Raw genomic sequence first — 112,766 nt, forward strand, 5'->3', positions numbered from 1 at the left:
ATCATGACCGAAATGGCCTCTGTGACGGAGATTCAGTTCGCTCCACAGATTTGCGCAGCCCGGCCCGGCGATCCTGCCCGGATCGTCGCTTCCGGCGAACTGGCACGCCGGGACATCGCCTGGGAACCGAGGCATACGCTCCGAGACATGATCTCCAGCGCCTGGGCGGCAGCCGGGAACCAGAAGTTATCCACCCACTAGCACTGCAACGCACTATCCCAAAGGAACATCATGATCGACGCCCCGGAACTGCTGGCTACCGTCACGGCTACCAGCAAGACCACCATGGAAATCAACCTCAACGCCGCCATCCAGGCTGCGGAGCAGCGTGCGCGCAATGAAGGCCGCTGCGGAATCCTGGTCACGCGGCTGGACTATGCGTCCTACACGGTGGAACTCTCACCGGACGTGCCCTACGGCTACACGTATGAAAGGCAGTACGCCTGAGGTGAAGGGATCGCTGGTCAGACCCGACGCCGCTCGCTCGTCCCGCCGGCGCATCACTGTCCGCCTTCGTGCCGCGGACTCGGCCAGGATCCTGTTGTCTTGCGTTCTGGTCGCCTTCAGCTTGGTGCTGGGGCTCACGCCGAGCTGGGCTTCGGAGATCAACGGCTCCGACATCCAACTGAGCGTTGAGATTACGCCACGTGCTCACTGCAGCGGCCAGTGCAGTCCGAATGGGCTCTCCGCGACGGGCCTCGACCCCTTGGGAGCCCTCATGGCTGCCGGGCTCTGCGGCGGGACCGGGGTGCTCCTCCTGTTCGTCGGGCGCGGGCAAGCCGCTACGCGACGCCTTCCCACGGGCGGCTAGGCCAAGGATGCGACATCATGGATGCACGCCCCGCCAAAAGGTACAAAAACCCCTTGCTGGGTGCCAATATTCCGTGTAAGTTTACGTAAACATTCTTAAGAATCCTTGCACCTGGTTACCTGAATCACCTGCTTCGGTGCGCACAGCCGCGCATCGCCCAGCACGCCCACTCGCCCTGAAGGCAACCGTTTTTCACGGGCGAGGGAGGGTGGAATCTCGCCGAACCGGATTCCGTATACGAGCACGGAGTCCGCCCCGTTCGATTCCCTCAACCGACACATGGATATGTATCTCCCCGCATTGCAACGAAGGAGCAAGACGATGAGCAAAGCAAGCTTGATCGTAAGAATCTCAGCAGTTGCCGCTGGCACTGCCGTACTGGCCGGCGTGGCCGGAGCCGCACTGGCTGAAGAAAACCATGGCGACCAGGACGTCGACGTGAATGTGGCGATCACGCAGATCGATGAGCCTGGAATTTTGGCCATGAGCGTGGCAGGAACCACGGCCACCCTGACCGAAGCCGGCTCGTCTCCCACCGTCCGCCAGTTCACGGGTTCGCTGCCCACGGTAACGGTGACTGATACGCGCCAGCCGGACCAGATCCCGGCCGGCGCCGGCTGGTATGTCATCGGTACATCAACCGACTTCACAGGCGCCACAGGCCAGCCGGCAATCGGAGCCGGACATCTGGGGTGGTCCCCATCTCTGATTGACGGTGGCGACTCGGGCCAGGTCGCGGAGGGTGACGTCGTCGAGACGGTCATGGATTCGGGCCCGGACGCGGTGGGCCTGGTGGGCCAGGAACTGCTGGCTTTGGCCTTGGACTCTGCGGCTATTGCGCCTGAAGGCCAGTGGACCGCAACGGCCGGATTGTTCCTCCGTACGCCAGCTACGGTCGCGCCCGGCGACTACACCGCGAACCTGACGTTGTCGCTGTTCGAGTAGACGCATTAGTGGTCCGGCTCCTGGGGAGCCGGACTATTTTGTGTTCAGTATGCAAGAGTTGCAGAGAAATATCCTGATTGCTGATTACAAGGAGCGTGCATTGATTCCCGAACTCGCTGGACTTCCGCCTGTTGAGTGGACGTCATCGGCCAGCCATGCGAGCTACGACGAAGCCGAGGGAACACTGACGCTTACGGCAGCGCCCGGCGTCGATTGGTCCAACGATTCACTTGGCGGCGAACAGCAGCACCGGGCTTCAGCCCTGGCTTTCACCGCTCCCACGTCCTTCTCGCTGTCAGCGAGAGTCATGGTCGCCTCACTGCGAACAACGTTCGACGCCGGCGTGCTGGCTTTGTGGGCGGACAACGACCACTGGGCCAAGGTCTGCTTCGAATACTCCCCGCAAGGGGAAGCCATGGTGGTCAGCGTGGTGACCAATACCTACTCTGACGACTCCAACGGTCCCGTGGTGACCGCTCCGTGGGTCTACTTGCGGGTCAGTCGGGTGGGTCCCGCGTGGGCGTTCCATTGGTCAGCTGACGGGCAGGAATGGTCCTTTGTCCGTCTCTTCAGGCTGTACACCGACAAACCAGTCCGCGTTGGGTTCATGTCGCAGGCACCCATGGGGGAGAGCTGCGAAGCACGATTCGACAGCATCGAGTTTATTGAGACAGCGCCGGAGAACCTCCGCGACGGCAGCTAGCTCTCCGGCTGCGCGGCCCGGGCCCTGAGGGCGCCGGGCTGCGCGGCCATTTCCATTCATCCCTGTGCGGGGCCGCCTCAGGGAATCGCAGGCACGGCAGTCGCCGTGGCGGCCGGTGCGGTAGTCGGAAAGATGGCCGGCGCCGTTGGGTCCATGGTCGGTGCGACCGGTGTGGTGGTTGGCAGGATAGCCGCCGGTGCCGGGGCCGGTGCGATCACCGGTGAGACGGGTGTTGCGGTAGGCGGTATGGCCGGTGCGGTCGGCGCCAGTGGTTCCGGGGCTGGTGTACTGGGCGGTGCGATGGGTTCGACCGGTGCCGGATCCGTGGTGGGCGGAACGATGGGTTCCGTAGTTGGCGGTGCCGTGGGCGTTACCGGTGCGGTGGTTGGCGGAGCCGTTGGTTCCGTAGTTCGTGGTGCTGTAGGCATCACCGGCGCAACCGGGGCGGTGGGAGCCGTGGTTGGCGGCGTTGTTGGCACACCCGGTGCCGTGGGCGGTGACGTCGGACCTGCCGTAGTCAGCGTGGGGCCCGGTGTCGGTGCTGGGGGAGTGGTTGGCGGCGCGAACGGTGCCGGCGCGGCTGTGGCCGGCGGTGTGGGTCCCGGTGCCGAAGGCGGAGCGGCAGGCGCCTCATGGTTCCCCAACGCGGTTCCGGGCGACCAGAGCGGCAGGTTCCATGCCGGCGTCGGACCTGTCTGTGGTGTGAAGCTGGTCAGTCGCAGGGCATTGACGGAGGTCTCGAGTGTCAGGCTTACCAAGCTCCACGCTGACGGATCGGTCAGCGTGCCGTCCACGATGGTTTCAAAATGCAGGTGGCACCCGGTGGACGAACCGGTGGAGCCAACCAGGCCCACGACGTCGGCAGCTGACACTGTTTCTCCCTTGCGGACTGCGACGGACTGCATGTGGTTGTAGGTGGTGACCAGGCCGTTGCCGTGGTCGATTTCCACCCGGTTTCCCCCACCCCAAGGATGCCAACCGACCTCGCGCACGGTTCCCTCATCGGCTGAATGCACCGGTGTGCCACAGGCCGTAGCGTAGTCCTGACCAGTATGGAATTCTCCGGCGGAACCCGTAATGGGGCTGGTGCGGGACCCGAACGCTGAACTCGGATGCAGGTTCACCAACGGTGACATTAAGGTTCCCGGGCCTGGCCGGGCCGGGCGGTGGGACGTGACACCTGTGGTTGCGCTCCATGAGCTGCCACTGGTGAAACAGGTGCCGGGTACTTCCAATCCTTGGGAGCCCAGGAAGCCCGCGATTTCCCCGGCCCACTGATGGTACTTGGTGTAGTGGTCAGGATCCTGGTTCCGCTGCACGCGGTGGATGGCAATGCTGGAAGGCAGAGTTTGCCAGTCCTTGATGTCTTTCAGGGCCAGGAAGAAGCTGGTTGCGCTGACAAAGGGATCCATGCGATCGGCGTAGGAGCCCCAGGCCCCATTGGCGCGCTGCTGGAACAGGCCCCGCGAATCCGGCCCTGCGGCGTCACCGTAGTCCTTGCTCTCGAGAGACGATTCGCCAAGTGCGGCCTGAATGCCAAGGATCCGTGCATCGGCGGGCAGGGCCAACTTTTCCGCAGCCGCCATAATGGCGGAGGCGTTCCGGAGTCGGTCGTCTGAAACGGGGCCGCGGGCAGGGAGTGCTCCTCGCACGGTGTTCGTTTGCTCGCACAGCAGCGCCCCAAAGGCGTCCGTAGGCGCGAAGGTGGGTGGGGTCGTCGCAGAAGCGCTTGAGGCCTGAAATGCGGACGCGTTCGCGGAACCAGTGGATCCTGCAGGGCTGCCGGCTGCCGCCGGAACGGGTTCAACGGCGTGCGCCTGGGCGTGCACTGTGGCGGGGTGGAGTGTCTGAACACCACCCGAAGGGAAGCTGCCGATCAAGGTTGCCGCAGAGAGTACTGCCAGGGGCAGGCGGATCCGGTGGCGGGTCCGGGTGGCGGGCGGAACGTAGAGCGGGGTCACGCGGTGATGGCCGACGTCAGAATGGCCGGTATTCACGGCGCTCACCGCCAGGGGCGGGGTCTAGCCCGGCCAGGGAGTTGGAGGTCGACGACATTGTCTTGATCCGATCCATTCATGTTTACGTGAACATAATGTCAACGTAAACATACCGCCGACCGGTGAAGTGGTCAAGGCTTGTGCTGCTGGTGGACTGCCAATTCCACGTCGATAAATGCCGCGATCATGGCCCGGTACATTCGCTCGACCACATCCGGTGCCGCGCCGGACTCCTCAGCGATGCCCCGTACCTTCACTATGACCTTCTCCACTCGGTCGGGAGCCTGGACGGCCGCCCGATCCGCCTTAAGTTTGCCGGCCTCCTCCACCCAATGCTGCCGCCGGGAAACAAGCCCCACAATCTCCCGATCCAACTCATCGATCTCCGCGCGAATACTCTCAATGTCCAGGCTTGTCATCCCACCAACCCTACTCAAGCCCTGTGGATATCCAGATGCTTAGGTAAGCCAAACAAGGTAAGTTGGCATGGTGATTTCCTCCGTAAAACCTGCCATTGACCGCGCCCCCGGAGTCTCCAAGGAGATCGAGGACGCGGCCTGGTATGTGCTCGGTCCGGCGCTGCAGGGGAGACCTTCAGCGCTGGACGGCCGGACACTGACGTGGACCGGGGACGCCGCCGGTGAGCTGTTGGAACGGCTTGAGCGCGGGGTGGAAGATTCCAAAGCTCCCATGATGACCAACCTTCGGCAGAACCTGGAAGGCGCGTCGCGTGAGGCCAAGTTGCTGGCTGTGGAATTGCTGTTCCTGCAGTCGTTGCCGCTCGCGCACGAGGTCAAGTCCCTCAGGGTGAAGCGCGCCCGTGTCGCCGAGGCCGCGTCCTGGGTTGAGCCGGCCGTTGAGCTGCCGGAGCAACTCTACGAGGGCATGACGGACCATGGAGTCATCCGTGACCGCACTGCAGAGTTCAACTGGACCATCTGGGACCACCTGAAGTGGTTGTGCCGTTTTGCAGCGCACGTGGACAGCCAGAACACGGCCACCATCAATGAGGCCCTCGAGGACCCGCTGAAGTTCCACGAACTCGCGGCCGCTACACCCGAGGACCAACCGGCCCTGCGCCGCAGCATCGAGTACCTGGTGTGGCCCAGCTATTTTGAGCCCGTGGTGGCGGATGTGGAGCGTCAGGAGATCCGGGACGCCTTTGCTTCGCTCGTGGGCGGTGCCAAGGGTGATTCGGACGAGGACATCACAGCGGACATCCACCGCATCCGCCTGCACCTGGACGAGCAAGCCGGGCAGCGCATCGACTGGTACGCCCGCCAACTGGTGAGCCAATGGCGCAAAGTGGGAGATCCAGGCCGTCGCTCCTGGCTCCTGCGCACCCATCACGACAATGCGGACCTCCTGGCTGCCTGGGTTGCCGAAGAGAAAGCCACCTTGGACGTGGAGCATCTGCGTTCCCTGACCGCGGGTGTCACTGCGGGGGTGGTCCAGCATGCCGTGGACGAAGACTACAAGCACCTTGGCTACGTGGAACGCGAGGATACCAAGACCGCCGTCTTCGCCTTCCTAACGGTCATGAAACCGGGCGATCTCACGCTCTACCAGCACGCGGGCCGGGTCCGTGTCGGCGTTGTCCTGGGCGAGCCCGAACACCACGAGGACAACCGCCGCATCCGCCGCAAAGTCCGCTGGTTCGATGACAGCTATGCCATCCCCGAACTTCCCCGGCATGCCCAGCGGCAGCTGTCTACCCCCGGTATTTTGGTGGACGTCACCCGGGTCATTCAGGCACTGCAGGAACTGCTCCCGGTAGAAGCCGAAACCGACGGCGAGGACGAAGCTCCGCCCACCGCCGTCGTCGAGGTTGTCCAGCAGGGCTTCCGGCCCCTGACCGAAGAGTTCGCAGCGTCCCTGCACATGGACCTCGAACCGCTGAAGGAAATCGGGGAACTGCTCGAAGAGAACCGGCAGCTGGTCCTTTACGGTCCTCCGGGAACCGGCAAGACGTACCTCGCCAAGCACCTCGCCGCTGAGCTTGCGGGCGACCACACCGACGAACAGGTGAAGCTGGTCCAGTTCCACCCGTCGTACGCCTACGAGGATTTCTTTGAGGGCTACCGTCCGGACAAGACCGACGACGGCCAGGTCTCCTTCAAACTGGTCGCGGGACCCCTGCGCCGGCTCGCGGAGGAAGCCGCCAAGCCGGAAAACGCGCACAAACCGTACTTCCTCATCATCGATGAAATGAACCGCGCCAACCTGGCCAAGGTGTTCGGTGAGCTGTACTTCCTGCTGGAGTACCGGGACGACCGCATCTACCTTCAATACAGCCCCAATGAGCCGTTCAGCTTGCCTGACAACCTCTACATCATCGGCACCATGAACACGGCTGACCGTTCCATCGCCATGATGGACGCGGCCATCCGGCGCCGTTTCGCGTTCATCGAGCTGCACCCCAAGGAGGAACCGATCCGCGGCACGTTGCGCCGGTTCCTTGCAGCGCGCGGCCTGGACACGCTCAACGCGGACCTGCTGGATGCGCTCAACGACGCTATTGACGACTGGGACCGGGACCTGATGATCGGGCCGTCGTATTTCATGAAGAACGCCGCCCAGAATCCCACGGGCCTGCGCCGGATCTGGAAGTACGAGCTCATGCCGCTGTTGGAAGAGCACTACCACGGGCAACTGAACCGGGCACAGCTGGAGGAGCGCTTCGGCCTGGACCAGCTGCTGGGACGTCTTGCAGCCCGCTAAGGCCATCCCGCCGCGGCCGGGCCGGGCACCTGCCAGCGCCGGGAGTGCTCCCGCCAGCGCCGGCCGGGTCACGGGCCCCCGGCATATCGTCATGGATGAGCTGTCCGGCGGCGTGGTGGACAAGCTCGACCCCCAGTCCGCAGCGTTCATCAATACCAGCGGCCTGGCGAAGGCCTCGCCGATGGGCATGGGCCTGTACCGGATTGAACCGGTGGGCAAGGTGGGCTCGGTCCGTACTGCCGCGGTGCAGTTGGAAGTCCGTCCCAAGGATCGCCTTGGCCTCAGCCGGTTGCTGTTCCTCCTCAGCTACGCAGGTGAACAGGGCTTCCGGGACCATTCGGTGGAGGCCGTGGAGCATCCGGATTTGTGGAGTGCCCTGGCGGAATCGCTGGCGCAGTTGGCGGACAGGGCCCTCAGCCGCGGCGTCCTGCAGGGCTACCTGACAGTGGAGGAATCGCTGCGGACCGTCAAAGGCCGGATCCGGATCTCTGACCAGATCTCCCGACGGCCCGGAATGATGGTGCCGCTGGAAGTCTCCTACGACGAATTCACCGAGGACATCGCTGAGAACCGCATCCTCCGGGCCGCTTTGGAACGGATGGGTAAGGTTCCCGGTGTCCGGCCTGACGTCCTGAGCCGCTTGCGGCAGCTCAAGGGAAAGCTCGACGCCGTGACGCGGCTTCAGTCCGGTGCACCGCTGCCGCCGTGGCGGGCCAGCCGGATGAATCTCCGGTACCACCCCGTGTTGAGGCTCTCTGAAGTGATCCTGCGCAATGCCTCCGCTGAAGCCGGCGAGGGCAAACAGCAAACAGCGTCTTTCGTGGTGGACATGGCCAAGGTGTTCGAGGAATTCGTGGGAACTGCCCTGCGAGGAGCCATGAGTGCCCATCCCGGGGAGATGCGCCTCCACTACGGGGCCCTCTTGAACGAGGCCGTGTATGACTCGGACCGCCTCACCGTACGTCCGGATGCCGTCCATTTCCTGGGCGGCCGTCCCGTGGTGGTCTATGACTCCAAGTACAAAGCAGCGTCCGACGCCGGGGCCTCGCTCAGTGCCGACCATTACCAGTTGCTGGCCTACTGTACGGCGCTTCGGGTTCCTACTGCCTGGTTGGTTTATGCCGGCCGCGGGGATGTGAAACTGCGGCGGATCCTGAACACCGATATCGACATCGTGGAGTATCCGTTGGACTTGTCGTTGCCGCCGTCGGAAATCCTGGCAGCGGTGGCGGACCTCGCTGAACAGTCCTGGGGCGAAGTAGTACGCCAGGCTGTGGCGGGCCGATCGGCGTCGGACTAGCCTGAGAGGTAAACCGTTCCTCGACTAGGAGGCATTATGGCCGGCAAGAAATCCTGGCGTGACATGAGCAAGGGCCAACGCTTCTCGGTGCTGGCCAGCGGTGCCCTGAACCTGGCTTTGCTGGTGGCCGCGCAGCGCAGCATCGCCAAGACCCCGGATTCAGGCATCAGAGGCAAAAAGGCTGTTTGGCGCGCGGTGTCGTTCATCAACTTCTTCGGCCCGGTCAGCTACTTCCTGTTCGGCCGCCGTCGTGATGCGGCGGGGCTCAAGAACTAAAACGCTCAGGCGGGCACTTTCACCGTAAACGTGGTGCCGCGGCCTGGTTCGCTCTCCAACGTGATGGTGCCGCCGTGCGCTTCCACGATGGCCTTGCTGATAGGAAGCCCCAGCCCGACGCCGGGTATGGCGCTCTTTCGAACCCCACCGGCCCGGAAGAACTTGGTGAAGGCTTCCGCCTGCTCCTCTTCGTTCATGCCCATGCCCGTGTCAGTGACGCGGCAAAACACAAAGTCATCGTCCTCCCACGCGGCCACTTCCACGTCGCCGCCGTCGGGGGAGTACTTGATGGCATTGGACACGAGGTTGTCCAGCACCTGCGCAATGCGCGAGGAATCGACGTGGGCTTCCAACGCCTCGGGAAGGTCCACCGAGAGACGGATGCCTGCTTTGGCTGCCCGGGGTTCCGCGGAGCTCACGCTGCCCCGGACCAGCTCAGCCACGTCAACTGCGTGGGGCTGGATGACGATTTGGCCTGAGCGCACGGCCAGTAGATCGGAAACAAGAGTGAGGAGTCGCTCGGCGTTGCGCCGGACGATGTCGAGTTGTTTGCGGGACCGCGCATCGAGGGCGTCGGGGTCGTCCAGAATCAACTCGACGTAGCCCAGGATGGACGTCAACGGGGTCCGGAACTCGTGGGAGACGTTGGAAACAAAGTCGTCCTTGGCCGCCAAGGCGTTCACCAGGTCCGTGACGTCGCTGAACACCACCACCGATCCCGCGAACTTTCCAGCGTCGTCCATCATAGGCCGGGCACTGGCGGTGAAGGCGCGTTGGCCCTCGCCGGCACCGAGCCAAACCAGTTGGTCGGTGAACCGCTCGCCCAAGACCGCGCGGCGCACGGGACGGCGGTCCGCGTCCAGCGGCGTGATCTTGTCGACGTCGAAGATCAGCAGCTGGGACTCGTTGGGATCGTCGTTGTCGGCAGGAGTGGCGAGCGAGTGGGTCTGGCGTTGGCGACGGTTCATGAGGATGTCATGACCGTCGCCGTCTACGGCTACTACCCCCAGCGGCAGGGCTTCCATCACGGTATTCAGGAGTCGTTCCTGCTTGGTGCTGACCTCCAGGGCAGCTTTGAGTGCCTCGTCTTTTTCCTCCATCGCGCGCTGCTGCCGCACCATGGACAAGGTCAGGACGCTGACGGACACGCCGATTCCAAGGATCAGGATGGGGAAAAGCAACGGCTTGGTAAGGGCCTGTTCGGTGACGTCACCCCTGACAAACAAGGGAACCCACACAATGCCCAAAGGCCCAAGGAATGACAGGACGATGGCCAATTTTGGATAAAGGCCCGACGCGCAGAGCCAAATAACAGGAAGAACCACCAGAACGCTGAGGCCAGTAAGTGCTTCTTGTCCACCTTCACGTCCGAAGCCTATGGAGACCATGTCCAGGATAGGAACGACGAGAAAGCTGGGAAAGGGCAGCCGGTGCCACGGCACAATGACGCAGACGGCAAGGAGGAATGCCTGGCTCAGCAGGAATATCAGGAAGTATGGATTCTCCAGCGTTGCCGGGAAAAAGAGCCAGACCAGAATGGCCGAAAGACAAACACAAACTGACAACGGCAGTTGGCTGAGGACAACGCGCATCCTCAGGGTATGTTCGTGGAAAGAGCGTTGAAAAACCAAGAGTTTCTTCTTTTCACCAAAATCCCAAGTCGAAGGGTGGGTCATGGCACATCCACCACGGATGCAGAAGAAAGTCGGTTCATGAGATCAGCCTAACCATAATGGATATACTTCTGAGGTTATCGAAGGGGCTGAGGGGCAGCGATGAGTGAAGTACGTGTGGGGCTGGTCATTGAAGATGACCAGGATATTCGCGAGCTGGTAAGGGTAGTTCTATCCCAGGCGGGGTTTGATGTGCATACTGCGTCCACCGGATCCGCGGGTGTGACGTCGGCGCGTGAACTGAATCCGGACGTCATTACGTTGGATCTCGGTCTCCCGGATATTGATGGTTTTGAGGTTGCCCGCCAGATCCGTAAATCCTCCGATGCCTACATCATCATGTTGACCGCCCGCGCCGAGGAGCTCGATACCCTCATGGGCCTGGAGGCCGGTGGCGACGATTACCTCACGAAGCCGTTCCGGCCCCGCGAATTGCGCGCCCGGGTTGAAGCCATGATGCGAAGGCCCCGCGCGTCGTCGGACTCCAGGAACGTCGCGGAAGTTGCGGACCCAGAGGTGAGCCACAACGGCTTGGCCGTCTCGGCAGGTTCCCGGACCGCCGTCTTGAACGGCACGGAGCTGAAGCTCACCCGCACCGAATTCGACCTCCTGCTTGCGCTGCTGGAAACCGGACGGATTGTTCGGACCAAATCCGACCTCGCGCGTCGCCTCCGCAACGAACCGTACGACGTCGGAAGTTACGTCAGCGACGCCGACGAACGGGCCGTTGAGGTCCACATGGGCAACCTGCGCAAGAAACTCGGCGACAGCATCCAGGCGCCCCGCTGGCTTGAGACGGTCCGCGGCGTCGGTTACCGGCTGGCTCCCGCGTCAAGCAACTAAGTGACACGCAACAGCTACACCACGCGCAGGGGCTCCGCCGCGATCACCGGGTGGTCGCGGGTGGTGTCTTCGAAGAACTCCACGTTGGCCCTGACGTAGTCGGCCCATTCATCCGGGACGTCGTCGGCGAAGTAGATTGCTTCCACAGGGCAGACGGGGTCGCATGCCCCGCAGTCCACACATTCAGACGGGTGGATGTAGAGCGAGCGATCGCCCTCGTAGATGCAGTCCACCGGACATTCATTAATGCAGGCTTTGTCTTTGACATCCACGCAGGGCTGGGCGATCACGTAACTCATGCCGGGTCAGACACCCGTGTAGACGGTTTTGCCCCACGTGTAGAAGTCCAGTGCGGACCTTCCCTGCTCGCGGAACGTGTTGGTGGAGGAATCCTTCACGCCACCGAAAGGCACGTTGAGGTCCAGCCCTGCAGTGGGGCGGTTCACCTTGACCACACCTGCTTGGGCGCGGGCAGCGAAATCCGTGGCGAGGGCCAGTGAGTCCGTGCAGATGCCGGCGGTGAGCCCGTAGCGGGAGTCGTTGATGGCAGCCAGTCCGGCTTCATAATCGGGAACCTCAAGTACCGCAACGACAGGCCCGAAGATCTCCTCGGTGACCGCTGCGTCGTCCATCGGCAGGTCCGTGAGAACCGCAGCGGGGAAGAACAGCGGACCGCTGGGGTCGCCGTCGTACTGTCCGTGCAGGAGGGTTGCGCCGCGTTCGACGGCGGTGCGCACCGCGGCTTGGTCCTGCTCGAACTGCTGCCGGCTCACCACCGCGCCCATCCGGGTGCCGCTTTCGAGCCCATCGCCGGTGCTGTACGCGGCAGCCTCCTCGACCAGCGCGTCCAGGAACGCAGCGCGGATGCCCGGCGTTACGTAGACTCGCGACGTCGCGGTGCAAGCCTGTCCGGTCAGTCCGAACGCACCTGCGGCCACCACCTGCGCGGCGTTGCGGGCATCGGCGTCGTCGAGGACCAGGACACCGTTCTTGCCGCCCATTTCCAACTGGACGCGGGCCCGGCGGGCGTTGAGGATCTCCTGCAGTCCGAGGCCCACCTTGGTGGATCCAGTAAAGGACATGCCGGCAATGCGGGGATCCCGGGCCAGGGCATCGCCCACTACGCGGCCCTTGCCGTGCACCACATTGAACACTCCGGCGGGCAGCCCGGCGTCCTGCAGGGCGCGGGCCAGATGGGTGGCGGACAGCGGAGTGAGCTCGGCGGGCTTGATGACCACGGTGTTGCCGCTGATCAGTGCCGGGGCCGTCTTCCATGCCGGTATGGCGATGGGGAAGTTCCACGGAGTGATGAGCCCGATGACGCCCAACGGTTCGCGGCGCGTGGTGATGGTGGTGTTCGGCAAGCCGCTGGGAAGGACTTCGCCGGTGGCCGCCCAACCAAGCGAGCCGAAGAACCGGAGGACGTCCGAGGCGCGTTTGACCTCGCCCTTGGCCTCGGCCAGGGTCTTCCCTTCTTCACGGACCAGGTCCTCGGCGATGGCAGCCTGGCGTTCGATCAGGAGGTTGCCGGCGGCGATGAGGATGGCGCCGCGCGACGGTGCGGGCAGGGCAGCCCAAGCCGGCTGCGCGGCAGCGGCGGCCGAAATGGCAGCGTCGACATCCTCCGCCGTGCCGCTGGGGGAGAGCGCAGCCACCTCGTCCGGACGTGCGGGGTTCAGCCTCTGGGTGTCTGCTTCGCCCAGCCACTGGCCGTTGATGAGGTGTTGTGCGGTGATGGTGGCGGGCTGTCCTGGGGTGGTTTTCAAGGCAGGGGTGGTTTCCAAAGCTGTGGACGTCATGGCGTTTCCTTTGAAAGTAGTGGGGGTTAGAGGCTGCGGATCAGGCCGCCGTCGCACCTGAGCGCGACGCCAGTGATGTACGACGCCGGTGCGCTGCACAGGAACGCTGCAGCCGCACCGAACTCGGCGGGTTCTCCATAGCGGCGGGCGGGGATGGTCTTACGGGATTCGAGTTGGATGTCTTCCAGTGAGGTGCCGCGTCGTTTGGCGGCGGCCTGGTCGAGCTGGGTGACCCGGTCGGTCGCGATCCTGCCGGGCAGCAGCAGGTTCACGGTGACCTCGTCCAACGCCACTTCAGCGGCGAGGGTCTTGAGGTAGCCGGCCAGCGCGGCTCGTCCGGTGTTGGACACTGCGAGGTTGGGCAGCGGTGCCGAGACCCCGCTGGAGCCAATGGCCAGGATCCTGCCCCAGCGCCGTGACCGCATCCCCGGAAGGACGTGCGATACCAAGGCGTGGTGGGGTTTGAGCAGGAGGTCGAAGGCCGCGGCGATGTCGTCGCAGCTCAGTGTTGCAGCGGCGCCGGGCTTGGGGCCAGGCCCGTTGAGGACCAAAATGTCGATGGGGCCCAGGTCCGCCACTGTCTGTTCGACGGCGGATTCAATACCTTCTGCAGTGGTAAGGTCCGCTTCGATGGCCACGGCGTCGAAACCGCTGGTCCCCAGTGAGCCAGTCCCGTACGCAGCCTGCAGTTCCGCGACGATCTCCTTGGCGCGGTCGCGGCGGCGGCCAACGATCGCCACCCGCACTCCTTCTGCGGCCAGAGCACGTGCCACGGCCAGGCCGAGCCCACCGGTGGACGCAGCAACCAGGGCAGTCTTTCCGGCGATTCCCAGGTCCATCAGAAACTCCCTACGGTTGTCTTCACTGTTGTTCTCGCGGTTTCCAGCGCCGCAGCGGCTTCGCGAAGGTGTGTTCCCATGCTGGCCCGCAGGCTTTCGGGGAAGCCCGCCGCTGGTGCCCGGACACCGGAGTCCTTGATCAGTCCGCGTTCGCGCAGGCACTCCTTGCGGATGGCCAACGCCACCTTTGCCTGCTGCTCAAAGTTGATCAGCGGAAGGTACGGCAGCAGCTCACGCTGGGCTGCGTCATACCCGTCCTGCTGCCAGGCCCGGACACAGGCGATGAGTGCCTCGGGGTAGGAGAAACCGGTCATGGCGCCGGCTGCGCCGGCCATGAGTTCGTCCAGCAGGCCCTGACCGCCAAGGCCACCAAAGATGGAAACCCCGACGGCGGCCTTCAGCTCCGCGATCGCGACGCTGGTGGGTGGCGCCTCGGCCTTGACGGCGATGACGTAGTCACAGGCCGAGACAACGGAGATCAGCGCCGATGTGGCGATGCTGACACCGCTGGCCAGAGGATAGTCCTGCAGGACAACCTTGGCGCCGGTGGCCCGGTGAATGGCCTCCAGGTGCGCAATCACCGTCTCAGCCTTGGCTGAGTTGGCCTGCACCATCACAGCCGCGAGCCGGGTCCCGGCACTGTTTTGGGCGGCGCGGACTTCCTCGATGGCCGGGCGGGTTGCCAGGGCGGTCACGCCAACCACCAACGGAAGTGAGGTGCATTCCACCACGGTTTCCAGGACATCGCGGCGTTCGTCAGCGGTAAGAGCTGCTGCTTCGCCGAAGACGCCCAGGACGGTGAGGCCAGTGGCGCCGATGGCTTCATAGTGCTCCACGAGCCCGGACAGGCTGTCCAGGTCCACGTCCAGCGTGCTGCCTTGGAACGGTGTGGCAACAACGCCCCACACACCGGCCGGCAGTGATTCTCGGTTTTTGGGCGCAGAAGATTGCGTCATGGTTGGTTCCTTTCAGTGCGAACGGCAAGTACGGGAAGACGGATTACTTAGCGGCCCGGCCAGGCGGGCATGCGCTTTTCCTGGAAGGCGCGGACGCCTTCGGCTGAGTCTTCGCTGTCCAGGGCAGCCATGAGGGCCGGCAGGCGGAGCCCGCGTGCCTCTTTGGCCGTGAGATGGGTGGTCTGTGTGACCATCTGCTTCACAGCCCGGACCGAGGTGGGGGCGCAGGCCAGGATCTGGTCCACCCAACGCTGCACCGCGGCGTCGAGTTCTTCAGCGGGTACCACCTCGTTGATGAGTCCCATGGACTGCATTTCCGCGGCGTCGGCTTTCCGACCGGTGAGCAGCATTCCCATGGCCTGCGTGTACGGGATCCGCCGTACCAACTGGTGGATGCCGCCGTCGAGCGCCAACCGCCCAACCCGGGGCTCGGTCAAGCCGAACTTCGCGGTATCGGCCGCCACCACGATGTCCGCGCCCAGCACCATCTCCATGCCGCCACCCAAGGCGTAGCCGTTGACGCGGGCGATCACGGGGATATCGAGGGTGGTGCGCAGGCTCAGGCCACCGAAGCCGTTGGGATCGAGTCCGGCCCAGTACTCCAAACCGGTCTTGTCCACAGCGGAGGCTGACATGTCCGCGCCAACTGAGAAGGCACGCGGGCCGGCACCCGTGATGACCACGGCACGCACTGAGGGGTCGTGCTCCAGCTGGTCCCAGATCTCATTGAGTTGGGCGTGGGTGGCAGCGTCCACGGCATTCAGGACGTGCTGGCGGTCGATGACCACCGTTGCCACCTGGTTCTCGATAGTGAGGGTCACCGCGTCAACGCGGGACTCCGCAACAGCGGTCATCGGAGGACCCCCAATTGCTGCAGGCGTTCGATGGTTTCTTCGTCGAAGCCGTTTTCCAACAGGACCTCCACGTTGTGCTCGCCGAGGCGAGGTGCCGCCCGCCGGATGGTGGGAGGCGTGGCCGAGAGCCGGATGGGTGCGTTCAGCATGCGGACTGTGCCCACAGAGGGGTGTTCGGCCTCCACGATCATGCCGTTGGCTTCGGTCTGCGCATCCGCCAAGGCCTGCTCCAGGGTGTGCACGGGGGCGTTGAGCAGCCCCTGCTCCTCGAGCTGGTGCGTCCAGTACTCGGTGGAGTTGGTGGCGATATGCTCGCGGAAGATCGCCTGCAACGCCGGCTTGTTTTTGAACTGCTGCTCAAGGCTGGAGAATTCCGGCCGCTGCGTGAGGTCTTCGTCCAGGCCCAGGGCGTCGGAGATCCGTGCCAGCGGGTCCGGGGTGAAACCGCCCACCATGCACACAGCACCATCGGTGGTTTCGAAGACACCGCTCAGGGGCATGGCACCCCAGTTGACCTCGTAGCCGCGGTTGAGCTGCATGCATGCCTCCTGCATCTGCAGGTGCAGCATGGAGTCATACATGGTCACCTCCACGCGCTGGCCAACCCCGGATGCTTCACGGGTACGCAACGCCAGCAGGATGCCCTGCATGAGGTGCATGCCGGTGATGTAGTCGCAGAGCGTGGTGGGGTAGATGGCCGGCTTGGCGTCTTCGGACTCCCGCCGCCACATCACGCCGGAGTAGGCCTGGGCGATCGCGTCCTGGCCGCCCTTGTGCGAGTAAGGACCGGCAGGTCCGAACCCCGTACCGGAGGCCCAGATAATTCCGGGGTTCGCAGCTTTCAGTTCCTCGTAGCCGAAGCCCATGCGCTCCATGACGCCGGAGCGGAAGTTGCTGACCACAACGTCTGCGTCCGCCAAGAGCCGGTGCAGCACTTCGCGGCCTTCCTCGGTGCGGGTGTCCACGGAGACGCTGCGCTTGTTCCGGTTGATTGACAGGAAAATCGGGTTGTCCTGGCCGTCCTGGTCCGGGAACGAGTTGCGTGAGATGTCGCCGGCGCCGGGACGCTCCACCTTGATGATGTCTGCGCCGTAATCACCCAGCAGCTGCGTGCAGGACGGGCCCATGAACACCTGCGTGAAATCCACGATCTTGATGCCATCCAGTGGGAGCGGCACCGTTGCCGGGGCGGCGGCGGCGAGTGCCGCCGTCGTGCTTTCCTGCTGCTCCGGTTCTACTGTCACGGTGCTCATGCCGGCACCGCTGCGGTTGCGTCCACTGTGGCGTTCGACGACGGGACGTCGCCCGGGTCTGCGCCGTGGCGGCGCATGCCCTGCTGGATATCCAGCGCGGAGACGTCGCGGACCAGGACGTTGTTCTCCACGGCGAGGGCCGCCGCGACGCCGACTGCTTGGCCCATGGCCATGCAGGGCGGGATCTCGCGGGACATCTTCTGCGCCTCCGGTGTTGCGGAGTAGTGGCGGCCGGCCACCAGCAGCTGGTCCACTTCCTTGGGCAGCAGCGAACGGTATGGGTAGTAGTAGTCGCGGCCGCGGGCCACAGTGTCCTCGAAGTGGCGGCGCTGCGTGACGTCGTCCTTGGTCATGACGTACTCGCCCTGCAGGAGCCGGGTCTGGCGGACCCCCATCTGGGAGGCGACGTCCAGCATATAGCAGTTTTCGAAGCCGGGGAGGTTGGCGCGGACGTAGTCCACGGCCTCGGAGATGCGGTCACGGGCGGCGAATTCTGCGGCGGTCATGTCGGCGGGATCCACGCCGTCGAAGCCTGACATGTGCGGAGCGTTGCACCAGACCACACCGTCGATGGGCGTCTTGAGCCACCAGAGTTCCCAGGCGCCGCCGAGGAGGCGCTTGATCTTGCGGTTGATGGCGCGGGCTTCCTTGGGGTTGGCCTGTTCGAAGGCTTCGGCGGCGTTGGTGTCCACGTTGCCCAGGCGGAAGACGAGGGTGGTGAGGTAGTTGTCCTTGGCGTAGCTGGCGCCGGCCCGGGAAGCGACGTCGATGTCGCCGGTGGTGTCGATGACGACGTCGGCCATGAAGGCCTGCGGGCCCAGTTTCGTCTCGCAGATGACGCCCTTGATCACGCCGTTGTCCACGATGGGGCGGGAGAACCAGGAATGCAGGCGCAGGTCTACTCCGGCTTCGCGGACGAGGTCGTTGGAGACGCGCTTCCAACCGTCGGGATCGAAGGCTGCGGCGTAGCAGATGGGCTTCGGGTTGGTGTGGGAGTGGAAGTCGAAGGTGCCGTAACGGCCCCACTTGTTCCAAAGTTCCTCGGAGGTCTTGCGGTCATCGGCCGGCGGGACGATGGCCAAGCCCAACTTCTGGAGGCGTTCCACGTATTCGGAGACGATGCCAGTGACGGTGATTTCCTGGCCGTTGATCATGTCATCGAGTACCAGGACCATGCCGCCGGAGGCCAAACCGCCCAAGGAAGAGTAGCGTTCCAGCAGCGTGACCTTGGCACCGGAGCGGGCGGCGGTGACGGCTGCGGCCACACCTGCGGGACCGCCGCCGACGACCAGGACGTCGGAACGTGAGATGACCGGGGCGGTGAGGTCCGCCGTCGTAGTGCTGAGTTCAAGCGTATTCATGATGAGTCCTTACTTTCCGACGAAGATGCCGTTGGAGCGGCGTGCGGCGAGGTAGAAAACGATGCTGAGGATGGAGAGGACGGCCACGTAGACCGGGAAGACCCAGCTGATGTTCAGGGATTGGAACCAGACCAGGAGGTAGGACGCCGTGCCGCCGAAGAGGGCCACGCCAATCCCGTAGCCCAGGGCTACGCCGGTTCCGCGGATGTTCTTGGGCATCAGGGACGAGCTGACCACGTTGTAGAGGGTCATGTTCAGGACAAGGACAATGGATCCGCCCAGGAGGACCGCTGCGAAGCCGCCGATGCCTGGCTGGACGTACATCAGCATGAGGAACACGGACGGGATGGCGAGGATGCGGGTGACCAGGAACCATTTGGACATCGCCTTGCCATCGGCCAGTTTGCCGATGACCCAGCTGCCGATCACCAGGATGACGCCCAGGATGGTGGTGAGGGCGAAGACTGCGGTGGGATCTTCCTTGAAACCGCTGCGTGCTGCGCTGGGGAGACCGACGTTCCAGGCGTAGTTGTACGCCTGTGCTGCGCCCACCACGAAGATGATGGCAAGGACGGACAGCCAGTGCTTACGGACTCCGGACCATACTGCCCGCGGAGTGTTTGTGGCCATTTCCTCTGCTTTGAGGGTTTCCGGCAGGGAACGGCGGAGGTAGAGAACCACGAAGCCGAAGAGGGCACCGATGATGAAGGGTACGCGCCAGCCCCAGTCAGCCATGGCTGCACCGCCCAGGACCAGGCTGCAGAGGAAGCTGATGAGCGAGGCCAGCAGGATCCCGATGTTCACGTAGAAGGACATGATGCCCGCTACGTAGCCTTCACGGCCCTCCGGGGCGAGTTCCACGGCGTGCGAGGTGGAAAGCGGCGCTTCGATGCCCGTTGAGATTCCCTGCAGGACCCGGCACACCAGCAGGATGATGCCCGCCGCGGGGCCGATGGTTTCATAGCTCGGAGTGACGGCGATGATCAGCGTGGTGCCGGCCATCAGCATGATGGACAGCAGCATGACACGGCGCCGGCCGATGCGGTCTGCCAAGGTTCCGAGGAGGATGCCACCCAAGGGGCGGAACGCGAATCCGACGGCGAACACGGCCAGGGCGTTCAGCGTTGCGGAGAGCGGATCGGTATTGGGGAAGAAGTTCGGTCCGATGAAGGCGGACAGGAGGCCGAAGACCATCCAGTCGTACCATTCCAGGGCGTTTCCGAGGCCCAGGCCGAGCAGGCCCTTGCGGACTTCGGGGGTGAACTTCGCGTTCTTGCCGGGGGATGAGTGGCTGGTTTTTGGTGACGGGACTACATTGTCCGTCGTTGTGGTGTCGAGCATGGAAGTGTCCTTACGCTGACGCCCCGGAGGGCGTGGGAGGGTATGACGCAGGAACGCCTGGTGGAAGAGGCGCTTGATGCGAAAGTGGCAAGGATTGTCAGCGGCCACGGTTTCGTGTCCGGACAGTTAAGGGAAAACGCTGGCGCCGAGGGGCGGCAGGGTTACCACGCGTGTGGTGCGTTGACCCAGATGGCTACGCATACCTCTTCGTAGCTGTTCTTGTACCAGTGGGGGATCTCTGAGGAGTAGGTGATGGAGTCGCCCTCTTCAAGGCTGTAGCAGACGCCATCCAGGAAGACGTCCTTACGGCCGGAGACGATGTAGCAGAACTCTTCACCGCTGTGGGTAAACGGGGTATCGCTGGTGTCGTGCCCTGGGGGCGTGCTGATCCACTGCGCTTCGATGCTTCCGTCGCGGTTCGGGGTGAGCAGCTCGTGCACTGCTTCACCTACGGATTCGCGGGTGACGTTCTTAAGGTTGCGTCGATCGGATTTGCGGACCACGGGTGATTTGGATTCATCCTGGCCGATGAAGAATCTTCCTACCGGGATGTCCAGGCCGTGGGCCAATTGAGCCAGTGTAGTGAAGGACGGGTTGGCCATACCGCGTTCGATCTGGCTGACGATCGCCTGGCTGAGGCCGGTGATGTCCGAGAGTTGGGCGAGGGTCATTCCCTTTGCCTTGCGCATGGTGCGCACCTTATTTCCAACCGTGGCCAGCAGTTCGCTGGTGGCCGGTGGAGCAGGAGTCTCGGTAGTCATTGCCGCATCCTTCGTTGGTGAGCTAACTCACACAACTATAGTGAAGATTTTTAGCGAGTCAATGGTTTCTCTTCAATAAGCTGAAGAAATTCACAGGAGTGGTGTTTCGAGCTCGCTGATGGTCCCGCCCACGAAGCGGTCGATTTCGCTGACTTGGGCAGAGAGCTCGTGCAGGTGGTCCGCGTTGGGCAGCAGCCTGATGCTGATTTCCAGCTCGGTAGCCAGGCGGTTCATGCAGATGGCACCCACCATGTGGCTGGAAGTCTTCAGGCTCAGGACCGCATCCATGGCATCTTCCATGTCCAAGTGTTCCAACGCCCTGTGGAGCCGGGACACCCGCCAAGGCAGCAAGGCAACATAGTTGCGGATGAAGGCGCCGATGATGGCATGGTCTCCGCCGAGCTCCGCCTGGAGCTCGGTGAGGACGGTGCGATCCACCAGGGAGTCAGTGCAGTCGTCGTACTCAGACACCAGACTCCTCCCGCCTCCAAACAATAGATTCACGATTCAACAGTAGGACCCGCGGAGCGATGGAAACGCCGGAAAACGAAAGCTTGATCCAATCTTGAGCGGACTCAGAGGGAGTCTTGATTGGCGGCCCCCAGAGTGGGACAGCAGAGGCAAGATCACGGATCTGGGGGATTCCAGGCTTGAATCAAGGAGCGGGAAAAAGCATGAACAGCAGTGCTCGTCCATCACCAGGCCTGATGGTCATCGTCGTCTTTTGCATGACCGTTCTACTCGGCATCGGTGGGACCGCAGCGTACGCACTATGGGAACAAGGCACCCCCACCAAAGCCACTGACCGGGCCGTCAGCTCTGCCCCGGCTGTCTCTTCCGCCCCGTAGACGGGGAGCAGTGCGGGCCGTCCTCCAGGAATTGTGTGAGCCTGTCTTCAAGAACCGACCGGTCCTTCAGTTCGCACTCCCACACCGTCAACACGTCCCAGCCCTTCGCGGCCAGTTGTTCCCGTTGCTGGGCGTCGCGCTCGCGGGTCCGGGTCCGCTTGGTTTCCCAGAACTCCGCGTTGGCCGCTGGCGCATGCTGACCCACGCGGCACGTATGGAAATGCCAAAAACAGCCGTTGACGAAGATGACTTTGTGCCGGCCCGCGAACACCAGGTCCGGTCGGCCAGGCAGCTTCGCCGCTCCGGACTGTCCATGCAGCCGGTACCGGTAACCCTTCGCGTGCAGCAGTCTGCGGACCAGCAACTCAGGCTTGGTGTTCTTGCCGCGGATCTTGGACATGTTGCGGCTGCGCTGTTCAGGCGTCAGGAGGTCCCGGCTCTCGCCCATGTCTCCAGCCTACCCAGGTGGAGTTTTTGTGCTCCAGGGTTACGGTCCGGGGTGCCTGGAACGACAACAGTCGCAGCCATTCCGGGGTTGAGTCCTGCAGCCGGACACCTTTGAGGGCTGCCGCGGTTTCATGAACGACGACGGCGGCCTCCAGTTCCGCGAGTTTGGCACCAAGGCACCGGTGGATCCCCGAGCCGAAAGCAAGGCCATATGGCGTGGGGCCGGGCCGGACGGGTTCTTCAGCCCACGGAAATCCGTGATTGCCCGTCAACTCCAACAGGATCTCCTCACCCGCGGGGATGTGCCGGCCATCCAGCTCCGTGTCCCTGCTGGCTACCCGTCGCCAGGTGGGGACGGAGGACTCGGTGGCAAGGATGTGCCGGACCAGGTCGCGGGCCTTGGATGCTGTAGCTGCCTCGCACCATGAGATGCCACGGGATCCCTCAGCCAGCCGGAACAAGGTGGTGCTGATCAGCTGCGTGGTGGTCTCCTGCCCGGCGATCAGCAGGAAGTACCCCAGGGAGCAGACCTCAGGGGTGCTGAGGCCGTGGCGGGCCAGTGCGCTGAAGAGGTTGGGGTTCGGTGAGGCCACGGATTCCAGGACCAGCTCCCTGAGCCAGCGGTAGAAGTCGGCTGCGCTGTGGGCCAGCTCAAGTTGCCGGTCCGCATCCGGCCAACCCCAGAACAGTTCCAAGGAATCCAGGCTCCACGCTTTCAGCGCAGGCACATCGCGAACGGGTAGGCCCAGCATCTCCAGCATCACAATGGCCGGCGGGTCGGCGGCCACGGCCTGCACCAGATCAACGGAGCCTTCGGTGGCTAGCAGGTGAGCTGCACGGGCTGCTGATTCGCGGGCCAGGCCACGGATGCGAGGTTCCATCGCAGACACCTTCGCCGGCGTGAAGAAGCCCGCCACCACCTTGCGGATGCCCGCGTGGGTCCCTGTATCGTTGCTGGCCAGGACTGGAGGGAGCGCGAACCGGGCCTTCTGCAGCACGCGAAGTGCCTGCCCGCTCAGCGGGGTCACGGCCAGCAACGCGTTGGCCGGGCTGAAATCGTCGGGCCTGTGCAGGACTTCCCTCACGGTATCCGGGGTGCGGAGCACCATATAGGGACAGGTTCCGGCGTCCGGAAGTCCGGTCTCAGCTGTCAACGCTGCGCTCATACCGGCAACCCCTCAAGCCATCCGGATGCTTCTGCCCGGAAGTCGGCAGGATCCAGTCCTGACGCGCCGGCATCCACCGCACCCAGGAAACGAACGGGCCACGAGGTGATGGTTGCCCTGTTGGTCAGCTCCACCGCCCCCGGCGTCGGTGCCCATGCTCCGAGGACCACCCCCACCACCGGCAGGCTCCTGCGGTCCAACGCCTCCAAGGTCAGCGCCGTGTGGTTCAGCGTGCCCAACGCAGGCCGCGCCACCACCACGAAGCCAGCCTCATCACCAAGGTGCGTGCCGAGATCAGCCAGTGTCCCGCCGTCGTGGTCCAACTCCACCAGCAAGCCGCCCGCCCCTTCCACCAGCACGTAGTCGTGACTCGCTGACAGCTCACGGATCCGCCCGGCATGAATCCGCAGCGGCGGCAACCTGACCTCGTCCAGCGCAGCGGCCGGCACGGGGGCCATAGGCTCTTGAAGAACGACGCCGGCCTCCGCAGTCCGGGGACCAGCCAACCGGGCCACTTCGGAACAGTCGGAATCGCCCTGCACGCTTCCGCTCTGGCACGGCTTGTAAACGGCTACCGTCCGTCCGCGTAGCTGCAGCGCGGCGGTGAGGGCCGCCGTCGTGATGGTCTTGCCCACACCGGTATCGGTGCCGGTGACCAGGATGATGGGAGGCAGTTTCATGATGTTCTCTCCAGGATGCTGCGCAACACTGCGCAGGCGTGGTCGATCTCAACAGGTGTGAGTGTGGCCCGAGCTGTGAGGCGAAGCCGCGACACCCCATCGGGAACGGACGGTGGTCGGAAGCAGCCCACCAGGACGCCTTCCGAGCTCGCTTCCTCGCTGGCAGCGAGCGCTGCCGCCGGGGAGGGCATGGGGATGGATTGGACGGCTCCCACGGAAGGCTCGACGACGGTGCCGGGCCTTTCCATCACGGGCTGCAGTTGGGCAGCCAGCGCAGTTGCGTTGCGGTGGACGGCTGCTGACCGCCATGGTTCTGCCCGCACGATGCCGATGGCGGCGAGCGCAGCGGCAGCCGCCGGGGGAGCCAGTGCGGTGTCGAAGATGAAGCTGCGGGCCCGGTTCACCAGATGCTCCCTCAGCAGGGGCGAGCCGAGGACCGCACCGCCTTGGCTGCCCAGTGCTTTGGACAGGGTGGCGGTGACGACGACGTTGGGGTGTCCGGCGAGCCTGGTTCCGGCCACGGCGCCGTGGCCCTGCGTGCTCCCGCTCCCCGCGACGCCCAGGCTGTGGGCTTCGTCAATCAGCAGCATGGCGTCGTGTGTTTCGGCCAGTTGCAAGAGTTCGGCAAGCGGCGCCGCATCGCCGCCCACGCTGTAGATGGATTCCACGGCGATGAGGGCCCTCGGTTGTGTGCGGTTCGTTAGCTGGGCAGCCGCATCCTCAACGCTGTTGTGCGTGAACTCCTTGACCTCGGAACGGCTCAACCGGAACCCGTCCATCAACGAGGCATGGCACTGCTCATCGGCCATGATCAACGTCCCCGGACCGCCAAGGGCCGTGGTGACGCCAAGGTTCGCCAAGTAGCCGGAGGAGAAGACGAGTCCCGCGTCCATACCGGTGAGCTGCGCGAGTTCGTGCTCCACCTCCAGATGCAGCTCCGTGGTTCCCGCCACCAACCGGGACGACGTGGCACCGGTACCCCAGCGCCGGATGGCGTCCATGGCTGCTTCGGCGAGCCGGGGATCGGTGGCCAAGCCGAGGTAGTCGTTGCTGGCAAGGTCAACCACCCTGTCCCTTGACCCGCGCACAGCGGGCGTCCGCACCAGCCCCCGGCGCTCGCGGACCCGGGCCTGGTCCTCCAACCACTGCGTCATAGCCGGGCTCATGCCGACACCGCCTGAGTGGTCGTTTGCCTCACGGCCGCCACCATGCCGGAGGTCATCACTACCACGTCCTCGGCGGAACTGATGTAGGGCGGCATCGCGTAGACCAGGTTCCGGAACGGGCGAACCCACACGCCATGCTCGACCGCGGCGCGCGTCACTGCGGTGACGTCCACCGCGTCCCTCAACTCGATGACGCCCACGGCGCCGAAGGTGCGGACGTCCGCAACGGCGTCGAGCATTGACGCCGGTGCCAGTCCCTCAGCAAGACCCGTTCCAACGCGCTCCACATCCTCGCGCCAGGCCCCGGTGGCCAGGATCCCCAGGCTCGCGTTGGCTGCGGCGCACGCCAGGGGATTGGCCATGAAGGTGGGACCATGCAGGAGTGCCCCGGTGCCTCCGGAAGATACCGCCCGGGCAACGTCGCCGGTACACAGCGTCGCAGCCAAGGTGAGGTAGCCGCCGGTGAGCGCTTTGCCGACGCACATGATGTCCGGGACAACCCCGGCGTGGTCCGCGGCGAAGAGTTCACCGGTTCTCCCGAAACCCGTGGCGATCTCGTCCAGGATCAGCAGCAATCCGTAGTTGTCCGCAATGGTGCGCAGGATCCGCACGCACTCGGCCGGATAGGTGAACATGCCGCCGGCGCCTTGGAGCAGGGGTTCGACGATGATCGCGGCCAATTCGTCCGAGTGCTGCGACGCCAGGCGCTCCACGTCAGCCTGCCAGCCTGCGATACCCGCCGGCGTGGCCGTTGCGGCCGTTGGCGGACGGGGAGCGAAGACGTTGGCGGCCAGCAACCCCGGGAACGAGGAATGCATGCCGTCCACGGGATCGCACACACCCATGGCAGCGAACGTGTCCCCGTGATAGCCGCCGCGGATGGTCAGGAAACGCTGGCGCTTGGGGCGGCCGGTCGCGGTCTGGAACTGCACGGCCAGTTTCAAGGCGACCTCCACGGAAATGGATCCGGAGTCGGCCAGGAACACCCGTTCCAAGCGCCGTCCCGGTTCGCCGGGCGCCATGGACAGCAGGCTTTCCGCGAGCTCCACGGCAGGTTGGTGCGTGAGCCCGCCGAACATCACGTGGCTGAAACTGCTGAGTTGGCGCTGGATGGCGGCATCCATGATGGGGTTCCGGTAGCCGTGGATCACCGACCACCACGATGACATCGCATCAAGCACCTCATGCGTTCGGCCCTGTTCGTCGCGCAGGCGCAGCGCCACGCCGTCGGCCGCTTCCACCTCCCACAGCGGCAGCATTGGGGAGGCAGGAGCATACGGGTGCCACAAGCTTGCACGGTCGCGCTCGATCAGCGAGCTCATGACGCCAGCCTTCCGTGCCTGGAACACATTGCGGTCCACCCCAACGGCGTCACCTGGACCTTCATGCGGCGCCGGCATTGCGGACAAAAGCGCGGTGGCTCCATCCCCAGGCGCTGTTGGCAGCTACGGTGGGCGTCCGACGTCGGGCTGTCACCGCTGCCCTCGCCCCCACCGCCGCAGTGGCCGCAGTACTGCTGGCCTAATGCGGTGGTCACAGCGACTTCTGGAATTCCTTGATGGGCATGTTCAGCTCCACCAGCAGGTTCAGGTCGGCATTGGCGGGGCGGCCCAAGGTGGTCAGGTAGTTGCCCACGATGACCGCGTTGATTCCGCCGAGCAAACCCTCGCGGGTGCCGAGGTCGCCCAGGGTCAGTTCGCGGCCACCTGCATAGCGGAGCACGGTGCGGGGCATGGCGAGCCGGAACGCTGCGATGGCGCGGAGGGCGTCTTTGCCGTCCATGATTCCTTGGTTTTCCAAGGGCGTTCCGGGGCGGGGGTTCAGGAAGTTGAGCGGGACTTCGTGCGGTTCAAGGGCTGCGAGTTGGGCTGCGAGTTCAGCCCGCTGTGCCACCGACTCGCCCATGCCGATCAGCGCGCCGCAGCACAATTCCATGCCGGCGGCCTTGACCATGGCGCAGGTTTCCAGCCGTTCCTCGTAGCTGTGGGTGGTGACGACCTCGGGGAAGTAGCTGCGCGCGGTTTCCAGGTTGTGGTTGTAGCGGTGGACGCCCCACTCGGCCAGCTGGTCCACTTGCCGCTGCGTGAGCATGCCCAGCGAGCAGGCGATGTTGATGTCCACGGCTTCATTGATGCGGTCGATCGCGAATTTGATCTGGTTCATGAGCTTGATGTCAGGCCCGCGGACGGCTGCGACGATGCAGAATTCCGTGGCCCCCGTGGCGGCGGTTTCCTTGGCCGCTTTGACCAGCTCCGGGATGTCCAGCCAGACGCCGCGGACGGGGGAGTCGAACAGGCCGGACTGGCTGCAGAAATGACAGTCCTCGGGGCAGCCGCCGGTCTTGATGGAGATGATGCCCTCCACTTCCACGTCCTCGCCGCAGTGCTTGAGGCGGACCTCGTGGGCCAGTTGCAGGGCTGCCGGGATGGCTTCGTCCGGTAGCTCCAGGATCTCGATGAGCTGGGCCTCGCTCAGTCCCTCGCCGCGTTCGAGGACCTGCTCGCGGGCAGTGTCCAGGATGGGGTGGGTTGCCCGGGTTTCATGGGCTGCTTCGGTTTCATGGGGTGCGTGGGTGGTCATGTCCTTGACGGTATCCGCGCTGGTGAAGGGCGATTTTGTGGGGTGCGTACAAACGGAGGTGGTTGATTTTGGAGTTGCCCGCGCGGGGCGGCTGATGCAGAAGTTACAGCTGCGAAACATGGATGTGACTGAATTGACGCGCTGCGTGACTAGCGTCGGGGGCGAGGCAAAGTCCACGACGAAAGCGACCACGAATGATCGACGACAAGACGAGTACCGCCACCCTGGAGCCGACGACGGCGGCAGGCACCGCCGTCGGGATCGGCACCACCGGTGCGCCGGCGGCGGGCAACGGAACTGCGACGGCAGGCAACGCCGACGCCATGAGCGCGGCGAAGGAGAGCCTGGAGGATTACACGCTCCGGTTCGCCCCGCGGTCCTACCGGAAGTGGAGTGCCGGTGTGGTGGCCACCAGTGCGCTGGGCGGCATCGCGTACCTGGCCGACTTCTCCATCGGCGCGAACATCGGCATCGCCTACGGAACCGTGAATGCCATCTTCGGCATCATCGTGGCCGCGGTGATCATCTTCGCCACGGGGTTCCCGTTGGCCTACTACGCAGCCCGGTACAACATCGATTTGGACTTGATCACCCGCGGCTCGGGCTTTGGCTACTACGGCTCGGTGGTCACCAACATCATCTTTGCCACGTTTACTTTCATCTTCTTCGCTCTTGAAGGCTCCATCATGGCCCAAGGGCTGCAGTTGGGTCTCGGCATCCCACAATGGATCGGCTACGCCGTGTCCACCATCATCATCATTCCGTTGGTGATCTACGGGATGAAGACGCTCGCCACGTTGCAGGTGTGGACCACACCACTGTGGCTGTTGCTTATGGTGGTTCCCGTGGGCTATCTGCTCCTGTCCCACCCGGAGAGCATCGACGCCTTCTTCGCTTTCACGGGCGCTTCCGGCGATGGTGGTCCCAACCTGGCTTCGGTGATGCTGGCCGCCGGTGTCTGTCTGTCCCTGATGGCGCAGATCGCAGAGCAGATCGACTACCTCCGCTTCATGCCTCCCAAAACCGCAGAAAACAAGGGCGCTTGGTGGCGTGCAGTGATCCTGGCCGGACCGGGTTGGGTGATCTTCGGTGCCATCAAGCAGATCATCGGCCTGTTCATTGCCATCTACCTCATCGCCAAGCTCGACCCCGCAGCAGCATCTTCAGCCAACGAGCCGGTCCACCAGTTCCTGGGCGTCTACGAAGAAATGATGCCGGCATGGCTCGCCATGACCCTGGCCGTGGTGCTGGTGGTCATTTCCCAGATCAAAATCAACGTCACCAACGCCTACTCCGGTTCGCTCGCGTGGACCAACTCCTTCACCCGCATCACCAAGAGCTACCCGGGACGTATGGTGTTCGTGGTGGTCAACCTGGTCATCGCGTTGATCCTGATGGAGTCGAACATGTTCGAGTTCCTCAACACCATCCTGGGCTTCTACGCCAACTGCGCCATGGCCTGGGTGGTCACGGTGGCCTCCGACATCGCCATCAACAAGTACCTGCTGAAGATCTCGCCCAAGGTTCCGGAGTTCCGCCGCGGCATGCTCTACGCCGTGAACCCCGTGGGCTTCGTGTCCATGCTGGTCTCCGCCGGCGTATCCATCGCGGTGTTCTTCGGGGCGTTCGGCGCAGCTGTCCAGCCGTTCTCGCCCATCTTCGCCGTGGGCCTGGCGCTGGTGTTGCCGCCCGTCCTGGCCCTGGCCACCAAGGGCCGGTACTATCTGCGGCGCACCGACGACGGCATCGACCTCCCCATGTTCGACGCCGATGGCAACCCCAGCGATGCCAAGCTGCTTTGCCACGTCACCGGCCTGGAGTTCGAGCGTCCGGACATGCTCCGGTCCGGTCAGGACGGGCCCGACGGCGAACCCCAGTACATCTCGTCCCTCGCCTTGTCCACGGATAAGTCGGGCGAGTTGGTGCTCCCGGCCCAAAAGTAACCCCTCCCAACCCAACTGAGTCGCAGATCAGGCCGTTCTGAGAGCTCAGAACGGCCTGATCTGCGACCTACTTGGGTGCACGCAGAACGCCCCGGCTTCCCATGGAGGGAGCCGGGGCGTTCTGCTGTGTGTTCAGTTCTGTGGTGCTATGCGGCTTACTTGTCGAAGGCGTCCTTCGCGGCGTCCTTGACGTTCTCGCCGGCCTGCTTGGTTTTGGCTGCTGCCTGATCAGCGGCACCCTCGGCCTGCAGTTTCTCGTTATTGGTGGCGTCGCCCAAGGCTTCCTTCGCCTTGCCAGTGACTTCCTGTGCCTTGTTGCTGATCTTGTCTCCGAGTCCCATAGGCCCTCCTTCGATGTAATCCAACGCTGACAATCGCTAGGCTATCGAGCAATTCTGAGTGCTTCCTGAACGCCCCACCCAGATAGTCAGGATGCTTACACTGAGAGCATGGCTGAGGAGATCCGCAACGAACAAACGGAGAACACAGACCTTGACGAGGACATTGCCATGGCCTTGGTCAACAACGTGGTCTCCTCGTCCTACGATCCTGACGGGGAGTCTTCTGATCCCCGCACCAAGTACCCGTCCGGAGAATTCGAGCCACAAACCCAGGAATACCCCGGCTGGACCGAGGCCATGAATCCGCGGCCCGACCACGGCGAGCAGAGCTACGTGGGCCATCACCGCCTGCTCGGCCGGCGGGCACTGATCACCGGGGGAGAAAGCGGAATCGGTAAAGCGGTGGCCATTGCCTTCGCCCGCGAAGGTGCCGAGTTCGGTGGGCTCAACGTCCTGGTGAACAACGCCGGCTTCCAGATGGCCACAAGCCGGGGCATCGAAGACCTCAGTACCGAGCAGTTCGACAGGACCTTCAAAACCAACGTCTACGCCCTGTTCTGGCTCATCAAGGCAGCCCTCCCGCATCTGCAGCCCGGTGCCGCCATCATCAACACCTCGTCCATCCAGGGGTACCATCCCAGCCCGTCCCTGATGGACTATGCGGCCACCAAAGCAGCCATCAACAGCATGACTTTCTCCTTGGCGGAATCGCTGGGGCCCAAGGGAATCAGGGCCTGACCCTCCGGGTTTCACCCGGCAATCAGGGCTTGAGGACCACCTTGATGCACCCGTCCTGCTTCTTCTGGAACTTCTCGTAGAGGGCCGGAGCCTCATCGAGCGTACCGGTGTGGGTGACCAAATGCATGACTCCCAGCGGATCGGCGTCGTCCTCTACTAAGGGGAGCAGGGCGTCAGTCCAGCTGCGCACATTGCATTGGCCCATGCGGAGTTGGATTTGCTTGTCGAACATGGTCATCAAGGGCATGGGGTCGGCCTGGCCGCCGTAGACGCCGCTCAATGAAATCGTGCCACCGCGGCGCACCATATCCACGGCTGTATGGAGCGCAGCAAGCCGATCGACGCTCATGGTTTCCATGGCAACCTGCGCCGGCTTGTCCGGAAGCAGGGAGACCGCCCGGTGAAGGAACGACGCCACGGGGGAGCCGTGCGCTTCCATGCCCACCGCGTCCACCACCCCGTCCGGACCGCGGCCCAATGTCTCCTCCCGGATCTTCCCGGCGACGTCCGGGCTGTAGTCCATGGTTTCCACACCGTGCTGTTCGGCCATGGCGCGACGCTCGGGAACTGGGTCGACCCCGATCACCCGGAAGCCTTTGTGGATGCCGATCCTTGCAGCAAACTGGCCAACGGGGCCAAGTCCGAGGACGGCCAGGGTGCCGCCCTCGGGGACGTTGGCATACTCCACCCCCTGCCAGGCTGTGGGCAGGATGTCGGAGAGGAATAGGTAGCGTTCGTCGGGGGCATCCGAATCAACCTTGACCGGTCCGTAGTCTGCGAACGGAACGCGCAAATACTGTGCCTGCCCGCCGGGCACGGACCCATACAGTTCGGAATAGCCAAAGAGTGCTGCCCCTGATCCTTTGGCTGTGACCTGGGTGGTCTCACATTGCGATTGAAGGCCCTGGTTGCACATATAGCAATGCCCGCAGGAGATGTTGAACGGCACCACCACGCGGTCGCCCTTCTTGAGCCGGTGAACCCCGGACCCGACTTCTTCGACGATTCCCATCGGCTCGTGGCCAATCACATCGCCTTTGTGCATGTACGGTCCGAGGACTTCATAGAGGTGAAGGTCCGAGCCGCAAATGGCTGTGGACGTGATGCGGACAATTGCATCCGTGGGTTCCTGGATGGACGGATCGGGGACGTCCTGGACACTCAATGAGCGCCGGCCTTGCCATGTCACTGCTTTCACGATTGGTTCTCCCCGCGTTTGGGCTGGGTGGGTCCCGCCCTGCTGGAGACCCTTCCAGCGAAGCAGAGATGGAACGGGTGCACAAGGTTCAGCCAGCAAATCCGTAAGGAATCTGACCATTGGTGTTAACATGGTGGCCAAGGGAGAGAGTTTCGGGCAGAGATGACCGAGGAGTGTCCGCAGTGCCGACCATGAAAAGCCTCTGGTTCCAAGCGACGCAAACCGCTCTCGCGCCCACCATCCTTCGTTCCACGACGCCGCAGCAGTCCTCAACCGGAACGGCCGCTGCGGCTTCCGGATGGAGCTGCCGGCCTGAGAGCCAATCGTTTCGAGGTCCTCCAATCTGGGTACACCTCGAGGAGAAAGCACAGCGTGGGCCACGAGCGGCGCCCCTGAAGCCCGCTCATCAGGGAGGTAATCCAAATGGATACAGGACAACTGGTACTGATTATCGTGCTGGCCGTTGTAGTGATCGCCGTTGTCATCGTGGCGGTAGTCATCGGCCGCCGTAAAAAGGCAGAAGTCAACCGCCACCGGGCCGAGGAACTGCGGGAGAAAGCAGCCGAAGAGGCCATCGGCGCGCATCAAGCAAAGGCCGAGTCCGCGCAAGCCGAGGCCGCCGCGCTCCAGGCGGAAGTAGAGGCAAACCGGCTCCGTAAAGATGCGGAACAGCATGCCGCGAAGGCCAACGAAGCCAAAGAGCGGATCGACGAAAACCTGCGCCGTGCCGACAAGCTGGACCCCAACGTCCGGGATGAGCGGGACCGCACGAACGACCACAACCGCACGGCCGACGACAACAACCCTGCCACGCGGGATCGCGCCGATGAACGCTCCACCGTCGCGGACCGCGCGACTGACCGGGACCGTTCCGCGCACGACGACGGTGAGCGCCTGACGCGCGACCGTAGCGGACGTGACGGCTCACCTCGTGAGGGTTCACCTCGTGATGGTGACAGGAATTCATAGTTTCAACGGAGAAACGGAGGCAGGAAGTGAGCATCGTTGAGAGACGAACAGGTCAGGCGGTGCGCTCGGCTGAGTCGAAAGCGAGCCGACACGCAGTAGACGTCGTTCTTGGGCATTTGGGCGAGATTGGGCCGGCCGTGGCGGCCCTTCGCCGGGAGTCCTCCAGGCTTGCCGAATGGGGCGAGGAATTGGCACGCGTCCGCCGTCGCGGGGGTAGTGTGTTCGCAGCCGGCAGCGATGGATCAGCGCATGAGGCACAGAGATTCGCCTCCGAGCTGGCCGCCCACGACCCCGGGGACGGCGCCACTTTCAAGGCCATCTCGATCTCAAGGAACGCAGGCGCGGAGGGTGCCGGCAGCATCAGCGCCCAAATCTCGCAGCAGGTACGCAGCGGCGACATCGTGGTCCTGCTCGCAGCGAAAGGCATCACCGACGATCTCCGTGATGCAGCCGCCGCAGCAAAATCCAAGGGCGCGCGGGTGTGGGCACTGACGGGAAGGGACTCCAGAGACCTCGCCCAGTCGGTCAACGAAGCCATTTGCGTCAACACGGACCCAGCCCACGCTGAAGAAGCACATCTTGTGGCCGTGTTGGCTCTCTGCGAGTGTTTCGATGACGCGCTGAGGCAGGTCGAGAAGGGGTAGCGCACCACCTTCCAATCGCGCGACGTGTGATCTGCGCCTCCTTCGGAATAGTTGCAGACGCCATGCAGTTGCTCAGAATGAACCTGATTCATTCTGAAAGGAACTGCGCATGCTGTTTTCCCCACTGGCCCTCGGCGAGCTCGAACTTTCCAACCGACTGGTGATGGCGCCCCTGACGCGCCTCCGTGCGGGCCAGAATGGCGTGCCGGGTCCGTTGATCGCCGAGCACTACCGCCAGCGGGCTTCCCTGGGCTTGATCGTCAGCGAAGGAACCTACCCGGTTCCGGCCGGTCAGTCCTACCCGGGACAGCCAGGCCTCGTCACCGAGGAGCAGATCGCCGGCTGGAAGACAGTCACCGACGCCGTTCACGCTGAAGGTGGCCGGATCTTCGCGCAGGTCATGCATGGAGGCCGCGTTTCCCACGCAGACATCACTGGTGGCCACGAGATCGTGGGCCCCAGCGCTGTTGCCATCGAAGGTGATGTCCGAACCCCCAACGGCAAGCAGCCGTACCCGGTGCCGCGCGAACTCCGCACCGACGAACTTCCGGGTGTCATTCAGGAGATCGTCACCGCCTCGAAGAACGCCATCGAGGCAGGCTTCGACGGCGTTGAACTCCACTCCGCCAACGGCTACCTGCTGCACGAATTCCTGGCCCCCAACTCCAACGTCCGCACGGACAGTTACGGCGGCTCCCCGGAGAACCGGGCGCGTTTCGTGATCGAGACTGTCAATGCCGTGGTGGAGGCTCTGGGCGCCAACCGTGTGGGCATCCGCATTTCCCCCGAGCACAACGTGCAGGGCATCGCAGAAACCGATGCGGCAGACGTACGGGCAACCTACGAGGTTTTGGTGGACACCATCGCCCCCCTTAACCTGGCCTACCTGAGCATCCTTCACCACGACCCCAAGAGTGCTTTGGTCCAGGACCTCCGGGAGCGCTTCAACGGAACGTTCCTGGTGAACACCGGCTTCAGCGAAATCACTACCCGCGACGAAGCCTTCGCGATCATCGAAGGTGGCCTCGCCGACGCCGTGGTTGTCGGACGCCCCGCCATTGCCAACCCGGACCTCGCCCGTCGTTGGCGCGAAAGCCTGCCGCTGAACGAGCCGGATGCTTCCACCTTCTACGCCGAAGGCGCCGAGGGCTACACGGACTACCCGTTCTACGCGAACTAGAATTCCCGTGCGCTGACCGCGCAAAGCACCTCAGCAAGACCACGACGTCGGCACCCACGCCCGGGTGCCGACGTCGTGGTTTAACGTGTGGTCCCCAAGCGGCTGGGGCAGTGGGGGGAGGAATGTGACAGCTGCGCTTACCGAGCCAGCCGCGAGCTTTCCTATAGGATTTGTGGCATGCCTGATCCTTCCCCGGCCGTTGCCCGCGCTGGCTTCCCCGTCAGCCGCCAAGTGTTGGCCGACCACGTCTACGAAGCCCTCCTTGAGTGGCTCATGGACGGCCGTTTGGAACCAGGGGCGGCAGTGAGCATCGACGGGATGGCTCGTGAACTGGACGTTTCTCCGACTCCCGTGCGGGAGGCCCTTGCCCGGTTGGAGCACACCGGCATGGTCCGGCGGGTGGCGCTGAAGGGCTACAGAGTAGCCCCCGTATTCACCCGCGAAGACTTCGCGGAACTGATGGAAGCCAGACTCTCCATTGAACCCGTCAATGCAAAACTGGCGTGTTCCCGCATGACGGCGGAGGGGTTGGATGCCCTGAAGCAGGCCGTGGAGGATCTGAAAACGGCGCCCCGGGGCGGGACTTTTGCCGAGTACCGCAGCTACCTGGAAGCCGACGAACGTTTTCACCAACTCATCGCTGCGCAGGCGAACAACCAGTTCCTGCTCGCGGCGTACAACACCCTGGGCGGCCAGATCCAGCGGTTCCGGCTGTTCGGGGGAGTGGGCATCACCGACGCGGAGCAGGCCATCGCAGAGCACCAGGCCGTGCTGGACGCCATGACCAGCGGTGATCCTGATAAAGCCGCGGACATGATGATCGACCACGTCGAAAAGGTCCGGGGCCGGGCCATGGCTGACGCACCGGAAGACTAGGCCCAACGTTCCGTCCCGGCTCGCACCCGTTTCCGCCGTGCGCGCCCGTTCGTGGTTGATGGCCCACCCTTTTGCGCCGAATGCACCAGTGGTTACGGGTGCATTCGGCGGTAGGGGTAGCGACAGTTCGGAGGGCGCCCGCCCACCCCACTGGACGTTCACCGTTCCCAGGAGCTGAGCACACCCAAGTGACTCTCTTCACAGCTAAATGTATGACATATAGGATCTAGGAAGTTTCCCAAAAAGGGTTGACAGCATTGCTTGATTCGTAAATCCTATAGGAAACAGGATTCCACGAAGGAGTGATCATCATGGCGTACACCGCCGAGAATTGGCCCATCACCGCGGCCCTCCTGCAGTTCCCCGGCATTGACGCCAAGGGGCAGCAGGTCAACGATGCCGACGCTTCCGTGTGGGCTTCGGTCCTCCAGGAAGTGAAGGACGCAGGTTTTGCGAACGCTGACCTGACCGACAGCTGGGTTCGCCCGGGCGACCTCAGCAAGGACCGCCTCACCGAATTCAAGCAGACCGCTGACGAGGTGGGCATTGGGGTTCCCGTCATCTCCGCTATCCGCCGCAGCGTCATCCACGCAACGGACTGGGCAGACAACCTCGCCTACAGCCACCGCACCATCGATGCCGCTGCCGAGCTTGGCTGTGAAGTGGTGTCCTTTGGGCTTCACCAGGCCATCACGCCGGAGCAGCAGGAACAGCTGTGGTTCTGGACCGTGGAGGGTTACAAAGATCCCGTGGGTGACAAGGAAGTGTGGGGCAACGCCGTCTCCCGTCTTCGCGAGCTCGGCAAGCACGCGGCAGAGGCCGGCGTGCTGATCTCGCTGGAAATGTACGAGGACACCTACCTCGGAACTGCTGACTCCTCCGTTCAGCTGGTCCAGGACATCGGCTTGGACAACGTCGGCCTAAACCCGGACCTCGGCAACCTGATCCGCCTGCACCGGCCCATCGAGGACTGGCGCGAGATGGTGGCCAAGACCCTGCCGTACTCCAATTACTGGCACATGAAGAACTACATCCGGGACGAGGATGTAGCCCGCGACAGCTACATCACCATGCCCGCACCGATGGAGAGCGGCCTCATCAACTACCGCGAGGCCTTCAAATTCGCGCTGTCCGTCGGATTCCAGGGCATCCTCTGCACTGAGCACTACGGCGGCGATGGTCTCAGCGTCACTGCCAGCAACCAGGAATACCTCCGCCGCCACGTCCTGCCGAAGAACGCAGGCTATGAACTCGGCAAGAGCCAGGTGGCCCAAGGTCGCCAGGTACCGGCTACGCAGCTCGCAGGAGTCTAGGAAGATGACCCGGATTTTTGATAACCCGGCAAGCTTTGCTGATGACGCGTTGGACGGTTTTGTAGCTGCCAACCGTGGGTACGTTGCCCGCGTTGACGGCGGCGTGGTCCGCTCCACCGAAGTCCCGGCCGGTCAGGTGGCACTGGTGGTTGGCGGCGGATCGGGACATTACCCGGCGTTCGCTGGACTCGTCGGGCCCGGACTTGCCACTGGTTCGGCGTGCGGCAACATGTTCGCATCGCCGGCGGCAGGCCAGGTGTACCGCGTTGCAAAGGCTGCCAACGCCGGCGGTGGAGTCCTGCTCAGCTACGGCAACTACGCCGGCGACGTCCTGCACTTCGGCCAGGCGCAGCTCCGCCTCAACGCAGAGGGCATCGAAACGCGGACGGTCACCGTCACTGACGACATCGCCAGTGCGCCGATCGAGCAACTAGAGAAGCGTCGGGGCATTGCCGGCGACCTCACCGTCTTCAAGATCGCCGGCGCTGCCGCCGAAGCGGGACTGGACCTTGACGGCGTCGAGCGCTTGGCCATCAAGACCAACTACCGGACCCGTTCCCTGGGCGTGGCTTTTGACGGCTGCACGCTTCCCGGCGCCAAGGATCCGCTGTTCCACGTGCCTGCCGGGCAGATGTCGCTGGGTCTCGGTATCCATGGCGAGCCCGGCATTTCCGAGCACACCATGCCCACAGCATCCGAGCTGGCCGAACTTCTTGTTTCGAAGCTTCTCAAGGACAAGCCCGAGGATGCGGGGGACCGTGTGGTGGCAATCGTCAACGGCCTCGGAACGGTGAAGTACGACGAACTCTTCCTGCTGTTCGGAAAAGTGGAAAAGCTGCTCACGACCGCGGGACTCACCGTTGTTGAACCCGAGTGCGGCGAGCTGGTGACCAGCCTGGACATGTCCGGACTGTCGCTGACGCTGCTGTGGCTCGACGAAGAACTAGAACAGTTCTGGGCCGCACCCGCGGACACTCCGGCGTTCCGCAAGGGCAGCATGGCGCCCCGTGCACCCCGTGCTGCCATCACAGCCGACGACGCCGGAACCGCCGACGTCGAACAGCCCACCGCTGCTGCAGCTGACCTCGGGCAGCTGGCCGTCGCCGTGCTCGCCCAGGTGAGGGACGTCGTCGTCGAGCATGAAGATGAACTCGGCAAGCTGGACGCGATCGCCGGCGATGGCGACCACGGCATCGGTATGCGGCGCGGCGTGGACGCAGCGGCGGCGGCAGGCGAAGCCGCCGCGGGTTCCTCTGTTGCAAACATCCTGACCGCAGCCGGCGAGGCCTGGAGCGAACGTGCTGGCGGAACCTCGGGAGCCCTGTGGGGATCAGCGGTCATCGCCGCCGGGTTGTCGCTCGGGAATCGCGAAACATACATATCCGAGGATGCGGGCGCCGCTGTGAGAGCTTTCGTCCGCGCCATCACCGAACTCGGCAAAGCCGAGCTTGGGGACAAGACCATGGTGGACGCGCTCCTGCCCTTCCGTGACGCCTTTCTGACAGAGCTCGACGGCGGGGCTCCCGTTGACCGGGCGCTGGCAGTTGCCGCTGCGGCTGCCGAGTCCGCTGCCGCCAAGACCGCGGATTTGCGCCCGCTCAAGGGCCGGGCACGCCCTCTCGCGGAAAAGAGCCTCGGCCATCCCGATCCGGGGGCGGTCTCCTTCGGGCTGATCACCTCGAGGATCTCGCAATTCATCGATTCACAACTGGCCACGGCTGCCCCCACGGGCCAGCGGTCGGCCGGGAACGGAGCCCAAGCATGAGCAACACCGAAGGCTGGCGCATCGTCGTCGGCAATGACGAAGCCGGAGTCGAATACAAGCAGGCACTCCTGGCTTTGCTGGAAGCGGATCCCCGCGTGGCAACAGTGACGGACGTCGGCGTTGGTTTCAACGACTCCACCGCGTACCCGCACGTCGCCGTTGATGCCGCCCGCAAAGTGGCCGAGGGAGACGCCGACCGCGCACTGTTGATCTGCGGTACGGGCCTTGGTGTGGCCATCGCGGCCAACAAGGTCCCCGGAATCCGCGCGGTCACGGCCCACGACAGCTACTCAGTGGAGCGCTCGGTGCTGAGCAACAACGCACAGGTCCTCACGCTCGGCCAGCGGGTGATTGGCTTGGAACTGGCCAAAAAGCTCGTAGGGGAGTGGCTGGGCCACCGCTTCGACCACACCTCATCCTCCGCCGCCAAGGTGGACGCCATTTGCTCGTACGAGCCCGACTACACGAAGGCAGTCTGATCATGACCACACCGGAAGCAACCGAAGCGACAGCCAACAACGCAGCCCGGAAGATCGCCGTCGTCGGCTCCGGCTACATGGGTGGCGGCATTGCCCAGGTACTGGCGCTGGGCGGGGCGCGTGTTGCGCTGGCTGATGTCTCCGCCGAGATCGCGCAGAAGAACTACGACCGCCTGCTGGAGGAGTCGGAGCAGTTCATCGCCGATGGCCTCTTCCCCGCAGGGTCCACGGAGATCCTCAAGCAGAACCTGTGGGCCGCCAAGGACATCGAAGAAGCCGTAGCGGACGCCGATTTCATTGAGGAGTGCGTTCCCGAGGTACTGGAGATCAAGCATCAGACCCTCGCCCGCATCAGTGCCGCTGCCCGCCCGGACGCCCTGATCGGTTCCAACACCTCCACGATTTCCATTGGCGCACTGGCAGAAGCGGTCACCAACCCGGAGCGGTTCCTGGGCGTGCACTTCTCCAACCCGTCCCCGTTCATTCCCGGCGTAGAGATCATCCCTCACGCCGGCACGGATGCCGCAACGGTTGCCGCGTCCCGCGAGCTGGTCCACGCGGCCGGTAAGCAGACCGCCGTCGTCAAGGACGTCACCGGCTTCGTGCTGAACCGTCTGCAGTACGCGCTGTTCCACGAAGCCGCGCAGCTGGTGGAGCAGGGAATCGCAACAGCGGACGACGTCGACACACTGGTGCGTACGACGTTCGGCTTCCGCTTGCCCTTCTTCGGCCCGTTCGCCATTGCGGATATGGCCGGTTTGGACGTTTACAACTTCTGCTACAAGTCGCTGCAGACCGGCTTCCCGGAACGCTTCGCGACGCCGAAGATCCTCTCGGACCTGGTGGACGCAGGCAAGCTGGGCACCAAGACCGGTGCAGGCTTCCTCAACGTTCCCGCCGAGCGCACTCCGGAACTCATCGCCTATCGCAACAAGGCCTACGTGGCCATGCAGCAGCTCATTGAAGAGCTCGGCCCGGCCCCCATCAACTAAGACCTTTCAGGAGAAGACCACATGACTTTCCCCGCAGAACGCACAGCAATCGTCACCGGCGCCGTTTCCGAGCGCGGCATCGGCCGGGCCACCGTCAACTACCTGGCCGCGCAGGGCTGGAACATCGGCATTATTGATCTCGATGACGCAGCTTGCAAGATCGCAGCCAAAGAAATCGCCGCCGAGTACGGCGTTCAGGCCCACGGCGTCGGCGCCAACGTCGCCAGTGAAGCCGAGGTCCGCGCAGCCATTGACGAGCTGGAAAACGAACTGCCGCAGATCGTGGCGCTGGCCAACGTTGCCGGTGTGAGCTCGCCTGTTGGCTACTTGGAACTGGAACCCGCTGAGTGGGACCGGGTCCTGAACATCAACCTCAACGGCGTCCATTACGCCACCCGCCGCGTGGCCGAGTCCATGGTCAAGAACCGGATCGGCCGGATCGTGAACATCTCCTCGGTCTCCGCCCAGCGCGGTGGCGGCACCTTCTCGAAAACCCCGTACTCCGTGGCCAAGGCCGGCGTCATTGGCCTGACCCGTGCTACCGCCCGTGAACTCGGCGGGTACGACATCACCGTCAACGCCATTTCTCCCGGCCCCATCGACACCGACATCATGGGCGGCACGCTGAGCCAGGAACGCAAGGACGAGCTCACCAAGGACCTGGTAGTGAACCGTGTGGGCTCCACCCGGGACATCGCCGCCGCCATCGCCTTCCTCATCAGCGAGGACTCCGGGTACATCTCCGGCCAGACGCTGAATGTGGATGGCGGACTGTACATGCACTAGGGGCCTCACATGAAGACCTGGACACGAGAACGCAAGATCTACCTGGCTGTGGGCGTCCTCGCCTGCGCCGTGGGTCTGGTGCTCATCTTCTTACCGCGCTGATCGCGGCTGCGTGCGGCTGACCGCGCCGCACTCGTCATTTTCCTGTCACTCAAAGAGGAGTTTCAATGTCTGTTGCCACCAATTCCACGAAGGAGTTGCTGGATACGCCGGTCCTCAAATCGGCCATCTCCAAGGCCTCCCGGCGGCTCATGCCAATGCTCGTCATCCTGTACGTGGTGGCCTTCCTGGACCGCACCAACGTTGGCTTCGCTGAAGCCGCGTTGGAAGTGGACCGGGGCATCACCGCCGGTGCTTATGCATTGGGTGCCGGTATCTTCTTCATCGGCTACGCCTTGTTCGAGATTCCCAGCAACCTGCTGCTCACCAAATTCGGTGCCAAGGTGTGGCTGGCCCGCATCGCCATCACGTGGGGCATCGTCTCTGCGTGCTTCGCCTTCGTCCAGGGCGAAACGTCCTTCATCATTCTCCGGTTCCTGCTTGGCGTGACCGAAGCCGGCCTGTTCCCCGGCGTCATCATGTTCCTGGCTGCCTGGTTCCCCAACAAGGTTCGCGTGAAGATGTTCGCCATCTTCTACCTGGCCCAGCCGTTCTCCCAGATGATGGGCGCACCCCTGTCCGGCTGGCTCATCAACATCGGCGACCAGGTTCCGGGCGTTGCCGGCTGGCAGGTGATGTTCTTCGTTGAGGGCATGCTCGCCGTCCTGGCCGGTATTGCCGCCTACTTCTTCCTCATCAACAGTCCCCAGGACGCCAAGTTCCTGACCAAGGAAGAGAAACGGGCCCTGTCCGATGTCATGGCGCTCGAGGACACGGTGAAAGAGGAATCCGGTCCTCGTGGCGTTCTCGCTTCCATGCGCAACGGCCGTGTCTGGTACTTCACCGTCATCTACTTCTGCCTGCAAGTGGCCGTCTACGGCGTGACGTTCTACCTGCCACAACAGGTGGCGCAGCTGACCGGACAAAAGGTGGGCATCGCCGTCGGACTCCTCGCGGCCATTCCGTGGTTCTTCGGCATCTTCGCCTGCTACTTCATTGGCAAGGCAGCCAACACCGTGGCGCGTCGCCGTCGCTGGGGCACAGCATTGTTCATCTCCACGGGCCTTTGCATCTTTGGTTCCGCGTGGGCCGGTGCCAACCAAATGCCGGCCCTGGGCATCATCTTCATCACCCTTGCGGTGTGCAGCTTCCTGTCCACCGGCCCCATTTGCTGGTCATATCCGACGGCGTTCCTCACCGGAACTGCCGCGGCCGCCGGTATCGGCCTGATCAACTCCCTCGGAAACCTGGGTGGGTTCGTGGCGCCGATCCTGCGGACCACGGTCAACGAGGTCACGGCGTCGGACACCGGAACCATGGGTGTCTATGCCTTGGGTGTCCTGCCATTCCTGGCCGCGCTGCTGATGTTCGGCACCAAGCGTTTCAGCAACAAGGCCGACGAACTGCTGGAGAAATAGAGCGTGAACCTGCCTGCTTTCCCTTCTGCTGCGGACCCTGCCACGGACGCCGCGCTGGACACTATGTTTATCGGCGTCAGCACCAAGATGTATATGGGCTACGCGCAGAGCTTGGCGTGGCTGGCGCAATTGGTGGCAGAAGTAGACGCCCGTCCGGCCCTCGCGGCCGGGCGGGTGGTCCCGTTCGTGATCCCGTCGCATCCGGTGTTGCCCGCGGCAGCGAGTTTGCTTGAGGGCTCGCCACTGGTCTTAGGGGCCCAGAACTGCGGCTGGGCTGAGGGGCCATGGACGGGTGAGGTGTCACCGTCCATGCTCGCTGAGCTCGGAGTGGGCTTTGTGGAAATCGGTCACGCTGAGCGGCGACGCTACTTTGCCGAAGACGAGGCGATGATCGCGCTCAAGGTCAGTGCCGCCGTCGATGCCGGGCTGACTCCGCTGCTGTGTGTGGGAGAGTCCGAGCTTCTGGAACCTGAAGCAGCGGCGGACACGGTGTTCGGGCAGATCAAAGCCGCAGTGTCCGGCGACTGGTCGCTGGCCTCGAAACTTGTGATCGCCTACGAGCCCGTCTGGGCGATCGGCGCTCCTGAACCTGCCTCAGCGGCATATGTTTCGCGGGTAGTCGGTACCTTGCGGGAGTCGCTGGCCCGGCACGGGTTGGCCAGGTTGCCCATCATTTATGGCGGGTCGGCGAAACCCGGCTTGTTGCCGCAGCTGGATGGGGTTTCCGGGCTGTTTCTTGGCCGCTTCGCGCACGACGCCAGCAACTTCGGCCGGGTCCTGGACGAAGCCTTAAGTTTTTGTACAGCAGATGCCCCTAAGACGCCCTCTAAAGGGCATGAGGTGTACGAAAACTCCGCTGGCAGAGAGCCATGAAGCCGCCGAGGTTTTCCAGGCCTTCCGGATGGGTCGGCAGGTAGTTGGTCAGTTCAGGCGAACGCACGACGACGGCACGCCACTGACCGCGCGACACCGCCACGTTGATCCGGTTGCGGGCCAGCAGGAATTCCATGCCGCGGGGAACTTCGCCGGCGGCCGATGCGGCCATGGAGACGATGACCACCGGGGCTTCCTGGCCTTGGAACTTGTCCACGGTACCTACCCGCACTTTCCCGAGGCCGGCAGATCGGAGCTCGTGCTTGATGAGCTGGACCTGGGCGTTATAGGCCGCGACCACCAGGATGTCGGTTTCCTCGAGGGGACGGCGTTCCGGGGAGTCCGAAGGGTCCAGCCATTTCAGGCCCAGATGAGCTTGGACTTGCCGGACCACCTCAACAGCTTCTTCGGGCGAGGCAGTGGAGTTGGCGGTGTGCGTAACGTGTACACAGGAAATTCCGGGGCTCGCCCCTTCGAGTTCACGCATGGTTGCAGCAGGAGCAGCCTCGAGCCGGTTGTCGTAGGACAGTTCTGACACTGCGCTGCACAGTGCCGGGTGCATGCGCCATGACAACGCCAGGAAGTAGCCAAGGTGGGACGGCAAGGTGTTGTAGCCATCCGACAGCCAACCCAGGGCTGATTCATCAACGGGTTCGGGGTGCTTGCCTTGGGTGACCTGGGGAAGTTGCTGTGGGTCACCGAGGAGCAGGAGCCGTTTGGCGGCCCGGCTGACAGCCATGGTGTTGGCGAGCGAGAACTGTCCCGCTTCGTCGATGACCAGGAGATCGAGCGACCCGGCGGGGACTTCCTTACCCACCATGGTCCAGGCTGTGCCGCCGATCAGGGCGCCACCCGGCTTGGACAAGAGCTCTTCCACGTCGCCTTTGGCACAGTTAGTCCACGGCACAGGATCGTTGTGCTTGACGTCCTTGGCCACCAGGCGGGGATCGATGCCCGCTTTCTCCACGGCAGCGCAGAGCATGTTCTCGACTACGGCGTGGGATTGCGCCACGACGCCGACCTTCCACCCGTCGGCCACCAGCCTGGCCAGCACGTGGGCACCCACATGGGTCTTGCCGCTGCCGGGAGGACCCTGGACGGCCAGATAGGAATAGTCCAGATCCTTGACCGCCGCTGTGATGGAATCGATGTAGCCATCGGGGCCGGAGGAAACTGCTGGAAGGTTGGCGAGGGTACCCAGCCTCGGCGGCTGCCGGCGGACCAGGTCCAAGGCCGGATCCTTGGGCCAGGAGGGTAACGCCGCGCGGAGCTTGGTGGCCAACGCGGCCAACGCAGCCCTTTGCCCGGTCGTCTGAATCGGGCTGTCCGGGGTCAGTGCCATGGGGGTCTGGACGAACTCGGTTGAGTCTTTGCGAAGCTTCTCGACGATGGTGACGGACTCGAAGTCCCCCTCTTCGCCGACTCCGATGACCTCGGTCCCGCCCCACCCCGCACGGCCCAGCACAGTGGATTCCTTGGCACCCAGGGCATCCGGCAACGGAGTCCCGTACATTCTGAAGTACTTCCTGCCCGGATCCAATCCCGCGCCATCACCGGAGCGGCCAAGCAGTTTCACGATCCGGGCAGGGTTGCTGCGAGGTGTTGGTTTCGCCCAGTCCTGCAGCAACTCCGCGTGGTCCACTACGAATTGGTCGCGGGACTCGTCCCATTGTGAAGTCGGCTTTTCCAAGCGGTCGAAGTGCTCCCACCAATGCTGTTTATCCTCACGGCGGTGGTACCCGACTCCGGCAGCGACGATGCTGATGGCCCGGGAATCCGGCGTTGTCTGTTCTTCCAACGGCAGACCCGCCACATAGTCGAACAGCGCCTTCTCTTCGGGCGGGGCCTCGTACTTCTCCGGCTCGGTGTCTGACTGTGGGTGCTCCTCCACAGGGCCGCCGGGAACGATGGATCTCTCAGCGGCCCGGGCAAGCAGCCAGTTGCGCAGCTCCAGCGTGGACAAGCAGTCGTACTCGTTGTAGTCCCGGATCCCTTCGAGAATGGCCGCAGCCTGCCCGCGATCACCGTTGTCGCGTGCCGTGCAGTAGTCCGCGTAGGCCACCACTGAGGCTCCGGCGTCGGTGACGTCCCCGGAGCGCAGATGCCGGCCCATGTACAGCGGTTCAAGTTTCTTGATGCTGTAGGAGTTCTCGGAGACACGGAGGCTGTGCCGGACGGTGTCAAAGAGGTCCACCAGGACACCTTGGCGCAGGAGGTCGTCGACGGCGGTTTCGCCCACCACATGCGTCAGGGACAGGTTCCGCAGCGCCGTCTTTTCGTAGGAAGCGTAGTGATAAATGTGCATCCCGGGATAGATGGCCCGGCGCTGGGCCACGTAGTCCAGGAAGTCCACAAACGCTTGCCCTTCCTCAGCGCGTGAATGAGCCCAGAAAGGCCGGAACACAGGATCCGTCCCTGGATCCATGGGGTTCTCGATGACGCCGAAGAGGTACTCCAGTCCCCACTTGCCTGTGGCGGGGTCCTGCCAAAGGGGATCGCCCTCGAAATCGAAGAAGATATCGCCCGGGTCCGGTGCGGGAAGCCTGCCGAGGGTGTTGTCCGGGAGGACGTTGTAGCTGATGGCCTTGGTTTCTCCGGACTTGTCCGTGTACCTGACGGTGCCGTCAGGGTTGCCGGTACCCGTTTGCAGTTGGGCCTGCTCGCGGAGCCTGAGCAGCGTTGAGTCGCCGACCGCTGGCAGGGCGGCGAGGTGGTCGATGGTGGTGACCCCGGACTCGATGAGTTTCTTGCGGCGGCTGATGCGCATGCCCGCGACCATGAGGAGATCGCGGTGCAGCTGGACCTGTTCGGCGCAATAGTTGCAGCGGCCGCAGGCTGAGTACCGGGAATCACCCCATTCCACCGGGCCGGGCTCCGAGGCATGCGCAGATGTCATGCCAAGGAAGCGTTCACGCCGTTCCTTGAAGACAGGGAGGATCTGGGAGAGGGGGTGGTCGCTGTGGACCCGGTTGCCCAGCACCAGGGTGACGGTGGGGTCCGGCGTGATTCCGGCTTTGAGCAGTTGGTCTCCATACGCCGCGAGCTGCAGGAGGGCTGTGACCTTGGCATGGCGGGCCAGCTTGGTATCGAACACCGCATATAGCCCCCCGGGCTGCTTCACCAGGAAGTCGGAACGCCCGTGGAATTGGCCGTCGAAGAACGCGGCCTGAAACACCACATCCGCTCCGGAACGCAGGGCCTCGATGGATTCCGCGTGCTTGGCCGAAAGGGTTGCGCGGTCCATCGCCGTGGCGGGGACGACGTCGTAAACGCCCCTGCCGGTGGCCGCATCCCAGTGCCCGAACCTGTCAACGAACTCATCCAGCACCCGATGCTCGTGGACATCGCCTAGGGCAGCGGTACGTTCCAACATGGCGTCTGCCGCGAAGTCCGGCTTGGGCGAACGGCCAAGTTTTTCGTCGAGTTTGCGGAGCAGCTGGTACTCGCAGGTTGCTGCAATGACGAGGTCGCTGGCAGAGAAGACCAGGTCCCGCGGGGCGCCCGCCATCTCCGGATCGAGAAAAAACACAGCGACCCACCTTCCTTCCACGCCGGTTGAAATCCTTGTAGCCAAGCTATCAGCGGGCACCGACAAAATAACTTCCGGCAAGATAGCGTCCGGCCACTCTAGACTGCACCCATGACCGATACAGCCCCCAGCGTGGACCCAGCCTTCGAAGCCGCCTACCAGGCAGCACAAAAGAGCCTCAGCGAGGGTGGCATTCCCATCGGGGCCGCCTTGGCCCGCAACGGCGTGGTGGTCGCCAGCGGCCACAACGAACGTGTCCAGCACGGCGACCCGATTGCACACGGCGAGATGTCCGCGCTCCGGGCGGCCGGACGCCAAAAGACCTATCGCGACACCACGCTTTACACCACCCTGGCGCCTTGCGCGATGTGCACGGGAACCATCATCCAATTCAAGATCCCGCGGGTTGTGGTGGGCGAAGCCGAGACCTTCCCCGGCGAATTCGACCTCCTGCGCTCACGTGGCGTTGAGGTGGTGGTCCTGGACGATCCCCGTTGCGTGGACATGATGCGCACGTTCCAGGAAGAGCACCCTGAGCTGTGGGCAGAGGACATCGCGGAATAGCCGCTGGCCCAAACCCGCGAAAGAAGAGAGCGACGGCGGTACTCGCCTGTGAGCAAGAGGCAAGTGCCGCCGTCGCCGGCTACAGAGGATCCATATGCCAGCTAGCCATCCGACGACTTTTTGGCAGGCTTCCTCGGAGCCGCCCGGCGGGAACGGGCCGCCGGAGTTGAGGGAATCAGTTCCTTGACCTGGGCCAGCACTGCGGAGTTGGCGCCCCGGGTGCCCAGGTCCTTTGCAAGGGTTTCCACCTCGGACTTTGCGGCGGCGCTGTTGTCCGCCTTCGCATGGAGTTCCGTGCGCAATTCCACCAGGCCGCGGTAGGCAAGGTTGCTGGCCGCGCCGGCAGACTGTTGATAGCTGGCAAGGCCGGCATCGGTCAGGGCCAGCGCCCGCTGGGGATCAGCGCTATGGTGCTTGACCATCTTTTCGTCCTTGCGGCGATAGAAATCATCACCCACAGACTGCGCGACGGCGGTGGCCGCCTTGACGCCCAAGGGCTCACCGCCAAAGCGTTCTGCGGCCTCGGTCAAGGCATTCAACCCTCTCTCCAAATGGGGCGACATTGACCCTTCAAACGCCAAGGTCAGGCCCACTTCCCGGGTGAAGAACTCAGGAGCGAAACGGTCCTCTTCCCTGGTGACGGGGAAACCAACGCGCAGCGGCAACGTGTTGGACGCCTGCACGATGCCGTCCGTGGAATAGACGGCGCGAACCAGATACTGCCCGGGTTCGTCGAAAGCGAAGCCCTCCACCCCGTAAGCAAGCTGGACGAGTTGGCTGAAGCGATCACTGCCGTCGTCGTCGCCCACCGGCGCCGGTGCCAGCGTGACCATTTCCGGGAGGCCGTAGAAGCAGACCACCGATTCGTGCAGCACCACCGTTCCGTTGGGCTTCTGGATGTACACGGTGGTGTTGCCGTAGCGGGGATCCAGCCGGCCATCCACCATGACCGGCACGTCAGTGGTATTCCGCAGCCGGAACTCGATGGACACAGGTTCCATGTAGTCGAAGTGGTCCTTTGCAGAGAGCGTCAGTTCCACGTCGCTGCCCGGACCGGAAACTGTCATGGCGCCCGCCGGGGATTCCAAGTGCCCACCGGAGGCCCAAGGATCGCCGCCCATGATCACGGAGGCGCGGTCTCCGTGGCGCATGTGGAGGAGCTCATCCTCGTCGAAGCGGAAGCGGAAGTTGCCCCAGAAGGAGTCAGTGCCGTTGCGCTGATCGTATTTCCAGTCGTAGTTCATCCAGGACAGCGAGTCCGGGCGGGCCTTGTCCCAGGCATGCAGGAAGTTGAACGCGTGCCCGGCCTCGTGGACCCAGGTGTAGAGGAAGTGCCGCATGGCCCACGCCTGATCCTGGGTGACCGGGTTGGAGACGAGGTTGGTGAACCAGGAGTGGTTCCGGAAGACCGCAAAACCTTGGCGGTCCGGTCCGCGGCCTGCCCCGCCAAAGCCCGCAGCGGCGTCGAACATAATGCCACCCACGCCGGCGGTATCGAAGATACCGGCCTGGATGCCCCACATGTTCCATGCCGGCCATCCCGAGTTGTACTTGCCGAACGAGGTTTCCATGGCGTCATGGAGTTCTCCGACGTTCCAGGAAGCGAAGCCTGCCGCGCTGTCGTCGATGACTGTGTGGACCGGATCGATGGTGACCGCGATTCCGGCGTCCGTATAGGAGGACTCGATGGTGATGGTCCGGTTGGGCAGGTCAGCGGGACGGTTGGTGTGGGCATGGCTGTTGTAGATGGGGACCTTGGGCTCGATGTCCACCGAGGAGCAGTAGTCCAACTCCAGGTTCATGTCACGGAAGGCCTCCGAACGGTAAGAGCACGCATAGGGCTGGCCGAGGATCCCGCCGGACGTGAACGTGGCAACAGCCCCGGTAACAGCACCATGGGACCACGAGACCACAATGTCCACGGTGGTGGCAGGGTGGGTTCCTTTCCAAAAGCGGACGGTCCCCAGGACATGCACGTCGGTGTCGGTGAAGGTGATGGCAGGGATGTCCACGATCCAGGACTCCACATACGTCTTCACCAACTGGTTGACACCGGCGACCTTGACGAAGCGGGTGCTGTAGAAATCGCCGCTGACCTTGTTCATGACCGGCGACTCGGCGTTGCCGCGGGCGTCGATATCCAAACGGAGGTCCAGGGCGCTTCCTATGGGGCCGGGATTGCCTTGGAAGCCTTCATAGCGTCCGCTGACCGCTGCGGGTCGCCGGCACCTCCAGAATTCCGTTGAGGGAAGGGACTGGACAGGGTTATTGGAGGGGGCAGGGGTGTAGTAGGTGCTGGGGACGTTGGGGGTGTCCATGAGGGGATCTTTCTCGCTCTGAAGCAGTCAAATATGCGATCGCCCACGCGCTCTTGGCGCAGAGGCGGCATGACGGTCCAGGGCGGGGCGGGGTGCGCGTGATGAGACTCAGATGAGGCTCAGTTGAGTTGAAATGGCCAATGCCCAGAAGCCGTGTGTAACCCACACTGAGGATACTCCAGCGAATGGACTATATCCAGAGAAACCAGGCCATTTTTTGGACTGCAGAGGGTCCCGATGATCTGGTCAGCGGTACCCGCCGGGCGTAGGCTGGCATCATCGGCGCCCGGAGCCGAAGGACTCGTGCCGAAGGCCCCGCGTCGATCACCCCAATCGATGAAGGAGGACCCATGAGTGCCGTACGTGAATTCATGACCACGGATGCGCAGTGCATCGCCGAGGATAAAACTCTCCAGGAAGCCGCCATGCTGATGAGGGATCTGGACTGCGGTTCACTTCCCATCTGCGGCAGCGACGGCAAGCTCACCGGCTTCATCACCGACCGCGACATTGTGGTCAAGTGTTTGGCCGAAGGTAAGGATGCCCGCGAAGTCCTTGCCCGCGAGCTCGCCACCGGCAAGCCGTACTGGGTGGACGCCGATGCCAACGTGGACGAGGCCGTCACCATGATGGAGGACCGCCAAGTGCGCCGCCTGCCCGTCATCAGCGACCACAAGTTGGTGGGCATCATCAGCCAGGGCGATATTGCCCGCAACCACTATGCCGAACAGCGCCTCGGCGAAATGGTGGAGCACATCTCCGCCAAGGAGCACATGGCCCACTGAGTCCGGCCCAGCGGTTCCGCAGCATCCATGCCAGCCGCCGCGAGGCCCTCCCTTAGAGGAAGGCCTCGCGGCCCGTTCCTTCACGCAACACCAGTTCGCCCTCTTCGATGGAGACGATCAGGCTCTTGGGTTTCCCCACGAGCTTCTTGGTTGCGCTGAGTTGTCGGCTACTGACTTCCACCCCCACCGTGGCACCCTTGGCGGGAAGTTCCACCGTGACTTCGTCGGCCATCCCCAGCAGCATCTTGGTGGAGATGCCGCGCTCGGACACGGCTTCCTTGCCGTTGACGGTGACGGTCACGTCATCGGAATCAAACCCGTCCTGAAGGATGATGAGCAGTTCCTGCATGGTCCAACTACAGCACTAACGGCGTCCCCGGGATAGGCCTTCCCGCTACCCGCCTTCGGAAACTGTCGGCCACGTGAGGCAAACTGTCATGGTGACTTCAAATCTCCAACACCAGTCAGCTGATTCCGCCATCCACGCCCAGATCGCCGCTGAACTCGGCGTCAAGGCCTGGCAAGTCAAGGCCGCGGTGGAACTGCTCGACGCCGGATCCACCGTCCCGTTCATCGCCCGCTACCGCAAGGAAGTCACCGGGACGCTCGATGACACCCAGCTCCGCGACCTCGAAGAACGGCTCAGATACCTGCGTGAGCTGGAAGAACGTCGTAAGTCCGTCCTCGAAGCGATTGCCGCGCAAGGCAAGCTGACCCCGGAACTGGAAGCCGCCGTCGTCGGCGCCGATACCAAGGCGCGCCTTGAGGACATCTACCTGCCGTTCAAATCCAAGCGCCGCACCAAGGCCCAGATCGCCCGCGAAGCCGGGCTTGAGCCGCTGGCCGACGTCCTGCTCGCCAATCCCCAGCTCGACCCCACTACCGAGGCCGCCAAGTACCTGAGCGCCGAGCACTCCATCGACGACGCCACCGCAGCGCTCGCAGGAGCCCGCGCCATCCTGGTGGAGCGTGTGGGTCAGGACGCCGATCTCGCCGAAGACCTGCGTGAACGCCTCTGGAAGCAGGGACGCATGGTGTCCCGCGTCAAGAAGGGCATGGAGGCCGAGGGCCAGAAGTTCAAGGATTACTTCGAGTTCACGCAGGTGCCCTCCGGCATGCCGTCGCACCGCGTGCTCGCGCTGTTGCGTGGTGAAAAGGACGGCGTCCTGGAGTTGGATCTCGCCGAGGCGGACCCCGCCGACGACGACGCCCTGGCCGCCGCCCGCGGCAAGTACGAGAACGCTGTGGCCAAGTGCCTCGGAGTCGCCAACCAGGGGCGGCCCGCCGATACCTGGCTGACGCAGACTGCCCAACTCGCCTGGCGGGGCCGCATCCTGGACCGACTGACCACCGATCTTCGCGGACGGATGTTCGCGGATGCCGAGGATGAAGCCGTGCGCGTCTTTGCCGCCAATCTGCGCGACGTCCTGCTGGCTGCTCCGGCTGGAAACAGGTCCACCCTTGGCTTGGACCCGGGGCTCCGCACCGGCGTGAAGGTGGCCGTGGTGGACGGCACGGGCAAAGTGGTCACCACGGATACGATCTACCCGCATGCCCCTGCGAAGAAGTGGGACGAAGCCCTGGCCACCCTCGGCAGGCTCGCCAAGCAGTACAACGTGGAACTTGTCGCGATCGGCAACGGCACCGCCTCCCGCGAGACGGACAAGCTGGCTACCGAGCTGATCAAATCGCTCGAAGCCGCAGGTTCCAAAGGTCTTCAGAAGCTGGTGGTCTCCGAAGCCGGAGCTTCCGTGTATTCTGCCTCTGCTCTGGCTGCTTCCGAACTTCCGGGCATGGACGTTTCGCTGCGTGGAGCTGTGTCCATTGCCCGCCGCCTTCAGGATCCCTTGGCGGAACTGGTCAAGATCGAGCCGAAGTCCATCGGCGTGGGGCAGTACCAGCACGACATCACCGCCGCGAAGCTGGACCGTTCCTTGGATGCCGTGGTGGAAGACTGCGTGAACGCCGTGGGCGTGGACGTGAACACCGCATCACCAGCGCTGTTGAGCCGTGTGGCCGGCGTCGGTCCCTTGCTGAGCGAGAACATCGTGGCTTACCGGAACGAGAATGGCCCGTTCGCCAAACGCAGCGACCTGAAGAAAGTGCCGCGGCTGGGCGCCAAGGCCTTCGAACAGTGCGCCGGCTTCCTCCGCATCACCGGGGGAGCGGAGCCGCTGGATGCCTCCAGCGTGCACCCGGAGGCTTACTCCGTGGCCCGCAAGATCCTGGTTGCAGCCGGTGGCGGACCCGCCACGGCACTGGATCCACAGTCTTTCGTGGACGGCACCTTCGGTCTGCCTACGGTCAAGGACATCATGTCCGAACTGGAGAAGCCGGGCCGCGATCCACGTCCTGCGTTCAAGGCGGCGTCGTTCTCAGAGGGCATCGAGAAGATCTCCGACCTCAAGCCCGGCATGATCCTTGAGGGCACAGTGACCAACGTGGCCGCGTTTGGTGCGTTCGTGGACGTCGGCGTGCACCAGGACGGGCTGGTCCACGTCTCGGCGCTGTCCAACAAGTTCGTCTCGGATCCCCGCGAAATAGTGAAGTCCGGCCAGGTGGTCCGGGTCAAGGTCCTTGAAGCCGACCCCGAGCGGAAGCGCATCTCTTTGACGTTGAGGCTCGACGACGAACCCGGCGCAGCGGGCGGCCGCAGCTCCGGCGGGCGTGCTTCGGGCGGGCAGAGTACCGTCGAGCGTGCAGGTGGCCAGCCTGGTCAGCGCGGCGGCGGACAGCCGGGCCAGGGGGCGCCGCGGCAGGGCCAGCCGGGTCAGCGTTCCGGCCAGCCCGGCCAAGGGGCGCCGCGGCAGGGCCAGCCGGGTCAGCGTTCGGGCCAGCCGGGCCAGCGTGATCGTCGTCAGGGCGGCGGGCGTCCGGGCAAACCCCAGCAGGCCCCGGAGCCCGCGAACACGGCCATGGCTGAAGCTCTGCGAAGGGCTGGACTCGGGAAGTAGCGCCGGACTCGGAAAGTAGCGGCGGACTCGGGAAGTAGGCCAACCGCCGTCGAATCCTCGTCTTGTTCGCCTGACAGTCCCCACTACGGTGAGGCGGACGAACAAGGCCGGGTTTGCCCAGCGCGCGTGGGCTACAAACCCGCGGTCCTGGCTTCCCACACCTCCGCATCCGAGGGCTGGAGGGCCATGGGCAGCCAGCGTCCGATGCGTTCGAAGGCCTCTCGCCTCACCGGTTCCGGTGAGAGGAAGATGTCGTGGAACGCGTTCGGCAGCCGGCTCACCGTGACGGTGTCCGCCAAGGACAGCGAGCGGTGGGCCACGGCGTCCACGTTGAGGGCGACGTCGGCGGTGAGTGCATCAGCGGACCACTTTGGCTGCAGATAGCTCTTGTCCGAGAGAAGGACGAGCACGGGAACGTCGATGCCCAGACCTGCTGCCACGGTGGCTTGGCCGCGGAACACGGCGTCGAGGAAGGCCGGAGTAACCGGGAAGCCCCGGTCTGGCCGCCACTCGAGGTTGTAGTTCCACTCACCATCCAAAGTGGCTGACACGGCCCGGGTGTAGATCCCCGGATCCACTGGCGGCAGTGGCGCCAGGGGGTGGAGCCGGGCGTGGAGCCCCACCAAGGGAGCGATCGCCCGTCTGCCCAGCTCAGTCGCCTGGAATTCCAGCCACGGACTGTTGAGGATCAACGCCGACGCCATTCCGGGATGGCGGGCAGCCCACAGGCTGAGCGTGAGCCCGCCAGTGGAGTGGCCCAAGAGAATGAGCGGCCGATCGTGGCCAGGGATGCCTTGGCCAGGAACACCGGAGCGGCCCATCTCTGACAGTGCTGCTGCGATGTCGGCGTCGTAGTCGGCCAGGTTGGTGACGAAGCCCGGGACCATGCCCGGGCTCAGGCTGCGGCCGTAGTTGTGCAGGTCCAGGGCGTAGAAGCGTGCGCCGGCCCGGTGCCAGAACTCGGCTAGGTGCTTTTGGAAGAAGTAGTCGGACCAGCCGTGAACGTAAAGGACATCGGCATCGAGGCCAGGGGCTTCAGCAGCGTCCAGCCACGGAGCGCCGGTGTCCAGGCCCTGCCCGTCAGCGCCGAGGTAGCGAACCAACGTGGCGTCAGCGCCGCCGTCGAGGTTGAGCGTTTGCTGCTCAAAGCCTTCGCCAAGAATGTCCGGTTTCCACGGCTGCGTCATGACTGTGATCGTAGCGGTTCGCCAGAGTCGGCGTCCTTTTCCTTTTGCCATGGCCAGCGGCCGGTGATTTCAAGCTCAAGGGAGAAGCTCAGGAAGGTCCGGATCAGCACGATAATCGCCAGAACACCGACGCTCTCAAAGGTGGGAGTGACCGCGACGGTTCGGATGATGTCGGCGGCCACCAGGAGTTCCAGCCCCAACAGGATGGAACGGCCCAACAACTGCCGGTAGGAGCGGTACGGGGAGAACGGCGTGAGCCCCTGCGCCCGTTTGGGTTGATACCCGCGCAGGGCCATCGGAACGGAAACCAAGGCTCCGATCACCATGACCGCTACCCCGGCGAAGTCCATGTACCGGCCGACTGCTTCGATGATGTGCTGGAAATCCATGACACTCCCTGCGTAGGTGCGTGCACCCACCGTCTCACAGGACACACGACGAAAGCAGCAGCCAAGGTTCCGTCGAAACGGAACCAGACTGCCGCCGTCGTGCGTCGTTGGGAGGTGCCGCTACAGCGCGGGTGCCGGGACCGGGAAGAAGACCCGGGGATCCTGCAGGAGCGCGGGGTAGTCGAAGTCGGAGCGCTTGATCACGTTGGTGACCTCGAAGTTGCGGGCGAAACGGCCGGCCACCGTGATGGGCCGCCCCTGGATCAAGCCAACAGCAAACGTCTGGCCATCATCGAACGGGACGGCCAGCTCGGTTTTGCCGGGCAACGTGTTGAAGGCCTGCTCCTGTGCCTGGCGCTTCCGCGTGGGCTTCTTCTCGCGCGGTGCGACCGGACGTTTCTTGGGGCCGCCTACCTGCCGGCGGGACTTCTCCTCCGCGTAAACAAACTGGTACTCGTCGGGGTCTGCAACAGGCGTGGACTTGGCCTTGCCGTGCGGCGGCATGCTGACGGTGGTGAGCTGCTCCGGGCGGAGGTCCTCCACGTTGGAGCGCAGGATCAGGAGGCGGTCCTCTTCCGGGTCCTCCGGGTGGAACTCGTGCTTGGGCTCAGGCCACACGTATTCCAGCTTTTCCTCGATGCCGGGGAAAATCTGCGCATAGTGCTTGGGGTCTTTGCCCAGCAGCTTGGAGCGGTGGCTGAGGTGCAGGTCCTCGTGTCCGAGCCAAGGCGGCATGACAATCCGGGAGGCGTAGTCCGGGTGGGCTGCCTGCGGGGCGAACTCGGCGATGTTCGCGCGCGTGTTGTCCGGGTGCCCGCGGTCCATCCATTCATCTGCCATGGCCAGGCCGTACATGGTGAGGGCAGGGACGTGGCCCATCCACATGCGGACGGCCGGGTGCTGCTGCCAACCGTACTCCGGGATCACCAAAGCGCGGAGGACCTGGAGTGCTTCGACGCGCTGCTTGCCGAGCCTTGAGGTGTCGAGCGCCTTGGCACTCTCACGGAAATCGGCGAAGGGGAGGAAAGTCTGCATCCTTTCAGTTTGAGGGTGCCGGGCGTGAGAACCAAGTTGAGTGCTCCGGGACACGTGCCATTGTTGGGGCCTAGAGTTGCAGGGTGGAAACTTTTGACGAGAAAACTGTCACCACGGCGCCCCCGGTTGCCGAACTGCACCTGCACATCGAAGGGACTCTCCAGCCAGAGTTGATCTTTGCCCTGGCCGAACGAAACGGCATCGAGTTGCCGTACGAAGACATCGAGGAACTGCGCGAAAAGTACGAGTTCACGGATCTGCAGTCCTTCCTGGACCTCTACTACGCCAACATGGCTGTTCTGCAGACCGAGCAGGACTTCACCGACATGACGCGTGCCTACCTGAAGCGGGCAGCCGCCGGGGGAGTGCGTCACGCGGAAATCATGATGGACCCCCAAGCCCACATCTCCCGGGGTGTGGCACTGGAAACCTGCGTCAACGGCGTGGCCAACGCCTTGTCCACCTCCGAAGAAGACTTTGGCGTCTCCACCCTCCTCATCGCCGCGTTCCTGCGGGACATGTCCGAGGACTCTGCCCTGGAGGTCCTGGACCAGCTCCTTGCCATGCATGCACCGATTGTGGGCATCGGGCTGGACTCCGCGGAGGTGGGTAATCCGCCGTCGAAATTTGAACGCCTGTACCAGCGCGCCGGCGAGGCCGGGCTGCGCAGGATCGCCCACGCAGGCGAGGAAGGCCCGGCCAGCTACATCACCGAGGCCCTGGACGTGCTCCACGTGGAGCGGATTGATCATGGCATCCGGTGCATGGAAGACACGGACGTGGTCCAGCGCTTGGTGGCGGAGCAGGTCCCACTGACCGTGTGCCCGCTCTCCAACGTGAGGTTGCGCGCAGTGGACAAGTTGGCTGACCACCCCTTGCCCGAAATGCTCGCCATCGGCCTGAACGTTTGCGTGAACTCCGACGACCCCGCCTATTTCGGTGGCTATGTGGACGACAACTTTGAACAACTGGCCAAGGTCCTGGAATTCTCCGTGCCGGAACAGGCCACGTTGGCGGCAAACTCCATCCGTGCTTCGTTCGCCAGTGACGCCCGGAAGTCGGTGTTGCTGGACGAGGTCACCGAGTGGGTGAAGGCTTCGGTTCCCCACGCCTAAACGGCCCATGGACCCAGTCAGCCGATACCCGTAGATCACTTGCGGCGTCCGGGATGTCACACTCGGTCACGACACACGGTGTTTACCTTCTGCAGTCGCGGGAATTAACAATTCATTGGCAAACTGCAAGAGAGTATTCACCCGTTGAAGGAGAAGCATGGGCGCGAACACCGCCGAGAACACCAACCTTCGTTTGAAGGCCGTACTGGACATCCTCGCTGAAAGCGTGTGGTCCGAGAAAACCCTCAACGCCGGCGAAGTCCTGGCCGAAGCGATCGTCCGCGTACCTTTCAATGATCACGAGGCTGAACTTCTTAGTGGCGGCATCCCCCGCGGCCACAAGACACTCACCTCGGCATCGGCCAAGCTGGTGAAGGCCGGATGGCTGGTCAAGGGCCGTTCCGGCTGGACCATTCCGGAGGACGGCTTGCGTGCGACCGTGGCTTTCCCGGATGCGGCCGCTTTCGGAGCAGCGCTCGACGCCGGAACCCCGGTTCCAGCCGACGTTCCCGTTCCGACGGCCCCGCCTGCGACGGCACTGCCTGCGAAGACTACGGCCAAGAAGGCAGCAGCCACTAAACGGGCTGCGGCTCCGAGGAAAGCGGCTGCTCCGAAGGTCGCGGCTACCGACGTAGCGGAGCCAAAGGTTGCCGCCGCAAAGGTGTCGGCACCCAAGGCCAAGGCCGCCACAGCCACCAAGGCACCGGCCGCGAAGAAAGCCACCCGCAAGGCGCCGGCCAAGGCAGGGTTGCGTCACGCCGTCGAGACCGTGCCGCAGCCGGATGCTGTGGCCATCGCCGGGGACTTCAACAAGATCCTGGGAGCTCCCGAGGACTGGGCGCCGCAGTACGACGAAGCCCAGATGGAGTTCAACCCGCTGGTTCAGGTGTGGACCATCACGGCTGAACTGCCCGCCGGTTTCTACACGTACAAGATCGCGCTCAACCGTTCGTGGGATGAGAACTACGGTGCGTTCGGGGCGCGCGATGGTGCCAACCACGAGTTGAACCACGACGGCGGCCCGGTCACCATCACGTACAGCCACGAGACGCGGGACATCGTGGTCGGCTAGTTTTCCGGTTCGAAACCTGCCCTTGTTCGTCCCACAACCCGTTGAACGATGAGTGGGACGGACAGGGGCAGGTTTCGTTAAGGTGGTTCCATGACTGACGAAGCCCAGCGCGTCACAGCCCGCATCACCGGCGTGGTCCAAGGCGTGGGATTCCGCTACTGGACTGCCCGGAAAGCCGACGAACTCACGCTGAAGGGAACGGTGCGCAACAGCCCCGACGGCTCGGTGGAGTTGGTTGCCGAGGGAACTGGCGCCGATGTTGAGCACCTCATGAAGTGGCTCCGTTCGTCGCGGGCCCCGGGCCGCGTGGCGGACGTCGACTTCCAGCTTTGCGAAGCAACAGGGGAGTTCGAAGACTTCCGGATTGAAGGCTAGGGGCCGAACCGATCCCAGGCTGACTCAGGCAGGCTGAACAGCAGTCCGCGTCGCCTCAATGTAGTGCTCCAGAGGCTTCAGCGCGGGCTGCGATGAAGCATCCCGGACAGCGTCCGCGCCAACGGCATTTGCCACTGCAAGGGCGTGCGAATACTCCAGCCCGGACTGAAGTGCCAGGACCAGGGCAGCGCAGAATGCATCCCCTGCGCCGATGGTGTTGGCAATATCAGTGACGCGCACGGCAGGGGCCTCGGCCACCCGTTCGCCATCGACGAAGATTGCCGAGCCGTCGCCACCGTAGGTGACGGCAACCAAGGGAGCGTCGCGAAGGGCGGGAATCAGCTCATACTCCGTCTCGTTCACGATCACCAGGTTGCAGCGTTCCAAAAGTTCGGGAATGATTGGCGCCGCCGGAGCGGCGTTCAGGACGAAGAAACCCGTTGCGCGCCGGGCGGCCTCCAACACCACGTCCTGGTTCACTTCGAGCTGGCAGAGGACAGCCTCGTCGGCACCGAAGCTCACGCCTTCCAAGGACACGGAACCGTTGGCGCCGGGGCACACCACAATCTGGTTCTCGCCCTCGCTGTCCACCAGTACCAGCGCGGTGCCGGTAGCGGCGTCCACGCGGGCTATGTCCTGGACGTCGACGCCGGCACCTGACATCGCGCTGATGAGGCCGAGGCCCGCGTCATCCTGGCCGACTGCCCCCACCATGCGGGACGTACCCGCGAGCCGGGCCGCCGCGACAGCTTGGTTGGCGCCTTTGCCGCCGGGCTGCTGGCGGAGGATGCCGCCGCCCACGGTTTCGCCCGGGGAGGGGAGCCGGCCGGCGGTGGCGGTGATGTCGAGGTTGATGCTGCCCACCACGGTCAGGGATGAGGGCGCAGCAAACTGAGGGGACGTGCTCATGGAAGGTCCTTTACGGGTGAAGGTCGGTTCAGGAAATCAGGGGAAAGTCAGGAGGACTGGATGACGGAGAGGTGGCCGGCCTTGGCAGCCACCAGGCATTTGGCGAGGTAGAAGGCGTTGCCGCTCCGGCGCACGTATTGGGTGAGGACAAGTACGGGATCGGACGGGCGGAGGCCCAGCAACTTGGCGCGGCTGGGACCTGCGGTGCTGAGGCTGATTTCGCATTCGCCGGGACCGAGGGAAACTCCGGGAAGACCGCCGAGGACCTCCAGGAGCGTGGACGCGGAAAGAGTGGGAGCCTCTGCCGCTTCGGCCAGGGCCTGGGCTTCAGGGATTCCTTGGGCCACGTTTTCCTGGAGGTGGGCAACAGGTTCGCCGTTCCTGATGAGCACGCTTTCCCAGAACCACACGTCCTCATCGGGCTGCACGCCGATGCCAGGAGCCACGAATTCCGACGCAGGCTGCTTGATGGCGGCGACCCGCTTGACCTGGATGTCTTGGTCCGGCCCGCCAAGGAGTTGGTCGAACGGACGAATGTGTTCGATGCCGATGCGGGGGAGCGAATCCGCTACGAAGCGGCCCACACCGCGGCGTGCCCGGGTGAGTCCGTCTTCTTCGAGCAACATCAGCGCTTCCCGGATCACGGTGCGGCTGACGTCCATCATGGTGCCCAGCTCGGTCTCCGTGGGAAGCAGCGAGCCTGGCGGCAGGATCTTGGTGCGGATGGCCTCGGCGATGCGGGAGTAGGCCGCGACGCGCAAAGGCTGACCTGGCTGGGTGGCGATGGGTCGTGACAGGAACTGGACGGCGTTGTCGGTCAAGGGTGCCTCACTTGAGATGGGTTACCGACACTGTACCGGATGAGTGTGACAGGTTGCACAAGCTCGTAATACATGCTTGTATAACAACTCACATCTCGTGGCGCCGCCCAGCGCCCTCGGACAAAGGAGTTTGATGTGAACATCCCCACCGCCACAGGCCCGCAGACGGTCGACCCGCAGCCCGTCGACCCGCAGGCCCCAGCATCGACGCAGACACCGGCAGCAGCCACGGACGAAGGCCGCTTCCACGGCAAAGCCGCCGCCCTGCTGATCACCACGCTGGTCCTGGCAGTGCTGGCCTTCCAACTCAACGCCAGCATGATCACTCCGGCACTCCCGCATATCGGCTCCTTCTTCGGCGAAACACCTGAAGCCGTGGCGCAGGTTCAATCGATGTTCTTCCTTGCCGGCGCCATCTCCGGTCCGGTCATCGGCCGATGGAGCGACTTCATCGGCCGCCGCAATGCCCTCCTCCTGGTCCTGGCGATCATGGGCGCAGGAACGGTGCTGTGCATTTTCGCGCCCACCCTGCCCCTGCTGGTCACCGGCCGCTTCCTGCAGGGTGTCTCCAGTGCCATCTTTGCGCTGTCCTACATCGTCCTCAATGAGTACCTGCCGGCCCGGCTCTTCGGCACCTCCATCGGCATCATCGCTGCCATCAACGGTGGAGTCGGCGGAGTGGATGGCTACTTCGGCGGACTCATGGCCGAGACCCTTGGCTTCCAGTCGATCTTCGTCGCTGTCCTGGTACTGGCTGCGATCGCCGTCGTCTGCGTCATCAAAGTGGTCCCCGGCGGCAAGTCCGCTGCGGCTCCGGGCCGGATGGACTGGTGGGGCGCAGGTTCCCTGTCCGTGTTCCTGGTCTTCATCACCTATTTTGTCTCCACGGGTTCTTCGGCCGGCTGGACCTCGCCTGCCGCCCTCGGCCTGCTCGCTGGCAGCATCGTTTCCTTTGCCGCGTTCTGGCTCATCGAGAAGAAGCGCGAAACTCCGCTGGTGGCAGTTCACCACCTCCGTTCACGCCAGGTCTGGCCCGTCATCGCCACCACCGTGCTGACGCTCGCCGGAATCTTTGCCATCATCAACTTCACCGTGGTGTTGCTGAGCCAGGACAAGGAAAACGGCTTCGGCCTGTCCGCGTCGGTCGCCGCCCTGCTCTTCCTCACCCCGGCTGCTCTGATCGGCGTCTTCGCCGCACCGCTCGCCGGTTGGATCGCCGACCGCCGCGGTTGGATCAAGACCGTCCGGGTCGGCACTGCAACCAGCCTCGCCTGCGCGATCGCCGCAGCACTGTTCTCGCATCACCAAGTGGCCGTCCTGATTGCGATCGCCGCCCTGGGCATCTTCTACAACGGCTTCTTCCTCACGGCCATCAACGGCCTGTCCGTCCTGCTGTCGCCCAAGGAAGCACCGGCCGCTTTGCCAGGCATCAACGGTGCCTCGTTCGGCATCGGGGCGAGCCTCGGCGTCGTGATTGTTGCCCCGTTCGCGGGCCTCGGCACCGCTGCCGGGTACTCCACAGCTCTGTGGATCTCAGTGTCCATCACTGCTCTGGCCTTCATCGTCAGCCTGTTCATCGCGGCTCCCAAGGGCGAAAAGATTTAGCGCACGACGTCGGCACGCGGCTCAGCGTGCCACGCACCAGAGCCTCACCCCACCCGCCCAACAAGCAGTCCGCTCCATCCTGAAACGAGAGACCATCATGACCCAGTCCGCACCCTTCTTCCTTGACTGCGATACCGGCATCGACGACGCCCTCGCCCTCGCCTACCTCCTGGCCTCTCCGCGGGCGGAGCTGGTAGGAATCGGCACCGTCAGTGGCAATGTCAGCGCGGCCGGCGGGGCCCGGAACACCCTGGACCTGCTGAACCTGGCCGGCTACCCGGACATTCCGGTGGCTGTCGGCGCGCACGATCCGCAGGTGGGCACCTTCCACGGCGGTGCCCCGCACGTCCACGGCGACAACGGAATCGGCGGAGTGGACCTGGCTCAGTCGGACCGCGAACCGGTGAAAGCCACCGCTGCCGAACTGTTGATCCAGCTGGCCCACCAATATGCGGGGGAGTTGCGTCTGGTGGCCATTGGCCCGCTGACCAACATTGCCGAGGCGCTGCGCCTGGAACCCAAGCTGCCCGAGCTCATTGCCGAGGTCACCATCATGGGTGGCGCGGCGCTGGCCCCGGGGAACATCACGCCGGTGGCCGAAGCCAACATCGCCAACGATCCCGAGGCCGCTGCTGAGGTGCTGGCTGCCGACTGGAACGTCACCCTGGTACCCCTGGACGTCACCATGGCCAACGTCCTCGAAGAGAATCACCGGCAGGAACTGCTGGCCACCGACCACCCGGTGTCGCAGGCACTCGGAGAAATGCTGGGCTACTACTTCGGCTTCTACATCGACATTTTCGGCCGGGCATGCTCGGCGATGCACGATCCCCTCGCCGCGGCCATCGCCGTCAGTGGAGTGGAATTGACCCTGGCTCCCACCGTTCGGGTCCAGGTGGACACCACGGACGGACCCGGTCGCGGCCAGACTGTGTGCGATCTCCGTGGACAGTACGCCGGCTTCCCGGAGCAGCGCGGTGCCCGCTGCCGGGTAGTGATGGAAATTGGCGAGGACTTCGCACCGCACCTGCTGGGTACTTTGCAGGCGGCCTGGCTTACTGAAGAGCAGGAGACCGTGCCCGTCGCCTAACGGGCGGGAGACTGGGGCATCGACGACGACGGCGGCAGCGGCCCGCCGTCGTCGTCCGCGTTTAAGCTGTTCTGCCTGTGCGCAAAAGCTGTGCCTACGTGTACATGAGCGAGCCGGGCGTGGTGAGCTTTTCGCCGGTTTCCAGCCAGGTTTTGAGGCCGGACAGGATCATGGGCCAGCCTCCGTAGAGTTGGTCGTTGGCGCCTTCGCGGAGTTGATCGTGCGTGACGGTGAGGTGGCATGAGTCGCCCACGGGTTCGATTTCCCACGTGATGCGCGACGTTCCCTCGGCCTTCACGTCGTCGCCCCACAGCGCACGCATGGTTTGGACGAGGCGTCGCGGGGGATCGACTTCGATGTTCTCGCCCTCGCCGAGCGGTGCGCCGGCATTCGCGTTGTGCATCTCGAAGCGGCTACCGGGTGTCCAGTCCGAGGTAAAAGTGTTTCCGAACTGGTACTTGCTGCGGATGTCGCTGTCCGTGATGGCTTCCCAGAGCCGTTCCGGAGTGGTCTTGATGTAAATCTCGAAGATCTTTTCCATGGGACTTTCCAATCTGGATTTGAGGTCGCTGAGGGCAGCGGCCCATGGTTCTGCGTATTTACTCACCCAGCGATCGTGGATGAGGCGGATGGGTACCGGGTTCAGGAAGTGCAGCTTTTCACGACCCCGACGGCGGGTGACCACCAATCCGGCATCTTCCAGCAGCTTGAGGTGCTTGGCGATGCCGAAACGGGTCATCTCGAACCGGGCTCCCAAAGCGGACGCGGACTGGCCATCCTTGCGGAACAGTTCGTCCAGCAATTCCCTGCGGGTGGGGTCTGCCAAGGCCTTGAACACGGTGTCCATGGCCTCAGGATAGGTGACCATTTGGTCACGTGTCAATGGCTTCGAACCTGGTCCTCGGTGGGCGGGGGATGGCGGCGAGATCGTGGGAAGCGCGTGAGATCGCCGTTCCTTTCCCAGTGATCCCGCAGGCTTCGCGCGAACTCGGCAGCGCCCGGCAGCGTAGCGGCCCGCCTGGCACGGGTGCTTCGACCGGCGGTACCTCCGATAGTTTCCATACTTCATCGGAAACTTCCTTGATAACCCATGCAATTTGGCCCGCTACGACTGCGATTTGTTGCTCCGAAACACCCCCATTGAGGCGGCAGCGACTGGAATTCAGGGCCTCAAGGTTACTCATGAGTTTCCGATACCAGCCTGTTGTTATTGCGTAAACTTTACGATAGTTTCTCTCTGTGATGTGCGTCGCACTGCGATGTGGGCGACGAAGGCCGAGTGAAGGACAACGATGACCATCCACCCTGAGGACTTGCGGACAGCCGAGGCGCGGCTGCAGCAACTGCACCAACGAATAGGCGGCATAGCCTATGGCGGGGATTACAACCCCGAGCAATGGCCCCGCGAAGTGTGGCTCGAGGACGCACAACTCATGCAGCAGGCCGGGGTCAACCTGGTGACGCTGGCGGTTTTTTCCTGGAGCCGCCTGGAGACCAGCGATGGCGTGTTCGACTTTGGTTGGCTGGACGACGTCATGGACCTGATGCACTCGCACGGCATCGGCGTTGACCTGGCAACACCGGACGCCGTGCCGCCGGCCTGGTTGGTGGAGCAGCACCCGGACATCATGCCGGAGCGCCCCGACGGCAGCATTTTTGGCTTCGGATCCAGGCAGCACTTCGATGTTTCCCACCCCGTGTACCGGGCCAAATCACTGGCCCTCGCGGAGAAGATGGGGGAGCGCTACGCCAGCCACCCAGCTCTGCGGATGTGGCACGTCGGCAACGAATACGGTCCGGTGTCCTATGGGCCCTGGGCTGAGAAGGCGTTCCGGGAATGGCTTCAGCGAAAGTACTCGTCCCTGGATGAACTCAACCAAGCGTGGAGCACCACGGTGTGGGGCCAGCTTTACTCCGACTGGAACCAGGTCCGCGTCCCCGCCCAACCCCGCACCTGGTCCAACCCGTCACGCCGCCTGGACTTCCACCGCTTCACGTCGGACAGCATGCTGGAACATTTCAAGGCCGAGCGGGACGTCCTTCGCCGTCACAGCCCGGATCTTCCGATCCTCACCAACTTCATGCGCTTCTACAAGACCAACGACTACTGGGCCTGGGCCGCTGAGGAAGACGCCGCAGCGCTGGACATCTACCCGGACCCCCGCGAGGAAGACGCCCACATTGCGGCAGCGTTGAACTTCGACCTCATGCGATCACTCCGGCACGGCCAGCCATGGATGGTGATGGAGCAAGCCACCGGCGCGGTCAGCCAGTGGTCCGTCAACGTCTCCAAGCTTCCGGGCAAGATGCGGCTCGGCTCCTACCAGGCCATCGCCCAGGGCGCAGATTCCATCCTGTTCTTCCAGTGGCGGCAAGCCAAAGGCGGAACCGAGCGCTACCACTCGGCCATGGTCAACCACGCCGGCCCGAACACCCGGATCTTCCGGGAAGTGTGCCAGCTCGGCCAGGAACTGAAGTCCCTCGGCGACCTGACGGACACACGGTCCACGGCCAAGGTGGCCATCGTTTTCGACTGGGACTGCTGGTGGGCGTTGGAGCTCGGCAACTCGCCGAGGTCGGACCTGAACTACGCGCAGGAAGTCCTGCGGTTCTACCGTCCCTTGTTCGAGGCCAACATCACTGTTGATTTCGTCAACGCCAACAGCGACCTTTCCGGGTACAGCCTGGTGATCATGCCGGCGTCGTACCTCCTCACCGACGCTGCTGCTTCCGGGTTTGAGAACTACGTGGCCGACGGCGGACGGCTGGTGGTCTCCTACCTTTCGGGCATCGTGGACCAGGACAACACCATCCGGCTGGGCGGCTACCCGGGCGCGTTGAGGAACGTCCTCGGTGCCTGGAGCGAGGAAATGCACCCGCTCGCCGGCGCGGACGAGCAAGTAAAGCTCTCAACGCCCGACGGCGGCACCTCCTCCGCGAGTTACTGGACTGAGCATGTGCACGCCGAATCCGCGGAGGTCCTGGCCAGCTACTCCTCGGGCCGCCTTGCCGGCGCTCCGGCCGTCACCCGAAATTCCTTTGGTCTGGGCACCGCACTGTACGTGTCGGCACGCGTTGACGAGGACTTGCTGAACCAGTTCCTGGAAGACCAACTCCGCGCGGCTGGTGTGGAGCCGGAACTGAAGGCGCCCGCGGGAGTCCAGGTCCGGCGTCGTGCTTCCGTTGCCGCTGACGGCACCAACAAGAGCTTCCTCATGGTGCTCAACCACAACGATGCGCCGTCCGGCGTTGACGTGCTCGACGGCGGCACGGACCGCCTCAGCGGACGCGCGGTCACCGGGCTGGTTGAGCTCCCTGCCAACGGTGTCCTGATTCTCGAGGAAACTGCAGGACGGGCGGCGGACTGATGGCATTACGACTGGATGTTCCACCCAAGGCGGTGGCGGGCCCTGAACCGGCATCGGCAAAGAAGCGGCGCAACAAGCCCGGGAGCTGGAAGTTGGCACTCAAACGCGACTGGCGCTTGTACACGCTGCTGGCACTGCCGCTGCTGTATCTCCTGATTTTCAGATACCTGCCCATGGCCGGCAACGTGATCGCGTTCCGCCAGTTCCAGCCCGGAGGCAGCATCTTCGGCGAGAAGTGGGTGGGCTTCAAATACATCACCCTGTTCATCAACGATCCCAGCTTCTGGCAGGCCTTCCAGAACACCATCATCCTTGGTGTCCTGACCCTGGTGTTCTGCTTCCCGATGCCCATCATCTTCGCGCTGATGCTCAACGAGCTGAGGTCGCAGAAGTTCAAGAAGTTCGTCCAGACCGTGGCCTACCTGCCGCACTTCATGTCCGTGGTGATCATCGCCGGCATGATCCTGCAGAACTTCTCCATGACCGGCACTGTGAACCAAATAGCGGAATCGTTGTTCGGAACCACCGTGAACTTCACGCAGGATCCTGGCTGGTTCAGACCCATGTACATCAGCTCCGAGGTCTGGCAGACCATGGGCTGGGGCGCCATCCTCTACCTTGCCGCGCTGACGCGCGTGGACGAATCGCTGTATGAAGCGGCCAGGATCGACGGCGCCAACCGCTGGCAACAGACCTGGCACGTGACGCTCCCCGCCATCAGGCCAACCATCATCACCCTGCTGATCCTGAACATCGGCACCTTCATGGCGGTGGGCTTCGAGAAGATCCTGCTCATCTACAACCCGCTCAACTACGCAACCTCAGACGTCATCTCCACCTATCTGTACCGGGTGGGCCTGGAATCCAGCAACTTCAGCTACGCGGCCGCCATCGGAATGTTCGAATCCGTCATCGGCCTCACGCTGATCCTCTCAGCGAACGCGATCTCAAAGCGCCTCGCAGGAACGAGCCTGTGGTGAACAAGACAGCTACTGCCATCAAGGGCGGCGCCGTCCAAGGCGTCCTGGTGAAGGATATGAAAGTCTCACGCGCCATGCGGATCTTCCGGGCCTTCAACCTGGTGTTCCTGCTGCTGGTGGTGTTCCTGACGGTGTACCCGTTCCTGAACATCATCGCCCAGTCGTTCTCCAGCGAAGGGTTCATCAACGCCGGCCAGGTCAACCTGTTCCCGATGGGCTTCAACACCGAGACGTACAAGCTGATCCTGGCCGACTCCACGTTCTGGAACAACTACGGCAACACCGTCCTGTACACCGTGGTGGCAACGGCCATTTCCATGGTCCTCACCACCGCCTTCGCCTACGCCATCGCCAAGAAGGACCTCAAAGGACGCAGTGTCTTCATTGGCCTGGCCGTGTTCACCATGTTTTTCAACGGCGGGCTGATTCCCAACTACGTGCTCATCAGTTCCCTGGGCATGCGGGACACCATCTGGGCCGTGGTGCTGCCGAACGCCATCAGCGTGTTCAACCTGCTCATCATGAAGTCCTTCTTCGAGAACATGCCCCGCGAACTGGAGGAAGCAGCGTCGATTGATGGGCTTACCCAGTACGGGGTGCTGTTCCGGGTGGTGCTGCCGCTCAGCAAGGCGATCGTGGCCACCATGATCCTGTTCTACGCAGTAGCCAACTGGAACTCCTGGTTCCAGGCCTTCCTCTACCTCGACAATCCGGACCTCTTCCCGGTCACCATCTACCTGCGCAACATGATCGCCGGAGTCACCACAGCGGGCTCAGCCGGCGGAACAGCGGAGAACGTCGGCCAGATCGCCGCCAACATCCAGTCGGTCACCATCGTCCTGACCGTCATCCCCATCCTTTGCGTCTACCCCTTCGTGCAGAAGTACTTCTTCTCGGGCGTCATGCTCGGTTCCGTCAAGGAATAACCCTTATGAAAGGACATCCCATGATCCACAAACCTGAGCTCCGCAGGCCAGAATTCCGTAGGCGCGATTTTCTTGGACTCGCCTCCGTTGTCACCATCGGACTCATGCTGACCAGTTGCGACGCCGAAACCACCGAAAAGGTGGATACGTCCAAGTCCCGCAACGGTGCGATGGACAGCTTCGGCGTTGGTGACACGTTCAAGGCGACGGTGCCGCTCACGTTCACGTTCCTGTTCTCCGATCAGCCAACCTACCCGTATAAGAAGGACTGGCTGCTGTTCACCAAGATGGCCAGCGACAACAACGTCACCTTGGAACCCACCATCGTGCCCAACAGCGACTACGAGCAGAAGCGCAGCCTGCTCATCAGCTCAGGCAGCGCCCCGGAAATCATCGCCAAGACCTACCCAGGGCAGGAAGCAGCGTTCGTTTCCGCCGGTGCCGTCCTTCCCGTCAGCGACTACGTGGACCTGATGCCGCACTTCCAGGAGAAGGTGAAGAAGTGGAAGCTGGAGCCTGAGATCGAAGGGCTGACCCAGGAAGACGGTAAGTACTACGTCCTGCCCGGCCTGCACGAGGAACTCTGGCCCGACTACTCCCTGTGCTTCCGCAAGGATGTGCTGAAGAAGGAAGGCCTTACCGAGCCCACCACCTGGGACGAATTCCGTGACGTGCTGCGCTCGCTGAAGAAGGCTTACCCTGACGTGGTGCCCTACTCCGACCGGTTCAAGGGCGACAGTGTCCTGAACATCTCCAGTGCGGCCTTCGGGACGCAGGCCGGGTGGGGGCTGGTGGACGGCCTGCAGTTCGATGAGGACAAGAAGGAGTTCGGCTTCGCCGCCGGCTCGGACAAGTTCAAGGACCTGGTGACCTACTTCAACTCCCTGGTGTCCGAGGGCCTGATGGACCCTGAAAGCTTCACCCAGACCGACGACTCCGCCATCCAGAAATTCGTGTCCGGCAAGTCGTTCGTCATCAGCGCCAACTCGCAGAATGTCATCACCTACCGCACGTCCATGGAGCAGTCCCTGGGCAAGGGCAACTTTGAGATCGGCAAGATCACGGTTCCCGGTGGCCCGGCAGGAGACATCATCGGTGGAACCCGGTTGGAGAACGGCATCGTGCTGAACTCGTCCGTGAAGGACAAAGACAGTTTCGTGGCACTCATCCAGTACATCGACTGGTTGTTCTACAGCGACGCCGGTCAGGAGTTCAGCAAGTGGGGCGTGGAAGGAACCACGTTCACCAAGTCCGGCGGCAAGCGTCAACTCGCCTCCGACATCAACTTCCAGGGACTCAATCCCGCCGGCACCAAGGACCTCCGGGTGGAGTACGGATTTTCCGGCGGCAACTTCGCCTACGGCGGCGCCACGGAACTGCTGCAGTCCACGTTCAATGACGAGGAATTGGCGTTCCAGGAGGCCATGAAGGCCAAGAAGCCACGCCCCGTGCCCCCGCCCGTACCGTTCAACGACATTGACCGGGAGCAGGCGACCCTTGCACTCACCCCGCTGAAGGACCACGTCAAACAGAACACCCTCAAGTTCATCACCGGGCAGCGCGCTCTGGGCGAGTTCGACGCCTACGTCAAGGAACTCGACAGCAAGGGCCAGACGAAATACGTGGAGTTGGCGAACAAAGCCTACAAAGCGTACGCGGACAAGAAGTAGCTCTTCGGATGGCTGCAAAGGAAGCACAGTACGGGTCCGGCCCGTTGTTCAGGGCGGCGGGCGTGGTGTACGGCGTGATGGTGGGTGGGGCTTTGCTGGTGCTGGCCAATGCGCTGGTAGTGCTCATGCCGTTGCTGGCTGGACTCGTGGGTCCTATGGCGTTGTTGGGGATCGTGTTGGTGGGCCCCTCGGTGGTGGCTGCCTGCTACGCCTTCAATCGACTTCTCACCGGTGAGGATACGGGGGTATTCCACGACTTTCTGAAGTCCTACCACCGCAACTTCGGCCAGGCCTTGGTGGTATGGCTTACTTACGCTGCCCTCCTTGCAGTCATCGTCGCGAACCTCTCCAGCCTGCCGGGCAGCAACCCTGAAACGGTTGCTGCCCGGATCGGGCTGGTGGGGCTTGGCCTCTTGGTGAGCACGGCTGCCCTGCACGCGATGCTGCTGCTTTCCCGCTTCGATTTCCGCACCGTGGACCTCTACCGGCTGTCCATCTACAGCATTGGTGTCCGGAAACGGGTGGCACTGGGAAACGTGGGGATCCTCTTCATTACGGGCTTCGTGATGATCTCCACCAGCGTGTGGCTGATGTTGTTCGTCGGCGGCCTGATGGTCTACTTGCTGTGCCTGAATTCCCGACCGCTGCTGGCGTTGGTGGAGGAAAGGTTCACCGTTTCAGTGGCTGCCAGCGCAGCAGTTCCCGCGGCTGGATCCTCCCCGGCGGGCTAGAGGTTCGTCCGGACCACGGCACCTTGGGCGATCACCGTGCTGACCTTTTCCAGGGCCGAGCCATCGGTCAGGGGATCCGAATCCACCACCACGACATCCGCCATGGAGCCGCGAACCAAGCGACCGACGCTTTCGCCGCGTCCCAGCAAACGCGCCGCATTGGTGGTGGCTGCCTGCAATGCTTCCAAGGGGGTCAGTCCGGCTTCCGCGAGCAAGCGAGCCTCCGTGCCGATCGGTGTCACGTCCGTTCCGAAGGAATCGGTGCCGGCCACAATCGTGACTCCAGCGTCCTTGGCTGCGCGCACCGCGGCCTGAAGGATGGGTGTGTACTCCGTTCCGCGTGCGGCCAGGATCGGGTTGGAGGAGCGGGCCATGCTGGTGATGGCATCCATGGTGGGTGTGAAGAAGGTGCCGCGCCGGGCCATCTCCTGGATGGTCTTTTCCGTCATGAAGACGCCATGCTCGATGCTGCGGACCCCGGCGCGGACTGCGCCGTCGATTCCTTCGGCGCTGTAGGCATGGCAGAGGACACCGGCTCCCTTGGCTGCCTTAACGATCGCTCCGAGCTGATCCACGTTGTAGACCAACTCACGGGGATCCTGCTCCGGAAGGCCCGCCCGCGGGTTGGCGCGGGTCTTGATGACCTCGGCGCCGCGCTTGAGGTTGATGCGGGTCAGGTACGCGAGGTCCTGCGGCTCCGTCACGCCACCGCTGAGCGTCGCCAAAGGTGCCAAGTCCGGATCAGCCAAGAGGGAATCGCCCTGATCCGGTGAAATGAACAGCCCCGCCGGAGTCATCCTGGGCGAGAGTCCAGGAGCCCACGACGGCAGCGCTGCGAGGGCAATGTCCTGGTAGAAAGTGCTCGAACCGCTGCGTACGCTGGTGGCTCCGCCTTGCAGGAGGGCACGGGCGTCGGCCAGTGCGTTGGCGTGGACGTGGGCATCGACGAGTCCTGGCAGGACCCATTTACCCGAGGCGTTGAGCCTGCGGGCACGGTTCGCGACGGCGGCAACAGCCTTGCGCGTTTCGTCCCGGGTACCGACGGCGGTGACCTTGCCGCCGTCGAGCACCACCACACCATCTGCCACAGCGTCGCCGGTCTTTGGGTCCACCACTGTTCCGCCCTCGATAATGAGCGCCTGGGTGGTCAACGGACGTCCGGGGTAGTTCGGGCCAGACTTCGCGTTGTCCGCGAGGGCGGCTGGCGCTGATGCCAACTGTGTTGCGATGCCGGCCACGGAGATCCCGGCCAGTGCTGCAGCTCCGGCGAGGATGCCTCGGCGGGGCAACTCACCCTGGGGCTTGGGTGCTGAGGTGTGATCGTGAAGGCACATTGTTGGACTCCTGGGGAACGAGCTGCTGGGCCGCTACTTTGCTGCGGATAAGCGTTTGGTATTCCAGAATGCCTTAGGCTTGCGGGGCGACGCAAGCAATAATTGAAACTTACTGAAGAGATTTGCCTGCTTGGTATTCCAAGACGTGGGCCTGCTTGGTGGACCTCATTGGTGGACGTCCCAAAATTCCGACCCGCAAGTTCACTCCCGCCCGAGCCCGCGGCGCATCCCGCGCGCGCCGTTGTTGAGGCAGTCCAAGACGCGCCCAGCATCAGGCCTGGCCCGCACGCCGTTATTGAGGCAGTCCACGACGCGCCCAGCATCAGGCTGGGCTCCGCACACCGTTAAAGAGGCATTCCGGGACGCGCCCACTATCAGGCCGGGGCCCGCGCACGCCGTTATTCAGGCAGTCCCGACAGTCCCGAGAGTCTTCGTTCGTTGCCGGTGTTGGGCGGGTTGTTGTTCTGCCGACGCTTTCTTGTGTTCTGTGGGGTGTGTGGTGGTGGTTGCGTCGGGGTGTTCGATGGGGGTCGATGTGGGGTGGGGGGATGAACCAGGGGACGCCGGTTTCCATGTCGATCCGCCACTGTTCCTTGTGGATGAGGTGGTGGTGGTGGCTGCAGAGCAGGGTGCCGTTCTCTGTTGAGGTGGTGCCGCCGTGGGACCAGTAAGTGATGTGGTGTGCTTCGCACCAGGGTGCGGGCATGGTGCAGTCGGGGAACGCGCAGCCGCCGTCGCGGGCGGTGATGGCTTTGCGGATGTGGGGTGGGAAGATCCGGGTGGTGCGGCCGACGCCCAGGACACGGGAGTCGCTGCCGAGCAGGACGGGGATGATCTCGGCGTCGCAGGCGATTTTGCGGATGGTGTTCGGGTGCATCGGGCCCGTGAACGTCGCAGTCCCCGTCCCTGTACCAGTTCCAGTCCCGGTGCCGGTGCTGTGCTGGTTGTGGTGGTTTTGGACTCGTTCGAAGAGGTCGCGTTCGTCGATGGTGACGGTGAGTTGGGGTGGGAGGCCGCCGTTGGAGGGCAGTTTTCCTGTGCGCATGGCGAGGCTGCAGGCTCCGGTGAGGCCGTTGAGGTATTTCTGTGGCCGGGTGCGCCGGTCCAGGTCCGGGCCGGCGCTTTTGCCGTTGTCGGGGCTGTCCCCGGTGTCGGTGTTCTCCCCGGTGTCGGTGTTCTCCGCGGTGCCGGGCTCGTTGGTGGTGGTGAGGCGTGGGTTGGTGGCGACGTTCATGGCGGTGGTGAGGATTTCGTATTGTTCGTCGGTGGCGAAGATTTCGAGGTGGTGCAGTCCGTGGCGGCGTCGGCGGCGCAGGAACACGCCTTGGAGTTGGCGGAGGATTTCTTCGGAAGGTTCGGGGCCGTCGTGGTCGATGAGGTCGGTCCAGCGTTTGGCCATTTTGGTGACGAAGTCCGGGTCGGTTTCGATCGCGGTGGTGGTCAGGGCGTGTTCCATCCGGGTCAGGGTGTCCTCGTCGGTGAGGTTCCGGACTTTGTCCAGGGCGGTGCTGATGATCGTCGCGGACCGGGAGGGCACCAGCGCGGAACCAACCGCTTGTGCCAGTATGTCGCGGCGGGCCGGGATCTCCTGCCCGGCGATGCCGACCTGGGGGAGGACCTCGGGGGCGAGCGCGAGCCTGCGTTTGGCTTCGCCGATGCCGATCCTTAACCGTGCCCGCAGGAACTCGGCCGCGTTCCGGTACCCGTCATCCAGAACACTGGCCGCCCCCGGAACCGTTGCCCCCGGATCCGTTGCGTCCGTGGATGCGTCAGTCCAGCCCGTCCGCCATTCCGGCGCTGCCGCCGAGGACCCCGGACCGGCCTGTAGTGCTTCCGCCCGTGTCCGCTCCACAGCCTGCGCAGCAACAACCTGGACGTACTCCAAGGACCGCGAAATCTCCTCGATCCTGCCAGCGAAGTCAGCAGCCTCAACAAACCCAAACAACCGCGTTTCACCGGCGGCTATCGCTCGTAGCGCGTCCGCTGCGGCAGCACCCTCAAGTAGCGCCGCTTCCAAGGCGGGCAGGTCAGGCAACGGCGGCCCCGCGGACAACGAGTCCCGCCCTTCCCGTGGTGCGGATTCCGGGCCCACGGACAGCGCCGCCCTTCGCGGCGCTTCTGGTACAGCTGCACCAGTTACGGGCACACTCAAAGGCAGATTCCAGAGCATGGAACCCCGATCCTCGGGCGGGCCCACGGACGGCGCCGCCTCCCGCAGTGCCTCAGGCGCAGAAACACAGGGAGTGGGCAACGAATCGAGTCCCGGAAGCAGCCCGGAGTTCCGGTCGGTAACCGCTTCGGCGATTGCCGGAGTCGGGCATGTGCGGGCAGCGGGGCCGGGAGGCACGTCCACAGAGAAGAACGGCATGTGAGGGGGCACCTCACTGGCGCCGGACGAACCTGCCCGCCGCGCCACGATCTGCCCTATGCCATCCATAAATCAAGCTTGTCACCATGGTGTGACAGCTATAAGCCCTCATCTGCGCTATGTGGAAAACTGCCGGGAGAAGGATTGGGAAGTCGTTCTCCAGGAGGTCGGAGCGATGGAGAACGAAGCCCGATGCTCGGCGGCGCAAAACGCACGACTGCGGCAGGTCGCCGTCGTGCATTGCTCGCCTGTGGCGCGGACTGCCGAAGTTGCGGTCAGGGCTGCTGTGATGCAGCCGCGGCAGGTTCGAGGTCGGCGCGGGTGAGCAGCTGGGCCGGGGGATCCGGAAAAGATGCCGTAGACGTCAGCGCCAAATCCGGCCCAACATGGACCAATTCGCCGGATTCCATAGGGCGCCAGCCTGGGTTGTGATCCATCGGTTCGGTGGCGAAGAGGACGTGCGGATGCCGGGAAAGCTCGGTGCTGCGAGAGCGGATCCGCCTGCTCCGGGCGTCCAGTGGTGCCTCCGGATCCGGCGCGACGGGGTCCCGTTCCAGTACGTAGAGTTCGTGGGTGTCCGGATATCTGAGGGCCCACATATCCGTTGCCGTGGTGAGGATGAAATTGAGGCTGAAGACAGGCACCTCGCGGGCGATCCACGTGATGGCTTCCGTGATGCCGACCCCCAGGTCACCCCCGGCGCGGCGGGTTTCCGCGGTAATCAGCGCAAACAGGCGTTCGCTGTCCGATTGTCCCCGCACCAGGTCCATGACACCGAGTTCTGTGAGCCGCTGATCGAGGTGATCGAGCCCATGGAGGACGCCGTTGTGCGCGAACAGTCGACCGTCTTGCTCGAATGGATGCGTGTTGACCATGGTGAGTGCGCCAGTACTGGCGTACCGCACGTGGGCCAGGAAGGTGGTGCTTTTGAGGTCCCGAGCTTCACGGGCGAAGGCGTGATCTTCCCAGGCAGCCAGCGGCTGCTTGGCCACGTGGGCCTTGCCGGCCGCATCGAAGGTGCCGATGCCGGCGCCGTCGGGCTCACGCTGACTTTGCACGGAGAGGCTGTCCGGGGCGTCCAGCAACCAGAACGTGGCGCGGACCGGCCTCGGCCCGGCATGAAGCCCGAAGAGTCGGCACATATCCAACCTCCTTTCCGGAGTCAGTGGTGGAAGCCCTCTGCCTGCTTATCCGAGGGCATGGGGGCAGTGAGGCTGTCGAGGTAGTCCACTTCCTTCTTGAGGTCGGTGATGAAACTGGAGGCGAGGTCCCGGGTGAAACCGTTGCGGACCACGATTCTCTGGACGGTGACCTCACTCAAGCCATCAGGCAGGGGATAGGCAGGAACCAGCCATCCGCTCATTCTGAGCCGTTCCGAGAGGTGGTGAAGGTTCCAGTGTTCCGTGTGGCCATCGCTGAGTTGCCACGCGAACACGGGGATGTCTGACCCATCGCTCCACAGGGTAAACGCGTCCATCGCTCCGATCTCGCTGGAAAGGTAGAGGGCTACATCGCGGGACGTGGCTTGGACGGACCTGTAACCGGCAAAGCCGAGGCGAAGGAAGAGGTAGTACTGCAGCAACACCTGCGCGCCGGGGCGGGAGAAGTTCAAGGCGAATGTGGGCATGTCCCCACCCAGATAGCTGACGTGGAAGATCAGGTCCTCGGGGAGCGCCGCAGCGTCCCTCCACACCACCCAGCCGAGGCCGGGATACACGAGCCCGTACTTGTGGCCGGAGGTGTTGATCGAGGCCACGCGGGGAAGCCGGAAGTCCCACACCGTTTCCGGCTGCAGGAAAGGGGCCACCATGGCCCCGGACGCACCGTCAACATGGATGGGGATGTCCAGGCCCCGGCGTGCCTGGATGTCGTCCAAAGCTTCCGAGATCAACTCCACGGGTTCGTACATGCCCGTGTAGGTCACGCCCAGGATGGCGACGACGCCGATGGTGTTCTCGTCCACATACTGGTCCAGGTCATGGCCGTCCAGCGTGGGGTGCTCGGCTGACACGGGCACGAAACGGGGCTCCACATCCCAGTAGTTGCAGAATTTCTCCCAGCACACCTGCACCGCGGAGCTGAGGATGAGGTTGGGTTTCTCCGTGGACTTGCCAGCGGTGCGCCGCTCATGTTGCCAACGCCGCTTCAATGCCAGCCCGCCCAGCATGCAGCCTTCGGAGGACCCGATGGTGGACGTGCCGATGCTTTTCCCGGGGTCGGGCGCGTGCCAGAGGTCCGCGAGCATCCGCCAACACCTGGTCTCGATGAGTGCCGTCTGGGGGTATTCGTCCTTGTCGATCATGTTCTTGTCGAACGTTTCGGCGTAGAGGGCGGAAGCTTCCTTCTCCATCCATGTCCCCACGAACGTGGCCAGGTTCAGCCGCGAATTGCCGTCCAGCATCGCTTCGTCGTGGACAACCTGGTACGCGGTTGCCGGCAGCGACTCGGACTCCGGCAGGGTGAAGCGGGGAAAGATGGTGGATTCTCCCGGACGGCTGAACAAAGGATTAAGTTCGACGGCGGTGTCCGGTTCATGCTGTGACGCTCGGTGGGATCTGCTCACGCGGCAACTCCTTGGGATCGTCCGCTCGCGGCGGGGGCAACCTGTCCTCGGCTCACGCTACCGGGGACGGGCCTGCAACCCAAGGTTTCCCGGCAGGAGCCGAGAATTCCCGACGGCGGGAAATCGCCAGCCGGCCCCACGCCGCGAATTTAGCTATCGCAAAAGCCCGGGTGATGGGACGATTTCCTTATGGGCGAACAAGAGAATGACCAGCCCGCTGCGCGCTCAGACGCAGCGATTGAGGACAGGGGCGACCCCACCACCCAGCAGTTGAGGACCGTTGGCCAGCGGCGGCGTGAGGCCGAACGCAAGTTGGATATCCACCTGGAGGAAGCCAGCCACAAAGGTGAACCGCCGGCTAACGCAGGCGAGGGTCATTCCGAAGGGTAGAGCCGCTGGAATGCCCCGGATGTTTCGGGTGCCCCAGCGGGGTGTCGCTCTTGTGCGCCTCTCCCTGATGCAGTTGCAATGCGCTGTGAATGAGGGGGAAATGGCTGAAGGCCTGGGGAGTGTTGCCTAGCTGCCGTTGGGCGCGGGGGTCCCATTCTTCGCTCAGCAGACCCACGTCATTGCGCAGGGTGAGAAGCCGCTCAAAGAGTTCGGTTGCCTCGGTGGAGCGGCCGATGCCCAGCAGCGCATCCACCAGCCAGAACGAACAGGCAAGGAAAACTCCTTCGTCCCCGGGCAAGCCGTCGTGCCCGGACTGGGTTCTGTAGCGGAGGACCAAGCCGTCATCCGTGAGTCCCTTTTGGATGGCCTCAACCGTCCCCGCCACGCGTGGATGCCTGTGCGGGAGGAAGCCGACGCGGGGAATGAGGAGCAAGCTCGCGTCCAGCTCCTTGCTTCCGTAAGACTGGACGAAGGTGTTGAGTTCCTCGTCGAACCCCTTGGTCATGACATCATTGTGGATTTCGCTGCGGAGTGCTGCCCAGCGGTCGTGTGGGCCCGGTAGCCCGGAGGTCCGGACACCTTTGACCATGCGGTCCGCGGCCACCCATGCCATGACCTTGGAATGGGTGAAATGCTGCCTGGGTCCGCGCATTTCCCAGAGACCGTTGTCCGGCTGGTCCCATGCTCCTTCGAGGTACTCCATCAGGGCCACCTGGATGTCCCAGGAATTGTCTACGGTGCCGTCGTCGAAGGCCGCCCGGGTCAAGGAAAGGCCGTCCAGGACCTCGCCCCACACGTCCAGTTGCAGCTGCGGGGCTGCGGCATTGCCGGTGCGGACGGGCAGGGACCCTTCGTAACCGGAAAGCCAAGGGATATCTGCCTCGGGGAGTCTCCGCGCGCCGTCGAGCCCGTACACAATCTGAAGCTCCGACGGGTCGCCGGCGATGGCGCGCAGCAGCCAGTCCCGCCACGCGGACGCCTCCTCCGTGTACCCTGCGGCGAGGAGTGATTGCAGGGTCAGGGTAGCGTCGCGCAACCAGCAGTAACGGTAGTCCCAGTTCCTGGGGCCGCCGATTTGTTCGGGCAGGGACGTGGTTGCCGCCGCCACGATGCCGCCGGTGGGAGCATAAGTCAGTGCCTTGAGGGTAATGAGGGACCGCTCCACAGGCTCTCTGTACTTCCCGGCCATTTCGCTGCGGCCGATCCACTCCAGCCAGAACGACTCGGTGACGGTGAGGGCGCGGAAGGGGTCGATCCGTCGGGGTTCCCGCTCATGGCTCGGCGCCCAGCGCAGCACAAACGGGACCTTGTCGCCTGCGCGGACCGTGAATTCGCTGTACGTGCGCTTGTCCCGCCCCTCGAGCGGGGCGTGGGTGGTGAGGTAGGCCGAGTCGGGACCCGCTACCGCGCTGATGCCGTGTTTGCTGTGCCGGACCCACGGAACCACGCGGCCGTAGTCGAAGCGCAGGACAAGCTCCATCTGCATGGTCACCTCGCCGGAGATGCCCTCCACAATCCGCACCAGGTCCACGGCGTCGTCCCGGACCGGCATGAAGTCGATCACCCGGACAGCGCCTCCGTCCACTTCCCATTCGGTCTCCAGGATGAGGGTGTCCTCGCGGTAGCGGCGTCGGGTGCAGTTGCCGCCGTCGGGCGTGCCGGCGGGCGCTAAAAGCCAGCGGCCGGCGTCGGGGGTGTGCAGCAGTGACGCGAAGCAGGCGGGGGAGTCGAACCGTGGCAGGCACATCCAGTCAATGGACCCGCTCCGCCCTACCAAGGCAGCGGTGTTCAGGTCCCCGATGATCGCGTAGTCCTCAATCCTGGCCATGGATCAGATCCTAGTCCGCGTCTCCCGCCAGACGGCTCAGGCCGTCCAGAATGAGGTCCAGGCCGAACTGGAATTCGTCGCCAAAGTCGTAGCCTGGTTTAAGGACATGCTCGACGGCGATCTCCACCATGCGGGGATACTCGCCGGTGGAGAAGCGCTCCACGATGGGGCTGGTGATCTCGGCCGCGGTGCCCCGTCCTTCGAACGGGAGGGCCGCTTCCTGCACGGCAAAGCCGTAGATGTAGCTGTCCAACAGGGCGTAGGCGTGGGCAGTGAGCTGCACGGAGAATCCCGCAGTTCTCAGCGTTGCGAGCGTAGCTTCGTGATGGCGGAGGGTTGCCTGGCCCGGCGCGGACCGGCTCTCCAGCAACCCGACTGCCCAGGGGTGGCGCCTGAGTGCCGAGCGTACCCGGTGGGCCCTCAATTCCATCTCCTCGCGCCAGTCCCCTTCGGGTGCCGGCAGCTCGATTTCGCTGAACACCATGTCCACGATGCCGTCCAGGATCTCGTCCTTGTTGGCCACGTAGTAGTAGAGGGACATGGGTTTGGTTCCCATGCTGTGGGCGAGGGTGCGGATGGTCAGGGCGTCGATCCCGGACTCGTCGGCGAGCGTGACGGCGCATTCAAGGACCCGCTCCCGGCTCAGCGGGGGTCGCTGCGATGCTGCGGTGGGCACGGAAACTCCTCGACTCGTTGCTCGGCTCTAGCGGTTTAGTACAGTGTACGGTAATCTCATTAGTACAGCGTACGAAACCCGCCGAAAGTCCTGCTGCATCACGCAGCCCCCACCGCGCAAGTAGTGAAAGGTCCGGCCATGACCACTGGTCAGCAAGCCAAGGAATCCCGTCGCCACAAGGATCGGGCGTTGCCGGGTCCCACCATGCGGGCCATCGTGCAAGAGGGCTACGGTTCTGCCGCCGACGTCCTCCATGAGGCCCAAGTCCCGCGTCCTGTCATCGCGGAGAATGAAGTGCTGGTGAAGGTCCAAGCGGCCGGGCTGGATCGCGGGACGTGGCACATAGCCACCGGCCTGCCCTATGCACTGCGGCCGGTCTATGGATTTAAGGGGCCAAGGAAGCCCGTCCCCGGGCTGGACCTCGCGGGAACCGTTGAAGCGGTGGGGGCGAAGGTGACCCGCTTCGCGGTGGGGGACCACGTGTTCGGCTCGGGCAGGGGAACGTTTGCCGAGTATGCCGCTGCCCGCGATAACCAGTTGGCCCACAAGCCGGCGAACATCACCTTCGAGCAGGCCGCCGTGGTGCCGGTGTCCGCGTGCACGGCCCTGATTTCCCTGCGTGCGGGTGGTATCGATCCCAGCCAGGATCAGCCGGCGCAAGGGCTCAAGGTCCTGGTCACCGGAGCTTCGGGCGGCGTGGGCAGTTACGTGGTGCAATTCGCCAAAGCCGCAGGTGCTGAGGTCACCGGAGTGGCCAGCGCTGCGAAGGTGGAAATGGTGAGGGCCCTCGGTGCCGACCACGTGATCGACTACACCACCCAGGATTTCCTCGATGGCACTGAGCAGTACGACGTCATCATCGACATCGCGGGCAACCCCTCGGTTTCACGGTTACGCCGGTCACTGACCCCGACCGGGACTGCCGTGATAACCGGTGGTGAGGAGGGCGGCACGTGGACAGGGAGCATGGACAGGCAACTCCGTGCCGTAGCCGTTTCGCCCTTCATCCGGCAGCGCCTCACCATGATCGTGGGAACCCAAAACGCTCCGGACCTTGAGTACCTCGCCGGACTCCTCGAGACAGGAACCATCACTCCCGTCATCGACCGGACGTATCCGCTGGCCCAGGTCCCGGACGCCATGCGCTATTTCGACGCCGGCAAGGTCCGCGGCAAGGTCGCCATCACCCTCTAGCCCCGGATGAGCGCAAGGCAAAAGCAGGGAACGCACGACGGCGGGAGGTCGCCGTCGTGCGTCAGGCCTCTTTGCCGGGGCCGTTGGCGGATAAGGGCTCAGGCGTGGGTCCCATGGTGGTGGGCTCGGCCAGGGGAGGCGGTTTCCTGTCGCCCCCGCGCTGGGAGGCGGCGCCGGCAACCACAACCAGGGCGATCCCGATGAACTGGACGATCGTCGGTTGCTGGTGCAGCACCAGCAGTCCCAGGAGAACGGCGAATGCGGGCTCCAGCGACATCAGCGTGCCGAAAGCCGTGGACGTCATCCGGCGCAGGGCTTTCAACTCCAACACGAACGGCAGGACCGGCATCAGGATGGCTACGCCCAGGGCGCCTGCCAGGATGCCCCAGTTGAGGTGCCCGACAGCCTGGGGAATACCGACGACGGCGGCCGTCACGGCGGCGATGGGAACCGTCAGCGAGAGCGCCCCGATGCCGGTGAAACGGTCGCCGATCAGTTGCGTCAGCAGGATATAGGCACCCCACCCGGCGGCGGCGATGGCCGCGAACATGATTCCCAGGAGGTCGACGCGGCCATGCCAGGGTTCGGTCAACAGAACGACCCCCAGCAGCGCCAGGACCGGCCATGCCAAGGCGCGACGGTTGTGGCTGCGGATCGCCGCCACCGTCAGTGGGCCAAGGAATTCGATGGCGACCGTGGTGCCCAGCGGGATGCGCTCCACGGCGGCGAGGAACATGATGGTCATGAGCCCGGTAGCGATGCCGAGCCCCAGCAGCGGCAGGATATCCGGCCGACGAACCGATCGCAGGGGTGGGCGGGCGATGGCAAGGAAGATGATGGCACCCAGGCTGAGCCGCAACCACGCTGTTCCAGCCGCACCTACCTCCGCTATGAGCCCCACCGACAGGGCGGAACTGAGCTGCACCGAAAGCATGGCTGCAACAGCAAGGCCCCACGGCGGAATGGGGCCACCTTTGCGGGTGCTCACTGGTCGATTCCCAGGCCGCTGGCATCCGTGTCCTGCCGGTGCCCTGATCCCACGCCAGGCTCAAAAACAGCAAGGATGAATCTGGCCGGTGCTGCGCCAAGGTTGGCGTAGGAGTGGGCAATATCGCCCGGGAAAGTCATGGCATCGCCACCTTCGAGGGTAACTGACTGCTCCCCTGCATTGACCGTCACCGTGCCTGCTTGAACCTGCAGGAGTTCCTTGGTGCCCGCAGTGTGGGCCTCGCTGGCGTGGCTGTCTCCGGGGCCCAATGTCCAGTCCCAGAGTTCCACTACGTCAGGGGATTCGGTCCCGGCCATCAGGATTCCCTGGCCGCCCTGTTCGCTGCTCCACAGTGTTGCGCCTTCGCCGCTGCGGGTGATCTTGACGGGCTTGGGGCGCGGGGACTCCACCAGGGCAGGGAGCCCGACTCCCAGGGCGTCGCTGATCCGCAACAGAGTTCCGATGCTGGGGTTCGCTGCCCCTTGCTCCACGTTGACGATCATCCGGCGGCTCACGCCTGCAGCCTCCGCCAGTTGGTCGAGGGTCCATCCGCGGGCAAGGCGTTCCTGCTTGACCCGGGAACCGATGGCCAGGGAGAGAGTGGTGGTGCTGTGATCCATAAGTGCATCATACTGCACTTTTAGTGCACTTCTTCTGCTTGTGGGGCGGGAGGAGGCCAATGCCGCCCACAGTGACCCGAGGCGGGGCGAGCTGGGGACTGGCCGCCATCCCACGCTCGTGCTACCACTGACCCTAGGAACAAAACCCAAAGGAGAAACCGTGGCCGAAGACCTTCCTGTCCTTGTTATTGGTGCCACGGGATTCCTTGGTGGCCAAGTGGTGGATGAACTTCTCAAGCGCGGCAAGAAAGTCCGAGCCTTGGTGAGGCCCAAGTCCAACCCCGCCAAGGTCGAGGCCAAAGGAGTTGAGATCGTCCGCGGAGACATGTTGGACGCAGCCTCCTTGATCGCCGCCATGACGGGCGTTTCAGCGGTTGTCTCAACAGCGGCCGGCTATACGCGCAATGACAAGAACGCCCAGGCGATCGATACTTTTGGGAACAGCAACCTGGCCATCGCCGCCAAGTATGCCGGCGTGCCCCGCTTCGTGTTGATCAGCATTGTCACCAGTGACCAAACACCGCAGATCCCGCATTTTTGGAACAAGAAGCTGGCTGAGGACAAGTTCCGGGAGCTCGGCGTTCCCTTTGTGGCCATCCGCCCGGGTGCTTTCTTTGACCAGGCGGTGGGGATGGGCGGCGACCCCTTCGCGAAAGGCCGTTTTGTGTGGCTCGGCTCCAAAGACGCCAGGCTCACGTTCGTCCTGGCCAGCGACGTCGCGCGGTACCTCGCGGAAGCCGTCGACGCGGACATTGTCGACGGGGAGCACATCGATGTTGGCTGGAGCCGCCCCGTCAGCATCCAGGACGCTGCGGACATCGCCGGACAGCGGGCCGGCAGGCAGATCAAGGTGATGTCCATTCCCGCCGGCGCCATCGCCGGGCTCGGCAAGGTGACCTCGAAAGTCCTTCCGTTGGTAGGCGACATGGCCAGCATGGTGGCGTGGTTCGAGACTGGAAAGTATGTTGCAGATACCACTCGCCAGGAGCAGGTGTTCGGGCCCGCGCCGACTCCCGAGGACGCCATCGCCCGGGTGGCCGCACGCTACGGTCACTGACGCACGGCCCGCCGGAGGGCTTCGCGTGGCTGGTGGGAGCGCTAGTTCATAAGTATGCTGACTGTATAGATTCGGCCGACGATCCCTGACCACGCGCCGAACGGACACGAGGAGCACGTTATGAGAATTGGTTCTTCCATTGCCCTGATTGCCATTGGCGCTATTTTGGCCTTCGCGCTCGCACCCGGACTCATCCCCTTCCTGGACCAGGTCCTGGTGGGTTACATCCTCATGGTGGTCGGTGTCATCGGCCTCATCATCTCCATCGCCATGTCCAACAGGACCCGCCGGACGGTCGTAGAGCGCCGCACTGCCCCTGAAACAGTTGTCGAGCGGCGGCCAGAGGTGTAGCAGCCGCTGCCAACGGAAGAAGCGCACGACGGCGAGTGGTCGCCGTCGTGCGCTTTCTTTCGTTAAGGGCTGCTTGCGTCAGGGAGTCGCGGCCTAGACGGACGCAACCCCGCTCTGTTGCCCTGCTTTGCTGGTGTCGCTCCACGCCGGTGACTCGAAATGCGCACCGCCGAACATCGGGAAAGACAACAGGCCTTCCTGGTCCCGGAGTTGGGCCCAGGGGCGGTTGATGCCGTGGGTTCCATACCGGCGGAGCTGGGTGACGCGGTCCAGGTCCAGCACGGCGAACAGAATCTCTTCGCCGCCTTGGGCGTGCTGCATGATGGTGCCCTCCGGGTCCACGATGACGCTCTCGCCCACGCCGGCCGGGGATGCTCCGTTGACGTTCACCACGAAGACCTGGTTGGCGAAGGCGTTGGCCTGGGACATGACGATTTCCATGGCCCGGTCCCGTGTAGTGGTGAGGGTTGGCTGGATGATGACCTCGGCACCCAACCAGGCCAACTGCCGTGCAACTTCGGGGAAGCTGCCGTCGAAGCAGATCGCGAGGCCGATGCGTCCGCAGCCCGGGATGTCGAACGTGACAAAAGAGTCGCCTGGCGTGGTGGTCTCGAACGGGCGCCAGGGGAACAGCTTCCGGTAGCGAGCCACGATCTCGCCCTGCGGGGACACCGCTATGGCGGTGTTATAGGTGTTTCCGTTCTCCGTTTCCAGCAGTGAGCCGGGCACGAGCCACACGTTAAGCCTGCGGGCCAAGGCGGAAATGCGGTCCGTGAGAGGGCTGGGGATGGGCGCGGCGGAACGGGTCTCGCCCTCTGGATCCGGGAGCAGGAACTCGCCTGGCGCGGAAAGCAGCAGTTCCGGAACCACGATGACGTCCACGTCGGGGCCGAGCTTCTTGGCGGACTCGGCCTGTGCTTCGAATCGGGCCCACGTGGCCTCGAGGTTGTGCGGGACGGGGTTGGTCTGGATTGCTGCGATGGACAGGATGCGCATTTATGCCTCGGTTTCGGTGCTGGGAGTTTCGGTGCTTGGAGATTCGGTGCTGAGAATTGATGGAAGTTGGTGGCGGGTAGTGACGTTTCCGCGGGGGATGGATTCGCCCGAAAAGAAGCGGTGCAGCCTGGTCCGCAGAATCGCCGTCACCATCAAGCCCAAGGACAGTGCGCCGATCCCGATCCAGAACACCGAGCCGATGCCAAGCCAGGAAAGGCCCGCGTACTCAGGGGACAGCATGTCCACGGCGCTGTACGCGAACGCTCCGATCATCAGGAGTGCTCCGAGGCCGGGGAGGATGCCCTTCAGGATCAGGGCGGATGCGGAGGTGCGCATCAGCGGGGCGAAGTACACCACCGAGGCCAAAGCTGTGGCCGCGTAGTATGCGGCGATCATCAGGCCCACCGAGAGGATGGCCAGGCCGATGAAATCGGCGCTGATTGCCGTCAATCCCAAGGTAATGGCCATGGTGATGGCCGCCCACCACGCGATGGAGGTGGTGGGAGTTCCCCGCTTGGCGTGCATCGTTGTGGTCGCCTTGGGGAGCGCACCATAGCTGCCCATGCTCAGCCATGTCCGTGGCGTGCTGACGGCTACTGTCATGAGGGCTGCCAACGCGGACAGCCCCACTGCGAGGACGATGACCTGGCCAAACACGTCTCCTGTAGCCTGCGGACCGAGGACCGAGAGGACATCGGAGACGGTTTCGGGATCAGTGATGCTCGCAGTTCCTGCAAATCCGACGGCGGCGGTGGCTGTCACGACGTAAGAGAACAGCAGGATGAGGGTAGTGATGACAACCGCCTTGCCCGGTGTTCCCTTGCGGTCGGTGGTCTCTTCGTTCACGGCGATCAACGCATCCCAGCCCCAGTAAATGAACAGGCACAGGATGACGCCGGATACGAGCCCGGATATGTCGCCGGATGCAAACGGGTTGAACCACTCCAGGCTCGGCTGCCCGGCTCCTTCCGGGGCATTGCCTGTCGCCATCGCGGTGAAGGCCGCGACGCAGAATCCGCCGAGTGCCACCAACTGGAGGCCAATCAGCGCGTACTGGACCCAGGCGGAGAGTTCGATTCCCCTCGCGGCGATCCATGCGCTCAGGGCGATCAGCCCGCAGGCAATGGCAGCTACGGCAAGGGGTTCTGCGGCGATTGATGCCAAACCAAAGAAGGTGAGCAGGTAGGTGGTGGCGACTTGAGCCACGGCGGCGCCGGCTATGAAGGTGGCCATCTGCGGCACCCAGCCGCCAAGGAACCAGCCGGCGGCCGGCCCGAAGACGCGGGTGATCCAGACGAAGACGCCGCCGCAATCGGGCATCTCCCGGTTGAGGTCCCTGAAGGCGAGGGCTGTGAAAAGGATAGGCACGAATCCCAGCAGGAAGGCGGCCGGGGTGCTCTCTCCTACGGCGAGAACCACGAAGCCCAGCGTCACGGCCAAGCTGTAGGCGGGGGCGACGGCGGCCAGGCCCAGGGCGACGGTGGGACCGATGCCGATGGACCCGGCTTTGAGGCCTTTGGAGCTTGGATCCTTGGGGATTGGTTCTTGGATGGCTATGGGTGGGGCTGGGGGGAATGACACGGAAGACTCCTCGTTGAATCAGTTGGTCGTATCTGGGATCAGTAATTTGAATCACATTCAAATTTGAATGCCATTCAATACCCGTCTAGAGTCAATGTCAACAGGAATCTTCACGAGCTCACGGGGAGCACTAGTGGCCAAGGTAGACAAGAAGGAAATCCGGCGCCAGGAAATCGTGGCTGCTGCCCAGGCTGTAGCTGCGCGCGACGGGGCCGAGGGGGCCACCCTGCGCGCCATCGCCGCCGAAGCCGGCATGGCCGCGAACGCTGTGCTTTACTACTTCGGCAGCCATGCCGAGATCGTCGCTGCTGCTGTGCGGGCTTCCTCCGGCAGGTTTCTTGAGAAACTCGCCGAGTCCGTTGACCCGGACATGAGCCCGACGGCGCGGCTCGCCGCCATCATGAGCGCGGGAACAACTGCCGGGCTGGACGACGACGTCTCCCGGATCCTTTACGAATACTGGCCCCATATGCTCCGTGACCCCGAGCAGCGGCGCATCCAGGACGAGCTCACCAGCGCCCAGGAACGGATCTACCGCGACATCATCGACGCCGGAACCCGCTCCGGCGAGTTCTCTCCCGTTCTGGACCCGGCCAAGATCGCCCGGACCCTGGTTGCACAGGAAGATGGGCTTGTGATGGATGTGCTGGCCGGGAGTGCCAGCAGCGAGTACGTGCTGGATCTGATGGGGAGCCTCGCCGCCGCTCTTCTCGGCCTGGAAACCGGGAGCCTGATGGAGCGCATGGGCGCACGGTCAGCACCTGCCACGTAACGGCCAGCGCTGCTTTCGGCGTTAGGCTGCTGCCATGGAGAAGTCATTCGATATTGAGTTGGTCAATCAGAACGAGTACTTGGTGCGCTGGGCCTCGGAGGGCCAAAGCGGGGAGTCCTTGGTCCACACCAACCCGGAGTTCCTTGCCGCGGTTGGCCTGGATGGCTTCGACGAGCAGCTCGTTGTTGAAGAGACCACCACCTATCTGGCCGAGCACCAGCCGGTGATTGACTTCCCCCAAACAGTGGACCTCGAAGAGATCGCCGCCGCCTACCCGGAGTACACGGAGCAGATGAAGGTGCGGCTCGACGCCAAGCGGGGCCTATGACAAGTGTCCTGAAGCCTCTATCCTCATGACATGGGCGTTTGGGGAGCGTATTCCTTGCCGGGCTCCCGCTTTTCGGGGCGGGACCGGGCCTTCCTGCGGGAAGACGCAGCGAAATCGTCGGGACGGCCGGGTGGCCCATGAACCCAGAAGACAATCTCAGGCACCCGGACAATTACGCAGCCTTCATCGAGAGGATGGACGACGCCGCAGCCCGGCTCAACACCCGGCTCCGTTCCGTCATTAAGGCACTCGCTGCGGTCTCGTTGCTCGTGGAGAAGTACCAGGCGGCATCCCTGAAATGGGAGCAACGCCGAACCAGGGTGGCGCTGGAACTCGACCGCTGGACGGGCGGGCCGGAGACCTATGCCGCTCTGGGCGAACTCCACGATACCGCTGTGAAAATGGTGGCACTCCACCACTCACAGACAGCGCGCATCACCGCGAAGTTGCACCTGCTGCAAGACCATCGCGATGCCATCCAAAAGTCATTGGGTGAGCTGGAGGCCGGCAGGGCCCGGCTGGTGGCGTCCCGTGCAGTGTCGCAAGATCGACACAACCTGAAGAGCGCCCTCTATGAACTTGCCGGTGCAAACGGCGCCGGAGCAGCAACCCCGGACCATGGTTTGCTCAGCGATTTGAGGCAAGCCCGCGAGGCGGTCGTCATGGCCGAGGCGCTCATGGAAGTGAAGGGATCCCGACCATGAAAGATTCATCGCAACCACGATCTCCCAAGGACGCTGTCACAGTGGTTCATTGGGAAAGGAAGCCGGGTGACGAGCCAGTCATCAAATTCATGATCTTCAGCGTGCTGGGGGTGCTCTTGGGGCTGGTTCTCATGGTTTTCATGCCGGCGTTCAGAAGCATCGGAGCCCTCGCCCTGTTCACAGTGGTCTTCGCGGGTCTTCTCACCATTCCTGTTATCGCAGCTCAGCGGACCTTCATGCGGGGAGTCGCCAAGAGGGTCAATGACACCATCGATGAGGTGACGGGCAGCTCCCGCCACGGGCTTTCACCGAAGCAACTCAACAGGCTCATCAAGAGCGGCGAATCGTGGCCGCTCATGGTCAGCGGCGTGCCAGGGCTGCGGCTGCAGGTTCAGCGCGTCCTTGCACGTGATGAAGGGGCTCCGGAGAAGTGGCGCGCAGTGATCACGGCAGTCCCTCCCCGGAATGGAATGTCCAGCTTCGACCGCTTGCTGGAAGCCGCGGTGAGCTCCAGAGCGGGAACCGCACGTAGCCGGTGAAATCAGGCGTCGACGTCGGCGGTGACGCGCTCGCCGTTGAAGTACTCCAGCTGCCAGCCATCGGTGACGTGGTGGTGGGCCAGGTTGAGCACCGCGTTCTGCACGCTGTCCAAGGTGCGTCCAATGGCCCGGCTGAGCGTCAACCGGATCAAAGTGCCGTGCGCGACCACCAGGACGCGCTTGCCGGCGAATTCTTGGGCAAGCTCTTCCAACGCTGCAATGCCGCGGTCGGCGGCAGCTTCGTCGCTTTCGCCGCCGCGGAATCCGCCCGGGATGCGCAGGGCCTCCAACTCCGGGCCGGCCTGCAAGCCTTCAGCGGGTCCAAAGCTGCGCTCCGTGAGCTCAGGAACCAGCCGGGCAACCTTTAGGCCAAGTCCTTCGGCGATGATCTCCGCAGTTTCGGCGGCGCGGCCCAACGGCGAGGACACCACTGCGTCCCATGGCTGGTCCGACAGGAACGCAACGGCTTCGCGCGCCTGGCCGCGGCCGACGTCGTTAAGCGGAATATCGGTGGACCCTTGCAACCGGCGCTCCGCATTCCAGTCGGTCTGGCCATGGCGGACGAGGGCGAAAGTTGTGAGGGTCATGCCTTCCATTGTGCCCTGCGGGCCTGCCGGACCGCAGTTCCGTACGTCACGTAAGGAAGCGCCCGACGGCGGGAGGTCGCCGTCGGGCGTTCAGCGTTGCCGCAGTTCGTCCAGCAGGTGCTGAACGGCGGCGGGCAGTTCGACGATGGCGAAGTGACCAGAGTTTGGCACCGTCACCGTCCGGATGTGGGGTCCGAGGGAAGCCAGCTGATCAAGATCGGACGGGGGAGTGAACGCGTCGCTGTCTCCGCGGATTGCCAGGACAGGACACCTGATGCCGTGCCACTGGGCAACGTCGTACTGCGCCACGGCCCTCGTTGCTGCGCAGAACGCCCGTGGGCGGGCGTCGCGCCCCAACCCGCGGATGACGTCCGCCGGAATGGCCGCAGGGTCCGCGAAGAGGGGTGACAGTAACAGCCGCATCATCGGCGTGTTCCCCACCCAGCGGATCAGGGTGGTGCCCAGCTGTCCCAGCACTGCCGTGGAGCGCATCAGGAGGAGCATTCCCATGAACCACGGCAGCGTCGCGAGCCCCCGCCACGGATGCCGGACAGCGTGGGCAACGCCGAAAGCCGTGGGCGATATCGCCGCAACGCTGCGTGTCCGTTCGGGCCACGCCGCAGCCAGATGCAGGGCAATGACGCCACCCATGGAATGGCCCACCAGGTTCCAGGCGCGGTAACCGAGGCTGTCCAAAACCTCGACGACGGCGCCCGCCATGGCCTCGACGGTGGCGGACTCCAGCCGCGCCTTTTCGGTGGAGTCACCCCAGCCGGGCAGGTCGACCAGGACGCGGTCGCGTTCGGGTGCATCAGATAACGGTGCATCAGATAACCGTGTATCAGAAAACGGTGCGTCAGATAACAAGGGCTGGAAGGTTGTCCACGATCCCGCGGCGCCGTGGAGGTAGACGTCGGCGGTTTTGCCGTGGGCTTCCGCGCCTTTTTGGAGCTGGACAGCCTTGAGAAGACGCACGCTGCAGGGGCCCAGATCCGTGCCAACCACTATGCGACGCAGCGAGGTGCTGCCCACTGTGCACGATTCCTGCTGAACTGCCATGGTGACCCGCTGCTCCTACCTCAATGACACTGACACTGACACTGATTCGGAGCAGCGGGCCTTCTGGATCGGCGCGGGGTGGTTACGCCTTTTGGTACACCGTGCGTCCGCCCACTACTGTCCGCAGGACCTTGGCGTCCAGAAGCGCTCGCGGGGCGTCTGCTGTGAAAACATCGGTGTCCAGGACCACGAAGTCTGCGTACAGTCCGGCAGCCAAGCGGCCGATGTCGTTCTCTGCTCCGCAGGTCCACGCCGAATCACGCGTGGCGTGCTCGATCGACTCCGCCAGGGGCAAGGCGAACTCAGGGACGTTGGTGCCCGCTGAGGGATCCAAGGCCGAGGCCCGCGTGGTGGCCACGTACATGTTGGGCAACGGTGCGTGCGGGGAGGTGGGCGAGTCCGTGCCAAAAGCCAGCCGGGCGCCGGCAGCCGTGATCCAGGGCCACGGGAAGCCGCGTTCCACTCGGTCGTCGCCCAGCTTGGCGCACCAGTTCTCGCTGATGGCGGGATCGGCGTGGACCGGCTGCATGCTCGCGGTGATCCCCAGGGCGGCGAGGCGATCGACGTCGGCCCTGTCCACCAACTCCAGGTGCTCAATGCGGTGGCGGCGTTCGCGGGGGCCGTTCTGCGCCACGGCGTGTTCCACGGCGCCGATGGCGATCCGCACCGATTCGTCGCCGATCGCGTGCATGGCAACTTTCAAACCGGCAGCATCGGCCGCGGCGACCACTGGCGCGAGCTCCGCAAGGCTCCAGATCGGCTCCGCATTCGAACCATCGGCGTACGGCATCCCGAGGGTGGCGGTGCAGCCATCGATGGTGCCGTCGATGATCACTTTGATGCCCACGACGCGCAGGAAAGGAGATTCATGCTCGACGGCGAGCGCTGCCGCCCGCTCGACCTGGGCGATGTTTTCCTCCGCCGATCCAGCATTGTTCACCCTCCAGTAGGCAATGAGCCGGCTGGTCAGGGTGCCGTCTTTGTCGGCCCGTTTGAAGGCCTCGAGGTCGGTCTCGTTGAAGCCCATGTCGCAGGCAGTAGTCACTCCCGTTTCGCGGTAGGCCTGCTGGACGGCGGCGATGCTGGCCTCGTGCTCGTTTTCACTGACCTGGGCATCGAGGTAGGGGAGCACGATGTCGTAGAAGGCGTTCTCGTCGATGTAGCCTGTGGCGTGCCCGTGGGAATCGCGCTTGATGGTGCCGCCGTGCGGGTTCTCCGTGTGGCCGTCGATGCCGAGTTCGGCCAGCGCTGCGGTGTTCACCCACACGGAGTGGAAGTCGTAGGCGAAGGCGTACACGGGCTTGCCTGGAACTGCGGCGTCCAGCATCGCGGCATCCGGCACACCGCCCGGAATGGCACCGTGCAGCCAGCCGGTGGCCAGGACCCGGTCAGCATCCGGGCGTTCGGTGGCCCTTGCCTGGATGCGGTGCTGGATCTCCTCCACGGATTTGGCTCCCCACAGACTCACCTGGCCGAGGGCTTCTCCAGTACCGACGACGTGCGCGTGGCCGTCCACGAACCCCGGGACCACCAGGCAGCCTCCGAGGTCAATCCGTTCGGCGTCGGGCTGGAGTCGTTCGGCGGTATCGGCGTCGCCGACGTACAGGATGCGCTCGCCCTGGACGAGGATGGCCTCGGCCCAGCGGCGGGTATCGGAGGTGAAGATGCGGGCGTTGGAGTAGAGCTGGGTGGTCACGCTGCGTTGTCCTTGCTTTCGGGTGCTGTTTCTTGCGCGGCGGCTGCTTCTGCGGCAATCCGGCCGTCCATGGACCGGCTGACGTCCAGCAACAACTGGTTTTGGAGTCGGTGAAGGTGCTCACTTTCCGGTTCCGGCCATGTGGACAGTTTCACGATCACGGTATCGGTGGCGGGGTCTATCCAGAGGTACTGGCCGTAGATGCCGATGCCGGTGACATTGCCTCTATCGTTGCCCGTGCACCACCACTGACGGGTGTAGGAGCCGTGCGGGTGGATGGCGGTGAAAGAGGAGTCTGCCATGGCTTCACGGTCCCCGCCGTTGAGGATGCTCCCCACCCACTCCGGGGAAACCACCCTGCCAAGGGGACCTTTGCCGTCGTCGAGCATTAACTGCCCCACCCGGGCGAGGTCCCTGGCGGTGCAGGAGACCCCGCCGTTCGCGAAGCCGAACCCGGCGGGATCCACGGTGATGGTGGCATCCCGGTCGGCGTCCAGTTTGGACCACAGATACGTGGAGAGGGCCTCGGAGTAGCGCAGCCCGGTGACTTGCTCGATGATCCAGGCCAGGACATCGGTGTTGGCCGAGCAGTACTGGAACTCGGTCACGGTGCCGTTGCCGGTGAGCGTGGTCAGGAACGCGTAGGTGTCCTGGGGATCTTCGGGGCGGCGGGTGCGCCACCCTGCCGAACGGTCATGGGTCTGAACCTCGGAGGCTGGATCCACATAATCTTCGCTGTAATTGAGGTGGATGGCCATATCCAGCACGTGCTGGATGGTGGGACCGTCGTAGGCAGAGCCGGCGAGCTCTGGAACGTAGTCCACCACGCGGGCGGACGGGACAATCTCTCCCGAATCGATCAAGGCCCCCACCACCAAGCCACACATGGACTTGGAAACGCTCATTACCAGGTGCAGGTCATCCGGCGCGAAGCCTGGGCGGTAGTACTCTCCGATGACCTCGTTGCGGTGCAGGACCAGGAAGGCATCGGTATAGGTCTCGTCGAGCCGGTGCTTCAGCCCCGGGAGCCCCAGGCCGCTCAAGCTGTCAGCGGCTGTGTCGGGTTGGTCCTGGAGGCGGCGGGAAACTGCCGCCGTCGGGACTATCTCGCCAAGATGCGCGAACGTCCAACGGTTGTGCGGTCCTTCCTGCCAGGTGTCCAGCGTTGGCTGGCCGATGGCGCCGGGATAGCGGGAAGGGTGGTGGCCGGTGGGGGCGGTCATGCGTGCGCTCCTTGGATGACGGATGGTGTGGTGGCAATGCGGCGTAGGGCGGGGTTCAAGGCGACATACACGCAGGCGGTGACGATCATGGAAACGGGGACGGAGAGATCCAGGAAGCCCATGGCTGCCGAGATTGGTCCGGTCCACACGGCGTTGGTGAGGAAAAGTGAGGCCACGGTGGCGCCGAGGACCACCGCCAGCAAGCCGGGGATGTGCCAGCCGCGGCTGTACCAGAACGGGCTGCCCGATTTCTCATCGAAGAGGTCGTCGCCGTTGTAGCGACTGTGGCGAAGGATGACGTCCACGGCGAAGATGGTCATGGTGGGACCGGAGATCAGGACCAGCAGTTGCAGCATCAGGTTGACGGCGTCCAGGAGGCTGGTGGACATGACGAGGTAGATGGTCAGTGCTGTGCCGATCGCCCCCACCACGATGGCCGACGGGATGCGCCGGATCGGAACGCCGATGGACTGGAACGCCATGCTGGCGGTGTAGGTGGTCATGCCGTTGAGCGAGATCGTGTTGATGATGACCCCCACCACGAAGATTGGTCCCAGCCAGGCAGGGAGCAGGGCCAGGAGCGCCGACTCGATGCCGAGGTCCATGGCTGCTGAGCTGATGCCCGTAGCCAGCAACGCGCCCACGGCAGTGAAGAACATGCAGGGCAAGGCGCCGCCAAAGGCCGTGGCCGCGATGATGTGTGAGCGTTTGGTGGTCGCCGGGAGGTAGCGGGCAAGGTCCGGGCTGTTGGTGTAGGAGAGCGGAGTGGAGGCCAGGATGGCGATGCCGATGGTCACCGCTGACCACAACGGTGCACCTTCCAAGGGCGCCGGGGCCGTATAGCCCCATTGCACGTGCGGCAGGACGAAGGCCGTGACCAGCAGGAAGATGGCCAGCAAAACGGAGGCCACTACGGGGTAGCTGCGGAGGATCAGGCTGTGGCCGAATACCGCCACCAGTACGGTAATCGCGGCAACGACGACGGTGACGGTCACCGGGCCGGCAACGGGATCCGTGAAGCCAAGCTGTGCCAGGAGTTCAGCTCCCATGAAGGAGGACGCGAGCCAGTTCAGGGCCAGGAAGACGGCGGAAATGAACCAGCCGAAGAAGGCGACGACCACCCTGTTGCCGCGGATTCCGTAGATGGCGCGGGTGATGACGGAGCCGGATGTTCCCGCGGCAGGGCCGCTGGTGGCCACGATCCCGGTGAGGATCCATGGGAGGCTGCCGGCGACGATGACCAGGAGGGCCTGCCACAGCTCCAGACCGAGCAGGATCAGCGAGGCGCCCACGGTGAAATTCAGGACGCTGACGTTGGGGGCGACCCACACGGGGAAGAGATCGCGGGCGCGGCCGTGGCGTTCCGAGGCCTCGATGAGTTCGATGCCGCGGGTTTCGGGATGGGCAAGGGGTTCCGGATAACTGACCGGATCGGTGATGTGGGGCTGGGACAACGCTGTTCCTCTCGGGCAAGGTCCGGCTCACGACGATGGGATACCGGGCCATTGATGCTATTGGTCATGCGACCAACGTGCTATTGGTCACTAATCCAATAGACTGTTGAGCATGGTGTCAAGCCCCACATCGCAACGCGTCCGCAAGTTACCTGACGAGCGCCGTGCCGAAATACTCGCCGAGGCCGCGTCCATTGCCCTGGGTGAGGGGCTCGAGCGGATAACCCTCCGCGCTGTCGCGGACCGCCTTGGTGTGCGGCCCGGCCTGATCAGCCACTACTACCCGGCCGCCGAAGACCTGGTGGTCGCAGCCTTTGTTCTGGCGGTATCGGAAGAGCGGGAAGAATTATTTCCCGACGGCGGATCGCCCCTCACGCGGATGGCCCACCTGATTTCCCGCATCGAGGGCGGCGGCGCCTTGGAGCTCACCCGGCTCTGGCTCAACGCCAGGCACCTCTGCCGCTTCACTCCCGCGTTGGCCGATGCCATGCTGGCGCAGGAATACCTGGACCGCACCCGGCTGACCGCCCTCATTGAAGATGGCGTGGCGTCCGGTGACTTCGCGGTGGAAGACCCGTTCGCGGCCTGCATCCGGATCTGGGTGGCCATTGACGGCGTCGGCTCCTACGTCAACAATCCCGGATCCTTCGACTATGAAGCGTTCACGCGCTTCGTGACCGACGTTGCCGAATGGTCCCTGGGCGTGCCCGCGGGCGTGTTGCGGACAGTGGTGGAACAGCTGCGCGAGGCCTGATTTCCACCCCTCTGTTCGTCGTTACGCAGCACCCCGCATTGTTCTTCCCATCGCTTAATCAGTATCCTGATGACTTATCTGGTGAAACCGGATGATGCTGTTTGGGCTTCTTGCCTGGGCCGTAGGTGGCTGAAGCAGTCGGCCCCGCGGCCATCGTGAAAGTTTGATTGACGGCATTACTTGGTGACGCAAGGACAGCGGTTGGGTCCGTGGCTCCAGGGATGCCTGAAGGACGTGACATTCGTGGGCAACAATGACGAGGCCGTGGACTCCCGTGTCCCCGATTCCATCGACGACACACTTGACGGCCGCTACCAGCTGGGGCCCGTCCTGGGCAGGGGCGCCATGTCGGCTGTCTACCGGGCGACAGATCTGTTGCTTGGCCGCGAGGTGGCCATCAAGATCTTCCTCCCAGGCTCCGGTGATGACTCGTTCCGGGCCCGCCAGCACAACGAAATGCGGTTGCTGGCGGCCTTCGACCATCCGGGGCTCGTAGCGGCGTTGGATGCCGGCGTGGACACCCGGAACGACGAAGAACGCGCCTACCTGGTCATGGAACTTGCGGAAGGCCGGGACCTGCGGGCCGTGCTGTCGGATGGGCCGTTGACCGTTCCTGAGACCGCGCGCATAGGGATCAGGCTGGCCGGGGCGCTGTCCCAGGTTCACGCGCAGGGCGTCATCCACCGTGACATCAAACCGGCCAACATCCTGGTCTCCGACGACGACGCGCTGGGGGAGTCAGTGAAGCTGGCCGACTTCGGCGTGGCGCTGGTGATGAACGACAACCGCCTGACCGCCACCGGATTCACCGTGGGCACGGCTCAGTACTTGAGCCCCGAACAAGCCCAGGGTTTGCATCTAACCCCGGCGAGCGACATCTACTCGCTGGGCCTGGTTCTCCTCGAATGCCTCACCGGCAGGGCAGAGTACCCGGGAACACCCATCGAAACGGCGTCAGCGCGCCTTCATAGGGCACCACAGATCCCCGTGGAATTGCCCAACCCATTGCGCTCGCTCCTGGAAGCCATGACGGACATGGATCCTGAAAAGCGGCCTGGCGCGCAGGGGGTGGAACAGTCGCTTGCCGAAGAAGGGATCCAGTCCGGCCGCAGGACGGCGTTGCTGCCAACCGTGCCTTCGCGCCCTCCTATTCGGACAGCCACCCGGAAGCAGGCGACGGTTACCAGCATCCTCGACTTCGGCAGGCGCCGCCCCAGGACGGTCAAGGGTGTTGCCGCAGCAGCCGTGACCATACCGCTGGCCCTCCTGATCTTCTCGCAAGGAATCAATCCCGCCGGCAACAACACCGCCGATCCCTCGCAGCCGGCTGATCCCGGCGTTTCGCAGGCCGAGCCGCAGCCAAGCGGTCCTGCCGGCCCGGCCGCGCCCGTGGAGCCGGCGATCGCGGATCCAGCCCCTGCAGAGACAATGCCGGCAGGCACTGGGCCAGGTGGGACCGTGCAGGCGGAGGTGGTGGACCTCTCGGAGGCAACCAGCCCGGAGCAGGTTCCAGCGCCTGCCGACCAAGCGCCTGCCGATCAAACGGCGGGCGGGCAGGCGCCCCTGACGGGCAAAGACCTCGCTGGCCAGAAGAGCGAGGGCAAGAACGACAAGAAGTCTGAGAACGGCAAGGGCAACGGGAAGTAGTCCAAGCACGGCTGGCCAACGCACGACGGCGGCCTGCCGCCGTCGTACGTCAACTTCCGGACGCTCCGCGGCGCGTGAGGTTCGGCAGCGCTGAAAGTTCAGTGACTGCACAGATTCAGCGGCCGGGAACGCACCCCGGTGAGCTGCCCCGGCACTTATAGCTCGCCCCTGGCGTGAGTTCGATCCCGGCGAAGAGTTGCGGGAGGGTCACCAGGTAGAACCCCCTGCCTTTGAGTTGCGTGATGAGTTCAGCCTGGCCGTCCACGGTGGATGCGTGGACGTCGTGTTGAAGGATGATCGATCCGGGCTTGACCAGGCTCATGACCCGCGGCACGAATGTTGCTTTGTTCCTGGACTGCCAATCCAGGGAATCGACATCCCAGAGAATCTGCGGCAACCCCACGGATGCGGCCACGGACTTGTTGGTTGCGCCGTATGGCGGCCTCACATAGTCCGGTACCACCCCCGTCGCCTTTTCGATGGCGTTTTGGGTGCTTCTTACCTCACCTTGAATGCCTGCGGGAGGAAGCTTGGTCAGGTATGGGTGGCTCATGGTGTGGTTCGCGATGGTGTGGCCCGCTGCCGCCACGGACGCAGCCACCCCCGGGTTGGCCTTGACGTAGCCGCCCTGCTGGAAGAACGTGGCAAAGACGTTGTGCTTTTCCAGGATGCCCAGGAGCCGGGTGGTTTGGGCGTTGGGTCCGTCGTCGTACGTCAGCGCAGCGCAGGCCACGAGGTCGCAGTCGATATGTTCCACGCCGCCAGGGATGGGTTGCGGAAAAGCGGGCGGTGTCTTGGCGATGATCGCACTGCGAAGGGACTCACCTGCCGGGGAAATGACCTCGGCAGTGGTGGCGGCGTTCAAGTTCACGGTGACGGGGTGGGGCAATTCAGCACCGGATGCGGAGTTGTGGCGGAGAGTGACGCTGAGATTGCCATCCGCCGTGAACCCGATGGCGGTCAACCCGACGGCGGTCAACCCGACGGCGGGGAGCGCCCCTGCTGTTAACGCCGCAGCATCGCCCACCGACGTTGAAGGTTCCGTAGCTTCGGCGAGTATTGTCCGCAAGGTGCCGGTCATGGCCGGGTTGATCAGGCCTGCACTGTCGGTGACAACGCCCGTGGTGAGGTCTTCGTAGGTGATCTCGTCGATGAGGCCGGTCCGGACGCCCCCGGCCATGGTTGTTTGAACGAACCTTGCCCCCACCACACTCCCGGCCGCCAGGATGATTTCGTGGGTGACCGACACGCCGTCGGACAGGAGCGCAGCCGGGGTGGGCGGCAGGGCCGCGGGTTCGTGGCGTCCGCCGGCGCGGGCATCGAAAATGCTGAGCAGCCGGGCATCGAGCCTGCTGTTGAAGGACTCTGCCCCGCTGATGTATTGCCACGTGGCAACGGTGGGTGAGGTCCCGGACGTCCGGGTTGTCACGTCCACAATGGACGTGCCTGGGGCGATCTTTGAGGGTGCCGTCCCGATCGCCGCAATCGCGGGCGGGGCCAGCGGCACTGATGGGGAGCTCATGGGGACACAGGCGGCCGTGAAGAGCACGATGACCATGAGGGGGATCGCGAAAGGTGAGCGGGCTGGGGCGGACCGCATCACGTTTCTTCTACCGGAAATGCGCTGTCGTCATGCCTCGAATGATGACAGCTGCAAGGGCAAGGACCCGGGAGACACCCCGGTGGGCTTAGCTTCCGGAGGGAAAACTGACTGCCACGGTGGTTCCGCCGCCCGGGGTTTCAGCAAGGGTGAGGTCGCCTCCGTGGGCTTTGGCGATGCTGCTGCAGGTGGCCAGGCCCAGGCCGGAACCCGGACCATCGCCCTGCCTCCGCAGGCGCACCAAGGGTTCCAGGACCTTGGCGCGGTCCCCGGGGGCGATTCCCTTGCCGTTGTCCGCGATGTAGATGGTGGCCCCATGATAGTTGGAAACGCCGCTGATCCGGATCCGGAGGTCGCGATCCGGGCTGCGGTAGTTCATGGCGTTGGACAGGAGGTTCTGCAGCAGGGTGCGGAGCTGGCCGCGGTCCGCGTGGAGCCTGAGCTCCTGGACCTCCACGATGCCATGGTTCTCGATGCCAAGGTCCCGGGCAACCTCCTCGGTGACCTCGCGCAGGGAAACGTGGGCGGGCTGGATGCCACCGCCCACGCGGGAGTAGCTCAGGACATCTTCCAGCATCCCGAGCATCCGGCGGCCGCTGGCACCGATCCGGTCCAGGTACTTTGCAGCGGTGCTCTGAGGCTCCACATCGGGATCGTCCTCCACCAGTTCCACATAGCCGAGGATGGTGGTCAACGGGATGCGGAGATCGTGGCTGACGCGGCCCGCGAATCCAGCGAGTTTGGCGTTGCTGTCCCTCAACTCTGTGTAGGTTCGGTCCAGCTGGACGGTGCGGTGCTGCAGTTCGAGCAGCTCCACTACTTGCTTGGCCAGGACCTCCAGCATGCTGACCTGTTCGGGGCGCAGTTCCTGGGTCTTGTCGGAGAAAACACACAGGGTCCCGGGGACGAACCCGGACTCTGTTTGCAAGGGAACAGAGGCGTAAAAGCGGACTTTGCCGATTTCCCCGGTGACAAAAGGATTGTCCGCGAAGCGCGGATCCTTGGACGCGTCCGCCACCACCGTCCTCTCGCGGGAGAGGAAGACCTTGGCGCACATGGAGTCTTCCCGGGAGCAGACCCCCGGGTCTACGCCCCAGGCTCCGATCTGGTGCTGGTACTCGGCACTGATGATGTTGACCACGCCAAAAGGTGCGCCGCACAGCTCCGTGGCCAGCCTCACGAGGTTCTGCAGGGCGCTCATGACGGCGGCATTGAGCAGGAGGGTTGAATCCACGGCGGGATCAAGCCCGTATTCCTGAAGTTCCAAGTCCCTGCCGGCGTCCTTGGTGAAGGACAACTGCCCCTGAATTTCCGTCATAAAAACAATCCCCCAAGAGTCTCGTGAATTCCCTGCCGATACTACCGGGAGGTTGGACCCGGTGGTTTACTGGAACGCATGACCGAGCAGGAACCGGCCACCGCCGCGTCTACTGACAATATCGATCTCTCCGTACGAACCCCGGCACAAAGATCCCGCACATTTACGGGGATCCTGGTCAATACAGCCATGGCCAACATCACTACGAGCTACCTGTGGTTCGCGCTGACCTTTTGGGTGTACCTGGAGACCCGCAACGTGATTGCCACAGGGGTGATCGGCGGCGCCTACATGCTGTTGATCGCCCTCTCCAGCATCAGCTTCGGAACCTTCGTGGACCGTTACAGGAAATTGGCTGTGATGCGGTTCGCCGCCGCGTTCACCCTGGTGATGTTCGTCCTGTCAGGGGTCATGTTCCTGCTGACACCCGAGGAAGCGCTGCTTGACCTGACGCAGCCCTGGTTCTGGATCTTCACCATGATCATCCTGATCGGCGCGGTGGTGGAGAACATGCGCAACATCGCGCTGTCCACCACAGTCACCATCCTGATAGAGCCTGACCGCCGGGCCAACGCCAACGGGCTGGTGGGTATGGTGCAGGGGCTCATGTTCATTGTGACCTCGGTGCTTTCCGGGTTGTCCGTGGGGCTGCTGGGCATGGGGTGGACCGTGGTTGTCGCACTGGTGCTCACGGCGCTGGCCTTTGGACACCTGCTGACGCTGCGCCTGCCGGAAGAAGTACGGGCAGCCGCCTCCGACGCCGAAGGTGGATTCGACCTGCGGGGCTCCTGGGCCGCCGTCATGGCAATTTCCGGACTGTTCGCACTGATTCTCTTCTCCACGTTCAACAACTTCATCGGCGGCGTCTACATGGCGCTGATGGACCCCTACGGCCTGGAAATGTTCTCCGTGGAAATGTGGGGAACCGTCTTCGCCATAGGAGCCACCGGGTTTGTGGTGGGCGGCGCGCTGATCGGCAAGTTCGGCCTCGGCTCCAACCCTTTGCGGACCATGCTCATCGCAGTGGGGCTGATGGGCCTCCTCGGTGCCGTGTTTACGCTGCGGGAATGGGCCTGGCTCTACATCGTGGGGATCTGGCTGTACATGGCGTTGGTTCCCATAGTGGAAGCAGCCGAGCAGACCGTCATCCAGAAGGTTGTTCCGCTGCCCCGCCAAGGAAGGGTGTTCGGCTTCGCCATGGCGTTCGAGTCAGCGGCCGCCCCCATCACCGCCTTCCTCATTGCCCCGATCGCCCAATTCTGGATCATCCCCTACGCCCGTTCGTCCGAGGGGGCAGCACAACTGCAACCGCTGCTGGGTGAGGGCATTTCCCGCGGCATTGCCTTGGTGTTCCTGGTGGCCGGCCTCGTCATGATTGCCGTGGCACTGCTTGCCTTCCTGACCCCGGTCTACCGGCGTGTCTCAACCTCGTATGCGAAGACAGCCGCGGAGGAACCCGAGAACGCGGACTCGCCCGCGGCGGGTTGAGCTATGGACTCCTGGCCTGCTGGACCCGGAATCCGAGCAGTCGCGCACCCAAAGATCACTCGTTTCGGATGAGACGGGGTGATTGTCCGTGGGTGCAGGGTTGAGTCAGATGGTGGCGCCGGGGGCAGCGCCACAGATGCCACAGAGAGGGAGATACTTCCATGGCTGAGAAGGATCCCTGCGACTACGTCATCGGATTTGAACCGGACGATGTCATGTTTTTGGTGTGGAATTCCGGGGTCCGCATCGAAGCTGCCAACGCCCGGGCCGCCGTCGAAGCTGTGAACGACCTCGCCGCGGGCGGCAGGTATCCCCTCTTGGTGACCATGGCCGAGACCGCGCATCTCAGCCGCGCAGCCCGCGACGTCTTTGTTGAACCCTGCGCGGCCTCGAGGATTGCCCTCTTGGGAAACAACCCCGTGGACCGCATGCTCGCCGACTACCAGTTGGCCGTTCAAGAGCCGCCATGCCCCACGCGCTTCTTTACCTCCGAAAGTGAAGCGATCGCCTGGCTTCGGCTCGGAAGAACCGCGCCGTGACCAAACCGGCGTCGGACATCCCTGCCTCTCCGGTGACTGTTCCCGCTGATCCGTCCCGCCGCTTGGCGAACGAGTCCGAGGCCCTTCTGGCTGCTTCCTCCGCCGCGGCGGTTGCCGGGATCGCAGCGTTGCTTATCTTCTTCGGCCGCACCCCACCGCTGTGGGGCGGCGTCTCCCTGGGGCTGGTGACGGCAGGCGCGGTTCTGGTGCTCGGGTTGGTGGCGGCGTACATCGGCTACTGGCGCTCGCGGTACCTTCCGGATCAGGGTTGGCGTCTGCGCCTTCCACCGTGGAAGTTCATCCTGGACGCATCAACTGTTGCCTTGGTCCATGCGCTGATCGCGGCGATCGCTACAATCGCCGTTTTCCTCCTGCTGCAGCGGAGCTTCCAGGGACTCACGGTAGATATCTATGCGGCCACCGTGGGCATGGCCGTTGCCACCGGCCTTGCCGCGTATTGGATCTACCTCTCGGTGTATGACATCAGCACCCGCAAGCTGTCCGGACTCCTGGTGTTGTTCATGGTGATGAGCATTGTGGCCAGCATGGCGACGTCGCAGGACCCCAAATGGTGGGAATACCACTTCAGCCAGCTAGGCACATTGGGCGGCGCCTCCAGTGGCTTGTTCAATCTGTCATTGATTGTTGCCGGCTTTTTCATCACCACCTTCGCCGTGTACCTGGACCGGGATCTTCGTTCCCTCATCGAACAAGGTGTGCTGGTCAACCCCTGGAGCGCAGGACTATGCTCGGGTGCTTTCGTGGCCATGGGGTTGCTGCTCGCGGGCGTGGGCATTGTCCCCTTGTCCGTCAGTTTCCTGATCCACACCTTGTTCGCCTCCGGGATGGCCGTGGTGTTCATCCTGTTGCTGCTGGCTTCGCCGTTCATTCTCCGCGGCCTGCCCCGCCGCTTCTTCCTAGTGTGCGGCAGCTTCCTCGCCGCCTTGATCGTGTCCCTGGTGCTGTTCTACCCGGTGGGCTACTTCAACCTCACGGCGTTCGAGCTCATTGCGTTCGTGATCATCTACGGCTGGATCGCCGTCTTCATCCGCCTGCTGGACGCCCTGGCCGCCGGGAACAATTGATGGCGGCCGGACAATTGGGGGCCGAAAGGCGTGCACTGCAGGCTTCGCTGTGGGTCTCCGCCGTTTCGGCAGCAGGGGCACTCTTTCTCGGTGTGCTCAGCGGGACCAGGATCATCGTCTTTGACGGCGCCTACATGGGTATTGGGCTGGTCCTCACCGCGATCTCCTTGAAGGCGTCCTCGGCCTCGGCCAAGGGGCCCACACGCCGTTTCCCGTTCGGACGCGATGCACTGACCCCGCTGGTAGTGCTCATCCAGGGTTTGGCGGTGGCCGGGACGCTGCTGGTGGCTGCGGGTGATGCTGTGGTTGTCATACGCGACGGCGGTTCGCCGGTCAGCGCCGCCATCATCGCCATCTACGGGGCTGCGACGGCGGCCGTTGGGTTCGGCGTGGCTGCGTGGATGGGGAGGGCGGCACCTGATTCGGATCTGGTGGTGGCCGAAATCGCGCAGTGGCGTGCTGGTGCGATCCTCAGTGTCATGATGCTCCTCGGTGCTGGGGTGGCGTTGGTCCTGCAGAGCCTTGGGCTGGACGACGTTGCCCTTTATGTTGATCCGGTCCTGGTCCTGGTGGCCTGCCTGATTTTGGCGTACATCCCCCTCGGATTGATACGGACCGGGTTGAATGAGCTCCTCGAAGGCGCGCCGTCCCCAGAGCTCGATGCCGCCATCACCGCAGCAATCCGCGGTGTCCGGGCAACGTACGGGCTGCAGGAACCGCTCATTCGTTCCGGGAAAGTAGGGCGGAAGCTGTACGTCGAGGTTGATTTTGTGGTGGTCGGATCCGAATGGAGCGTGGGCGAGGAAGACGCCGTCCGCCGGGCCGTTGTCAAAGCTCTGGAACCTTTGGGCCTGGACGTGTGGGCTTATGTTGCCCTCACCGCGGCCCCGGAACTCTTCGAGTAAACCAACGCCATCCCCCGCTTCGGATGAGAACCCCCATACCCCTACCCCTCGTCCGGGAGGTATGGAAGTATCGGCAAATGGACCAATATCTGTGGGTGTTGAAGCAAGATCAACTTGATTTGATTCGCGAATTGGAGCCAGCCAGGCTTGAGCTCCTCGATGAGGAAGGCCTGCTGCAACTGCACAAACGGGTCCGGCGGGCCCGCAACAAATACACCACCAATTACCGGCGCAAAGCCGCTGACGAAGTCTTGGAGGCCGGCGGGCGCGGAGCTGCGTCCAACAAATCCGACAAAGCCCGCGCCCGGGCGTTCGTGTTCGAGGAAGCACTCTCGATCGTGAGCACTGAACTGGCCCGGCTGGCCCACGAAGCCGCCGAAGCCCTGAAAGATGAACGGCTGGAACGTGCCAGCGCAGCTAAGTCCACTGGGCCTGCGTCCTCCGGTTCCGGCACTAAATCGGCAGCGGGTTCGGGCCGGGCACGGTCCCACCAAAAGACCACGGGCGGAGTGAAACGGGATGCCTCCAGCCAGTCCCAAGGCGCCCAACGCCAAGCCAAGAAGGACTCGCGCTAAGGCGCCCACCACTTAAAGGCAAGAAGCGCACGACGGCGGAAGGTCGCCGTCGTGCGCTTGTCGCCTTTGCGCGTTTGTTGCCTTCGCGGTCCTCCACACGGCGCCTCAGGCCGTAAACGCCAGGTCCTCCAGCCTTACCGGGAACCGCAGTGCTTCCCCGCGGGACAACCGCAGTGCCTCGTTCACGGCGCTCGCCGCCATGCGTTCCAGCTCATTGCCCAGCGATCCCGCCACATGCGGGGTGAGCAGCACGTTGGGATGCGTGTAGAAGCGGGATTCGGCGGGCAGCACCCACGGGGTAGTCACGTCCAGGATCGCGTAGAGGTCGCCGCGTTCCACCCGTGCGAGCAGCGCATCCTGGTCCACCAGCTCGCCGCGTGAGGTGTTGATGAACGTGGTGCCCGGCCGCATCCGCTCGATCAACCCGGCGTCCACGAGGTTCCTGGTGGACGGCAACGACGGCGCGTGGAGACTGACAACATCGCTGCTTGCCGCCAGCTCCTCCAAACCGACGAGCCCGACGCCGAGGACAGCCGCCTCCTCGGGGGAGAGATAAGGATCAGCCACCACCACCTCCAGCTCGTACGGAGCCAGCAGCCTGATTACGTGCCGCCCGATCTTCGACGCCCCAATGATGCCCACGCGCTTCCGGTAGTTGCCCATGTCCGGGAAGAGTTGCTCAGCCAGGACGTCGGTCCGGGTGGTGTGCAGGGCGCGGGCGATCTGGAGGACGCGCTTGTTGGCGAGGATGATCATGGCCACGGTGTACTCGGCCACCGGGATGGCGTTGGCATCCGCTGCGGAGCTGACCTGGATGCCACGTTCCCAGCAGGCGTCGCTGATGTGGTGTTTGACGCTGCCGGCGGCATGCAGGACATGGCGCAGCCGGGGTGCGGCATCGAGGACGGTGTGGTCGATCAGCGGACACCCCCAACCGGTGATGAGGATGTCGGCCTCCGCCAGTACGGCGCGGCCTTCCGGCGTCGAGAAGTCCTGAATGGGGTCACGGCTCAGCAGCGTCAGCGCGGGCTCCAAGGGATCAAGGCTCCTGGGCGGAAACACCGCCCGTGCCGTGTGGGCCGGCATGGCCAAGGCAACATTCAAGGTCACTTGACGCTCCCTGCGGTGAGGCCGGACTTCCAGAACCGCTGCAACATGATGAACGCGAGCAGCAACGGGATGATCGAGAGCAAGGAACCCGTGATGACCATGGGCGTGAACTCTGGCTGGGGGATGGAATAACCCTGCCAGATGGAGATGCCAACGCTGACGGGCAGCAGCTTCTGGTCCTGGAGCATCACCAGCGGGAGCATGAAGTTGTTCCAGACGCCCACGAACTGGAAGAGGGCGATGGTGATGTACCCGGGCATCATCATGGGCAGCCCCAGGGAGAAGAAGGACCGGATGGGTCCGGCTCCGTCAACGCGGGCTGCTTCCAGGGTCTCGGCAGGAACGTACGCAGCCGAGTACACCCTGGCCAGGTACACCCCGAACGGGTTGCAGAGCACCGGGATGAGGATGGCCCAGATGGTGTTGGTCATACCCACCAGGGAAGCCAGAAGGTACATAGGCAGCACCGTGGCCGTGTTGGGAATCAGCACGCCCACCAGGACGATCCCGAAGAACGAGTCCTTGCCGCGGAACTGGAATTTATCGAACGCGTAACCGGCCATCACGGAGATGAGGCCGCCAAGGATTGCTCCGAAAGCGGCATAGAACATCGAGTTGGCCATCCAACGGAGGAACATCCCGCCGTCCTGGTTCAGGACCGCCATGACGTTCTCGAAGAAGGCAGGCTCACCAAAAGCGTAGGCGGCGGTGCCGTAGAGATCCGCGGTGTTCTTGGTGGAGGCGAAGAACAGCCACACCACGGGAAGCACCATGTAGGCGCAGCCCAGGATGAGCAGGGCATTCACGGTGAACGTACTCGCGAAGCCGCCGTTGCGGGCGTGCCGGCGCCTGCCCTGTGCCGGCGCCTGCCCTGTGACGGTGCGGGAGATCGTGGAGGTGCTCATGCTGTGTTCCTTGAGCTGAAGCGGGTCACGGCCCAGGACAGTACTGCAGCCATGAGCGCGATGATGATGGAGGCCGCCGCGGCCTGGTTAAGGTTGTGGCGGTTGAAGGCGGCGTCGTAGGCCCACATGTTGGGTACCCACGTGCTGGTCACCGATGCCGTGGCCTTGGAGATGATGGACGGCTCCGTGAAGAGTTGGAGCGTGCCGATCACCGTGAAGAGCATGATGACGCTCAGCGCCGGGAGGATCAGGGGCAGCTTGATGCTGATGGCCGCACGGATCTCGCCGGCACCGTCCACGCGGGCAGCTTCCAGGATTTCCCGGGGCACGGCCTGCAGGGCGGTGAAGAGCACAATCACGTTGTAGCCCGTCCACTCCCACACGGCGATGTTCACGATGGACGGCAGGATCATCTGGTTGTCCAGGAAGTTCAGCGAGATTCCGCCCGCTTCCAGGACTGAGACGATCGGGCTGACACCGGGCGTATAGAGGTAAGCCCAGATCAACGCGGCAATGACTCCGGGCACCGCGTGGGGGAGGAAGACGAGCAGTTGGAACAGTTTCCGGGCCCGTGCCACGGCAGCGTCCAGCAGGAGTGCAAACGCCAAGGCACCGCCCACCATGCAGGGGATGTACAGCACGCAGTACAGGGCGAGACGTCCAATGCCGCCAACGAAGCTCTCGGACTGCAGGACCTGGACGTAGTTTTCCAAGCCCACGAACGCCGTCTTGGCTTCACCGAAGCCGAGTCCGGACTTTTGTTGGGCGAAGAAGCTGAGCACCATTGCGTAGATCACCGGCGCAACCATCGCGAGGGCAAATATCGTGAAGAACGGGGTCAGGAACAGCGCAGCCGTTCGGCCACCAGTTCCGGACATTGCGCGGGGTTTGCGCGGTTTTCGGGGTTCGACGGCGGTGGCTTGCTGGGCCTGTGGGGGTGGAGTGGACGCTGTGGCATGGATGGACATGATGATTCTCCTCGCTGGCAGGGCGGCAGCGTTGTCACGAGGCCGCCCTGCCGTGCGGGCCTACTCCTTGACGGAGAGGCCGTTCTGCTTGAGTCCGGCCACTGTCGCGTCCTGGGCGGTATCGACGGCGTCCAGGACCTTGCCGCCGCTGGTTAGCGTGCCGTAGGCGTCCTTGAGCGCGGTGTTGGTGATGTCCCAATTGGGACCCCACTGCCAGCCCGGCGTGATGGTGGAATATGCCTTGTCGAAGACTTCGTAGATGTCGTTGCCGAAGTAACCGGCGTCGAAGGCTTTCTGCGCCACGGGGGTCAGGCCCGGGTAGGCAAGGAAGGCAGAGCCGGTGTTGCCGCGGGCAGTGATGGCCTCCTTGCTGGTGGCAAGGAACTCGATGAACTTCGCCGCAGCGGCCGGATTCTTGCTGCTCTTGGTGATGTTGAAGCTGGAGCCGCCGTAGAACGCGTCCGCCGGAGTGCCCCAGTTGGGCACCTCGGCAGCGATCCACTGACCCTTTTGGCCGCTGGCCTCCGTCCGCTTCTGGATGCCGGTGGCGCTCCAGTTGGCACCCAGGACTCCGACGACGGCGCCGCTCGCCAGGTCTGCGGACCATTCGTCACTGAAGGACTGCTGGACTTTGACGATCTTCTGGTCGATCAGTTTCTGCCAGTACGTGGCGACCTTCCGGGTGGCTTCGTCGTTGACGCCCACCTTCCAGCTGTCGCCTTCGGTGCCGAACCACTTGCCGCCTGCCTGCCAGGACAGCGCAGCAGTGAGAGCAGCCTCGTTCGGGTTGAAGCTGGCCAGGTGTGCTTCGGGGGCAACGGCCTTGAGTTTCTTGCCGGCCTCCTCGAATTCCTGCCAGGTCTTGGGTGTGGCGACTCCGGCCTTATCCAGCATGTCCTTGCGGTACCACATGATCATCGGCGCGGCATCGTAGGGGAGCGCGTAGGTCTGCTCGCCAAACTGCACCAGGGCCTTGGTTTCATTCGTGAGTTTGTCCACGGTTTCAGCCTTGTTGATGTAGCTGTCCAGAGGTTGCAGCTGGCCGTTGCTGACGAATTGGGGGAGCTGCGGGTACTCGATGGTGGCAACGTCCGGGCCATTGCCTGCGGTGATGGCAGTGGAGAGCTTGGCGTAACCGCCGGCACCGCCGTTGGGGATGGTTTCGAAGGTGACTTTAATCTTGTCCTGGCTGGCGTTGAACGCTTCCGCCACCTTGTCCATACCGGCCATGGAGGACCAGAACGTGATGTTACCGCTGGGGTCTTCCACCGGGGTGGGGGCTGGCGTGGCGGCCGGGGTGCTGCCACAGCCGGTGACGAGTGCAGCACTGGCCATGAGGCTGGCTGCTCCAAGCAGAAGCTGGCGACGCTTCATTCTGTTCTCCTTTGAAGTTCACGATGCGAAAGTCGTGGTGCTCTAGGCACTTTCGGACTATGCACCATGAAATCCACAAAAGTGAACATCATCAACAAAATGAACAGAAGTAAACAGCGGCTACGGCTGCGTGGAGCCGCGCACTTCCAACGACGGGGACAGGTTCACCCGCTGCAGCGCGGACGTGCTTCCGCGCCGCGCCCCGATGCGGCTCAGGCACATCACCAAAGCCTGGTGGCCGACGTCGTATTTTGGCGGTGCCACAGCGGTGAGCGGGACGGCACCGAGGGCGGCGATCTCGTCGTCGTAGGAGACGATCGCGAAGTCCTCCGGCACGCGGATCCGTCGTTCCAGGCAGGCACTGACGAACTGGAGCGCGTCCTCGTCGGTGTGGACCACGGCGGCCGTCACCTCCGCCGATGCGCACCAATCCAGGATCCGGTCCACCAGTTCCCGATGGGCTTGGGGATCGTTTTGGGCCCGGGACATGGCACGCACCATCGAGTCATCTCGGGCATGTCCGGCCCGCTGCATGGCCAGGTGGAAGCCGTCGATGAGTTGCGGGGCAGTGGGGCTGTTCTCACGCAGGCAGATAGCGATCTTCCGGTGCCCGAGGCCCAACAGGTGGTTCACGGCGATCTCCGAGCCGCGGACATGGTCGCTCCGTACGGCTTCGAGCCGGCCGTGGTCCAAGGCGTCGTCGATGGACCGTTCCACCACAACCACCGGCACCTCCGCCTCGGCCAGCAGGTCCAATGTTTCGGTACCCGCCAACGATTGCCCGCTGGGGGTGATGAGGATTCCATCCACGCCGTGTTCGTAGAGCCGCCGCAGCTGCCGCCGCTCTTCGGCGTCCGAATAGTTGGTGACGCCCAGCACCAACCGGACGCCCGCTTCCTGCGCGGCGGCTTCAGCGCCGCGGATAACGCCCGGGAAATAATACGACGCCGACGGCACGATCATCCCGATGGTCGCCAATGGCCGCCTCCCACCCGGACGCCAGGACGTGGAGGGCTGCGTCGCGGGTCCAGCCGACGGTTTGCCGCCCACCGGGATGGCGCCACCGTGGACCCTTTCCAGCAGGCCCTGCTCAGCGAGCACTGCGAGGTCCCGCCGCACGGTCATCCCCGAGGTACCCAATTTCGCCGCGAATTCGCTGGCATTGAGCGAACCGTTCAGGGCGAGTTCCCTCAGGATGAGCTGTTGACGATCCTCGGTCAGCATGCAGGTGTCCGCCTATCAAGTTCACTTGTGTTCAGTTTGTTCATTATGAACCAGAACCCGGCGGCTTGGACCCCTGTTGCCTAAGTGCCCAGCTTCACCACGGAAATCTCGACGACGGCGGCCCGGGGGAGAAGGTGCCTGCGGATCGCCCCGGCTGCTTCGCGCGTCACGGCCGGAGCAGGACGGGAAGCATTCACCCCGATCCTGACTTTCACTGCCAGTGCGTCGGCCGTCTCGGTCAGGCCGATCAGGGGAAGTGTCTCTCCCGTGACCGCGGCCAGGGCGGCACCGGCTATGGACTGCCACAACGGCTGGGCGGGATAGACCGAGTGGACCCCGTCTACCGCCTGGACGAGGCCGAGCAGTTCCTCAGCCAAGGCGGCTGACGCGGCTGCTGACCCGTCTGCCGTCCCGCCTGCAGGGGAAGTGTTCGCGGCTTCCAAAAACTCCGTCATGGCTGGTCCTCCGTGTTCAGCGGATCGGTGGTGGCGGGTGTATCTGTGGGCTGAACCGGTGCCGGCGGCTCGAGGACGTCCGTCACGGTGATGTTGATGGCGTGGATGTTCAGCTCGGTCTGGGCTGCCAACGTCCGTGCCAGCTCGTCGCGTAGGGCAGCTGCGCGTTCTTCCATGGGGTGTCCGTACACCACGGCCACTTCCACCTCCACCGTGATGGGGGCTCCCATGGTGGTCACCTCTCCCTGCAGCCGGCACTTGCCGGCGGCTGTCCCAGGGAGTGCATCGGCCACGGACCGGATCAGGGCGGAGATGGCTCCTTCGGATTCCCACAGCGTGTCATCAGGGTGCTCTGCCTGCAAGGGAATGCTCCGTCCGGGCCGCAGTTCCAAGCGCAGGTTGTCGAGGATGGCCTGCATCCAGTCGTCGTTGCCTGAGCCCGCGTCTGCAACATCGGACCGGAGCAAATCTCCGCCGAGTTGGGAGAGGCGGCGCAGGGAGGCCAACGCGGCCTGGCACTCGGGGCACCTCTCCAGGTGCGCTGGATCGTCAATCTGTCCCGTGTCCAAGTAGGCACTGAGATCCGCAAGGCTGTGCCCGCATTCGAGGGTGTCGTTGGTGTTCATCGCCATTCCTCCATGGTGCGTGCGAGCGTGATCCGTGCCCGGGCCAACCGGCCGCGGACACTGGCGGGGCTGATGTTCAATGTCAGCGCAATCTCCTCGTAGCTCTGGTCATTGAATTCCTTGAGTACCCAACAGCGTCGTTGCTCCTCGGGGAGTGCGGCGAGCGCGGCCTTGAGCGCCTCCACCCGCGAGGTGCTGACAGCGTTGTTTTCCGGATCCTGGGTCCTCGTCCGGGGGCTGTCATCGCGCTGGTTTTCCACGTCGTCCAGATCCACGTGGTGGCGTCGTCTCCTGAGGTGGTCGATGCTGCGGCTGCCAAGGATCCTTAACAGCCAGCCTTTGACGGCGGCAGGCTCGCGGAGGGTGTCCAACTGCTTCCAGGCCTGCACCAGCGTTTCCTGGACCACGTCATCGGCGTCCGCGAGGCTGCCGGTCAGCCGCCGGGCGGTGGCGCGCATCAGAGGGCCGTGGCGACGTGCCAGCGCTTCGAAAGCTGCCGTGTCGCCGTCGGCCGCCCGGCCGGCCAGCAAGGCATCCGGAACGAGGTCCAGTTGGTACTGCGCCGCGGGTGAACCAGTCACATTCTGCCTTCCCAGTGGGGTCGAGGTTCATGGTGGAAAGGGGCCGGTCCCGCATCGCTGCGGGACCGGCCCGGGAGAGGCCTACTTCTTGGTGAAGCCCTCTTTGAGCTTCTGGGCCGCATCCTTGATGTTGTCTCCGATGTCGGCGGCGGCGTCTTTGACCTTTTCGCCTGCCTGCTGGAGTTTTGCCTGGGCCTGATCGTGCTGGCCTTCACGCTCCAGCGACTGGTCGCCGGTCAGTTTTCCGGCACCTTCCTTGGCAGCCCCGAGGTGTTCGGTGGCGGCGTTGTTGATTTTGTCGTTGATTCCCATGGTGTTCCCTTTTCTTTTCAGTGCGCGGGCTCTGTGGTGCCCGCGCATGGTTTGGGCGGAGAGAAGTGTGTTCCTGCGGTTACCGAGTACGTCGCGATCCGGACACCTGGGTTCGGGCGCCGCTGGTAATTCGGACCAGGACGGGGATTGGATGTCCCAGCAGGGCATCTATTTCCCGGATGAGTTTTTCGGCGGTGTCGGCAAGTTCCCGTGGTGAGCTTCCCTTGCGGGCATCCATGCGGAGCCGGAGGGCGGTTCCCCGCCGTGACTCCCAGGCCGAAACGGACGTGGCCAGGACGTCCCGGTTTCCGCTGAGGGCTTCCCGGAGGGCTGTGGAGACCAGACCAACATCCACCACAGTCCGGCCGCGGGCGCCGCCAGTCCCCTGGGATCCGTCGCGTACGTCGGTCCCGTCCCGTTCTTCAGTCCTGTCCAGTTGCTCGGCGAGGCGTGGAGTGCGTCCCCCGCTTTGGGAGGCGAGCCAGGCTGCGCTGAGGGCGACCCCCGCCAGCAACACGGCGATTCCTGCCACCAGCCACCAACTCCGGACGGGGTCCGGTAGGGGTGCGGTGCCCACGAGGTTCCTGCCGGAGTCCCGGACCGATGATGCCACTGCTGTCCAGGCATCCGCTGCT

At 63.9% G+C, this 112,766-nt stretch carries 107 protein-coding genes and 1 pseudogene (2 of these 108 cut by a window edge); 51 read left to right on the forward strand and 57 right to left on the reverse strand.

The genetic code is table 11. From position 1 onward, the window contains the following. The 5 genes from galE to RQH14_RS02840 form a co-directional block, all read left to right on the forward strand. Window positions 1–201, forward strand: partial view of a UDP-glucose 4-epimerase GalE gene (gene galE, locus RQH14_RS02820; protein WP_311211824.1) — the 3' portion only. 774 nt of this gene lie to the left of the window's left edge; the window shows 201 of its 975 coding nt (coding positions 775–975); its start codon lies beyond the left edge, outside the window; the stop codon is at window positions 199–201. A 30-nt stretch (window positions 202–231) separates the two neighbouring features. After that, window positions 232–447, forward strand: coding sequence for a hypothetical protein (locus RQH14_RS02825; RefSeq protein WP_311211825.1), 216 nt, complete (start codon window positions 232–234; stop codon window positions 445–447). Then, window positions 428–811 (forward strand): hypothetical protein, encoded by a 384-nt coding sequence (locus RQH14_RS02830; RefSeq protein ID WP_311211826.1) that lies wholly within the window; start codon window positions 428–430, stop codon window positions 809–811. Before RQH14_RS02825 ends, RQH14_RS02830 begins: the two co-directional genes overlap by 20 nt. 321 nt (window positions 812–1,132) lie before the next feature. Further along, window positions 1,133–1,756 (forward strand): hypothetical protein, encoded by a 624-nt coding sequence (locus tag RQH14_RS02835; RefSeq protein ID WP_311211827.1) that lies wholly within the window; start codon window positions 1,133–1,135, stop codon window positions 1,754–1,756. Between the two features lie 100 nt (window positions 1,757–1,856). Beyond that, entirely contained in the window at window positions 1,857–2,459 is a 603-nt protein-coding gene (locus RQH14_RS02840) for a DUF1349 domain-containing protein (protein ID WP_311236093.1), read from the forward strand. A gap of 77 nt (window positions 2,460–2,536) precedes the next feature. On the opposite strand, the gene RQH14_RS02845 is transcribed toward RQH14_RS02840, so the two are convergent. Further along, on the reverse strand, window positions 2,537–4,456 hold the full coding sequence (locus RQH14_RS02845; protein ID WP_311211829.1) for a peptidoglycan DD-metalloendopeptidase family protein: 1,920 nt from the start codon (window positions 4,454–4,456) through the stop codon (window positions 2,537–2,539). A gap of 131 nt (window positions 4,457–4,587) precedes the next feature. Further along, complete coding sequence (locus RQH14_RS02850; protein ID WP_311211830.1) at window positions 4,588–4,875, reverse strand: chorismate mutase; 288 nt, start codon at window positions 4,873–4,875, stop codon at window positions 4,588–4,590. Between the two features lie 67 nt (window positions 4,876–4,942). On the opposite strand from RQH14_RS02850, the gene RQH14_RS02855 reads away from it, so the two are divergent. From RQH14_RS02855 to RQH14_RS02865, 3 genes are all read left to right on the forward strand, one after another. Further along, a complete protein-coding gene (locus RQH14_RS02855; RefSeq protein ID WP_311211831.1) occupies window positions 4,943–7,177 on the forward strand; it encodes an AAA family ATPase in 2,235 nt (744 codons plus the stop codon). A gap of 91 nt (window positions 7,178–7,268) precedes the next feature. Further along, a complete protein-coding gene (locus RQH14_RS02860) occupies window positions 7,269–8,477 on the forward strand; it encodes a 5-methylcytosine restriction system specificity protein McrC (RefSeq protein WP_311212092.1) in 1,209 nt (402 codons plus the stop codon). 36 nt (window positions 8,478–8,513) lie between these two features. After that, entirely contained in the window at window positions 8,514–8,753 is a 240-nt protein-coding gene (locus RQH14_RS02865) for a PLD nuclease N-terminal domain-containing protein (RefSeq protein WP_311211832.1), read from the forward strand. 5 nt (window positions 8,754–8,758) lie between these two features. Here RQH14_RS02865 and RQH14_RS02870 read toward each other — a convergent pair whose 3' ends face one another. Next, the gene (locus RQH14_RS02870) at window positions 8,759–10,429 is read right to left on the reverse strand and encodes a PAS domain-containing sensor histidine kinase (protein WP_311211833.1); all 1,671 of its coding nucleotides are present in this window, start codon (window positions 10,427–10,429) and stop codon (window positions 8,759–8,761) included. A 99-nt stretch (window positions 10,430–10,528) separates the two neighbouring features. Here RQH14_RS02870 and RQH14_RS02875 point away from each other — a divergent pair, with 99 nt between their 5' ends. After that, window positions 10,529–11,269: a response regulator transcription factor gene (locus RQH14_RS02875; RefSeq protein WP_311211834.1), complete on the forward strand. Its 741-nt coding sequence runs from the start codon at window positions 10,529–10,531 to the stop codon at window positions 11,267–11,269. Between the two features lie 14 nt (window positions 11,270–11,283). On the opposite strand, the gene fdxA is transcribed toward RQH14_RS02875, so the two are convergent. From fdxA to RQH14_RS02950, 15 genes are all read right to left on the reverse strand, one after another. Next, entirely contained in the window at window positions 11,284–11,568 is a 285-nt protein-coding gene (gene fdxA, locus RQH14_RS02880) for a ferredoxin (RefSeq protein WP_311211835.1), read from the reverse strand. A gap of 6 nt (window positions 11,569–11,574) precedes the next feature. Then, complete coding sequence (locus RQH14_RS02885; RefSeq protein ID WP_311211836.1) at window positions 11,575–13,068, reverse strand: aldehyde dehydrogenase family protein; 1,494 nt, start codon at window positions 13,066–13,068, stop codon at window positions 11,575–11,577. A gap of 26 nt (window positions 13,069–13,094) precedes the next feature. After that, on the reverse strand, window positions 13,095–13,907 hold the full coding sequence (locus RQH14_RS02890; RefSeq protein WP_311211837.1) for an SDR family oxidoreductase: 813 nt from the start codon (window positions 13,905–13,907) through the stop codon (window positions 13,095–13,097). Continuing rightward, window positions 13,907–14,863, reverse strand: a complete 957-nt coding sequence (locus RQH14_RS02895; RefSeq protein ID WP_311211838.1) for a dihydrodipicolinate synthase family protein — start codon at window positions 14,861–14,863, stop codon at window positions 13,907–13,909. Before RQH14_RS02895 ends, RQH14_RS02890 begins: the two co-directional genes overlap by 1 nt. 47 nt (window positions 14,864–14,910) lie before the next feature. Next, window positions 14,911–15,717, reverse strand: coding sequence for an enoyl-CoA hydratase-related protein (locus RQH14_RS02900; protein WP_311211839.1), 807 nt, complete (start codon window positions 15,715–15,717; stop codon window positions 14,911–14,913). Then, entirely contained in the window at window positions 15,714–16,970 is a 1,257-nt protein-coding gene (locus RQH14_RS02905; protein ID WP_311211840.1) for a CoA transferase, read from the reverse strand. The genes RQH14_RS02900 and RQH14_RS02905 overlap by 4 nt, the downstream gene beginning before the upstream one ends. Next, the gene (locus tag RQH14_RS02910; RefSeq protein ID WP_311211841.1) at window positions 16,967–18,331 is read right to left on the reverse strand and encodes an FAD-dependent oxidoreductase; all 1,365 of its coding nucleotides are present in this window, start codon (window positions 18,329–18,331) and stop codon (window positions 16,967–16,969) included. The genes RQH14_RS02905 and RQH14_RS02910 overlap by 4 nt, the downstream gene beginning before the upstream one ends. Window positions 18,332–18,340: 9 nt before the next feature. Continuing rightward, on the reverse strand, window positions 18,341–19,672 hold the full coding sequence (locus RQH14_RS02915; RefSeq protein WP_311211842.1) for an MFS transporter: 1,332 nt from the start codon (window positions 19,670–19,672) through the stop codon (window positions 18,341–18,343). Between the two features lie 161 nt (window positions 19,673–19,833). Next, window positions 19,834–20,433 (reverse strand): XRE family transcriptional regulator, encoded by a 600-nt coding sequence (locus tag RQH14_RS02920; RefSeq protein ID WP_311211843.1) that lies wholly within the window; start codon window positions 20,431–20,433, stop codon window positions 19,834–19,836. A 90-nt stretch (window positions 20,434–20,523) separates the two neighbouring features. Next, window positions 20,524–20,904 (reverse strand): Hpt domain-containing protein, encoded by a 381-nt coding sequence (locus RQH14_RS02925; protein ID WP_311211844.1) that lies wholly within the window; start codon window positions 20,902–20,904, stop codon window positions 20,524–20,526. Between the two features lie 342 nt (window positions 20,905–21,246). Beyond that, window positions 21,247–21,729 (reverse strand): very short patch repair endonuclease, encoded by a 483-nt coding sequence (locus RQH14_RS02930; protein WP_311211845.1) that lies wholly within the window; start codon window positions 21,727–21,729, stop codon window positions 21,247–21,249. Further along, window positions 21,698–22,894 (reverse strand): cytochrome P450, encoded by a 1,197-nt coding sequence (locus RQH14_RS02935; protein WP_311211846.1) that lies wholly within the window; start codon window positions 22,892–22,894, stop codon window positions 21,698–21,700. Before RQH14_RS02935 ends, RQH14_RS02930 begins: the two co-directional genes overlap by 32 nt. Further along, window positions 22,891–23,574, reverse strand: coding sequence for a dethiobiotin synthase (gene bioD / locus RQH14_RS02940; RefSeq protein WP_311211847.1), 684 nt, complete (start codon window positions 23,572–23,574; stop codon window positions 22,891–22,893). Before bioD ends, RQH14_RS02935 begins: the two co-directional genes overlap by 4 nt. Next, a complete protein-coding gene (locus RQH14_RS02945) occupies window positions 23,571–24,728 on the reverse strand; it encodes an 8-amino-7-oxononanoate synthase (RefSeq protein ID WP_396136308.1) in 1,158 nt (385 codons plus the stop codon). Before RQH14_RS02945 ends, bioD begins: the two co-directional genes overlap by 4 nt. Before the next feature lie 8 nt (window positions 24,729–24,736). After that, window positions 24,737–26,062, reverse strand: a complete 1,326-nt coding sequence (locus RQH14_RS02950) for an adenosylmethionine--8-amino-7-oxononanoate transaminase (protein WP_311211849.1) — start codon at window positions 26,060–26,062, stop codon at window positions 24,737–24,739. A gap of 14 nt (window positions 26,063–26,076) precedes the next feature. Between RQH14_RS02950 and RQH14_RS02955 the strand changes: the two genes are divergently transcribed. Continuing rightward, the gene (locus RQH14_RS02955) at window positions 26,077–26,265 is read left to right on the forward strand and encodes a hypothetical protein (RefSeq protein ID WP_311211850.1); all 189 of its coding nucleotides are present in this window, start codon (window positions 26,077–26,079) and stop codon (window positions 26,263–26,265) included. 8 nt (window positions 26,266–26,273) lie between these two features. Here RQH14_RS02955 and bioB read toward each other — a convergent pair whose 3' ends face one another. Further along, window positions 26,274–27,320: a biotin synthase BioB gene (bioB, locus tag RQH14_RS02960; protein ID WP_311211851.1), complete on the reverse strand. Its 1,047-nt coding sequence runs from the start codon at window positions 27,318–27,320 to the stop codon at window positions 26,274–26,276. A 194-nt stretch (window positions 27,321–27,514) separates the two neighbouring features. Here bioB and RQH14_RS02965 point away from each other — a divergent pair, with 194 nt between their 5' ends. Next, window positions 27,515–29,263, forward strand: coding sequence for a hypothetical protein (locus tag RQH14_RS02965; RefSeq protein ID WP_311211852.1), 1,749 nt, complete (start codon window positions 27,515–27,517; stop codon window positions 29,261–29,263). Window positions 29,264–29,418: 155 nt separating this feature from the next. On the opposite strand, the gene RQH14_RS02970 is transcribed toward RQH14_RS02965, so the two are convergent. Further along, window positions 29,419–29,604 (reverse strand): CsbD family protein, encoded by a 186-nt coding sequence (locus RQH14_RS02970; protein WP_311211853.1) that lies wholly within the window; start codon window positions 29,602–29,604, stop codon window positions 29,419–29,421. 108 nt (window positions 29,605–29,712) lie between these two features. On the opposite strand from RQH14_RS02970, the pseudogene RQH14_RS02975 reads away from it, so the two are divergent. Beyond that, window positions 29,713–30,336: pseudogene (locus RQH14_RS02975) on the forward strand (SDR family NAD(P)-dependent oxidoreductase); the annotation flags it as partial. Window positions 30,337–30,364: 28 nt separating this feature from the next. Here RQH14_RS02975 and RQH14_RS02980 read toward each other — a convergent pair. Beyond that, complete coding sequence (locus RQH14_RS02980) at window positions 30,365–31,540, reverse strand: zinc-dependent alcohol dehydrogenase (RefSeq protein WP_311211854.1); 1,176 nt, start codon at window positions 31,538–31,540, stop codon at window positions 30,365–30,367. A 423-nt stretch (window positions 31,541–31,963) separates the two neighbouring features. Between RQH14_RS02980 and RQH14_RS02985 the strand changes: the two genes are divergently transcribed. From RQH14_RS02985 to RQH14_RS03035, 11 genes are all read left to right on the forward strand, one after another. Continuing rightward, on the forward strand, window positions 31,964–32,509 hold the full coding sequence (locus RQH14_RS02985; protein WP_311211855.1) for a hypothetical protein: 546 nt from the start codon (window positions 31,964–31,966) through the stop codon (window positions 32,507–32,509). Between the two features lie 26 nt (window positions 32,510–32,535). Continuing rightward, window positions 32,536–33,153: an SIS domain-containing protein gene (locus RQH14_RS02990; RefSeq protein WP_311211856.1), complete on the forward strand. Its 618-nt coding sequence runs from the start codon at window positions 32,536–32,538 to the stop codon at window positions 33,151–33,153. 109 nt (window positions 33,154–33,262) lie between these two features. Next, the gene (locus RQH14_RS02995) at window positions 33,263–34,333 is read left to right on the forward strand and encodes an alkene reductase (protein WP_311211857.1); all 1,071 of its coding nucleotides are present in this window, start codon (window positions 33,263–33,265) and stop codon (window positions 34,331–34,333) included. 177 nt (window positions 34,334–34,510) lie between these two features. Beyond that, complete coding sequence (locus RQH14_RS03000) at window positions 34,511–35,209, forward strand: GntR family transcriptional regulator (protein WP_311211858.1); 699 nt, start codon at window positions 34,511–34,513, stop codon at window positions 35,207–35,209. Window positions 35,210–35,520: 311 nt separating this feature from the next. Then, window positions 35,521–36,522: a sugar phosphate isomerase/epimerase family protein gene (locus tag RQH14_RS03005; protein WP_311211859.1), complete on the forward strand. Its 1,002-nt coding sequence runs from the start codon at window positions 35,521–35,523 to the stop codon at window positions 36,520–36,522. A 4-nt stretch (window positions 36,523–36,526) separates the two neighbouring features. After that, entirely contained in the window at window positions 36,527–38,287 is a 1,761-nt protein-coding gene (gene dhaL / locus RQH14_RS03010) for a dihydroxyacetone kinase subunit DhaL (RefSeq protein ID WP_311211860.1), read from the forward strand. Beyond that, window positions 38,284–38,766 (forward strand): ribose-5-phosphate isomerase, encoded by a 483-nt coding sequence (locus tag RQH14_RS03015; protein WP_311211861.1) that lies wholly within the window; start codon window positions 38,284–38,286, stop codon window positions 38,764–38,766. The genes dhaL and RQH14_RS03015 overlap by 4 nt, the downstream gene beginning before the upstream one ends. 2 nt (window positions 38,767–38,768) lie before the next feature. Beyond that, window positions 38,769–39,758, forward strand: coding sequence for a 3-hydroxyacyl-CoA dehydrogenase family protein (locus RQH14_RS03020; protein ID WP_311211862.1), 990 nt, complete (start codon window positions 38,769–38,771; stop codon window positions 39,756–39,758). Between the two features lie 21 nt (window positions 39,759–39,779). After that, window positions 39,780–40,544, forward strand: a complete 765-nt coding sequence (locus RQH14_RS03025; RefSeq protein ID WP_311211863.1) for an SDR family oxidoreductase — start codon at window positions 39,780–39,782, stop codon at window positions 40,542–40,544. Window positions 40,545–40,711: 167 nt separating this feature from the next. Beyond that, window positions 40,712–42,061, forward strand: a complete 1,350-nt coding sequence (locus RQH14_RS03030) for an MFS transporter (protein WP_311211864.1) — start codon at window positions 40,712–40,714, stop codon at window positions 42,059–42,061. A gap of 63 nt (window positions 42,062–42,124) precedes the next feature. Further along, the gene (locus tag RQH14_RS03035) at window positions 42,125–42,934 is read left to right on the forward strand and encodes a triose-phosphate isomerase family protein (RefSeq protein WP_311212093.1); all 810 of its coding nucleotides are present in this window, start codon (window positions 42,125–42,127) and stop codon (window positions 42,932–42,934) included. On the opposite strand, the gene RQH14_RS03040 is transcribed toward RQH14_RS03035, so the two are convergent. Then, window positions 42,888–46,463, reverse strand: coding sequence for a TM0106 family RecB-like putative nuclease (locus RQH14_RS03040; protein ID WP_311211865.1), 3,576 nt, complete (start codon window positions 46,461–46,463; stop codon window positions 42,888–42,890). The two genes, RQH14_RS03035 and RQH14_RS03040, sit on opposite strands and share 47 nt — an antisense overlap. Window positions 46,464–46,574: 111 nt before the next feature. On the opposite strand from RQH14_RS03040, the gene RQH14_RS03045 reads away from it, so the two are divergent. Next, the gene (locus tag RQH14_RS03045; protein ID WP_311211866.1) at window positions 46,575–47,027 is read left to right on the forward strand and encodes a nucleoside deaminase; all 453 of its coding nucleotides are present in this window, start codon (window positions 46,575–46,577) and stop codon (window positions 47,025–47,027) included. A 101-nt stretch (window positions 47,028–47,128) separates the two neighbouring features. On the opposite strand, the gene RQH14_RS03050 is transcribed toward RQH14_RS03045, so the two are convergent. Then, a complete protein-coding gene (locus RQH14_RS03050) occupies window positions 47,129–49,345 on the reverse strand; it encodes a hypothetical protein (protein WP_311211867.1) in 2,217 nt (738 codons plus the stop codon). A 350-nt stretch (window positions 49,346–49,695) separates the two neighbouring features. On the opposite strand from RQH14_RS03050, the gene RQH14_RS03055 reads away from it, so the two are divergent. After that, entirely contained in the window at window positions 49,696–50,130 is a 435-nt protein-coding gene (locus tag RQH14_RS03055) for a CBS domain-containing protein (protein WP_311211868.1), read from the forward strand. 52 nt (window positions 50,131–50,182) lie between these two features. On the opposite strand, the gene RQH14_RS03060 is transcribed toward RQH14_RS03055, so the two are convergent. Then, window positions 50,183–50,479 (reverse strand): hypothetical protein, encoded by a 297-nt coding sequence (locus RQH14_RS03060; RefSeq protein WP_311211869.1) that lies wholly within the window; start codon window positions 50,477–50,479, stop codon window positions 50,183–50,185. An 88-nt stretch (window positions 50,480–50,567) separates the two neighbouring features. On the opposite strand from RQH14_RS03060, the gene RQH14_RS03065 reads away from it, so the two are divergent. Next, complete coding sequence (locus RQH14_RS03065) at window positions 50,568–53,084, forward strand: Tex-like N-terminal domain-containing protein (RefSeq protein ID WP_311211870.1); 2,517 nt, start codon at window positions 50,568–50,570, stop codon at window positions 53,082–53,084. 131 nt (window positions 53,085–53,215) lie between these two features. Here RQH14_RS03065 and RQH14_RS03070 read toward each other — a convergent pair whose 3' ends face one another. The 3 genes from RQH14_RS03070 to RQH14_RS03080 all read right to left on the reverse strand — a co-directional run bounded on the left by RQH14_RS03070 (window position 53,216) and on the right by RQH14_RS03080 (window position 55,695). After that, on the reverse strand, window positions 53,216–54,271 hold the full coding sequence (locus RQH14_RS03070; RefSeq protein ID WP_311211871.1) for an alpha/beta hydrolase: 1,056 nt from the start codon (window positions 54,269–54,271) through the stop codon (window positions 53,216–53,218). Next, the gene (locus tag RQH14_RS03075; RefSeq protein WP_311211872.1) at window positions 54,268–54,660 is read right to left on the reverse strand and encodes a DUF1622 domain-containing protein; all 393 of its coding nucleotides are present in this window, start codon (window positions 54,658–54,660) and stop codon (window positions 54,268–54,270) included. Before RQH14_RS03075 ends, RQH14_RS03070 begins: the two co-directional genes overlap by 4 nt. Before the next feature lie 120 nt (window positions 54,661–54,780). Continuing rightward, window positions 54,781–55,695 (reverse strand): MSMEG_6728 family protein, encoded by a 915-nt coding sequence (locus RQH14_RS03080; protein WP_311211873.1) that lies wholly within the window; start codon window positions 55,693–55,695, stop codon window positions 54,781–54,783. An 83-nt stretch (window positions 55,696–55,778) separates the two neighbouring features. Between RQH14_RS03080 and RQH14_RS03085 the strand changes: the two genes are divergently transcribed. The 3 genes from RQH14_RS03085 (at window position 55,779) to RQH14_RS03095 (ending at window position 58,257) form a co-directional block, all read left to right on the forward strand. Further along, window positions 55,779–56,810, forward strand: coding sequence for an adenosine deaminase (locus RQH14_RS03085; protein ID WP_311211874.1), 1,032 nt, complete (start codon window positions 55,779–55,781; stop codon window positions 56,808–56,810). A gap of 157 nt (window positions 56,811–56,967) precedes the next feature. Then, window positions 56,968–57,882 (forward strand): glycosidase, encoded by a 915-nt coding sequence (locus RQH14_RS03090; RefSeq protein ID WP_311211875.1) that lies wholly within the window; start codon window positions 56,968–56,970, stop codon window positions 57,880–57,882. 90 nt (window positions 57,883–57,972) lie between these two features. Further along, on the forward strand, window positions 57,973–58,257 hold the full coding sequence (locus tag RQH14_RS03095; protein ID WP_311211876.1) for an acylphosphatase: 285 nt from the start codon (window positions 57,973–57,975) through the stop codon (window positions 58,255–58,257). A gap of 24 nt (window positions 58,258–58,281) precedes the next feature. Here RQH14_RS03095 and RQH14_RS03100 read toward each other — a convergent pair whose 3' ends face one another. Both RQH14_RS03100 and RQH14_RS03105 read right to left on the reverse strand, forming a co-directional pair. Beyond that, on the reverse strand, window positions 58,282–59,166 hold the full coding sequence (locus RQH14_RS03100; RefSeq protein WP_311211877.1) for a ribokinase: 885 nt from the start codon (window positions 59,164–59,166) through the stop codon (window positions 58,282–58,284). A gap of 47 nt (window positions 59,167–59,213) precedes the next feature. Further along, window positions 59,214–59,987: a GntR family transcriptional regulator gene (locus tag RQH14_RS03105; protein WP_311211878.1), complete on the reverse strand. Its 774-nt coding sequence runs from the start codon at window positions 59,985–59,987 to the stop codon at window positions 59,214–59,216. 135 nt (window positions 59,988–60,122) lie between these two features. On the opposite strand from RQH14_RS03105, the gene RQH14_RS03110 reads away from it, so the two are divergent. Together RQH14_RS03110 and RQH14_RS03115 are read left to right on the forward strand one after the other, a co-directional pair. Then, window positions 60,123–61,592: an MFS transporter gene (locus RQH14_RS03110; protein WP_311211879.1), complete on the forward strand. Its 1,470-nt coding sequence runs from the start codon at window positions 60,123–60,125 to the stop codon at window positions 61,590–61,592. A 97-nt stretch (window positions 61,593–61,689) separates the two neighbouring features. Continuing rightward, on the forward strand, window positions 61,690–62,682 hold the full coding sequence (locus RQH14_RS03115) for a nucleoside hydrolase (RefSeq protein ID WP_311211880.1): 993 nt from the start codon (window positions 61,690–61,692) through the stop codon (window positions 62,680–62,682). Between the two features lie 94 nt (window positions 62,683–62,776). Here the strand turns inward: RQH14_RS03115 and RQH14_RS03120 are convergent, their stop codons facing one another. Continuing rightward, window positions 62,777–63,529: a metalloregulator ArsR/SmtB family transcription factor gene (locus RQH14_RS03120; RefSeq protein WP_311211881.1), complete on the reverse strand. Its 753-nt coding sequence runs from the start codon at window positions 63,527–63,529 to the stop codon at window positions 62,777–62,779. A 445-nt stretch (window positions 63,530–63,974) separates the two neighbouring features. Here RQH14_RS03120 and RQH14_RS03125 point away from each other — a divergent pair, with 445 nt between their 5' ends. From RQH14_RS03125 to RQH14_RS03145, 5 genes are read left to right on the forward strand one after another with little or no spacing between them, the layout of a single operon-like run. Further along, on the forward strand, window positions 63,975–66,050 hold the full coding sequence (locus RQH14_RS03125; RefSeq protein ID WP_311211882.1) for a beta-galactosidase: 2,076 nt from the start codon (window positions 63,975–63,977) through the stop codon (window positions 66,048–66,050). Continuing rightward, a complete protein-coding gene (locus RQH14_RS03130; protein ID WP_311211883.1) occupies window positions 66,050–67,030 on the forward strand; it encodes an ABC transporter permease subunit in 981 nt (326 codons plus the stop codon). Before RQH14_RS03125 ends, RQH14_RS03130 begins: the two co-directional genes overlap by 1 nt. 56 nt (window positions 67,031–67,086) lie before the next feature. Further along, window positions 67,087–67,956: a carbohydrate ABC transporter permease gene (locus RQH14_RS03135; RefSeq protein ID WP_311212094.1), complete on the forward strand. Its 870-nt coding sequence runs from the start codon at window positions 67,087–67,089 to the stop codon at window positions 67,954–67,956. A gap of 5 nt (window positions 67,957–67,961) precedes the next feature. Beyond that, on the forward strand, window positions 67,962–69,626 hold the full coding sequence (locus RQH14_RS03140) for an extracellular solute-binding protein (protein WP_311211884.1): 1,665 nt from the start codon (window positions 67,962–67,964) through the stop codon (window positions 69,624–69,626). Window positions 69,627–69,634: 8 nt separating this feature from the next. Next, window positions 69,635–70,357: a DUF624 domain-containing protein gene (locus RQH14_RS03145; RefSeq protein WP_311211885.1), complete on the forward strand. Its 723-nt coding sequence runs from the start codon at window positions 69,635–69,637 to the stop codon at window positions 70,355–70,357. On the opposite strand, the gene RQH14_RS03150 is transcribed toward RQH14_RS03145, so the two are convergent. The 4 genes from RQH14_RS03150 to RQH14_RS03165 all read right to left on the reverse strand — a co-directional run bounded on the left by RQH14_RS03150 (window position 70,354) and on the right by RQH14_RS03165 (window position 76,622). Beyond that, window positions 70,354–71,691 (reverse strand): amidohydrolase family protein, encoded by a 1,338-nt coding sequence (locus RQH14_RS03150; protein WP_311211886.1) that lies wholly within the window; start codon window positions 71,689–71,691, stop codon window positions 70,354–70,356. The genes RQH14_RS03145 and RQH14_RS03150 overlap by 4 nt on opposite strands. A 322-nt stretch (window positions 71,692–72,013) precedes the next feature. Further along, entirely contained in the window at window positions 72,014–74,128 is a 2,115-nt protein-coding gene (locus RQH14_RS03155) for a DUF222 domain-containing protein (protein ID WP_311211887.1), read from the reverse strand. Window positions 74,129–74,334: 206 nt separating this feature from the next. Continuing rightward, the gene (locus RQH14_RS03160; RefSeq protein ID WP_311211888.1) at window positions 74,335–75,201 is read right to left on the reverse strand and encodes a class II glutamine amidotransferase; all 867 of its coding nucleotides are present in this window, start codon (window positions 75,199–75,201) and stop codon (window positions 74,335–74,337) included. 20 nt (window positions 75,202–75,221) lie between these two features. Next, window positions 75,222–76,622, reverse strand: a complete 1,401-nt coding sequence (locus RQH14_RS03165) for a glutamate decarboxylase (RefSeq protein WP_311211889.1) — start codon at window positions 76,620–76,622, stop codon at window positions 75,222–75,224. Window positions 76,623–76,811: 189 nt separating this feature from the next. Between RQH14_RS03165 and RQH14_RS03170 the strand changes: the two genes are divergently transcribed. Then, on the forward strand, window positions 76,812–77,012 hold the full coding sequence (locus RQH14_RS03170; RefSeq protein ID WP_311211890.1) for a hypothetical protein: 201 nt from the start codon (window positions 76,812–76,814) through the stop codon (window positions 77,010–77,012). Here RQH14_RS03170 and RQH14_RS03175 read toward each other — a convergent pair. Both RQH14_RS03175 and RQH14_RS03180 read right to left on the reverse strand, forming a co-directional pair. Next, complete coding sequence (locus tag RQH14_RS03175) at window positions 76,981–78,840, reverse strand: glycoside hydrolase family 15 protein (RefSeq protein WP_311211891.1); 1,860 nt, start codon at window positions 78,838–78,840, stop codon at window positions 76,981–76,983. The genes RQH14_RS03170 and RQH14_RS03175 overlap by 32 nt on opposite strands. Window positions 78,841–78,850: 10 nt before the next feature. Beyond that, the gene (locus RQH14_RS03180; protein WP_311211892.1) at window positions 78,851–79,516 is read right to left on the reverse strand and encodes a TetR/AcrR family transcriptional regulator C-terminal domain-containing protein; all 666 of its coding nucleotides are present in this window, start codon (window positions 79,514–79,516) and stop codon (window positions 78,851–78,853) included. 138 nt (window positions 79,517–79,654) lie between these two features. Here RQH14_RS03180 and RQH14_RS03185 point away from each other — a divergent pair, with 138 nt between their 5' ends. Then, on the forward strand, window positions 79,655–80,710 hold the full coding sequence (locus tag RQH14_RS03185) for an NAD(P)-dependent alcohol dehydrogenase (protein ID WP_311211893.1): 1,056 nt from the start codon (window positions 79,655–79,657) through the stop codon (window positions 80,708–80,710). Between the two features lie 61 nt (window positions 80,711–80,771). Here RQH14_RS03185 and RQH14_RS03190 read toward each other — a convergent pair whose 3' ends face one another. Together RQH14_RS03190 and RQH14_RS03195 are read right to left on the reverse strand one after the other, a co-directional pair. After that, complete coding sequence (locus RQH14_RS03190; protein WP_396136285.1) at window positions 80,772–81,644, reverse strand: EamA family transporter; 873 nt, start codon at window positions 81,642–81,644, stop codon at window positions 80,772–80,774. 50 nt (window positions 81,645–81,694) lie between these two features. Next, window positions 81,695–82,318: an XRE family transcriptional regulator gene (locus RQH14_RS03195; RefSeq protein ID WP_311211895.1), complete on the reverse strand. Its 624-nt coding sequence runs from the start codon at window positions 82,316–82,318 to the stop codon at window positions 81,695–81,697. A 160-nt stretch (window positions 82,319–82,478) separates the two neighbouring features. Here RQH14_RS03195 and RQH14_RS03200 point away from each other — a divergent pair, with 160 nt between their 5' ends. Next, a complete protein-coding gene (locus RQH14_RS03200) occupies window positions 82,479–83,375 on the forward strand; it encodes an SDR family oxidoreductase (protein ID WP_311211896.1) in 897 nt (298 codons plus the stop codon). A 120-nt stretch (window positions 83,376–83,495) separates the two neighbouring features. Then, entirely contained in the window at window positions 83,496–83,726 is a 231-nt protein-coding gene (locus RQH14_RS03205) for a DUF6458 family protein (RefSeq protein ID WP_310207608.1), read from the forward strand. Between the two features lie 93 nt (window positions 83,727–83,819). Here the strand turns inward: RQH14_RS03205 and RQH14_RS03210 are convergent, their stop codons facing one another. Further along, window positions 83,820–84,722, reverse strand: coding sequence for a carbon-nitrogen hydrolase family protein (locus tag RQH14_RS03210; RefSeq protein WP_311211897.1), 903 nt, complete (start codon window positions 84,720–84,722; stop codon window positions 83,820–83,822). Beyond that, window positions 84,723–86,303 carry an APC family permease gene (locus RQH14_RS03215; protein WP_311211898.1) on the reverse strand — a complete coding sequence of 527 codons (1,581 nt, stop codon included), beginning with the start codon at window positions 86,301–86,303 and terminating at the stop codon, window positions 84,723–84,725. A 133-nt stretch (window positions 86,304–86,436) separates the two neighbouring features. On the opposite strand from RQH14_RS03215, the gene RQH14_RS03220 reads away from it, so the two are divergent. The 4 genes from RQH14_RS03220 to RQH14_RS03235 all read left to right on the forward strand — a co-directional run bounded on the left by RQH14_RS03220 (window position 86,437) and on the right by RQH14_RS03235 (window position 88,646). Further along, window positions 86,437–87,075 (forward strand): TetR family transcriptional regulator, encoded by a 639-nt coding sequence (locus RQH14_RS03220; protein ID WP_311211899.1) that lies wholly within the window; start codon window positions 86,437–86,439, stop codon window positions 87,073–87,075. Window positions 87,076–87,109: 34 nt separating this feature from the next. Then, a complete protein-coding gene (locus RQH14_RS03225) occupies window positions 87,110–87,403 on the forward strand; it encodes a hypothetical protein (RefSeq protein WP_311211900.1) in 294 nt (97 codons plus the stop codon). Window positions 87,404–87,540: 137 nt separating this feature from the next. Further along, window positions 87,541–88,107 carry a hypothetical protein gene (locus RQH14_RS03230; RefSeq protein ID WP_311211901.1) on the forward strand — a complete coding sequence of 189 codons (567 nt, stop codon included), beginning with the start codon at window positions 87,541–87,543 and terminating at the stop codon, window positions 88,105–88,107. Continuing rightward, window positions 88,104–88,646 carry a hypothetical protein gene (locus RQH14_RS03235; protein WP_311211902.1) on the forward strand — a complete coding sequence of 181 codons (543 nt, stop codon included), beginning with the start codon at window positions 88,104–88,106 and terminating at the stop codon, window positions 88,644–88,646. The genes RQH14_RS03230 and RQH14_RS03235 overlap by 4 nt, the downstream gene beginning before the upstream one ends. Before the next feature lie 2 nt (window positions 88,647–88,648). Here the strand turns inward: RQH14_RS03235 and RQH14_RS03240 are convergent, their stop codons facing one another. From RQH14_RS03240 to RQH14_RS03260, 5 genes are all read right to left on the reverse strand, one after another. Beyond that, complete coding sequence (locus RQH14_RS03240) at window positions 88,649–89,242, reverse strand: histidine phosphatase family protein (protein WP_311211903.1); 594 nt, start codon at window positions 89,240–89,242, stop codon at window positions 88,649–88,651. Between the two features lie 81 nt (window positions 89,243–89,323). Beyond that, a complete protein-coding gene (locus tag RQH14_RS03245) occupies window positions 89,324–90,292 on the reverse strand; it encodes an alpha/beta hydrolase (protein WP_311211904.1) in 969 nt (322 codons plus the stop codon). Between the two features lie 82 nt (window positions 90,293–90,374). Further along, window positions 90,375–91,988, reverse strand: coding sequence for an amidohydrolase (locus RQH14_RS03250; protein ID WP_311211905.1), 1,614 nt, complete (start codon window positions 91,986–91,988; stop codon window positions 90,375–90,377). Continuing rightward, window positions 91,985–93,211, reverse strand: a complete 1,227-nt coding sequence (locus RQH14_RS03255) for a serine hydrolase (RefSeq protein ID WP_311211906.1) — start codon at window positions 93,209–93,211, stop codon at window positions 91,985–91,987. Before RQH14_RS03255 ends, RQH14_RS03250 begins: the two co-directional genes overlap by 4 nt. Next, entirely contained in the window at window positions 93,208–94,665 is a 1,458-nt protein-coding gene (locus tag RQH14_RS03260) for a cytosine permease (RefSeq protein ID WP_311211907.1), read from the reverse strand. Before RQH14_RS03260 ends, RQH14_RS03255 begins: the two co-directional genes overlap by 4 nt. Before the next feature lie 112 nt (window positions 94,666–94,777). On the opposite strand from RQH14_RS03260, the gene RQH14_RS03265 reads away from it, so the two are divergent. After that, window positions 94,778–95,419, forward strand: coding sequence for a TetR family transcriptional regulator (locus tag RQH14_RS03265; RefSeq protein WP_311211908.1), 642 nt, complete (start codon window positions 94,778–94,780; stop codon window positions 95,417–95,419). Window positions 95,420–95,662: 243 nt separating this feature from the next. After that, window positions 95,663–97,066, forward strand: coding sequence for a protein kinase domain-containing protein (locus RQH14_RS03270; RefSeq protein ID WP_311211909.1), 1,404 nt, complete (start codon window positions 95,663–95,665; stop codon window positions 97,064–97,066). A gap of 115 nt (window positions 97,067–97,181) precedes the next feature. Here RQH14_RS03270 and RQH14_RS03275 read toward each other — a convergent pair whose 3' ends face one another. Both RQH14_RS03275 and RQH14_RS03280 read right to left on the reverse strand, forming a co-directional pair. After that, entirely contained in the window at window positions 97,182–98,666 is a 1,485-nt protein-coding gene (locus tag RQH14_RS03275; RefSeq protein ID WP_311211910.1) for a polysaccharide deacetylase family protein, read from the reverse strand. A gap of 88 nt (window positions 98,667–98,754) precedes the next feature. Next, a complete protein-coding gene (locus RQH14_RS03280) occupies window positions 98,755–99,984 on the reverse strand; it encodes a GAF domain-containing sensor histidine kinase (protein ID WP_311211911.1) in 1,230 nt (409 codons plus the stop codon). Between the two features lie 78 nt (window positions 99,985–100,062). On the opposite strand from RQH14_RS03280, the gene RQH14_RS03285 reads away from it, so the two are divergent. The 5 genes from RQH14_RS03285 to RQH14_RS03305 all read left to right on the forward strand — a co-directional run bounded on the left by RQH14_RS03285 (window position 100,063) and on the right by RQH14_RS03305 (window position 104,576). After that, window positions 100,063–101,472 carry an MFS transporter gene (locus RQH14_RS03285; protein ID WP_311211912.1) on the forward strand — a complete coding sequence of 470 codons (1,410 nt, stop codon included), beginning with the start codon at window positions 100,063–100,065 and terminating at the stop codon, window positions 101,470–101,472. A gap of 161 nt (window positions 101,473–101,633) precedes the next feature. Then, window positions 101,634–102,011 (forward strand): STAS/SEC14 domain-containing protein, encoded by a 378-nt coding sequence (locus tag RQH14_RS03290; protein ID WP_311211913.1) that lies wholly within the window; start codon window positions 101,634–101,636, stop codon window positions 102,009–102,011. After that, complete coding sequence (locus RQH14_RS03295) at window positions 102,008–103,096, forward strand: DUF998 domain-containing protein (protein ID WP_311211914.1); 1,089 nt, start codon at window positions 102,008–102,010, stop codon at window positions 103,094–103,096. The genes RQH14_RS03290 and RQH14_RS03295 overlap by 4 nt, the downstream gene beginning before the upstream one ends. After that, window positions 103,096–104,001: a cation transporter gene (locus RQH14_RS03300; RefSeq protein WP_311211915.1), complete on the forward strand. Its 906-nt coding sequence runs from the start codon at window positions 103,096–103,098 to the stop codon at window positions 103,999–104,001. Before RQH14_RS03295 ends, RQH14_RS03300 begins: the two co-directional genes overlap by 1 nt. 95 nt (window positions 104,002–104,096) lie before the next feature. Beyond that, a complete protein-coding gene (locus RQH14_RS03305) occupies window positions 104,097–104,576 on the forward strand; it encodes a hypothetical protein (protein ID WP_311211916.1) in 480 nt (159 codons plus the stop codon). 105 nt (window positions 104,577–104,681) lie between these two features. On the opposite strand, the gene RQH14_RS03310 is transcribed toward RQH14_RS03305, so the two are convergent. The 10 genes from RQH14_RS03310 to RQH14_RS03355 form a co-directional block, all read right to left on the reverse strand. Next, window positions 104,682–105,686 (reverse strand): hydroxyacid dehydrogenase, encoded by a 1,005-nt coding sequence (locus RQH14_RS03310; protein ID WP_311211917.1) that lies wholly within the window; start codon window positions 105,684–105,686, stop codon window positions 104,682–104,684. Beyond that, entirely contained in the window at window positions 105,683–106,591 is a 909-nt protein-coding gene (locus RQH14_RS03315; protein WP_311211918.1) for a carbohydrate ABC transporter permease, read from the reverse strand. The genes RQH14_RS03310 and RQH14_RS03315 overlap by 4 nt, the downstream gene beginning before the upstream one ends. Then, window positions 106,588–107,559: a sugar ABC transporter permease gene (locus tag RQH14_RS03320; protein WP_311211919.1), complete on the reverse strand. Its 972-nt coding sequence runs from the start codon at window positions 107,557–107,559 to the stop codon at window positions 106,588–106,590. Before RQH14_RS03320 ends, RQH14_RS03315 begins: the two co-directional genes overlap by 4 nt. 60 nt (window positions 107,560–107,619) lie before the next feature. Beyond that, the gene (locus tag RQH14_RS03325; RefSeq protein ID WP_311211920.1) at window positions 107,620–108,933 is read right to left on the reverse strand and encodes a sugar ABC transporter substrate-binding protein; all 1,314 of its coding nucleotides are present in this window, start codon (window positions 108,931–108,933) and stop codon (window positions 107,620–107,622) included. A gap of 120 nt (window positions 108,934–109,053) precedes the next feature. Then, the gene (locus RQH14_RS03330; protein ID WP_311211921.1) at window positions 109,054–110,157 is read right to left on the reverse strand and encodes a substrate-binding domain-containing protein; all 1,104 of its coding nucleotides are present in this window, start codon (window positions 110,155–110,157) and stop codon (window positions 109,054–109,056) included. Between the two features lie 80 nt (window positions 110,158–110,237). Then, the gene (locus tag RQH14_RS03335; RefSeq protein WP_311211922.1) at window positions 110,238–110,612 is read right to left on the reverse strand and encodes a hypothetical protein; all 375 of its coding nucleotides are present in this window, start codon (window positions 110,610–110,612) and stop codon (window positions 110,238–110,240) included. Then, window positions 110,609–111,238: an Asp23/Gls24 family envelope stress response protein gene (locus RQH14_RS03340; RefSeq protein WP_311211923.1), complete on the reverse strand. Its 630-nt coding sequence runs from the start codon at window positions 111,236–111,238 to the stop codon at window positions 110,609–110,611. The genes RQH14_RS03335 and RQH14_RS03340 overlap by 4 nt, the downstream gene beginning before the upstream one ends. Then, entirely contained in the window at window positions 111,235–111,819 is a 585-nt protein-coding gene (locus tag RQH14_RS03345) for an RNA polymerase sigma factor (RefSeq protein WP_311211924.1), read from the reverse strand. The genes RQH14_RS03340 and RQH14_RS03345 overlap by 4 nt, the downstream gene beginning before the upstream one ends. An 81-nt stretch (window positions 111,820–111,900) precedes the next feature. Next, the gene (locus RQH14_RS03350) at window positions 111,901–112,131 is read right to left on the reverse strand and encodes a CsbD family protein (RefSeq protein WP_311211925.1); all 231 of its coding nucleotides are present in this window, start codon (window positions 112,129–112,131) and stop codon (window positions 111,901–111,903) included. A gap of 79 nt (window positions 112,132–112,210) precedes the next feature. Then, window positions 112,211–112,766, reverse strand: the 3' portion of a protein-coding gene (locus RQH14_RS03355) for a hypothetical protein (protein ID WP_311211926.1). It continues 104 nt past the right edge of the window; only the last 556 of its 660 coding nucleotides appear in the window; its start codon lies beyond the right edge, outside the window — the gene reads right to left on this strand; the stop codon is at window positions 112,211–112,213.

It is taken from the genome of Arthrobacter sp. WCS2018Hpa-7, from assembly GCF_031843805.1.
Lineage (GTDB): Bacteria > Actinomycetota > Actinomycetes > Actinomycetales > Micrococcaceae > Arthrobacter.

What these genes read in the sequence shown, in the direction of transcription:
- RQH14_RS02935 (WP_311211846.1), bottom strand. Translation starts at nt 22,894, where the DNA reads ATGAGCGCAGCGTTGACAGCTGAGACCGGACTTCCGGACGCCGGAACC.
- RQH14_RS02835 (WP_311211827.1), top strand. Translation starts at nt 1,133, where the DNA reads ATGAGCAAAGCAAGCTTGATCGTAAGAATCTCAGCAGTTGCCGCTGGC.
- RQH14_RS02885 (WP_311211836.1), bottom strand. Translation starts at nt 13,068, where the DNA reads ATGACGTCCACAGCTTTGGAAACCACCCCTGCCTTGAAAACCACCCCA.
- RQH14_RS03100 (WP_311211877.1), bottom strand. Translation starts at nt 59,166, where the DNA reads ATGAGCACGTCCCCTCAGTTTGCTGCGCCCTCATCCCTGACCGTGGTG.
- RQH14_RS03235 (WP_311211902.1), top strand. Translation starts at nt 88,104, where the DNA reads ATGAAAGATTCATCGCAACCACGATCTCCCAAGGACGCTGTCACAGTG.
- RQH14_RS03190 (WP_396136285.1), bottom strand. Translation starts at nt 81,644, where the DNA reads ATGCTTTCGGTGCAGCTCAGTTCCGCCCTGTCGGTGGGGCTCATAGCG.
- RQH14_RS03315 (WP_311211918.1), bottom strand. Translation starts at nt 106,591, where the DNA reads ATGAGCACCTCCACGATCTCCCGCACCGTCACAGGGCAGGCGCCGGCA.
- RQH14_RS03350 (WP_311211925.1), bottom strand. Translation starts at nt 112,131, where the DNA reads ATGGGAATCAACGACAAAATCAACAACGCCGCCACCGAACACCTCGGG.
- RQH14_RS03225 (WP_311211900.1), top strand. Translation starts at nt 87,110, where the DNA reads ATGGAGAAGTCATTCGATATTGAGTTGGTCAATCAGAACGAGTACTTG.
- RQH14_RS03210 (WP_311211897.1), bottom strand. Translation starts at nt 84,722, where the DNA reads ATGCGCATCCTGTCCATCGCAGCAATCCAGACCAACCCCGTCCCGCAC.
- RQH14_RS02850 (WP_311211830.1), bottom strand. Translation starts at nt 4,875, where the DNA reads ATGACAAGCCTGGACATTGAGAGTATTCGCGCGGAGATCGATGAGTTG.
- RQH14_RS02995 (WP_311211857.1), top strand. Translation starts at nt 33,263, where the DNA reads ATGCTGTTTTCCCCACTGGCCCTCGGCGAGCTCGAACTTTCCAACCGA.
- RQH14_RS02830 (WP_311211826.1), top strand. Translation starts at nt 428, where the DNA reads ATGAAAGGCAGTACGCCTGAGGTGAAGGGATCGCTGGTCAGACCCGAC.
- RQH14_RS02905 (WP_311211840.1), bottom strand. Translation starts at nt 16,970, where the DNA reads ATGAGCACCGTGACAGTAGAACCGGAGCAGCAGGAAAGCACGACGGCG.
- RQH14_RS03325 (WP_311211920.1), bottom strand. Translation starts at nt 108,933, where the DNA reads ATGAAGCGTCGCCAGCTTCTGCTTGGAGCAGCCAGCCTCATGGCCAGT.
- RQH14_RS02870 (WP_311211833.1), bottom strand. Translation starts at nt 10,429, where the DNA reads ATGACCCACCCTTCGACTTGGGATTTTGGTGAAAAGAAGAAACTCTTG.
- RQH14_RS03090 (WP_311211875.1), top strand. Translation starts at nt 56,968, where the DNA reads ATGGGCGCGAACACCGCCGAGAACACCAACCTTCGTTTGAAGGCCGTA.
- RQH14_RS03275 (WP_311211910.1), bottom strand. Translation starts at nt 98,666, where the DNA reads ATGCGGTCCGCCCCAGCCCGCTCACCTTTCGCGATCCCCCTCATGGTC.
- RQH14_RS03060 (WP_311211869.1), bottom strand. Translation starts at nt 50,479, where the DNA reads ATGCAGGAACTGCTCATCATCCTTCAGGACGGGTTTGATTCCGATGAC.
- RQH14_RS03185 (WP_311211893.1), top strand. Translation starts at nt 79,655, where the DNA reads ATGACCACTGGTCAGCAAGCCAAGGAATCCCGTCGCCACAAGGATCGG.
- RQH14_RS02920 (WP_311211843.1), bottom strand. Translation starts at nt 20,433, where the DNA reads ATGACTACCGAGACTCCTGCTCCACCGGCCACCAGCGAACTGCTGGCC.
- RQH14_RS03330 (WP_311211921.1), bottom strand. Translation starts at nt 110,157, where the DNA reads ATGCTGACCGAGGATCGTCAACAGCTCATCCTGAGGGAACTCGCCCTG.
- RQH14_RS03130 (WP_311211883.1), top strand. Translation starts at nt 66,050, where the DNA reads ATGGCATTACGACTGGATGTTCCACCCAAGGCGGTGGCGGGCCCTGAA.
- fdxA (WP_311211835.1), bottom strand. Translation starts at nt 11,568, where the DNA reads ATGAGTTACGTGATCGCCCAGCCCTGCGTGGATGTCAAAGACAAAGCC.
- RQH14_RS03230 (WP_311211901.1), top strand. Translation starts at nt 87,541, where the DNA reads ATGAACCCAGAAGACAATCTCAGGCACCCGGACAATTACGCAGCCTTC.
- RQH14_RS03285 (WP_311211912.1), top strand. Translation starts at nt 100,063, where the DNA reads ATGACCGAGCAGGAACCGGCCACCGCCGCGTCTACTGACAATATCGAT.
- RQH14_RS02910 (WP_311211841.1), bottom strand. Translation starts at nt 18,331, where the DNA reads ATGAATACGCTTGAACTCAGCACTACGACGGCGGACCTCACCGCCCCG.
- RQH14_RS03145 (WP_311211885.1), top strand. Translation starts at nt 69,635, where the DNA reads ATGGCTGCAAAGGAAGCACAGTACGGGTCCGGCCCGTTGTTCAGGGCG.
- RQH14_RS03300 (WP_311211915.1), top strand. Translation starts at nt 103,096, where the DNA reads ATGGCGGCCGGACAATTGGGGGCCGAAAGGCGTGCACTGCAGGCTTCG.
- RQH14_RS03015 (WP_311211861.1), top strand. Translation starts at nt 38,284, where the DNA reads ATGAGCAACACCGAAGGCTGGCGCATCGTCGTCGGCAATGACGAAGCC.
- RQH14_RS02950 (WP_311211849.1), bottom strand. Translation starts at nt 26,062, where the DNA reads ATGAGCTCGCTGATCGAGCGCGACCGTGCAAGCTTGTGGCACCCGTAT.
- RQH14_RS03070 (WP_311211871.1), bottom strand. Translation starts at nt 54,271, where the DNA reads ATGACGCAGCCGTGGAAACCGGACATTCTTGGCGAAGGCTTTGAGCAG.
- RQH14_RS03255 (WP_311211906.1), bottom strand. Translation starts at nt 93,211, where the DNA reads ATGACCGCCCCCACCGGCCACCACCCTTCCCGCTATCCCGGCGCCATC.
- RQH14_RS02855 (WP_311211831.1), top strand. Translation starts at nt 4,943, where the DNA reads ATGGTGATTTCCTCCGTAAAACCTGCCATTGACCGCGCCCCCGGAGTC.
- RQH14_RS02970 (WP_311211853.1), bottom strand. Translation starts at nt 29,604, where the DNA reads ATGGGACTCGGAGACAAGATCAGCAACAAGGCACAGGAAGTCACTGGC.
- RQH14_RS02890 (WP_311211837.1), bottom strand. Translation starts at nt 13,907, where the DNA reads ATGGACCTGGGAATCGCCGGAAAGACTGCCCTGGTTGCTGCGTCCACC.
- RQH14_RS03175 (WP_311211891.1), bottom strand. Translation starts at nt 78,840, where the DNA reads ATGGCCAGGATTGAGGACTACGCGATCATCGGGGACCTGAACACCGCT.
- RQH14_RS03320 (WP_311211919.1), bottom strand. Translation starts at nt 107,559, where the DNA reads ATGTCCATCCATGCCACAGCGTCCACTCCACCCCCACAGGCCCAGCAA.
- RQH14_RS03025 (WP_311211863.1), top strand. Translation starts at nt 39,780, where the DNA reads ATGACTTTCCCCGCAGAACGCACAGCAATCGTCACCGGCGCCGTTTCC.
- RQH14_RS03035 (WP_311212093.1), top strand. Translation starts at nt 42,125, where the DNA reads ATGTTTATCGGCGTCAGCACCAAGATGTATATGGGCTACGCGCAGAGC.
- RQH14_RS03075 (WP_311211872.1), bottom strand. Translation starts at nt 54,660, where the DNA reads ATGGATTTCCAGCACATCATCGAAGCAGTCGGCCGGTACATGGACTTC.
- RQH14_RS03055 (WP_311211868.1), top strand. Translation starts at nt 49,696, where the DNA reads ATGAGTGCCGTACGTGAATTCATGACCACGGATGCGCAGTGCATCGCC.
- RQH14_RS02915 (WP_311211842.1), bottom strand. Translation starts at nt 19,672, where the DNA reads ATGCTCGACACCACAACGACGGACAATGTAGTCCCGTCACCAAAAACC.
- dhaL (WP_311211860.1), top strand. Translation starts at nt 36,527, where the DNA reads ATGACCCGGATTTTTGATAACCCGGCAAGCTTTGCTGATGACGCGTTG.
- RQH14_RS02825 (WP_311211825.1), top strand. Translation starts at nt 232, where the DNA reads ATGATCGACGCCCCGGAACTGCTGGCTACCGTCACGGCTACCAGCAAG.
- RQH14_RS03240 (WP_311211903.1), bottom strand. Translation starts at nt 89,242, where the DNA reads ATGGAAGGCATGACCCTCACAACTTTCGCCCTCGTCCGCCATGGCCAG.
- RQH14_RS03265 (WP_311211908.1), top strand. Translation starts at nt 94,778, where the DNA reads ATGGTGTCAAGCCCCACATCGCAACGCGTCCGCAAGTTACCTGACGAG.
- RQH14_RS03115 (WP_311211880.1), top strand. Translation starts at nt 61,690, where the DNA reads ATGACCCAGTCCGCACCCTTCTTCCTTGACTGCGATACCGGCATCGAC.
- RQH14_RS03340 (WP_311211923.1), bottom strand. Translation starts at nt 111,238, where the DNA reads ATGAACACCAACGACACCCTCGAATGCGGGCACAGCCTTGCGGATCTC.
- RQH14_RS03280 (WP_311211911.1), bottom strand. Translation starts at nt 99,984, where the DNA reads ATGACGGAAATTCAGGGGCAGTTGTCCTTCACCAAGGACGCCGGCAGG.
- RQH14_RS03080 (WP_311211873.1), bottom strand. Translation starts at nt 55,695, where the DNA reads ATGCAGACTTTCCTCCCCTTCGCCGATTTCCGTGAGAGTGCCAAGGCG.
- RQH14_RS03140 (WP_311211884.1), top strand. Translation starts at nt 67,962, where the DNA reads ATGAAAGGACATCCCATGATCCACAAACCTGAGCTCCGCAGGCCAGAA.
- RQH14_RS03045 (WP_311211866.1), top strand. Translation starts at nt 46,575, where the DNA reads ATGACCGATACAGCCCCCAGCGTGGACCCAGCCTTCGAAGCCGCCTAC.
- RQH14_RS03155 (WP_311211887.1), bottom strand. Translation starts at nt 74,128, where the DNA reads ATGGATGGCATAGGGCAGATCGTGGCGCGGCGGGCAGGTTCGTCCGGC.
- RQH14_RS03150 (WP_311211886.1), bottom strand. Translation starts at nt 71,691, where the DNA reads ATGTGCCTTCACGATCACACCTCAGCACCCAAGCCCCAGGGTGAGTTG.
- RQH14_RS03290 (WP_311211913.1), top strand. Translation starts at nt 101,634, where the DNA reads ATGGCTGAGAAGGATCCCTGCGACTACGTCATCGGATTTGAACCGGAC.
- RQH14_RS03000 (WP_311211858.1), top strand. Translation starts at nt 34,511, where the DNA reads ATGCCTGATCCTTCCCCGGCCGTTGCCCGCGCTGGCTTCCCCGTCAGC.
- RQH14_RS03020 (WP_311211862.1), top strand. Translation starts at nt 38,769, where the DNA reads ATGACCACACCGGAAGCAACCGAAGCGACAGCCAACAACGCAGCCCGG.
- RQH14_RS03120 (WP_311211881.1), bottom strand. Translation starts at nt 63,529, where the DNA reads ATGGACACCGTGTTCAAGGCCTTGGCAGACCCCACCCGCAGGGAATTG.
- RQH14_RS03065 (WP_311211870.1), top strand. Translation starts at nt 50,568, where the DNA reads ATGGTGACTTCAAATCTCCAACACCAGTCAGCTGATTCCGCCATCCAC.
- RQH14_RS02860 (WP_311212092.1), top strand. Translation starts at nt 7,269, where the DNA reads ATGGATGAGCTGTCCGGCGGCGTGGTGGACAAGCTCGACCCCCAGTCC.
- RQH14_RS02900 (WP_311211839.1), bottom strand. Translation starts at nt 15,717, where the DNA reads ATGACCGCTGTTGCGGAGTCCCGCGTTGACGCGGTGACCCTCACTATC.
- bioB (WP_311211851.1), bottom strand. Translation starts at nt 27,320, where the DNA reads ATGACCACCCACGCACCCCATGAAACCGAAGCAGCCCATGAAACCCGG.
- RQH14_RS03170 (WP_311211890.1), top strand. Translation starts at nt 76,812, where the DNA reads ATGGGCGAACAAGAGAATGACCAGCCCGCTGCGCGCTCAGACGCAGCG.
- RQH14_RS03050 (WP_311211867.1), bottom strand. Translation starts at nt 49,345, where the DNA reads ATGGACACCCCCAACGTCCCCAGCACCTACTACACCCCTGCCCCCTCC.
- RQH14_RS03195 (WP_311211895.1), bottom strand. Translation starts at nt 82,318, where the DNA reads ATGGATCACAGCACCACCACTCTCTCCCTGGCCATCGGTTCCCGGGTC.
- bioD (WP_311211847.1), bottom strand. Translation starts at nt 23,574, where the DNA reads ATGAAACTGCCTCCCATCATCCTGGTCACCGGCACCGATACCGGTGTG.
- RQH14_RS03125 (WP_311211882.1), top strand. Translation starts at nt 63,975, where the DNA reads ATGACCATCCACCCTGAGGACTTGCGGACAGCCGAGGCGCGGCTGCAG.
- RQH14_RS02930 (WP_311211845.1), bottom strand. Translation starts at nt 21,729, where the DNA reads ATGGGCGAGAGCCGGGACCTCCTGACGCCTGAACAGCGCAGCCGCAAC.
- RQH14_RS02875 (WP_311211834.1), top strand. Translation starts at nt 10,529, where the DNA reads ATGAGTGAAGTACGTGTGGGGCTGGTCATTGAAGATGACCAGGATATT.
- RQH14_RS02985 (WP_311211855.1), top strand. Translation starts at nt 31,964, where the DNA reads ATGGATACAGGACAACTGGTACTGATTATCGTGCTGGCCGTTGTAGTG.
- RQH14_RS03205 (WP_310207608.1), top strand. Translation starts at nt 83,496, where the DNA reads ATGAGAATTGGTTCTTCCATTGCCCTGATTGCCATTGGCGCTATTTTG.
- RQH14_RS02965 (WP_311211852.1), top strand. Translation starts at nt 27,515, where the DNA reads ATGATCGACGACAAGACGAGTACCGCCACCCTGGAGCCGACGACGGCG.
- RQH14_RS02895 (WP_311211838.1), bottom strand. Translation starts at nt 14,863, where the DNA reads ATGACGCAATCTTCTGCGCCCAAAAACCGAGAATCACTGCCGGCCGGT.
- RQH14_RS03095 (WP_311211876.1), top strand. Translation starts at nt 57,973, where the DNA reads ATGACTGACGAAGCCCAGCGCGTCACAGCCCGCATCACCGGCGTGGTC.
- RQH14_RS03135 (WP_311212094.1), top strand. Translation starts at nt 67,087, where the DNA reads ATGAAAGTCTCACGCGCCATGCGGATCTTCCGGGCCTTCAACCTGGTG.
- RQH14_RS03335 (WP_311211922.1), bottom strand. Translation starts at nt 110,612, where the DNA reads ATGACGGAGTTTTTGGAAGCCGCGAACACTTCCCCTGCAGGCGGGACG.
- RQH14_RS02865 (WP_311211832.1), top strand. Translation starts at nt 8,514, where the DNA reads ATGGCCGGCAAGAAATCCTGGCGTGACATGAGCAAGGGCCAACGCTTC.
- RQH14_RS03005 (WP_311211859.1), top strand. Translation starts at nt 35,521, where the DNA reads ATGGCGTACACCGCCGAGAATTGGCCCATCACCGCGGCCCTCCTGCAG.
- RQH14_RS03160 (WP_311211888.1), bottom strand. Translation starts at nt 75,201, where the DNA reads ATGTGCCGACTCTTCGGGCTTCATGCCGGGCCGAGGCCGGTCCGCGCC.
- RQH14_RS03245 (WP_311211904.1), bottom strand. Translation starts at nt 90,292, where the DNA reads ATGGCAGTTCAGCAGGAATCGTGCACAGTGGGCAGCACCTCGCTGCGT.
- RQH14_RS03030 (WP_311211864.1), top strand. Translation starts at nt 40,712, where the DNA reads ATGTCTGTTGCCACCAATTCCACGAAGGAGTTGCTGGATACGCCGGTC.
- RQH14_RS02945 (WP_396136308.1), bottom strand. Translation starts at nt 24,728, where the DNA reads ATGACGCAGTGGTTGGAGGACCAGGCCCGGGTCCGCGAGCGCCGGGGG.